This window comes from Nocardia sp. NPDC005745 (assembly GCF_040630775.1).
GTDB lineage: Bacteria > Actinomycetota > Actinomycetes > Mycobacteriales > Mycobacteriaceae > Nocardia.
This window is the reverse complement of record NZ_JBEXYF010000005.1, coordinates 1-115,343: the sequence shown is the minus strand read 5'-3', so window position 1 is coordinate 115,343 and position 115,343 is coordinate 1. Positions and strand designations below refer to the sequence as shown.

Genomic DNA, 115,343 nt, shown 5'->3' with positions numbered 1-115,343 from the left:
TTTCGCGGAGTTCTCACCCGACGACAGCCCCACGGTCGCGGGCTCTCCGATCCTGGACATCGCCGGGCGGATGATGGCGGGAATGCACGGCCGCCTGTGGGGATTCGGGCTGGCCCACCGGGCCGCCGCGGACGCCGTCGTGCACGGGATCGACAACCAGTCCGACACGACTACCAGCACACCGCCGCAGGAACCGTCCACCACCGAGGAAGTCTGGGCGGCAAGCATTTTCGACGCCCGCGGCAGGGAAACCACTCAGCTGCGCTACGTGCACATGCCCGACCTCGAACCGATCACCTTCGACGACGACACCCTCGACCGGCACAGCACCATCCACGACTGGATCGACCGTGTCCAGACCGGAGTCATCTCGGCGCACGTCTGGGCCGCAGCCCTGGCCCTGGACGCCCAGCGCAACCGAAGCGTCCTCGCCCAGCTCGAACAGCGGCTACTGAGCTGACCGAGCGCCGAACCAACGGCCCAGCGATTCCTCGAGGCCGTCCAGATCGCCGCCGTCGGCAGCCCAGGCAACGCAGCCGTCGGGACGGACCAGCAGAGCCGAGAGCTCGCGAGGCTGCGTGGGTTTCGCCGTGACGACGCGCACCCGCCCGGACCATCCCGCGGCGCGGGATCGCAGCTCAGCGGAATCGGTGAGGTCGAGCAGGACGGCCTCCGCGTCGGTGAAATGCGCACCGAGGCGGGTGCCGTCGGCCAATTCGATATCGGGCGTGGCCGCTCCGATCAGTGGATGTCCCCCGCCGAGGTCGTAGCGGTGCTGCACACCGGAGATCTTCTCGAACACGCCGGTCGCACCGTCGCGAGAGGCCAGCAGTTCCGCGATGACGGCGCGCAGGGCGCGGCTGCGGGCATCGGTGCGCATCAGCGCGACCTGCGCCCGGGTCCACTCCAGCACCCATGCGCCGATGGGATGGCGTTCGGCGGTGTAGGTGTCGAGCAACCCTTCGGGCGCCCAGCCGCGCACTACGCCGGACAGCTTCCAGCCGAGGTTGACCGCATCACCGACCCCGAGGTTCAGGCCCTGTCCGCCGAAAGGCGAGTGCACGTGCGCGGCGTCGCCTGCCACCAGCACCCGGCCCTTACGGTAGTCGGGAACCTGACGGGTGTTGTCGGTGAAGCGGGTGGCCGAATGCACGGCCGTGACCACCACCGGGACGCCGGACACGGTGCGGATGCTGTGTTGGAGTCCGGCCGCCGTCACGGGCGTTTCGCGGTCGGCGGGCGGCCCGTCCAGTTCGACCGTGATGACACGGCCGGGCATGGGTCCGTAGGTGTAGATGCCGGAAGGGGTCGTGTTCCAGCCCATTCGAAGTTCCTCGGCGCCGGTCATGTCCACGATCGCCTGATGGCCGGTGATCTCCGGACCGACGCCGGGGAACTCGAAGCCGGCGAGTTTGCGCACGATGCTGCGCCCGCGGTCTCCTGCTCGGCGCGCAGTTCCGGGAGCAGTCCGCGGCGGTACATGGCCTGGGCGGTCGGCACATTGATCGCCCCCGCCTTGACGGTGCGATCCGGCTCGGCGAGGCGCTCCACCACCAGCACGTCCACCCCGCCCAACCGCAGCTCGCAGGCCAGCATGAGCCCGACCGGCCCGGCGCCGACCACCACTACTTCACGTGTCTCGTTCATGAGAACCACTGTGCGGCGGCTTCATTGCGCCGCACTTGCACGCCACTTGCGTATCGCGGCAGCGTGCACCGCGGGGACGACCGAGTCTCCGTGCACCGGGCGACTCCGCGCCTGGCACGGCGGGGTGCGGATCAGCCGATCTCCGATCGCGCGGCGAGGTCGCGAGACGCCGCGTCGAGGACGCGGCCGAACGCATAGGTGAACAGCGGCCGCACGATCCGGCGGGTGAGAGCGGCGCCGATGAGCGGCAACCGGAGTCGCGCGGTGGTGGTCCACACCACGCGGGTTCCGCCCGCGGTCTCGGTGAAGTCGACCCGCCCGTTCTCGTGCTCGGACGGCGGGATGCTGCGGTAGACGTGATATTCGAACGAGTGCGGCGGGTCGTAGGCCGTGATGCGTTCCCAGAACCAGCCGACAGCCCAAATCAGGACGCGAACCGCACCGCGGCCATAGGGCGCTTCGGCGCCGGGAACCACAAGACGCTCGCGCAAGACCAAGCGAATGCGGGTGTAGTTGTGCGCGTTGCTGATCCAGTCGAACACCGCGTCGATAGGCGCCGCGATCGTGCGTTCGACGGTGATCGTCTCCATGGTGGTCCCTCCCGATTTCCCGGCTCCCCATCCAGATCTACTACAGGTCATAGTAGACATATTCGGCTCGTTTGTCAGCCCGAACGCGGGCGGACAGCCGACCAAGCGGGCAGGACCTTGCGGGACGCTCTCGGGCGCCCCCGAGCGGTCAGGCGGGATCCGTGCCGTAGATCGAGCGGTACTCCTTGGCGAAGGCACGCCGGCCGAGCAGCCACCACGCGAGCCTGGCCGGAAACGGCATGGCGGCGAGAAACTTTCGCCGCTCCACCGCGGGCACACCTTGCAGGATGAACCCGAGGAAGATCAACTGCCGGTCTTTCGGCACGGACGCGCGGCCGCGCTCACCCAGCGCCTCCCATTCGGGAACGGTCATGACCCGCTCGACGAGCGGCAGGATGTGCGCCTCCTCCTCGGCCATGTGTTCGTCGAGTGCGGCGGCCAGCGCCCGCAGCGTGGCGCCGAGCTGGGTACGCGTCTCCGGATGCGCCGACGCGGCGAACCGCGCGGCCTGCCCGTCGGCGCGCTCGATCAATTCGGCTATCCGCTCGTGCTGCTCCTCCATCCGCAGGATCAGCGCGCTGTCGGTCTCCGCCCGCTCGAGCAGCAACGGCCACATCAGCTCGTCCTCGGCGCTGTGATGGTGGTGCAGCCCGGTGTCGAGTTCGGCGAGGAAGCCGGCGATGCGGGCCGCACGGGCGATGTCACCGTCGGCGACGCCGCCGACGAGGCCGGGCAGGGCGTCGAAGTGGCGCCGGAAGGCGTTGTGGACGAGCACCATCTCGGTGGTATCGGGGCGTTCGGCGGTCTGGGTGGCGGTGTTCATGAACCCACTGTCCGTCGAGCCGCTTGTAGCGGGCTTGCAATACGCTTGGCACGTCATGGTACGAATCCAGGTGCTCGGCTCGCTGACCGCGGCGAACGAGCGCGGCCGCATCGAACTCGGCGGTCCACGGCAGCGGGGAGTGCTCGCCCTTCTGCTGGTGGCGCGCGGCGCGGTCGTACCGGTCGACCGCCTGATCGATGACCTCTGGCGCGGCGAGCCGCCGCCACGCGCGCTGGGCGCGTTGCAGGCCTACATATCGCATCTGCGCAAGCTGCTCGAGCCGGACCGTCCGCCGCGTTCGCCTGCCACGGTGCTGGTGAGCCAGGCCCCCGGCTACGCGTTGCGGCTCGACGCCGAAGCCGTGGACGCATGGCAGTTCGAGGCGGAAGTACGAACCGTGCCGCGCGATCTCGAAGAACGCAGGCATCGACTCGAACGCGCACTCCGCCGATGGCACGGTCCCGCGTTCGCGGAGTTCGGTGACGAGTCGTGGGCGCGGCCGGAGGCGAACCGGCTGGAAGAATTGCGCCTGGCCGCGCGCGAGCGCTTGGCCGCGACGCTGGTCGAACTCGGCGACCCGGCCGCCGCCGTTGCGGAAGCGGACGCGTTGACCAGCGCGCACCCCCTCCGTGAGGAGGCGTGGCGGATCTCGGCGCTTGCGCGGTTTCACGCGGGAAGGCAAGCGGACGCGCTGGCGGCGTTGCGAGCCGCACGCCAGGTCCTCGCGGACGAACTCGGGATCGACCCGGGTCCGGCCCTGGTGCAGCTCGAAGCGGATCTTTTGGCGCAGCGTATTCCCGTGGAGCTGCCCGCTGCGGCCGTGTTTCCCGCACCGAGGGCGATACTCTCACCACCGCATAGCGAATTCGTCGGGCGCACACGAGAACTCGATCAACTGCATAGTGCGGCACAGGTGGGTGCCGGGCCCCGCGTTGCGACCGTGATCGGGGAAGCCGGAAGTGGAAAATCAACTCTGCTGCGGCGGTTGGGAGCCCAGCTGCGAGCCGAGGGCTGGCGCGTGGTCACCGGCCGCTGTCCCGAGGAGGACGGTGCGCCACCCGCGTGGGCCTGGGTGGAAGCACTGCGCGAGCTGGTGTGCGAGGTCGATCCCGGCGAATTCGCGGGGCCGCTGGAGCCGTTGCTCGCCGACCGGCGCGACGAGACCGGCACGGATGTCTCCTTCGGACGCTTCCTGCTGCATCGCGCCGTCGGCGGGTACCTGGCCGAGGCAGCGCGGCGGCAGCCGCTCGCGTTGTTCTTCGACGACCTGCACCGCGGCGACTCCGAGACCGCCGCTCTGCTCGGCAGCGTGGCGAAATCCGCGGCAGTCCTTCTCGTGATCGCCTACCGCCCAGAAGAGATGGGGATCCACCTGGAGGACGCGCTCGCGTCGCTGGCGCCGACGACGGCGGTGCGCGTCCACCTGCGCGGCCTGGCATTCGACGACGCGGCAGCCCTCGTCCGTTCGGCGTCCGGACGCGACCCCGATCGAGCCACGCTCGAGGCATTGGCCGAGCGCACGGGCGGCAATCCGTTCTACCTCATCGAAAGCGCGCGACTACTCGGCAGCGAGGGTGCGCTCGTGGCGACCTCGGAAGTGCCGGAAGGTGTTCGCGATGTGCTGCGCCGTCGGTTCGCCCGGCTGCCGGAAATCACCGTGTCCCTCCTCCGTCTCGCGGCGGTGATCGGCCGCGAATTCGACATCGATGTGCTGATCGGCGCGGCCGAGGTGGATGAGGACACCGTGCTCGACGCGGTCGAAGCGGGAGTGCTCGCCGGACTGCTCGACGAACCCGGCCCGGGCACCGCACGCTTCACACACGCGCTCGTCCGCGCTGCCCTGCTCGGCGACTTGTCCCGCGTACGGCGCCACCGCTGGCATCTGCGCGTCGCCGAGTCGACCGAGCGAACGAGACCGGGCGACCTCTCGGCGCTGGCTCACCATTTCGGCGAGGCACTCACGCCGGCGACTGCGCGGCGGGCCGCCGACTACGCCCTCGCCGCTGCCGAACAGGCCGAACGCCGATTCGCGCACGAGGTCGCCGCCCAGTCCTACGGCCGCGCCATCGCCGCACTCGAACGGGTCCCCGGTGCGGACACGACCGGGGAGCGGGTAACCGCGCTCTCCCGCATGAGCAGAAGCCATCTCGCCGCAGGCGCGGGCATGCCGGCTCGCGACGCGCGCGACCGAGCGGTGTCGGCGGCCGACACACCGGAGCGGCTCGTCGAGGCGCTCACGGCCTGGGATACCGCGACTCCCTGGCTCAACCGCGCGTACGGCACGGTCGACCAGCGGGCGGTCGCGTCGATCGACCGAGCGCTACGGACGCCGGGACTCACCTCCGAGGCGCGGTGCCGATTGCTCGTCGCGCTCGTCCGCGAGATCGGCGGCGAGCTGAACGAGCGCGCACGCGAGGCGGCCGGGGAAGCCGAAGCGCTCGCCCGCGGCCTCGCGGATCCTGCGCTGCTCGGACTGGCGTTGGAGGCCAGGACGTCGGTCTACGACACCACTGTTCCGCTCGGCGATCGGCAACGCCTCGCCGCCGAATTGATCGGGGTCGGCGAGAACAACGATCTCCCTTCCTTCGCACTGCTCGGCAGGAATGCGGCACTGCAGGTAGCCGCGGCGAGTGGCGACATCGAGCGCGCTCGGGAAGAACTCGCCGCCGCGACGTCGCTGGCCGACCGTTACCTGTGGCGCCAGGCTCAGGCCGCGAACACCATGGGCCTCGGGATGCTCGCCCACTGCACCGGCGACCTCGAAGCGGCCGAACGGCATTATCACCGGGCCCACGAGTTGTTCACGCGGTACCACGTCCTCGACGCCGACGGCGTCGTGCTGATCGCCCTGTTCACCATCCGTCTGACGCAGAGCCGCGTCGGCGAACTCGCTTCGGTGTTCGCCGAACTCGCACGTTCGGATACCGAACTCGTCGTCGATCCGCTCGTGTTGGCACTGCTGGCGACGGGTGATCGGCAAGGAGCACGAGAAGCCGCGCGCGCTCGCCGCCCATTGCGCGCGGACTTCTTCCGTTCGCTGTTCCTCACCGTCCGCGGCATGGCTGTCGTCGGCCTCGGGCAACGCGCCGAAGCGTTGCCGGTGTACGAGCAACTGCGCACCTATTCCGGGCAGATCGCGGGCGCGGACACCGGCGCGTTCGCGGCGGGGCCGGTCGACACCGTGCTCGGCGATCTCGCGGCACTGCTCGGGGAGCCCGGCCGCGCGGCTGGGCACTACGCCGCGGCGGAACGACTCGCCCGCCGCTGCGGATGCCAGGAGTGGATCACCGCGGTGCGCGCCAGAAGCGATTCACAAGCAAATCACTAGCGGCGTTCGGGACGCTGGAGGCCTGTTTCACTCGCCCGCCAGAAGAAAGCGGAACCCATGCCAAGCAATGTCCAGCTCAAGATCTGCAACGCCGTCCACCGCTCCATCATCGAACTCAGCGGCGGGACCTTCGGCACAACCTTCAAAGGCATGCCGACGATCGCGCTCACCACCATCGGCCGCAAGTCCGGCCGTCGGCACACCGTCATCCTCACCGCACCGATCATCGAGGGGGACACGATCGTGGTCGTCGCTTCGCGCGGCGGCGACCCGAGGGACCCAGCGTGGCTGCACAATCTGCGCGCGAATCCCGCGGTCGAGGCGTCGGTCAGGCACGGTTCGCCGCGGCCGATGACCGCACGTGTCCTGCCGCCGTCGGAACGGAACGAGCTCTGGCCCGACGTCGTGGCAGCCCACGCCGGCTACGCCGACTACCAGGAGAAGACCACCCGAACGATCCCCCTTGTCGTCCTGACACCCGATTCTCGGTAATTCGGTATGCCGTGGGATCCGTGTGCGGTGCGGGCCGGGTGAGGTAGACCCCCGATGGGCGGGTTCACCGAACTGAACCAGCGGGGAAAACCTGCAGATCGGGCGGTTTACACTGCGGGAGTGGCAGCAGTGACATCGCAGGCCGGACAGGCGGCTTCGCGCGGGCGGATCGATAAGCGGCAGGCGATCCTGGACGCGGCGTTCGTCGTGTTCGCGCGCCGGGGCTACGCGCAGGCGTGCGTGCAGGAGATCGCCGAGGAGGCCGGCGTCGCCAAGCCGACGATCTACAACCACCTCAACGACAAGGAAACCCTGTTCCGGCACGCGCTGACGGCGGTCGGCGACGCGGTGCTGGCCGAGAACCTGTCCGTGATGGATCGGTTGCGCAACCCCGGCCCCGACTTGCGCGCCGCCCTGGAAGATCTGGCCTACCGGCTGATCCGGGTGCGCTGCGGCGAGCGCTCACGATCGCTGCGGTGGCTGACCTACGGCCAGGTCGCGCAGTTCCCCGATCTGATCGACGTCGTCGTGAGCCGCACGTCCGACCGGCCGGTCGAAGCACTGGCCGACCGGTTGGCGCGCCTGTCGCTGTCCGGGCGTTTGCGCACGTGCGACCCGGCGACCGCCGCGGAACAGTTCCTCGTGCTGATCACCGCCCCGATGGAGGACCGCTCGCGGCTGGGCACTCGCAAGGTCTCCACCGCCGAGATGCACGCGGTCGCCGCGGCGGCGGTCGATACCTTCCTGCGCGCCTACGAGGCACCGGAAACCCGGTAAGCCCGCAGCCGGCGAGCACGCCTGCTCGACCGCTCCAATCGTGCCGCCACCGCGACCATCGACGATCACCGCATCTCCATCGTGACGATGGCGCCACCCTGCCGCTCAGGATGCCGCCGAGGAAGATCGGGCGTGACCTCGATCGGCCGAGAAGACGAATTCGTCCATCGACTGTCGCCGTTCGCGACCGTCTCGAAGAACACCCAGCGCACCGCCGCCGCGCGAGCCCTTGCCGGTTTCGAGGAGCAGCGCGGATACGACTTCCATCACACATGCGCCGGAAGATCCTGCCCGAGTGTCACATCCACCGACACCTCCAAATTCCTTACCGCGCAGGTCACACAGTCCGGCAAATTAACCGCGCCGCAACGTGATCCACCCGGCCGGGTCGTCGCCCGGAGTTGGCCGGCACGGCGACGAGCCCACCGGCGAGGTAACTCTGGGTGAACGGCTCGTGCGGCCGGACCGTCCCCCGTATCCTGAATCCGTACGGAGAGCGGGGTGATGACCATACGAGGTGCGCCGCCCCCACCTACCCCAGACATCCCCCATCATCAGCGGCGAACGCGTATCGGCCGCGAAATAGTTTTCCCCGCAACGGTTTTCACGCCGACCCTGGCACCCCATCAGTTGGGCGCCACCGGTCGGGCCGAGTGACGGCGAATCGGCAGAGAAGCCCCGTGCGGGGATTTTGGCATCCCTGGAGCAATCCGAATGCCGATCTGCTAGGGGTTGTCAAATGCGTTGTATATCTTGCAGTTTCGCTATCAATTGCTACACTCAGATCGTGCACCGTTAGCCTAGCTAACCAGCGGCAATATACGTCCTGGCTCACCCAGACCGTGGGGTCGCCCGGAGTTCTCCGCCACTGAAGTGCGTGCACGTTCCGTTGTCGGCAGTTCCAGGGAGTTCGCTATGGACAATCCGCACGTTCTGGTCATCGGAGGCGGCCCGGCCGGGTCCACCACCGCGGCCTTGCTCGCCAAGTCGGGGGTACGGGTGACCCTCCTGGAACGAGATAAGTTCCCGCGCTATCACATCGGCGAGAGCCTGTTGGCGTCGGTGCTGTCGACCCTGCGTCTGTCCGGCGCCTACGACGCGGTGGCCGCGCACGGCTTCCAGGTCAAACGAGGAGGCCACTTCCAGTGGCAGAACGACAACTGGCTGCTGGACTGGTCCAAGCTCGTGGACGCGGAAGCCTGGTCGTGGCAGGTCGAGCGCGACGTCTTCGACGAACTGCTGCTGCGCAACGCCGCGGAGCAGGGCGCGGAGGTGATCGAGCGGGCGACGGTCACCAACGTCCTGTTCGAGGGCGAGCGGCCGACGGCCGTCGAGTGGACCGTCGACGGTGACGACCGGATCCACACCACCGGGATCGATTTCCTCGTCGACGCGTCCGGACGGGCCGGCGTGCTGGCCAAACACCAAGTCGTGGAGCGCCAGCAGCACCCGGCCTTCCGCAACGTGGCCGTTTGGTCGTATTGGGAAGGCGCGCACCTACATCCGGACAGCCCGGAGGGTGCGATCAATGTGGTGTCCACGCCCGAGGGCGGCTGGTTCTGGAACATTCCGCTCTCGGACGGCCGCCACAGCGTCGGCTACGTCGTTTCCGCGCGCACAGCCGCGCCGAAACTTCGGGAACAAGGCCGAGAGGCGTACTACCTGGAGACCATCGGCGACAGTGCGGCGATGGGCAAGCTGCTCGCGGGCGCGCGGCAGGTCGCGGGGGTCAAGGCGGAGCAGGACTACTCCTACACCTCCGACCGGTTCAGCGGCCCCGGTTGGGTCGTCGTGGGCGACGCGGCCTGCTTCCTCGATCCGCTGCTGTCCAGCGGCGTGCATCTGGCGACGTACTCGGGACTGGTCGCCGCCGCGGCGATCGCGACGGTCGCGCGCGGCGAGCTGGGCGAGTCCGAGGCTCTGGCCTTCTACGAGCACGCCTATCGCCGGGCCTACACGCGATTCCTGGTGCTGGTCTCGCGCATGTACGAGCAGTACGTCGGCTCGGAGGAATACTTCGCGCACGCTGGCACGCTCACCACCGGCCACAGCGGCGACACGAAGCAGGCCCAGTTCACCGAGATCATGGCGGGCCTGACCGACATGGACGAGTCCTCGGGAGCGCAACAGCGCACCGCGACCGAAACCATCATCTCCGCGGCCGAACATCTCCACGCGGAGTCGGCGAATCTCGAATACATGGGTCACCTCGACATGTCCGTGGTGTGGGATCACTGGCGCGACCCCTTGGCCGACACCACCACCGGCGAGCTGCGAATCACCACCGAACCGGTGCTCGGCCTGACGGATCGGCCCAGGACGGACGAGGAAATCGAAGCCGTGGCCCGGCCCGTGCTCCCACCGACCACGGCCGGTGCGCCCATTCTCTAGCGCCGGTCTCGTACGGATCTCTCGTGATAGTCAGTGCACGGAGCCGGTCGTGACGATCACGCACACCGGCCCCGAACCACCGGGTGATTGCCCGCCCGGTGGTTCGGGTTTCCGAAACCACAGCGAAATAAGGCGATTCGGCCACCCTCTCACCAGGATGCTGCTGGCGAGCGACGGATTCACCACGCCCGCCCTGTCGGCGATATTGGGCACCGACCTGCACGTGCGGGTGTTGCGCCAAGACGCTGTCGCGGCCGGGCTGCTGCCCGACGCAGTCACCGATGCCCTGCGCGTGTCCGGTACCGATCGCGTCCTCGTGCGCCACTCCTGCCTGGTCAACGCCGACTTGGTCACCGCGTCCGTCAACTACGTCGTCGCCGGGCGCTCGGGAGCGGCCGCTTCGGGGCTGGACGATGTCGGGACGCCGATCGGGTCCGGCCTTATCTCCCGCGGGGTATCCCAGCGGCGGCACCTCTTGCGCACCGGCGTGACGACATGGCCCGACGGTCGGGTGTGCGCGGCGCGCGCGTACGTCATGCTGCTCGGAGACCAGCCACTCTGTTATATCCGGGAATCGTTCAACCCCGACGTCATTCCCTCCGATTTCACCGCCACGACCGGCGACGATCAGCCTTGGGCCGACGAACCGGTGCTCGTGGGGGCGGCATCGCCCGCAATTCCGAGACAACTGTTCCCCATGCACGATCTCCGGGGCAGCGTGCGGCACGGCGAGATATCCGCAACCTCACCGAACGGCGCGCGACGTTCGCGGCAGATGCCCACACTGGTTCACCCGGACGAATGCGACTCGCTCACAACCAGTCTGGCGAAGGTAGCCCGCGGCGATGGTTTCGTGCTGCACCTCGGCGGGCGCGACGGTACATCGTCCGGGGGCGAAACCCGCGCCGTCGCCGGCCGCCGGGCGCTGACGCACGCCGCAGCGGCGGTCATGGCGCATGTGCTGGGAGAAACGGCCGTCACCATAGAACGAGCGCCCAGGCGGCCGCCCGGATACTTTCGCGCCGCCGAGGCGCTCGGCGAGTGGCCCGGTGACCGCCTGCCGCTCACGCTGTGCGTGAGCATGCTGCGCCAGGCGGCGGATCGGTGCCGCGAGCCGGTGCGACGCGATCTGCTCCGCACGGTCGGAGGACTGTTGCCTATCGCCGCGGTCGCCCCGCCGGGCGCTCACGAACTGCACAATTCGATTGCGCCGCTGCGTATCTCGCGCGAGCCGACGCTGCCGTACGCCGCCGCATCGACCCGCCAGGGACCGGACGGGCGGTGGTGGGATCGTTCGGCACACCTGGTGTGGATCGGCAATCCCGCGCGGGACCGGGTGCGGTTCGCCGCGAGTGTCGGCAACCCCGTCGCGGTAGCACTCGGTCCCACGACCACCCCGCACGACGTCGAGCGCCTGTGCCGGGCGCTGAATCCGCAGCGGCTGCCGGGCAGACTCACGCTCGTGCCCCGGCTCGGCGTCGCTCGCACCCTCGACACGCTTCCGGCGTTGTTCGCCGCGGCCGCCGCGTGCGAGACCCCGGTCTGCTGGGTGGGCGATCCGATGCCGGCCAGGCGGACGAGGCGCGGCCCCGCGACCCTTCGCATCGACAGTGCCATCGACGCGATCCACGCGTTCTTCCGAGCCTGCCGGGCGACCGGCACCGTTCCCGGCGGCCTGCATCTCGCGTGCGGGCCCGATGCCGTCATCGACGCGCGCAGTGACCGGGAAACAGGCAAGCTTCTCGCGGACCGCCGAAGTCGTCGCGCCCCGGGCTTGGATTCCGCGGAGATCCTGCACTGTCTCATCGCCGCCCTCGAGCTGCGGGCCACCTGATTCCCGTGACGCGGTAATAAGCACTCCATCGGGCGCGCCCGATGCCCGAGGATCCGCTGCCCGACCGACGGAAGGCCGAGTCCCTGGGAACTGATCGGAGGGCGGATCGTCACCAGTGGCGGGAACTCGAATTCTCTACCGACGCTATATCATCGCCCGGTCGGATCGGCGCGGGTATGTGTGTTTTTCGCGCCGAACTCGGCAGGCTCGCATGACCTGGCGGGTCGGCCGTCATGCGGGTATTCGCCGAGCCAGCTGACGGAATTACCACCAGAACCGGCGATAAGTTAATAATAGGAAATCGCTCTGAATCGAACTACTGCTGTCCTGCCAGACCGGCTTGCTGCGCCCACTGACTGGCGATTGCCGCTCACGGACGGTTCGAGTCGTCCTACAGCATGCACAGCGAAATTCAGGAATAATTGCCGTTCACTTGTCGAGTGTCACAAAACCATACGATTCGCGATCGAACCGCTACACTTTCGTTATTCTTCGGTCGGGTACAGGTGAGGTTCCGTCCGGGCCGGGCGGGGCCGTGTCAGAGGTAGGCATTTCAAGCCGTGAGCAAGTGGTCTGAGCTACGCGAATCCGCTGTGGCAGTGGTTCGGTCGAGCCAGCGTGATGTCCGTGGTCGAGTGGGTGTCCGGGTACGACTGCTGGCGATCGTCCTCATATCGAGCGTCACGCTTCTCACGATCGGGGTGGGTGCGGCGGGCTACCTGGTGAACTCCGCCCGGGCAGCGAAGGAATGGGCGGAGCTGGCCAGCAGTACGACGGCGCCGGCCATTCTCATGGTGCAATCGTTCCAGGAGGAGCGGCGCTTGTCGCTGTTGTATCTGGCCGGTGACACCGAAATCGTCGGCGGGCTCACCGCCGCGCGCCAACGCTCGGACGCGGCGCTGGCGGCGGTGATCGCCAAAGGCGATGCCGCCCGCAAACTGAATCCCGGCGGGTCCGCCTCCGACATCGAAGGCTACAACAAGCTGTTCGCGCTGGTTCCGACGCTGCGCGGCGGCGTCGACAGCAGGCAGGCTCCGCCGAAAGAGGTGTTCGAAGTCTTCAGCGGGGTCATCGGCACGATCATCGCCGCGTCGACGCTCGCCGCGCGGGTGGCACCGGAAGCCGACATCGCCATGGAGCTGAGCTACGGCGTCGAGCCCCTGCGCGCGGCCGAAGCGTTGTCCATGGCGGACACCCTGGGTGCGGTGGCGGTGACCGTCGGGGAACACACTCCGGAGCAGTTGACCGAATTCAGCCGACTGCTCGGGGAATTCCGTGGTCAGGTGGCATACGCCGGCCGCGTCCTGAAGGGCAAGCGCATGGCTCAACTCCAGGAGATCACCGGTGGACCGGCCTATCAGAAAGTGATCGCGATGCAGGACGCCGTGCTGCTGCGGGGGCCGGTGGAGGCGGGCACCGACTTCGACGAGTCCATTCACGACGGCACCGGCAGAACCCAGAGCGGCCGCTCGACCTCGCGAAGCGAGCCGTTGCCCATGACTGTCGCGGCGTGGCAGGAGGCTTCCGGCCAGGTCGGGACGAACCTGTTGAAGCTGTGGGACGACCAGAGCCGCGACGCGCACGCCATCGCACGCGAGCGCGGCGACCGGACCGCGCAGCAGTCGATGCTGGGCGGCGCGGCGGTGCTGCTGGTCGCGATGCTCGCCTTCCTCGCGGCGCTGGTGCTGGCCAACCGATTCATCGCACGAATGCGGCGACTGCGGCGCGACACCCTGGAACTGGCCGACCAGCAGTTGCCCGAAGTGATGCAACGACTCGGTCGCGGCGAGAGCCTCGACTCCGAGACCGAACTGGCGCGGCTCGATTTCGGTACCGACGAATTGGGCCAGGTGGCCGACGCCTTCAACCGCGCCCATGTCGCGGCCGTGTCGGCCGCGGTCGCGGAAGCGAAGACCAGGGCGGGCGTCAACGCGGTGTTCCTCAACATCGCCCATCGCAGCCAGGTCGTGGTGCATCGCCAGCTCGCCCTGCTCGATCAGGCCGAGCGCCAAGAGGAGAACGCCGACCAGCTCGAGCTGCTGTTCCAGCTCGATCACCTGGCGACGCGGGCGCGGCGCAACGCGGAGAACCTGATCATCCTCGGTGGCGAGAAACCGGGCAGGCGCTGGCGCAAGCCGGTCCCGCTGCTCGACCTGGTCCGCGCCGCCGTCGCGGAAAGCCTCGACTACGCCAGCATTCAGACCGGCAGGCTGCCGGAGTCCCAGGTGTCGAGCAACGCCGTAGCCGACCTGATCCACTTGATGGCCGAGCTGATGGACAACGCGACGGCCTTCTCACCGCCGCAGGCGCGGGTCGAGGTGTCCGGCGTCATCGTCGGGCGCGGTGTGGCGGTCGAGATCATCGACCAAGGCCTCGGCATGTCGGAGGCCGACTTCGCCGCCCGTAACGAGTTGCTGTCCAACCCGCCCGATTTCAGTGTGGTATCCCTGTCCAGCGACACCCGGCTGGGGTTGTTCGTGGTCGCGAAACTGGCCCACCGTCACGGTGTCTCGGTGCGTCTGGGTGAATCGGTCTACGGCGGCGTGCGGGCGGTGGTGCTGATTCCCAACGCGCTTCTGCAGTCGGGGACGCAGCCACCCGAACACAACGACGGTGACAGTGTCGAGCCCGTACAGACACCGGCGCCGGAGCACGCGCCCCCTGAGCCCGCACCGGTCCCGGGACGGTCCGCATGGTTCACCTCGTCCTCCGAGCAGTCCTGGGCGCAGGCCCCGCACACCGACAGCGGTCGCGGATTCGACTCGGGGGCCGCACCGCACACCGAGCCCGCTCCGGATGGCAGGCCACCGTTGCCGCGCCGCCGCCGCCAGTCTCCCGACGAGCAGTCGGCGCCGTCCGCACCGGCACCGGCACGGCAACGGACCGCCGATGAAGCACGCAATCTGATGAGTGCTATCGAGAGCGGGACCCGCCAGGGACGCCGGAAGCGTCCCGACCTCGACTAGTTCCCAATTCCATACACATTCAGAAGGCGACGATGACTACTTCCCAGGGAACCGGCCTCGGTTGGCTGCTCGACGAGCTGGTCGCCGGACTCGTCGGAGCCCAGTCCGCGGTCCTGCTGTCCTCGGACGGGCTGCTGATCGGCCATTCGGCTCAGCTGGACAAGGCCGACGCCGAGCGATTCTGCGCGATGGCATCGGCACTGCACAGCTTGTCCCGCAGCGTGGGCCACCATTTCGACGCCGGTGGCGTCTGCCAGACGGTGGTGGAACTCGATCGCGCGGTGCTGTTCGTCACCACGGCAGGGGCCAACGCGTGCCTGGCGCTGATGGCGTCCGAGACCGCCGATATGGGTATGGTGGCCTACGAGATGAACCAGACGGTGCAGCGAGTCGGAACCCACCTGTCGGTCGATACGCGCCCGCACCCGCCCGCTTCGACACGGCCATGAGTTATCAGCACGATCCCTGGTACGAGGAAGACGCCGGTCCGCTGGTCCGGCTCTTCGCCATCACCCGCGGCCGGGGTCGTGCCGTGCGCCCGGAACTGAACCTGGTCACCCTGGTGGTCGACGGCGCGCCCGGCGCCGCGCTACGGCGCACCGAACCGGAATACGCGGCGATCGTGGAGTTGTGCCGCACTCCGCAGTCGGTCGCCGAGGTATCCGCACGACTGCGCCTGCCGCTGACGATGACGAAGGTCCTCATCGGCGACCTGCTCGACGACGGCAGGCTGATCTGCCGGTCGGCCCCGCCCGCGACGGGACCGGAGTCGGATCTCGGCCTCCTGCGCGCGGTGCTCGACGGCATCCGCGCGCTCTGACCGACCGGTTACTCAGACCAGCTGCGCGGCAAGCCGTTTCGCGTTCATGTAGGCGATCGCCTCGATCGAGACCATGGGGTTGACGCCCGACGCCGTGGGGAAGCAGGACGCGTCGGCGACGACGATGTTCTCCGCCTCCCAGGTGGCGCCGTCCGGGTTGGTGGCCGAGGTTTCCGGTGAGCCACCCATCCGCGCCGAGCCCATGATGTGCAGCGCGCCCAGGGAACACTGTCCCGGACCGTACCCGGCGGCCCGGCACGCGGCCGCGAAATCGGCATGCGACCCGCGCCGGCCGGGCTCATAGGAGACGCCTGCTTGGTGCCCGGAGAAGATGCGCAGCGCGCCCGCTGCCTCCAGGATGCTCGCCGCCCCCTCGAACCCGGTGTGCAGATGGGCGGCATCGTAGTCCGACAACCGGTAGTTGACGATCGGCTCACCGCCGCGGTCGACGGTTACGGTGCCCGAGTCGCGGTCACGAGTGATGATGCCGATCGCGTTCGAACGCGCGAAATCGAGCATGGTGGCCCGATGGTTCGCGGCGCCGCGCCAGCTCATGAACCCGGTAGCGAGACCGGGATGAATCGGGCCGGTTTCGTAGATCACGCCGTAGCCGTCGCCGTCCAGGTCGCTGTGCCGACGGCAGATCCTGGTCTGCAAGCCGCCTTCCCACGGCCGGATCTCTTCCTCGAACACGCCGAACACCGCGGCCGCCGGATGCAGGCGCAAGTGACGGCCGATGTTGTCGTTGCGCAACCCGGAGCGCCGCAGCAACGCCGGAGTCTGGATCGCTCCGGCCGCCACGACCACCGCCCGAGCGCGCACCTCGATCGCCACACCGTCGGAGGTGACCGCGGAAACGCCCTGTGCCCGACCGCCTCGCACGGAAATCCGTCGCACATCGGCGTCCACGACGAGCCGCGCGCCCCGATCGGCCGCATCGGCGAGCCAGGTCTTGGTCACCGACTGCTTGGCGCCCAGCCGGCAGCCGTATCCGCAGCGACCGCACTCCACGCCTGCGTCGCAGGCGTCGGTGACATTGCGCGGCAGGGTATCCACTTCCCAGCCCAGCGCTTGGGCGCCGCGTTCGAGAACACCGTCGCGGGCCGACAACACCGACCGCTGCTCGGTGACGCCGATCCGGCGGCGCACCACCTCGAGCGCTTCGTCGAACTCGGCCTCGGCGAACTGGGCGGCGCCCAGCGCGGCCCACTCCGCCCGGACGTCCTGCGGCGTCGGCAAGGACGTGCTCCAGTTGACGACCGTTCCACCGCCCAGGCAGGTGCCCGCGACGAGGGTGATCTGACCTTCGGTGGAACCGGGCGGGCCCGGCGCGTACAGGTGCTTCAGCCCGCCGAGTTCGCCGAGGCCGAAATCGCGGTCGTCGTAATAATTTCCGCGTTCCAGCACGACGACGTCGAGACCCGCTTCGGCCAGCACCGCGGCCGCGACACCCCCTCCGGCGCCGGACCCGACGACCACGACATCACAGTGCAGTTCTGTGGTTTCGCCGAAGCGCAGCGGAGACAGCGCGGGCGCGGGCGCGGTCTGGAGCGGACCGGCCGGGGCCGGATAACCGATCTCCTTCCACAGCGGATTGACGCCCGCGGGGCCGGGGGTGATGTTGTAGGAGAGCAGCGACGCTTGTTTGAGCGCCTGGAAGAGCACCCGCACCGACTCGATGCGGGAATCGGCGAGCCGCAGCAACGCCTGTTCCCGTCGCTCCTGCGTCAGTGTGGAGAAACGCCGGGGACCACTGCCGGTGAGCAGGCCCGCCAGCCGCGAATCCCACAGGTTCAGCAGCGTCGCCAGTTGCTTCTTCTCGGCCTCACGGGGATTGCGGCCCAGCAACTCGAAGACGGTATCGACGGCACCGAGCGCGCTCGCCGACGGCAGCGTCAGCCCGTCGCCGGGGTTGAAGGTGTCGCAGATGGTGTTCATCGCCGCGCGTTGCTTGGCCGTTGGTTGCATGTCGAGCAGTCCCCTTCGTTTCGCCAGTGAGTTCTATCACACGATATGAACAACCACTAACTAAAGCCGCATTCACCCAGGTGACAGCTTCCCACCCGGAAGAATCTATGGACACATAGTGGTCCGGGCACTATGCGAACCATTCTCGCCGCACCTCGCGGGCCGAGGGCTACCCGGCCGTTCACGCCGGGATGACGACTGCCGCCGCGTGGCCGACCGCCAGAAACGCGTGGACGACCGAGATGAGCGCACCGCCGAGTTCCGCCGTCGGGTCCCCGCCGGTGCGCGAGCGTGCCAGCGACCACCGGGTGAACGTCCGTTCGGCGTGCACCGCGAGACGCAGCAGCTCGGCGCGATACGACCCGAGCAGCGGTTGCTCGCAGGCCCCCAGCGCCGCGGCGGTGAGCTGGGCGCAGCGACCTATCGTCACCACGACCTCGAGCACCTCGTCGGGCACCGCCGTGATGACATAGGCGTCCGCGAGGGCGGCCGCCGCGCGCGTGCGCTCGAGGACGCGGCCGAGGGCCTCGCCGAGTTCGGAGAATTGCGCGCTGTCGGCGGCCACCGGTCCGGACGCCAGGGCAGCGCTCAGGTTGGCCATGATCACGCCGAGTGCGTGCTCGACTCGGCGCAACCGATGGAGAATGCCGGACACGTCGACCGGGGAGCATCCGAAATCAGCCAGCACCGTCGCCGCCTCGACCAAGGTGGCGGCCGCCGCACGGAAGTAGATCTCGGTCGTCGCGCTCGCCGGTACCGTGCCCACACCCACTCCTCGGGTAGTAACCCTCGATCGGCCGCCTCCGCGTGTCGGCGTCGACCGGACAGCTTCGACCGGATAGCCTCGACAGCCCTGCGTCGCGCAGGCAGCAATCACACCAAGCTACCCAGTTCGCTAATAATATCCCATAACATATCGCTAGTCTGCGCTGGTAGATAGATGAAGCTCTACGGAACACAGGATTACTTAATGGCCAGGGAGCGCCGGAGGGATCTGCCCGCTACGACCAGGCATCGAACCACTCCGACACGACCTCGCAGAGGCGCTCGCGGCGCGCTCGTCGACCAGGCCCGCCGCGCCCGAGCCTTCGGCGATCTTCGAGAGACCGCGGGAGCCGACCACCCGCCGGTTCGAGCGCGATGATGGAGCGGACCCGATGATCATCGAGAGGATCCACGGATGGACCGTCTGAGGCGCTGCTTGGTCGCGGTGGTCGTCCTGCTGGGAGCCGCCGCCGGGTGCGCGGACACCGAGCGCGAATCACCGTCTGACCGCGGTGCGATCGTATCGACCACTCCCCTGCTGAGTCTGCCGCCCGAGCAGACCGCGGCGCTGTTGGCCGACGGCGATATCCGCACGCCCGTCCGCAACGGCGTCGACGCCTTTCGCCTCGAGTACCGGACGATCACCCCGCAGGGCGAGCCGACCACCGCCAGCGGGCTGGTGGTGTTGCCGCGCACCGATTCTCGGCGGCTGCGGGTGGTCAGCTACCAACACGGGACCATGACGCTGAAGAGCGACGCGCCATCGGTCGACACCCGCAACCTTTCCGAGCGGCTGCGCACCGTGGCGTTCGCCGCCGCCGGATACGCGGCGACGGCACCGGATTACTTGGGCCTCGGGATCGGCCCCGGAACGCATCCCTACACCCATGCGCCCTCCGAGACCAGCGCCTCGGCCGACCTGCTCCGCGCGGCCGAATCCCTCGCGGCACAACAGCACCGGGAGCTGGACCCGAATGTGCTGGTGACCGGTTTCTCCCAGGGCGGCCACGCCGCGATGGCGCTCGGCAAAGCGCTACACGCCGGAACGATCCCCGGTTTCGGGGTCGCCGCCCTGGCCCCGATCAGCGGCCCCTACGACCTACAGCACGTCCAAGCGCCCGCCGCGCTCGACGGGCGGGTCGTACCGGGTGCGGCGGTGCTGTTCCTCTCGTATTGGCTCACTTCGATGAACCGGATCCACCCGCTCTACGACGATCCGACCGAAGCTTTCCAGCAGCCCTATGCCGACAAAGTGGAAGAACTCTTCGACGGCTTCCACAGCGAGATCACCATCGTGACCTCGCTGGCCGCCACCCCCGCGCAAGTGCTGACCCCCCGGTTCCTCAAGTTGGCCACCGAGCCGACCGGCGCAGCCGCCGCGGCTATCGCCGAGAGCGACGGCACCTGCGACTGGCAACCACGGGTGCCGGTCCGCCTCTACGCTTCCCACGGCGACCGCGCCGTCCCTTTTCCCAACGCCGAGCACTGCCTGCGCGCTCTCGGCAGCGACAACGCGACGCTGCGCGACTTGGGCGAGGTGGACCACGCCGGATCGGCCCGGACTGCCCTCCCCGAGATCCTCGACTGGTTCCAGCAGAAGTTCCCGCCGAACTGACCGCGGCAGGCCGCTGACCGTCCGGCCGGCCGGATGGACGGTCAGCGGGATGAGGCCGACTGCGTTTGCGCCTCGAAGGACGAATCGATCCCCTCCGCCGCGAGTCGGATATCCAGGCTCGCGATCCGGCCGGAAGCGTCGAACTCCACTTCACCCGCCAGACCGTCGCCGCCGAATTCCAGCCACCGGTAGTCGTCGAGGAATTCGGTCGCCAGACCCCGCCGGTGCAGGTAGCTGTACACGGCGCGCCGGTGATCGGTCAGCGGCAGTGCGCCGAAACCATAGGCCAGGACGCGAGCGAGACCCGAGGGGGCGGGGGCGGGCAGTTCGAACGCCGGATGGTCGATGAGAAACGCGACGCAGGCGCCATCGATGACGCCGCAGTAGGAGTTCCAGCGCCCGCAGACGATCTTCGCGGCGTCCGCCATCAGCCCCGCCACCTGATAGGGCTCCGGGGCCGCGCCACCGAGCACCACCGGCAGTTCGGCCGAACACAATTCGGCGACACCGTATCGAAGGCCGAACTCGCGCACCGTCTCCGAGGCACGCAGCAGCGAACGCGGGTAACCCCAGGGGTTGACCCACCCCCACAACCACGTCTCGGCGTCGGCCGTACCGAGCAGATGGACGTCGGTGCATACGAACGATCCCTTGTCGCCCGCGAATTCGAGTCGGCGCTCTTCCAGGTCGACCTCCCACACGTGTGCGCCGAGCATGTCTTCGAGGTGGAGCCGATGCTCGAGTGACAGCAAGCCCGCGTCATCGAGAAGTCTCGTCAGTGGCACGGATCGGGGCACCGCAACAGCGTAGTCAACGCTGCCACGCCGCGCCTACGACGGTTTCCTGCCGGGCAACGGGTGCGGAAGGAAACCATCGGCGAACAGTTGCATGGAGCCGCACCGATCGCACCGGTAGGCATGCTGCTGGACGACCTGCTGGCCCAGCTCGCTGGGGTGGTCGGTCATGAAGCCGGTATGTCCGGTGATGAAACCGAGGATGCCGAGGTAGGCGCGCTGCCGCTCACACCATGGGCAGGTCAGGTCCACGGATTCCCGCCTGCGGCGTATCTCCGCTTCCTGCCGCTCGATCCGCCGTCGCGCCTGGTCGACGTAATGCCGGGCTTCCGACACCGTTATCCGGCGGGCTTCGCTCCACGGACCTTCGTAAACCCCGTCGACGGCGGTGCGAAGATGCGCGAACTCCGCCTCGGAACAGCGCACCAGCCGGGTACCGCGGAAACCGCCCTCGGCGCGGTAGGTGATCTCGGCCCGGGAAACGCCCTGTGGCAGACCTTTGTACAGTTTCACCCGCTTCGGATCATCCGCATCCGGCTTGAATTCGATCCCCCGCTCCGACACACCATCACGTTACCGCCGCGTCGGCGGCAATGGGCCCCACGCGGTCACGGCTACTCGGCCGTCGATCCCGAAGTCCGCCTTGGCGGCCAAGTAGGCAGAACCTCTGATGTCGGCATCGGTGATTGGCGCGGGCCGTACCTCGAGTCGCCGCCTGGCCATTACGCCGCCTGGAGAATGCTTGCCGACCTCAACCGCGGGGATATGTCTACTGCGAACTCCTGCCGCCACAACAGGTGCTGCGGAGGGTAGGTGAAGCATCCGGTAATCGGCAGTTGAGTGTGTTCGTCGACCGGCCCGCGGGCCTCGGGACCGCGCGGGTCGCGGCATGTGCGGACGGGCTGCTGTTACACATCGGCAGGTCATCGCTATTGTGAACCCACACGATCAGCATTGAGTCGGGACCGGACCGACGTGGCCGAGTCGACTCGTGGATCGGAAAGAGCGGCGTCGGATCATGGCAGAGGACCTAACCGTGACTGGGATGCTGGTGATACCCGCGTCCGAGCTACGCGAGCGGTTCTCGCGGTCGTCCGGGCCGGGAGGGCAGCACGTCAACACCACCGACAGCCGAGTAGAGCTGTCGTTCGACCTCGCCAACTCGCCCTCGGTGCCGGAGTGGCTGCGCACCAGGATGCTCCACCGCCTGGCCACCCGCCTGGTCGACGGGGTTCTCACGGTCGTCGCATCGGAGCGACGCGAACAGCTGCGAAACCGGGCGGCCGCCCGCGAACGCCTGACCTCGTTACTACGTGACGCCGCTTCCGCACCGTCACCTGTTCGCCGCGCCACCAAGCCCTCGCGCGGAGCAAAGGAACGTCGTATCTCCGCGAAGAAGCGGCGCGGCGTCACCAAACGCAACCGCCGCGCCTCCCCCGACGACTAGCTGTTTCGACCACGGACGTCGGTAACGCCACGACGATCCGATCTCCTGATCACCTACCGAAGGTCGCCGGACCCGGCACTAGCCGCCGTAGAGGCGAATGAAGTCCTGGGTCGGGTCGACGGCGGGCGTCGTGTAGCTCGATGAACTCCCGTCGACGTGGGTCTCTTCGACGTAGCGGGCGGGTTCGGCGGGCAGGCGGCGCCATCGGGCGCGTGGATCCTCGACCTGCTCTCGGTGACTGTTCGAAGACATGATGTCCCCCTTCAGCATCGTGTCACTACATGCTACCCCGCGCTACACGCCCAGTGCGGCATACGTTGTGGCCAAAGGCCAAGCCGGGCCGGAGGTTCCAGGATATTACTCGCGCGGAACCGGACACCATACCGGCGTTGTAACCAAGTGACCCACTGATCTCACTCACAGCGGCCTCAGACACAGCGCCGAGCACTCGCAACTCGGCAGAATGCGGATGTCTGCGATACTGGTGTCTCGGACGGAGTGAATGACTGCTCGAAGACCAGAGTCGGATTCGTGAAAGATCGACCGGTCCTCGTCGTGGCCCTGATCGGGGGCTTCATCGGCGCAGTGCTGTCGAGTCCGTTTGCCGTGTACTTCGGCTTCGGCACTCCTGTGCTCGCTACCGCCATTGTCGGCGTGGGAATCTTGCTGACTGGAGGCATGACGTTCGGCGGCCTCTGCGCTGCACTGGCATGGGCCGTCAGGGCTGATCGGCGTAACGGCGGTTACCGCTGTCGCGGTGAGAGCCGGGCATAACTTTTCGAAGCTACGGTCTGGCGGCGGTACGGCCAGCAGCCGTAGAGGACGCGGTAATCCGCAGAAGCGGATGTTCTGAACGACGACGGCTCCAGTCTGCCGACCACCGTGCCGCGGACCCCGCACTCAGCGCGATACGCGGCTACTTCATGCGGTGGTTGTGATGGCAGCGTGGATCGATCCGTTGGTCGGCGAGAGCCATCCTCGGGCACGAAGTGCCCCGGCTGCTCGCCAGGCGGAATGCCGAGATTCCGCCACAACGATCTAGAACTGTGACGTCGCGAGATCGAGGACGGACGTGCGCGATCAAGAGACCGCGTGCCACACCACAGCCCTGTCGCCCGCTCGTAGGGATCGGACGCGATGTCCCAATTCTTCGGCCGCCGCGGGCTTGCTCGGTGCGAGCCGAATGCAGGCGCCGAGGGAGTGCAGTTCGGTGATGTCGCGTAGCAAGGTCCATCCGGGCCAGTCGAGAAGGTCATAGCCGTAGGCCGCGGCGAAGGGTGCTCGCTCGTGCTGTGGTTGGTGGAAGTGGTCGGGCAATCCGTTCACCAAGTCGAGTTCGCGTGGCCCGATGCCGCATTGGTCCGAGTCGATCAGTACCCACTGCCCATGATCGCAGACGGCGTTCTCGCTGTGGACGTCGACATGCACCAGGCCCTCCCCGAGCGGGAATTCGGTGTGCGTGAACTGGCCGACCAGTGCTTCGGCGCGGGCGCGCAGCCACGCGTGGTCAGAGTCGGTGAGTGCGGGTGTCGTCCGCTCGTCTTCGAGGGCTAGGGGCTTCGAACAGCCGCCGCAGCGGCTGGTATCGCGGCAGGGGGAACGGTGGCTGCGCCACCGAGTGCAGCCGCCGTACGAGTGTGCCGAGGCCGGCCGGGCCGGGTCGATCTGGTGTGGGACGGTAGGGCCAGAACGTAGCGATCGCGCCGCTGGCGATAACTGGCTGAGTTCCGGAGGCTGGAGGAAGCGCGATGGGTCGGGCTTGGGCTGTCAGCCACTGTGTGACGGCGACGGCGGTGTGAGCGCGTTCGCGCCGGTAGGCGGTGTCGGGTGCCAGGCGCACGACGAGATCAGCGTGCGGCAGCAACCACACTGCGTTCGACCGATGATGCAGCAGTTGCGCGTCGCGGTCGTCGACGCCGAACTCCTGGCTGGCGGCGCGCACGGCTGCGCGACCGGGAAGCTGGCTCTCGGTGGTCATGAGGCCGCAGCGGCGAGGACTGTCCTCAGATCGCTGCGCAATTCAGCGACGATCGGGTCGCCATCGTGCTGGGTGGCGATGGTGTCCAGGTCGCGGAGGCGGACGTAGCAGCGGGGTGAAGACAGCGCGGTGATCGCCGTGATCGCCTCACGCCCGTACCGGTTGGCCGACTCGAAATCACCCGCCTGCAAGCATGCCCCGGCAAGGGTGGGCAAGGCCACGGCGCGACTGCGCGCATGTTCGCCGGCGTGGCCAGGGATCGCCGTGGACAGACGCTCGACCGCCGATAGCGCGAATTTGGGATCGGAGAGCGACAGCAAATACATCGCATGGCCGTGTTGAGCGGTGATTTCCGCGGGCGTGACGAACCATGCCCAGGAGGGAGTGGTGTCGGGTTCGGCTGCGGCGTAGCGGTCTTCGGACAGTCCCAGGGCGCGCTGGGTGGCTGCGGAGTCGTTCAGGGATGCCCAGCACCACCCCATTACCGTGGCGATGTGCCCGGCGGTGATGGTGCTGATCGGATGGCGCCTGTTGGCGGCGGTCGATGAGGCAAGTTGCGCGAATTTCAGTGCTTCATCAGGTCGTTTCAGGTGCAGGGACTGGTGGGCCATGTCGAGCAGAATGCTGACCGTCAGGTCGGTGCTGCGCGGATGGTCTTGGCCGCGGTGCGCGGTGTGCAGGGCGTATGTCCACAGTTTGCGGGCCGAGTCGTGTTCTTCGATGTCGTAGGCCAGCCAGCCGGCCATGCTTGCCAGGTCGGCGGTGGCTATCCACAGACGTGTTCGAATGTCCGTGGTGCATGCGGCGCCTTCCAGGGCGCGGACTTGGTGCAGTTGGGTGAGTGCCGCGGTCCGGCAGAGCCCGCCGCCATGTGCGAGGTCCCATCGCCGGAATCCTTCGGTGATGGCTTCGATCGCGTCGATGTCGGCGGATCCGATGTGTGGTCGGGTAACTGGTTCGAGCCGGTCGGGGAGGATGCTGCCCAGTCGGTCGAGTTGCGGGTGAAGATGGGAACCGAGTGCGGCTGCGGTTGCCAGAGTGATGAAGTCTCTGCGTTCCACCCACGTCACCTCCTCGCGGGCCAGATTACTCGCAGAGCCGGAGCCGAACCCGAGTAGCGAAGCGGGGATCGCGAAGGTATCGGCGATTCTTGCGACCAGCTTGGCGCTGGTAAGACGGCGTTCTCCGCATCCCGACGCCTTCCCGACGACGAAGGCCAAGACGCGCTGCTCGATCGTCCGCCGCCGCAGAATCGGACGCGCTGTTGATCCTCCCAGCCCGTAATCATCGCCTCGGACTCCCGGGCGTCCATGACGGGCTTCGTCCTTTCGACTATGCGGATCGTTACAGCGAGGCCATCGCTGAGATCTCCGATTGGCTGGCCGAGGGCAGGATCAAGAGCAGGGAGCATGTCGTGCACGTCAGTGTCGCCTGCTTCGATGAAACCTTGAACATACTGTTCACGGGTGCCAACATCGGCAGAATCGCGCTCGCTGTGAAGGGCCATACTGTCCAGGTGACCGATACCGAGAACCGCTCGCGCGCGGATCAGACCCGAGCGCGGCTGCACGACGCAGCGGTGGTCGCCTTAACTGAACGGGGCTTCCATGGCACGACGACCCGCGAAATCACATCGATCGCCGGAGTGAGCACGGGGGCCGTCGACGTGCACCACCGTTCCAAGGAAGAGCTGCTCTATCAGGTCTCGCGCGCCGGTCACATGGACACCTTGGAGCGGGTCCGCACCGCCATCGCTTCGGCGCAAGACCCCGCCGGGCAGCTGCTCGCCGTGATGAGAGAGTTCAGGATCCATCATGCCCGCGCCCGTATCGTCGCCCGGATCATCAACTATGAGCTCGCCGCTTTGAGCCCGGAACATCAACAGGAGATCAAGGAAGTACGGCTTGATCGAGCGAGGGGCGGCCGCCGGGTTGTTCGAGAACTCGAATACCCATATGGCCGCGACCGCCCTGCACTCGCTGGGAATAGATATCGTGCGCGGGTACCACGAGGGTGGTTCCTGGTCACCGGAGGAGATCGGCGACTAGTACGCGGTCCTCGCGCTGCGAATCGAAGGCGGTCGGAGGCCGAGTTTTCCGGAGACCGCTCGGTCGTGAAGATCTCAGGATGAGTCCATGCACAGTGACGCCACGGAACTGCTCGCGAGGATCGCGGGAGGACTGAGCCGACATGCGCTGGCCCTGTCCGAAGGTTTGACGGAGCAGATGCTCCAGATCGAGCCGGAGCTGCGCGGCGACAGCCGGGTGGAGTCACTGCTGCGGGCCAGCGTGACCGGCAACGTCGTGATCGCGTTGCACATCTACGAGCTGGGACTGGACATCGATGAGCTGGAGGCTCCGACGGAGGCGTTGGAGTACGCCCGCCGCATGGCCCAGCGCGGCACTTCGATCACCGCGCTGTTGCGGGCGTACCGCATCGGACAGCGACTGTTCAACGACCACATGCTCGGCGAGCTCACCGCGGCGACCGACGACGTCGCCCTGATCACCTCCGCGGTCGCCGAGATGACCGACCGTTCGTTCGCCTATATCGATCGGGTCTCCCAACAAGTCGTGACCGCCTACCAGGACGAGCGGGACCGGTGGCTACAGAACCAGATGGCCGTCCGTACCGCTCGGGTGCGCTCGATCCTGTCCGGACAGCGCGTCGACCCGGGTGACAGCGAGCGTGCGCTGGGATATCGGCTGGATCGCACCCACTTGGGCATGGTCGTCTGGTCCGACGCGGGCGCCGACCAGCTGCGCGCGGCCAAACAAGTGGCGATGACCATCGCCGATCAGTTGTCCTGCCAAGGACCACCCCTGCTCATCCCGGCCGACGAATCGACCTTGTGGGCGTGGCTCCCGCAACCGGAACTGGATATGGATCCTGCCGCGGTGCGCACGGCCGAGGCGACGTGGGTGGCGGTGGGCAGACCTGCCACTGGACTGGAAGGCTTCCGGCTGACGCATCGCCAGGCGACGCAGGCGCAGGTGGTCGCGATGTCCGCACCGGCACCGCAGCGCGCGTCGATATGTTGTTCGGCTCAGCTCGGGCCGATCGCGCTGATGTGCTCGGACCTGACCGCGACGCGCGCATGGATCAGCGAGATCCTCGGGGCGCTGGCGCGCGATGACGATCCCGCCGCGCAGCTCCGCGAAACCGCGCGTGTCTTCCTGGACACGAACGGCAGCTTCCAGACAACGGCCGAGCGGCTGGTGCTGCACCGCAACACCGTGCAATACCGGATTCGCAAGGCGGAGGCGGTACTGGGACATTCGCTTCGGGAGGGACGGCTGGAGGTCGAGGTCGCCCTGCTGGCCTGCCGATGGCTGGGGTCGGCAGTGCTGCAGCCCGTGCGGTGACCGCGACGTCCGTCGTGCGCGGCGCACGATCCCGGCGGCCATCTTCATGCGCTCACAATATGGTCCAGGTCACATCGTCTTCCTAACGTGACGTTCACGCAAGTGAGCTGCTGCGTTAGCGAGGAGATCGACATGCACTTCGCCGCCCTGCCGGATGTACGCGCCGGGATCTTTCCCACCGGCCCGTGTCTCGCCGACGACAACCTGGGGCATATCACCAACGCCGAGTTCCTCGACGCCGTGCGCAAGTACGCCGATCGGTTGTCGAAGGCGGGGATCGGTGTCGGCGATGTTGTCGCCGTGATGCTGCCCAACCGGCTCGAATTGATCGTGGCATTGTTCGCGACCTGGCGGCTGGGTGCCGCGGCGACACCGATCGACCCATCGTCTACCGCAGCCGAGGCCGATTACCAGCTGGCCGATTCCCGCGCTCAGGTACTGGTCTGCGCTGACGAATGCGAGTCCGGTGAGGTGGATGGACCGCAGCGGATCTCGGTACCGGAGCTGGATCGCCACGAAGGCCGCGTCGGCGTCGCGGAAGCGACCGAGTTCTCGGACGACGTGCTGGCGTTGATCATCTACACCAGCGGTACCACCGGACGCCCGAAGGGCGTGGAGTTGACGCACGCGAACATCATGGTGATGGCCGAGACGATGGTCGCAAGCATGCGGCTGACCGCTGAGGACCACAGCCTGCTGATCCTGCCGCTGTTCCACGTCAACGGAATCGTGGTCAGCGTGCTGTCGCCGCTGCTGGCCGGCGGCCGGGCCACCGTCGCCGGTCGGTTCTCGCCAAGGACCTTTTTCGACACGGTCGAGGCGGCGCGGCCGACCTACTTCTCCGCGGTGCCCGCCATTTACGCCATGCTGTCGGCGCTTCCGGCCGACATCCGGCCCGACACCTCCTCGATCCGGTTCGCGCTCTGCGGTGCGGCTCCGATGCCTGTCGAACTGCTCGCCCGGTTCGAGGAGCGCTACGGTGTCCCGATCTACGAAGGCTATGGCCTGTCCGAGGGGACGTGCGCGAGCACGGGCAATCCGCTCGACGGCGTCCGCAAACCCGGCACTGTCGGTCTCCCGCTGCCGGGGCAGGAGATCGCCGTCGTAGACAGCGAGGGCAACTTCCTCAGCGCCGGATCGGTGGGCGAGGTCGTGATCAAGGGTCCGACCGTGATGCGGGGATACCTGGGTCGGCCCGAGGAGACGGCGAAGGCGATCGTCGATGGCTGGCTGCACACCGGAGACATCGGTCGCATAGACGCCGACGGCTACCTGACCCTGGTCGACCGCATCAAGGACATGATCATCCGCGGCGGGGAGAACATCTATCCAAAGGAGATCGAGTCCACGATCTACACCCACCCCCAGGTGCTTGAGGCCGCCGTGATCGGGCGACCGCACCCGGTGTACGGCGAAGTGCCCATCGCCTACGTGTCCTATCGCGACGGCGCCACGGTCGAGCCGGAACAGATGCTCGAGTTGCTCCGGAAGTCCTTGGCCGCCTACAAGATTCCCGAACTGATCGTGACCGTAGACGAGATCCCGAAGAACGCTGTCGGGAAGATCGACAAGCGGATTCTGCGCGGCCGCGCGGTCGAAGCGCGCCGCTGACCCCCTCCACTCCATCTCGAAAGAACATCTGCCATGGGATTCACGAAACCGGATCTTCCGGACATCGACTATGCCGAATGGAAGACCCGCCCGCGCGGTGAACGGCTCCGCACCGTCGCCGAACACTGGGTCGAGCACGGCTTCGGCACGCCTTATGCCGTCTATCTGCTCTATATCGTCAAATGCGCCTTGTACGTCCTCGGCGCGGCCGCGGTGATCTCCCTGACCCCTGGGCTCGGAGCGCTCACCGATATCACCTCGTGGGGGACCGAGCCGATCGTCTACCAGAAACTCGTCGTCTGGACTCTGCTCTTCGAAATCCTCGGGTTCGGCTGCGGCTTCGGACCGCTCACGATGCGGTTCCTGCCGCCACTCGGCGGGCCGCTGTACTTCCTGCGTCCCGGCACGCTGCGGCTGCCGCCGTGGCCGGGCAAGGTGCCGTTCACCCGTGGGGAGGAGCGCGGGGTCATCGACGTAGCTTTGTACGCGGTCGTCCTCGGATCCGGAATCCAGGCGTTGCTCGCGCCCGGTCGTGGCGTTCCGCCAGTGGACGGCGGCCATGTAGGTCTGCTCGATCCCAAGGTCGTCGTCGCTCTGGTCGTCGCCCTGTGCGCACTCGGATTGCGGGACAAGACGGTATTTTTGGCCGCCCGCCCCGAGCACTACCTGCTGATGCTGCTGATGTTCTTCGTCCCCTTCGCCGACATGATGATCGGATTCAAGCTGGTCATGCTGGCACTGTGGTGGGGTGCGGCCACGTCCAAGCTCAACCACCACTTCGGGCACGTGGTCGCCGTCATGATGAGCAACAGCCCGGTCATGCGACTGCGATGGCTCGAGCGCAAGATGTACCGCAACCCGCCGCAGGACCTGCGCCCGTCACGCATTCCGACTCTGCTGGCTCACGGCGGCACCTTCGTGGAATACCTGGTCCCCGCTTATCTCGTCTTCCTCGGCCACGGCGGCCCGCTGACCTGGGCGGCGATCATCTTCATGGCCGTTTTCCACCTGCACATCATTTCCACCGTCCCGATGGGCGTGCCGTTGGAATGGAACATCTTCTTCATCTTCAGCCTGTTCTACCTGTTCGGACACTACGGTTACATCCACCCGCAGGATCTTCGATCACCGCTGGTGCTCGCGCTGATCCTCTGCTCCACACTGGTTGTAATCCTGGGACACCTTCGGCCGCAATGGGTTTCGTTCCTGACGTCGATGCGTTACTACGCAGGCAACTGGGCCACCAGCGCCTGGTGTTTCCGCGGAGACGCCGAGCTGAAACTCGCGCAGCATGTGACCATGAGCGCCGCGCTGCCGGTCAGTCAGTTGACCAAGCTGTACGGCCCCGAGATCGCCGACATCCTCATGCAGAGCGGGCTCGGCTGGCGATCGATGCATACCCACGGCCGGGCGCTCAACGGTCTGATTACCCGCGCGGTCGACAACGAGGACGACTACGCCATCCGCGACGGAGAGATTGTCGCAGGCCCGCTGCTGGGCTGGAACTTCGGTGAAGGGCACCTGCACAACGAACAGTTGCTGGCAGCGGTGCAGCGGCGCTGCCAGTTCGAGGAAGGCGAGCTGCGCGTCGTCGTGCTCGAGTCCCAGCCCATTCACCGGCAACACCAGGCTTACCGCATCATCGATGCCAGGACCGGCGTCATCGAGGAGGGTTACGTGCTAGTCGAGGACATGCTTGCCCGCCAGCCGTGGCCGGAGCCGGGCGATCGATTCCCGGTTCATCCTCTCCGCCCCGACGAAATCCAGGGTCTGCCAGCGGTGCGGGCGCGATGACCACGGCGATCGTGGTCGGCTCCGGGCCGAACGGACTGGCTGCCGCAGTCACGCTCGCCCGTCACGGGGTCGAGGTCACCGTGCTCGAGGGCGCCGCCACCATCGGCGGCGGCACCCGCTCCGGCGAGCTCACCCTCCCCGGCCTGCTGCACGACCACTGCGCCATGGCCCACCCCATGGCCGTCGGGTCACCGTTCTTGACCGGAATCGATATGACCCGATACGGATTGGCATGGGCATGGCCCGAAATCGACTGCGTTCACCCGCTCGACGACGGCACAGCAGCAGTGCTGTACCAGTCCCTCGATGACACCGCGGCGGGCCTCGGGCCCGACGGGTCGATCTGGCGACGCCTGTTCGCCGGCCCCTCCGCTGGATACGAGGCGCTGGCGACGGATTTCATGCAACCGCTCCTACGGATACCGTCACATCCGCTGCGCTTGGCCCGATTCGGCATTCCCACCCTGATCCCTGCCGCGGTGCTCGTACGACTGTTCCGGACCGAGCAGGGAAGGGCGCTGTTCGCCGGGAACATGGCACACGGCTGGCAACCACAGCACCGGATCCTCTCCGCGGCGATCGGTCTCGGCATCACCACCGCGGGCCATCGCTACGGATGGCCGGTCGCGGTGGGCGGCTCGCGCGCGATCACGGATGCCATGGCGGCCGTACTGGAAGAGCTGGGCGGAAAGATCGAGACCGGCCTCTGGGTCGAGTCCCTCGACCAGCTGCCGCCGACCGACCTCGTGATATTCGACCTCGCCCCGGCTGCGATCGCCGACATCGCCGGTGACAGGCTGCCGTCGCGGATCTCGCGAGCGTACCGGCGATTCCGGCACGGGCCCGCCGCTTACAAGGTCAGCCTGGCCGTCGAGGGCGGTATCCCGTGGACCAACCCCCACGCACGCAAGGCGGGAAGTCTGCACATTTGCGGCAGCGCGGCCGACGTGGTTCGCGCCGAACGCGCGGTCCATCAAGGGCGGCTTTCCGACCGACCTTTCATCGTCGTCGGACAACAATACCTCGCCGATCCAACACGCTCACAAGGGCACGTACACCCGATCGACCTGTACGCTCATGTGCCACAGGGGTATTCGGAGGACATCACCGAAGCACTGCTCGGCGCGGTAGAGCGGTTCGCGCCGGGGTTCCGAGACCGCGTCCTCGCCACCACCGTGGTGCGCCCCACCGACATGCAGGCCTACAACCCCAACTATGTCGCCGGAGACATCATCACCGGCGACAAGGACATCCGCCAGCTGGTCTTCGGCGGACCACGCATCACCAGGCACCCCTATCATGTAGCGGACCGGATGTTCATATGCTCGGCGGCCGTACCGCCCGGGCCGGGAGCGCACGGTATGAGCGGATACAACGCCGCGGTCGCGGCCCTGCGAGAATTCGCCGCCCCACCGAGGCACAGATATCCGTAGTACCGCATGGCGGGCGCCCCTGACGTTCTCGGGCACCACCACGCTGACTCCCGTAACAACGTCGCCGGTTCTTGTTGCCCTTCGCACGCGCCGGAGCCGCCGACGCCTCATCCCCTGGGCCGGCTGCCGATGAATCCGGCTCGACCTCGGCGGTCTGCGACCGGCTTCCTCCGGTTAGCCGCGCACGTGCAGTCCGAAACCCGTGCGGCCTGCGGGTTCCAGTCCTTCCTTCAGGTGCAGTGAGGGGATCTGGTAGTCACCGAAGTTCTGCTGCCGGAACGCGATCGGTTCGGTCGACTCCAGGGTGAGCAGGCGCTGTTCCCATGCCTTGGCGACGGCCGGGTAGTCCTTGTCGGTCATCCGGTCGGTGCCGTACAGCACGAACGGCGGCAGCACCTCGATGCCCGGGTAGTAGAGGATGCCGTGCTGGATCGGGAACAGCAGATCATCGATGGGGCCGTTGATCCCGCGGGCCTCGTAATGCGACTCCGGGCCGCCGGTGGTCACCGACAGCAACGCCTTCCTACCCGCGAGGGTGCCTTCGCCGAAGCGCTCACCATACCTGGTGTCGCTGTGCTCGCCGACACCGTAGGCGAAGTGGTAGGTGAACACGCGGTCCACCCAGCCTTTGAGGATCGCGGGCATCGTGTACCACCACAGTGGGAACTGGAAGATGATCGTGTCGGCCCACAGCAGCTTCGCCTGCTCGTTGCGGACGTCCGGGGTGAGCGTCCCGGCGTCGAAGGCCCGGCCCGAGTCCAGGGAGACCTTCAGCGGACTCGAAGCGTCGGGGCCGTAGTCCGCAGCGTCCACGACCGCCTTCCAGTTCATCGCGTACAGATCGCTCACCCGTACCTCATGCCCGGCGGCCTCCAGCGTGGACACCGCGAGCTCCTTCAGCGAGCTGTTCAGCGACTTCGGCTCCGGGTGGGCATAAACGATCAGCGTCTTCATGAGAACTCCTTCGAATCAGGTGCTTTCGATCCTGGGCGTCGCCGCACCCGGCGTTCAGGGACGTCTCTTCCATCGGACAGGACTTCCTGGTAACGGCAGGGCCACCTTCACGGGCACCACCGAGGCCATACTGAGGGCATGGACGACCTCGCGGGCTTCCTGCGGACCCGGCGTTCCCGGGTCGAGCCGGCGTCCGTCGGCATCCCCACCGACGGCCACCGCCGGGTCGAAGGGCTGCGCCGCGAAGAGATCGCGCACCTGTCCGGAGTCAGCGTCGACTACTACGTACGCCTGGAGCAGGGCCGCGCGACCCAGCCCTCCGAGCAGGTCCTCGACGCACTCGCGCGCGTCCTCGGCCTCGACGAGACCGAACGCGGGCACCTGCACCGGCTCGCCCGGCAGCGCCGTCGCCGCGCGAAGGCGCCGGGCGGGCGGGTCCGGCCGGAGCTGCTGCGCGTCCTCGATCTGGTCGTCGACGCACCCGCGCTGATCATGGACCACCGCCTGGATGTGCTCGCCGGCAACCGCCTCGCCGGGCTCCTCTACGGCCGCCCGGTGCCGGGTCTGAACACCGCCCGGCACCTCTTCCTCGAGGAGGCCGAGCGCGGCCTGTACGCGGACTGGGAGAAATGCACCCTCGACGTGGTCGGGCATCTTCGCCTGGCCGCCGGCAAATACCCCGAGGACCCCCGCCTGGCCGCGCTCATCGGCGAGTTGGCGATGGGCAGCGAGCGCTTCCGCCGCCTCTGGGCCCGCGCGGACGTGCGCGCCCGCACCCATGGCCGTAAGGCGTACCGGCACCCGCTGGTCGGACTACTGGAACTGCACCAGGAGAACTTCGCACTACCGGACGAAACAGGTATGGAACTGGTGGTGCTGTCCGCGGCCCCCGGCAGCCCCGCCGAGGACGGACTGCGCCTGCTGGCGCGCCTCGGCGCGAACAATGGTGACGCGCATCCCACAATGAACGCTCAGGTCCGCGAGTAACTCAACGGCGCCACCCACCGCCGGGAACGCCTCAACACTGACGGTTTCCCGACGCGCGGCGAAGGGCCGCAGGTATTCCGTAGGCCGATCCGTCGACGGAACACCACAGTCGCAGAACTCGGGCGCTGGTCACGATGTTCCGTACAGGTGTTCCGCGAACTGTTCCGGTGAGCCCCCTCGAATTGTTCAGTAACAGGTCTCACGGTATGGCTGGTTGACCACGAACGTGTTCCAGGTTTCGCGATCCATTCCTCCGCCTGCCAGTTGACAAGCGAGAGAAGTGGGATTGTCGAGCAGGTCGATAAGGCGGCTGAGATCCCACCGCTGGAGGGTGCTGTCTGCGCCGATGGTGAACAGGGCACGGCTGTCCGCGCTGAATGCGAGGCGTGTGATCTCACCGTTGTGAGCTTGAATCGAGCCGCCCAGCCGGAGCGGTCCGTTGTCACTGATGAACCACGCCGACAGTGTGCCGTCGAAGCCGGCAGTCATCGCGATCCGGCCATCGGGGTTGAAACTGATCGCTGACACAGGAGAGGTGTGCGCGGGCACTGGAAGGCTGCGCCTGTGCGTGTAGCGCCGGTATTCATTGTCGCGTAGCGGCTCCCACAGGGTCAGTGTTCCATCCATTCCGCCGACGGCCAGTGTTCGACCTGCCGGGTCGAACGCGACGACGGACCCTTCGGAGCCAGGACCGGATAATTCGTAGGCGCCGCTGCCTCCGATTGGGCCGACCTCGGCCACGGGCCACAACTCGATCTGGCCGCCGATGGGACTCTCGCCTACCAGGTCTGTCGCCCTGATTCGAGCCATCGCGCGTGCCGGCAGGCTGACAGCGATCGGCCGGTGATAGTACGGCCAGGGATTGCCCATCGTGTTGGTGAGACCCGGTGTTCTGATGTCCCATTGGACGACGTACTCGGGATCGGACACCAGCAGTCTGGAGCCGTCGGTCGTGAACGTCAGGCCGGTGATCGTTCGTAGGGTTCCGCCGCGTGGTGCCGCTTGGCGCGACGGATGCCGCGGGTCCGCGACATTCCAAACCTCGATCACCGCCCTGTCGGGTGGGCGCCCTCCGCCTATGGCCAGCAGTGTGCCGCCTTCGTCGGCCGCTAGCGCAGTAACTCCGTTCTCGGCGCTGGTGTTCAACGTTGCGAGCGGTTCTCCGGTTGTGGTCCGTAGAAGAACCTGGTTCCCAGGCCCGTTGGTTGCTACCCAGGCACCGGTCGAAGCCAATGCCTTGCCTGACACGCCCAGAGCTGATTCGGCCTGTCGCGCCACCGCCCATTGCAGTGGTCGCATCGTCCACAGCGTCGAGCGCTGCCACGTTTCTCGAACTATCAGCCACTGGCCGTCCGGCGCGAACAGCAGGTCCCCGACTTCGCTTCCGACGGGAGTGGTTCCTGTTCGCTTGGGTGCCGTTCCCGTTACCTCCCAGAGTTCAACGGCGCCATTGCCGTTGTGCACTGCCAAAATCGAACTGCCGGGGCTGAAGGTCGCGGCTGATGCCCCTGCGAGCGGGGCACCGAGCGGCGCTGGGCGCGCCGGATCGGATATGTCCCATAGTTGGCAGCCCCCCGTCGCACATATCGCCGCCAGCCGACCGTCGGCGCTGATGTCGATGCCGGTGACCTGGTTCGGATCAAGGATGTCGTTGTACGGGCGCTGTAGTGACACCGGGACAGTGGCCAGCATCCGTAGCGGCCCCGCCGTCGGGACCTGGAACACCCGTGGCGGATCATTACCTACCCCGACCAATAGCAGGCGGTCGTCGGAGCGCAGAGTTAGGTGCTGCACAGGCGCGTCGACCGGCACCGGCTCGCCGAGCCGCCGGGGACTGGCGGGGTCGCTGAGGTCCCAGTAGCTCAGCATCCCCTTCTCGGTCCCGGTCACCAGGCGCGAACCGTCCGAACTCAGCGCGACCGCCTCGGTCTGCTCCCCAGCGCCGAACTCTGGACCGATGGGGCGGCCGTGCCGGGGGTCGGTGAGATCCCATATCCGCACCTTGCCGTGCACATCCGCGGTAACGAGGACGCGGCCATTCGAACTGAGTGACATCTCGGTAAGTTGCTCGGTCCCGACAAGCTCCCATTCACCGTCCGCGTGCGCTGGTGCCGGACCGTCGATCGGCCAAGACATGACCCTGCTTCTGTCGTCACCGCTCGTGCCGCTCCAGACTGTGAGTACGCGGGTGCGGTCGCCGGAGAACCCGATCGGCTGCCCGAGCATGGCTCCCATGAGTGATGTGGTCATGATCGCGTCGGCCAGGCTCGCACGGGTTACCGCATCACTCTCGATGCGATAGGCGGCGATCTCGAGTTGAAGCGCCCGCCGTGGATCGGCGGCACGTACCGAATCGGCCTGTGAGACGAGCAACCGCGTTGCCGCGACTCGCAGCTGTTCCTGGAGCCCAGTGGCGTACGCCTGCGATTCCTGTGTCCGCTTGATCGCGATTCCCCCGGCACCTGCGGCGACCACCGAAACGATCACCAGGACCGCCGACGCTACCTTCAACCAGCGGTTCGACCGTCGCAATTTGCGGTTCTGCAGGCGTTCGCGCTCCTGTCGCTCGCGCTCCCGGCGCGCCTGATCATCCGCGTCGGCGGAGCTGGCATCGAGAAATCGGCGCTCCAGATCGGTCATTTCTCGGCCGCGTGTATCAGCGTCGCGCCACAACTGCGCCTCTGCCAGGGCTCGACCCCGGTACAGCGCGCCCGGATCGAAGTCCAGTAACTCCCAGCGCAGGCTCGCGTCGCGGATCTGCTGTCCGCGAATGAGATCCATCCGGTCGCTGTCTATCCATTCACCCAATTGGGGCCATGCCCGCAGCAACACCTCGTGTGCGAGCGTGGCGGTGTCGGCGTCCATGGTCACCAACCGCGCTCGGGCGAAGGCGTCCAGCACAGCACGCGCCGGACCGTCTGCCTCAAACCTCGTCAGCGGCACTTTGGCTCTGGTGTGGTCGGCGGAGGTACCGACATTGACCATGAGAGGAAGCACTCGCCTCGCGACCTCGCGCGCTTGCGGATCGAGCGCTTCGAAGATCTTTTCGGCTTGCCGGCTGATCGCCGTCCGGATGCCGCCCTCGGCATCGTATCCGGCCACGGTCAGCTTCTTCCCGCTGCGGCGGCCCCACGTCAGCATCAGCGCGTAAGACAGCAAGGGCAGAGCACCGGCGGGGTTCAGCTCGGTGTCGTTGGCGCGCAACTCACGCAACACGACGCCGACCAGCTCGGGCTGCACCGTCAATCCTTCGGCCTGGGCGGGCCTTTCGATGGCCTCGGTCAGCTCCGCGTCGGTCATCGGTACAACCAGGCTGGTGCTCGTACGGAGCGCGTTGACCAGTCCCGGATACCCGAGGCAGCGATCGTAGAAGTCGGCGCGCAACACGAGAATGACCAACGCGTTGTGGCCAGAGCCGTCTTTCGCAGCCGCCGAGCACAGCGCATCGATGAAGTCCCGTCGTTCGCCTTCGCTCCAGGTGGTGAAGATCTGCTCGAACTGATCGACGATCAACATGGTGCGATCGGCTTGGCCTCGGCTACTTCGTGCCGCGGCTACCAGATCGGCGATCTCAGGTGGGCCAGTGTTTCCGTCGAGCCCCAGTGTTGCGGCCAACTGTGCCAGTGGCGGGTTCTCATCGAGTGTGAACAGCCGCACCCGCCAGCCGCTCGATCCTGGCAGCACCCCCTTCCCGAGCCGCGGGACGACGCCGGCGCGCAGCAGAGACGACTTTCCGGACCCGGAAGGACCGAGCACCACCAGCGGGCCGCCCTCGTCGACTTTGCGGCCGATGGCCTCGACTACCTCGTCGATCGCGTCTGAACGTCCGAAGAAATAGCGCGCGTCGGCGGATTCGTACCGCTCCAGTCCACGGTAGGGACAGATCGTGCCGTCATCCGCCACCACAGGTGGCGGCTTGTCAGCGCCGGTGCCGGTAGAAAGACCGGCGTTCCGTGCGAGGATCAACTGAGCCGACGAGTCGCTGGCGAACTGTCGGGGGCGCGGATATCCGCGCTGCTGCAACCGCCGATCGAGGCATTCGTAGATGTCGGCCAGACTCAGCCATGGGCGACGCGTCGGATCTCCGACCTCGAGGAGCCGTAACAGTTCTCCGGTGAATGCCGTGTACGTGTCGCCGGGCCTCGCCAGGGCGGTCTCATTGCGCGCCGCCGCGGACATCACGTAGGCGCCGCGCACCGCGGTCGCTATGAATGGGTCGGCAGCGGTCGCAGTGGGGGCGCTGCTCGCTCGCTCAGCGAAGCAGCAATCAAGTATGACCACCGTTGTCAGAGCCTTCGACCGCCTGACCTGCTCGCGCACGGTCGCGTACGGCAGTGCGCGATAGCTGAGCTCGTCGACCGAGCTGATAGTGCTCGTTGTCGCCAGGTAAAGCTCACGATCCGGACCGATCAGACCGTGCCCGGTGAAGTAGATCAACAGCACACTGGTGGCTCGTCTCGCCGCCTCGGTGACAGCCGAACCGAACTCTGTCGGGTCGGCGGGGTCGTGCAGGACGCGTACCGCATCCGGATCCGCGCCGCACCGGTCGACAAGCGCAGCTGCCAACGCCTCTACCGACCTCGGTATCGCAGGAACCGAGGGCAACTCGGTTCCCACGTGGTGCCCGGTCCCTACCAGCAGGACACGGGCACCCTCCGCCGCGAGTCCGCGCAGGTCGCTCATCGGCTGGGGGCGCGACCGGATTCCAATCGCATCGCCAAGTCGCTGGAAAGCTGCATCACCTGTTCCGGCGAAAGGCCCCTTATATTCTGAGCCTCCACTTCCATAGTGGTGCCGTCCGAACCGAGCATCTTCACCACCACCGATGCGGGTCGCGTGCGTATCCAGGCCACGACCGCGGTGGCCAATGCGCCGGCGACAGCTGCCGCACCACCTTGTCCCAAGGCGACGATGAGCACCTCCTCCACCGCGCCGAGTTCACCTTCAGCGGGCGGAGCCGCCTGACGCCGAACCGCACCGCGCAGCTCGTCGACATCGACCAATTCCTCTTCTAGAAAACGCAGTTCATCGATATCGTCCGACGCCACCGCGATGATCAGTTCCATACCAGCCTCAACATTCCAGCAGCCGTCGACCCATTGAGATCATCATCCATCGAAGCCCGCCCCGGAGTAAACGCAGTGCGGTGATATCGCCGGCCGCGTATCCGCTGTTCGACGGACACGCGGCCGCGACTCACCGCACCATCGCCCAATCATTGCCTTGCGCTACAGAAGCTCGATCCGACCAGGCTCGGGCAGCGCGCGTGGGGGTTCGTCCGTATACCAGGCGTATCCGATCCCGCTGAGCCAGCCGTTCTCGGTCCATAGAATGACCTCGCCGATCGGTGATCCGGTGCGATCGGTGACCGCTCCGCTGGCGAAGATGCCGTCCAGCTGACCGGATGCTTGCACCGGACCGGGCTGCACCATCAGATCGACGCTGGGTGAACCGATACCCCAGGTTGCGAGGACCTGCGAATACGGCAACTGCGCCAGATATTCAGAGGCCCCGGGGACATTCGAAGACAACAGCTTCGTGACGACGCTGATTTCCAGGTCGGTCAGCGCGCGCGGCGGAATCGGTGTACTACTCATGCGTTCGGGAGTTCTGCCGATACGTCTAGGACGATCCAGCGCTACCCGAGTTGAGACGTTGTCCAGGGCGCGGCTTCTCGTAGTTGACGTAGTACCAGTCGCCGTGTGTGTTGTAGCACCGGGCGTTGTAGCCCATCGCGCGGTACTGGTCAGCGAGTATTTCGCAGTTTTTGCGCCCCCATACGCTCTCGGTATCCGCAGCGGACGCTACCCCCGTCGCGATGATCGCGGCCGTAGCGCCGGTCACCAGGAGCGCGGCGGTCGTGCGAACCGCACGTGTGTAACCCATAATTCTGGCTTCCCCTCATCAATCGTGAGAATGCACGCTATCAAGAGGGAAACTCGTTGAGCGGCAGCAATCTACCGATTAGGGGCTACAACAAACTCTCGGTTGATGTACGGCGTGCGGGCGGCGAGCCCAGATCTGCCGAGCATGATTCAGGTATGCATGGGCTGTGATCGCTTGCTGCACCGCGCGAGTGTGGTCGGCATCGACGGGACCAGCTTCGGCTACGGCACCACCGCGAGACCGCCGAGAATCTGCGCAAGGCGGTGAACGCTGGTGTCACGCCCACGCGAACTCGACGCGGCAGGTGCCGACGTCGCCACCTACCGTGGCGGCCGTCCGTCACTTCCCAGGCAGCTCGGTGCCTCCATGGCCGCGTGCTCGATCCGGGAGAGATTGCTGCCAGGGATTTGATGCCGCTCGGTGTGACCACACTCGTGATCGATGGAATACCAAGCCATTTCGTCTCCTTACCTTGCTATACAACGGTGTTGTACAATATGGTTGTATCACGTCACAGTAGGGTTGTACATGCGTGTCGTAGGCTCGGTCCGAACCGCCACGGAGGACGAGCATGGACGAGGGCACCGACACCGGGCTCGCAGCCGATAGGGCTGCCGAGGGCGCCGCGTTGCGTGCGCTCTCGCGGCGAGTCGAGGACGGAGACACTGCCCGCGCCGAACGCGCAGAGTTGATCCGTCGGCTCTACCGAACCGGCTGGACGCAAGAAGCGCTCGCCCGCGAGTGCGGCATCAAGCAACAAACGGTATCGAGGATCGTCTCCTCCGGTTCGCCTCCTCCCGTGTAACGGATGGTCGTTCGCGATCGCGATACGCAAGCCCTGCGGTGCGATCCGGAAAACGGGCCCACTCGGCTGCGTCCTTCACAGATACGTTGCCCGAACGTATCTGGGCACATCGTTGCTGGGCGCGTCCGATCAAGGTCTGTGCGCGGTGCTCGATGTTCTGCTTGTTCGTGGCAAGGTATGCCTCGACGGCCCGATGCCGTGGGGACCGATTCCGGTGACAGCAGCCAGCCGCCGCAGCGGCGGCAGTGCGCGACGAGTCGCAGCGTCGGCCGAGTGTCGGTGTGCCATGTCTTTCCCCTTCGGCCGCGAGTGGCAGGTACGGCCGCAGCCTGACACGAAGCACCGACACGTACTCGCCGAACTCCCTCACCGCGCAGCAGCAATGCGGCTCACTCCGATGAACCGCACCGCTCTGCGGTGCGCCAACAACGTCTGGATCAACGGCGGCGGATCCGTCCAGTTATAGGTGGCACATTCGCGGGCGGCCGGGCGCAGGCACGCGCTCGCCGTTCAGCGTCGGGATGAGCGTGCCGCTTGCTATAGCGGGCCGCGACGCCTCGCGGGCCTGCAACCGCACAACTCGACGGCGGCCGCACCCTCCCGGTCGCCGCGGTGGATCGCGCTACCGAACGGGCTTCTACGAAGAGGAGATCAACGACGCGCTGGCGGCGATTCGAAACCTCGCAGGATAAGACTTCTCTCTGGTCCGATCGCGCACACGGTTTCGTCCCTACGACCACCGACCAAGGATCTCGAGCGCCTGACGACCGAGTTCCAGCAGCAGCGGCCGCTGCCGACGCTGGGGACAGGGACGGTTGGACCGAGTCGCTACAACGACACCGTCGTGCTCACGCGAAACTTCAGCGCCATCCGGCTGCCGAATGCCCCGCCGGGACCAGCGGAAGTTCTGGTCCGGTGCGCAGCGGGCTAGGGCGACCATGGTGCGCCTTCTCGTCCCAGGCCGAACGCGCTGCGGTGCCGGTCGCGGCGATGACCGACAGTCATCCGGGTGGCAGCGGCAGTCACCGATTACGTCATCCGACGGACGCGGCGGGGTACGGGCGCTGCCTAGCGTCGATGGCGACCGGATGCGGTCAGGAGCCGAGCCTTCCGAGGGAGTTGCGATGACCATCAACAGACGACGATTGTTCGGCGGAGCGCTGGCCGTGGGCGCCGCAGGGGTGGCCGCGGGCTCACTCGCTGCCTGCTCTGCCGCGGAGTCGACGACCGCTACCGCACCGGCGGGCGCAGCCCTGCGCGCCGGAGCGGGCGCACACACGACCCTCGGCCCGGTCAAGCAGATCGAGGCGGGACTGCTGAACGTCGGTTACGTCGAGTACGGCTCCGCCACCGGCACACCGGTGTTGCTGCTGCACGGCTGGCCGTACGACCCCTTCAGCTACGCCGACGTCGGGCCGCTGCTCGCGACGGCCGGTTACCGAGTGATCGTGCCCTACCTGCGCGGTTACGGATCGACTACGTTCCGGTCGGAGCGGACCGTCCGCAACGGCCAGCAGTCGGCGATCGCCCGCGATGTGGTCGATCTCATGGACGCGCTGGGTATCGACGCGGCCATCCTCGGCGGATTCGACTGGGGATCGCGCACCGCCGACATCGTCGCCGCGTTATGGCCACAACGCTGCCGGGCCCTGGTCTCGGTGAGCGGATACCTGGTCACCTCGTTGACCGGCAATCAGCAGCCGCTGCCCCCGCAGGCCGAACTCGGCTGGTGGTATCAGTACTACTTCGCCACCGAGCGCGGCCGCCTCGGCTACGCCCGCAACCGGCACGACTTCAACAAACTGATCTGGCGCAACGCCTCGCCGCAGTGGAACTTCGACGACGCCACCTACGGCCGCAGCGCGGCGGCGTTCGACAACCCCGACCACGTCGACATCGTCGTCCACAACTACCGCTGGCGCCTAGGGCTGGCGCCGGGCGAACCGCAGTACGACGGCTACGAGCAGCAACTCGCGGCCGCTCCGCCCATCGCCGTGCCCACCATCACCCTGGCCAGCGACTTCGACGGCGCGGCCAAGGACGGCGCGGCCTATCGCGGCAGGTTCACCGGCCGATACCAGCACCGGGTGCTCGACGGCATCGGGCACAACGTGCCACAGGAGGCTCCGAAACCCTTCGCCCAAGCGATCATCGACGTCGACCACCTGTGAGGCCGGTGCGTCGAACACCCGTGGTACTGCTGCGCGGCGCGTGGTTGCACGCGTCGTCGTGGCAAGGGTGGACGCGGTGTCTCACGAGCCGGCGTACGCGGTGAGCGCTCCCCGATGGCCGGGTGAGCCGGACACCGTGGCCGCGACCCGCGCCGATCCTTCCGGGTGGCGCGGTCTCGGGCTGGCCGCACCGACCGCGCACTACGCGCGCGTCGCGCGCTCGTTCGACACTCCCCCGGTGCTCATTGTCGAGGTCGCGCGCGTGCGCCAGCAGCGGGTACAGGAACTGGCGCAGCCCCGCGTAAGGCAATTGGGATTCGGCTTCGACACCGGTCACGCGCAGGACCTCGTGCTCGGAGCGCTCCGCCATATCGGCGGCGTGCGCGAGCAGCGCGCTCTTGCCCACACCGGTTTCGCCGCGCAGGATCAGCGACCTGCGGCCCCGGGCTGTCACGACAAGAAAAGCTGCGCCTGCTCGTCGTCGCGGCCCACCATCGCCGCGGCACCTGACTCCATGTCGGTCGCTCCTCTCGCGCTGCGGCAAGACTAACCGGTCGGTTCCGGAGCGACGACGCTCCGTCGCGGCGGCGATACCGAGGTCATTCGACCGTTCGCGCGTCCGGCAAGAGCCGCCGAAGTGCCGCGGAAGATACGTCACCGCTACGTCATCCGACGGATTCGGCGCTGTGCCCTCGGCAGCGATGCTCGACAGGCAGCCGGAACCGTCACCGCGGGCCGGCGGCGCGGCCCGCCCGTCGGGCCGCCGGACACCGGCGTCCCGCCCGTCCGGACTTCGTACCGATGCCCAGGAGCAGCCTCATGACCACGGTCCGTTTCCATTTGCAGTCCACCCTCTCTCCGGCCGAGGTCGTGCGGGTGCTCACCGACTTCGGCCCCGGACGTGCCGAAGCGTGGCCGACCATCGACGCCGAGCACTTCGCCGTCCACGAACGCGGCGAGACCTGGGCCGAGGTCACCGAGGGCACCGCAGCCGCCTGGGAGCGGGCGCGCTACGAGTGGGAGCCGGGGGGCGACACCGTCCGGATCAGCACGCTGGACTCCAAGCTCTTCGGCCCGGGCGGCGGCTGGGTTTTCCGGGCGGTGCCGCAGAACGAAGGCTCCCGCGTCGAAATCGAATTGCTCCGCACCCCAAGCACTCTCAAGGGCCGGGCACTGGCGGTGCTGCTGGCCCTGATCGGTCCTTCCTCGCTGCGCAAATCCTTCGCCGGTCCACTGCGCGCCGCCTGACCTGCCCCCTGACTCATCCACCGAAGCGAGACCATCATGAAAGACACCCGACGCAGCGGCGTCCGTATCCCCCGGCTCGCTCGCGCGGCGACCGCGCTTGCGGCCGTCGTGGCAGGGGGCGCGCTGGCCGTGGCGTGCACCGCGAGCACCACCACCCACGCCGACCCAACGCCGGACGCGCCGCGACCGACCATCGTCCTCGAACACGGGGCCTTCGCCGACGGTTCGAGCTGGAACGAGGTCATCGAGCGCCTCACCCGCGACCGGTATCGCGTCGTCGCCGCGGCGAATCCGCTGCGCGGCCCCGCCTCCGACGCCGCAGCGCTGAAAGCCTTGCTCGGCACCATCGACGGACCCGTGGTCTTGGTCGGGCACTCCTACGGCGGCTCGGTGATCAGCGCGGCGGCAGCGGGCAATTCCCAGGTGGAAGCACTCGTCTACGTGGCGGCATTCCTGCCCGCTCCTGGGGAGACTGCGCTCGACCTCACCGGCCGCTACCCCGGCTCGACGCTGCCCGCCGCCCTGGGCCACATTCCGTCCACCAGCGCCGACGGCACGACGGGTGAGGACCTCTACATCCGGCCGGACGCGTTCCACGACCAGTTCGCCGCCGACATCTCCGTCGCTCGCGCGGCCCTCATGGCAGCCACCCAACGCCCCATCGCGCAGTCCGCCCTCACGGAGCCCGCCACGGCGGCGGCCTGGACCGACAAGCCCAGCTGGGACGTGATCACCACCGAGGACCGCAACATCCCCGTCGCGGCCCAGCGGTTCATGGCCGAACGCGCTCACGCCCACGTCACCGAAGTGGCCGCCTCGCATTCGGTGGCCGTCTCACATCCGGGCGTCGTCGCCGACGTCATCGAACAGGCCGCCTAGGGCGCGCACCGATAACCACAAGAACAGGACAACCCGATCGTGGACATGAAATCGGAAGTCGTCGTGCGGTCATGACAGACGAGAACTCTCGGACCTACGACGTCGTGGTCCTCGGGGCAGGCCCGGTCGGCGAGAATGTGGCCGACCGAACCAGCGCCGCCGGACTGCGCACCGTCATCGTGGAGGCCGAGCTGGTCGGCGGCGAATGCTCCTACTGGGCTTGCGAACCCAGCAAAGCGCTGCTGCGGCCCGCCCTGCTGCACGCCGAGGCCCGGCGGGTACCGGGCGTCGCCGCGGCGCTCACCCGGCCCCTGGACGCCGCGGCCGTCCTGGCACACCGCGATCGCATGTCCGCCCACTGGGACGACCGCGACCAGGTCGACTGGCTCGGCTCCGCGGGCATCACCCTCGAGCGCGGGCACGGGCGGATCACCGGCGAGCGACAGGTGACGGTCGAGACCCCGGACGGCGCGACGCTGAACCTCACCGCCCGGCACGCGGTGGCCGTGTGCACCGGCACCCGCGCGGCGCTGCCGCCGCTGCGGGGGCTCGAGACGGTGCGCGCGTGGACCAGCCGGGAGGCCGCCAGCGCACGCGCGGTGCCCGGCCGACTGGTCGTCCTGGGTGCGGGCGTGGTCGCCGCCGAGATGGCCACAGCCTGGCAGGCGCTCGGCGCGCAGGTCACGCTCGTCGCCCGCGAGTCCCGGCTGCTGCCCCGCGTCGAGCCCTTCGCCGCGGAACTGGTCGCCGACCGTCTGCGGGCGGCGGGCGCCGATCTCCGCTTCGCCACCACCATCGTCCAGGCCGAACGGGCGGGCGGACCGGACGACGGCGTGCACGTCACGCTCGTCGACGGCAGCCGGATCATCGCCGACGAACTGCTGCTGGCGACGGGCCGCGCACCCCGCACCGACGACATCGGACTCGAGACAATCGGACTGACCCCTGGGCAGTGGCTCGACACCGACGACACCTTCGCCGTGACCGCGGTCGGCGGGGACTGGCTGTACGCGGTCGGCGATGTCAATCACCGCGCGCTGCTGACCCACCAGGGCAAGTACCAAGCGCGGATCGCGGGCGCCGTCATCGCCGACCGGGCCCGCGGTCTCGCCCTCGACACCGGCGTGTGGGGGCGGCACGCCGGCACCGCCGACCGGGTAGCGGTGCCGCAGGTGGTGTTCACCGACCCGGAGATCACCGCCGTGGGTCTCACCACCGAAGACGCCGAGCGCTGCGGGCAGAAGGTCGACGTCGTCGACTACGACCTCGGCCGGATCGCCGGCGCGCTGCAACACACCCCCGACTACCGGGGCCACGCGCGGATCCTCGTGGACCCGGACCGGCACGTGGTTGTCGGCGCCACCTTTGCCGGCGCGGGCGTCGCCGAACTGCTGCATTCGGCCACCGTCGCGATCACCGGCGAGATCCCGATCGACCGCCTCTGGCACGCTGTCCCGCCCTTCCCCACCATCAGCGAGGTGTGGCTGCGCCTGCTGGAGACCTATCGCGACCAGCGACGCTGACCCTTCTCCGCCGGCACCGCGCCGCGGTACGTCCACGGCTGGTGCTCGCCCTCCGCCATTCGAACCCGTCGCCGGTGCCTGAATGCCACAGCCGCAGGCCAAGCGATCGGACGATCTGCTGTGAGTCGATACCACCGGCACAGGCGAGGCTGACTGCCCAAGAGCTGTCGGTGATGAGTCGCGCCCGGGAATGTGCCCTGTGTCACAGTTCGAATCGGCCCTGACGTATTGACCACCGCCGGTCCGTCCAGCATGGTGTCGAGAGGTTAACAAGCGCTCAGTAACTTGCCCGGAAGGTTCGCACTCGTGCCCGAAGCCGTCATCGTCTCTGCCGCCCGGTCGCCGATCAGTCGCGTCGGCAAGGCTTCGTCGCGGAATCTCCGGCCCGACGACTCGGGGGTGCGGATCGTGCGGGCCGCGCCGCCGAAGCAGTTCCACGACAAGCAGATCGGTTCGGAGACGATGTGCGTCGGCGGCGGTCGGGGCGAGGCGATGGCGCTCGAAGGCTTGTCGTAATCGCCGATCCGCAAAGGGACTCAATGATGAACAGATTCGAAGGCAAGACAGCGATCGTCACCGGTGCGAGCCGGGGCATCGGGCTCGGCATCGCGCAGCGCTTGGTGGACGAGGGCGCGAGCGTCGTGATCACCGCCCGTAAACAGGACGCCCTCGACGAAGCGGTGGAAGCACTGGGCGGCCCCGACCGCGCGCTGGCCGTCGCGGGCCGCGCCGATGACGTCGAGCACCAGGCGGAGACCGTCGCTCGCGCGATCGACACGTTCGGAAGCGCCGATCTCCTCGTCAACAACACCGGCATCAACCCGGCATTCGGGCCGATGGTCGATCTGCCGTTGGAGGTGGCACGCAAGATCGTGGAGGTCAACTGTCTGGCCGCGCTGTCGTGGGTGCAGCAGACGTACCGGGCCTGGATGAAGGACTTCGGGGGCGCGATCGTGAACGTGTCGTCGGTCGCCGGTGTCAAGCCCGCGCCCGGCATCGGCTTCTACGGTTCGAGCAAGGCGATGCTCACGCACATCACCCAGGAACTCGCGGTCGAACTCGGCCCGAAAATACGCGTCAACGCAGTCGCCCCGGCGGTGGTGAAAACGAAGTTCGCCACCGCTCTCTACGACGGCCGGGAGGACGAGGTCGCCGCGGCCTACCCGCTCGAGCGGCTCGGCGTTCCCGAGGATATCGGCAGTGTGGTGGCGTTTCTGCTGTCCGACGACGCGAGCTGGATGACGGGGCAGTTGCTGGTCGTGGACGGCGGCGTCACGCTGACGGGTGGGGTCTGAGATGGCGCGGATGAAGGCGTGGCGCGTCCACGAGCTGGGCGAACCGCGCGCGGTGCTGCGGCTCGATGACGTGGAAGTTCCGGAACCGGGGCCGAGCCAGGTTGTCGTGCGGGTCTCCGGCGCCGCGGCGAACTTTCCCGATGTGCTGATGTGCCGCGGCCGCTATCAGGTCCGGCCGCCGTTGCCGTTCACGCCCGGCGTCGAATTGTGTGGCGAAGTGGTGGCGCTCGGCGCCGACGTAGCCGGGATCACTGTGGGCGACCGGGTGCTCGGGGGCGCGGCGCTGCCCCACGGTGGTTTCGCGGAATTCGCCGTGCTGGAGGCCGCCCAGACGTTCCCCGCGCCGCCGTCGTTGGATGACGCGGAGGCGGCCGCACTGTTCATCGGCTACCAGACCGGCTGGTTCGGGCTGCATCGGCGCGCCGGATTGTCGGAGGGCGAGACCCTCCTGGTGCATGCCGCGGCGGGTGGCGTGGGCAGCGCCGCGATCCAGCTCGGCAAGGCCGCGGGCGCCCGGGTGATCGGAGTCGTCGGCGGTGCCGAAAAGGCGGCCTACGCCAGGGATTTGGGTGCCGACGTAGTCATCGATCGTCACCAGCGGGACTTCGTCGACGTCGTCAAGGACGTCACCGGCGGTCGCGGTGCCGACGTGATCTACGACCCGGTCGGCGGCGAGGTGTACCAACGGTCCACGAAATGCGTCGCCTTCGAGGGCCGCATCGTGATCGTCGGGTTCGCCGGCGGCGAGATACAAACCGCCGCGTTGAATCACGCACTGATCAAGAACTATTCGATTCTCGGTTTGCACTGGGGTTTGTACAACACCCAGGATCCGGCCGCCGTCGCCGAATGCCACCGCGCGCTGACCGCACTCGCCGCCGATGGCGCGATCCGCCCGCTGGTCAGTGCCCGGCTGAAACTGGATGACGTCGCCGACGCCGTGCAGCGACTCGCGGACGGCGAGACCGTCGGCCGCGTGGTCTACACGCCCTGAGCCCAAGAGTTTCCACCGCAATCACATCTTCGAGGAGTATTCATGACCCATCCGACACAGCGGATCGCGGTCGTCACCGGCGCGGCTCGCGGAATCGGCGCCGCTGTCGCCCGGCGGCTGGCCGCTGACGGTATGGCGGTAGCCGTGCTCGATCTGGACGAGGCCGCCTGCGAGACGGTCGTCGACGAGATCGAGTCGGCCGATGGCCGCGCGCTCGCGGTCGGTGTCGACGTTTCCGACGAGGCCGCGGTCACCCGGGCGGTCGATCGCGTGGCCGCCGAACTGGGCGCACCGGCGGTGCTGGTCAACAACGCCGGGATCCTGCGCGACAATCTGCTGTTCAAGATGAGTGTCGACGACTGGGATGCCGTCCTGAATGTGCACCTGCGCGGGTCGTTCCTGCTGGCCCGGGCGGTGCAGGCGCACATGATCGAGCAGAAGTGGGGTCGCATCGTGAACCTGTCGAGCACATCGGCACTCGGCAACCGTGGCCAGGCCAACTACGCGGCCGCCAAGGCCGGCTTGCAGGGATTCACCAAGACGCTCGCACTCGAACTCGGCAAGTTCGGCGTCACCGCGAACGCGGTCGCCCCTGGTTTCATCGAGACGGAGATGACCGCGGCCACCGCCGCCCGGATGAACATTCCCTTCGAGGAGTTCAAGACGGCGATGGCCGCCCAGATTCCGGTCGCCCGTACCGGCACTCCCGCCGACGTCGCGCACACCGTGTCGTTCCTGGTGAGCGAGGACGCCGGATTCGTGTCCGGACAGGTTATCTACGTGGCCGGCGGCCCGCGGAACTGAACGGAGGAAGACCTGTGCGGGTATTTCAGGGCTTGTCCGAGCTGGCGTCCGCAGTCGGCACCCACCTCGGCTACAGCGATTGGCACGCGGTGACCCAGGAACAAATCGATCGCTTCGCCGAAGCTACCGGGGATCATCAATGGATCCATGTGGATCCCGCGAAGGCCGCCGCCGGACCGTTCGGCACCACCGTCGCACACGGGTTTCTCACCCTGTCGATGGTGCCGATGCTGGCCGGACAGGTGTACACGGTGCGGGGCCTATCGATGGGCGTCAACTACGGCACCAACAAGGTGCGATTCCCGACTCCGGTCCCGGCCGGATCCCGGGTGCGAGCCGGTGTCGAGCTGGTCTCGCTCGTGCCGGGCACGATCGGATCGCAGGCGGTGATCCGAGTGACCGTGGAGCTCGAGGGCTCGGACAAGCCCGCGTGTGTAGCCGAGACGGTCGCGGTGCTGGTGCCGTGATGACCGATCAGGAGGAGGAGAACACGTGACGACAACCCAGCAGGTGCGGCTCGCGAAACGGCCGTCGGGGCTGCCCGACGCGGGCACTTGGAACCTGACGACCGAGGAACTGCCCGCGCTCGTCCCGGGCCAGATCCTGGTCGAGGTGAATTTCATCTCCCTCGATCCGGCCATGCGCGGCTGGCTCAACGACGTGCGGTCGTATGTGCCTCCGGTCGGGGTCGGGGAGGTCATGCGGTCGCTGGATATCGCGACCGTTGTGGAGTCGACGCATCCGGACTTCGCCGTCGGCGACGCCGTCAGCGGAACTTTCGGCGTGACCGAATACGCGATCCACGACTGCCGCGGGGTGCAGAAGGTCGATTTGACCGCGGCGGGCGGTCCGACCTGGTTGGGCACGCTGGGAATGCCGGGGATGACAGCCTATTTCGGCTTGCTCGAGGTCGGCGGCCTGCGAGCCGGAGACACGGTGGTGGTGTCCGCGGCCGCAGGTGCCGTCGGCAGCATCGCCGGTCAGATCGCGAAGATCAAAGGCGCGACGGTGATCGGGATCGCGGGCGGCGCCGAGAAGTGCCGGATGCTGACCGAGGAACTCGGCTTCGATGCGGCCATCGACTATCGGAGTGAGAACGTCCTGCTGCGGCTGCGGGAGGTCGCTCCGGAGGGGATCGACGTCTATTTCGACAATGTCGGCGGTGACATCCTCGATGCCGCGCTGGCCAATCTCCGGCGTGGCGCCCGCATCGTCATCTGTGGTGCGATCTCGGCGTACAACGCGGAGAAGCTCCCTCCTGGACCTTCGCGGTATATGTCACTGCTCGTCAACCGGGCGTCCATGACGGGCTTCGTCGTTTTCGACTACGCGGATCGTTACGGCGAGGCGGTCGCGGAGATCTCCGGGTGGCTGGCCGAGGGCAGGATCAAGAGCAGGGAGCACGTCGTGGACGGCGGGGTAGCTCGCTTCGGTGAAACCTTGAACATGCTGTTCACGGGTGCCAACACCGGCAAACTCGTGCTCGCCGTGTAGAGCCATACTGTCCAGGTGACCGATACAGAGGACCGCTCGCGCGCGGACCAGACCCGAGCGCGGCTGCTCGACGCGGCGGTGGTCGCCTTCGCCGAACGCGGCTTCCACGGCTCGACGACCCGCGACATCACATCGATCGCCGGAGTGAGCACGGGGGCGATCTACGTCTACCACCGTTCCAAGGAAGAGTTGCTCTACCAGATCTCGCGCGCCGGTCACCTGGACACCCTGGAGCGCGTCCGCACCGCCATCGCTTCGGCACAAGACCCCGCCGAGCAACTGATCGCCGTGATGAGGGAGTTCACGATCCATCACGCGCGCGCCCATACGGTCGCCCGCATCATCAACTACGAACTCGCCGCTCTCAGCCCAGAACATCAACAGGAGATCAAGGAGACCCGGCGTGCCATCGAAGGAGAGGTCCGGAGCCTGATCGAGCGAGGGGCGGCCGCCGGAGTGTTCGAGAACTCGAATATCCATATGGCCGCGACCGCTCTGCTCTCGCTCGGAATAGACATCGCGCGCTGGTATCACGAGGGTGGTTCCTGGTCGCCGGAGGACATCGGCGACTATTACGCGGACCTCGCGCTGCGAATCGTGGGCGGTCGGCGGCCGAGTCACCCCGATTCCGCTCGATCGTGAAGATCCGCTGTCTTCGGGGAACTACGCCGGTCGAATCGAGGTCACGAACTCGCTTGCCGGGCTTGCTCCACGAACCAGGCCGCGATCTGAGTGCGTGAGGTGAAGCCGAGTTTGGTCAGGATGTGTTCGACGTGGCCCTGGACGGTACGTTGCGAAACCACCAACTTGTTGGCGATCTGCTTGTTGCTGAGCCCTTGGGCGACGAGGTCGGCGACCTGCCGCTCCCGCTTGGTCAGCCGCGCGGCCGGGCCCGACGCGAGCGCCGCGTCGGTGGGCTGCTCCCCGAGCGCGTACGCGAGGGCAGCGTCCACTCCCATCGCCTGGCCCTGCCGAAAGGCGGCGTCGAATCTGCGAGCACCCAGCGCGCCTCGCGTCGTTCGCTCGCATTCCTCGTGAAAGCGCGACATGCTCAGCAAGACGGCGCGCACGCTGCCGCCGGTCAGCCAGTTTCCCTGGGCGGCTCCCAGCAGCACAGCGGCGCGTTCGACGTCGCCCCGGTCGGCGACCGTCCAGGCCAGCGCCTCGATGCCGAACGCGGTGAGCACCGGACTGCTGGACCGCCGATTGATTCGCAACGCCTCCTCGAGCAACCGTTGGGCACGGTCTCGGTCGCCCTGCTGGCGTGCGGCGACGCCCAAGCCGCGCAACGCGGTCGAACGGTAGAGCAGTTCACCTTGGGCTTCGGTGATGGAAAGCACTCGGCGGTAATGCTCGGATGCCCGGGTCATGTCGCCGCGCAATTCGTATGACCATGCGAGGATGGCCAGCGCACTGACGTAGAGTTCGCCCGTTCGGTCAGCGCTGAGCAGTTCCACCGCCCGTTCGAGGGAGGAGGACGCGTCGGCCGCTTCGCCCCTGGCGAGTGCGACGATGCCGGTGGCGTACGCGAGCTGTCCCTCGATGGCGGGGGTCGGGTCCTGGGCGGCGAGTGCTCGTCCCTCCGCCAGGAAAGCGGCGGTAGCCTGGAAATCCCCCTGTGGCGCGGCAACCTCGCAGGCCGCGCGGAGGGCACTGATGCGGTCGGGTATCGATTGCGCGCCGGGGTGGGCCAGGACACGGTCGATCCAGAATCGGCCTTCCCCGTACAGGCCGCGAAAGCTCCAGAACTCATGCAGCGCCGAGGCGATGCGCAAACCCGCTTCAGCCGCTGCCCGGCTGCTGTCGGTCAGGCAGGATTCGAGCGCTTCGCGCAGGTTGGGTTGTTCACGTTCGAGCCGGGCGATCCAATCGGGCTGCCGGGGACTGATCCATTCGGCTTCGGCGTTCAGCGCCATGCGTTGGTACCAGTCGCGGTGCCTACGGCGCAGCGCGGTGTCCTCGCCGGACTCCCGCAGTTTCTCCCGGCCGTAGTCTCGCAAAGTCTCGAGCATCCGGATGCGCACGACGGAATGCGATTGCTCCCGGATCAGGATCGATTTGTCCACCAGGGCCGACAGCACATCCAGCGGACTTTGCGCAGCGTCGTCGAGTGCCATCATGTCGGTACCGCAGATTTCTTCGGCGGCGTCGAGTTCGAAACTGCCGGCGAACACCGACAGCCGTGCCCACAGCTGCTGTTCGGCGCGGGTGCACAACTCGTAGCTCCAGGCGATACACCACCGCAGCGTTTGCTGCCGCGCGGGGGCGGTGCGGCTGCCGCGGGTGAGCAGCGCGTATCGGTCGGTGAGCCGGGCCAGGATCTGCTCCGGCGACATGGTGCGCATCCGGGCCGCGGCCAGCTCGATCGCCAGCGGCAACCCGTCCACCTTGGCGCAGATTCCGGCGACGGCGGCCTTGTTGTCCTCGTCGAGTTCGAAGTCCGGCACCGCGGCCGCGGCGCGGTCGGCGAACAACGTCACCGCGTCGAAGCGCGGCAACCCTGCCAGGGTGGGCTCCCGTCCCGGGTCCGGCACCAGCAACGGCGCCACCCGCAGCACCGTCTCTCCGGCGATATTCAGCGGTTCCCGGCTGGTGGCCAGGATCCGCAGATCCGGACAAGTCCGCAGCAACGTCTCCGTCAGCCCGGCTACGGCCTCCACCACATGCTCGCAGTTGTCCACCACGAGCAGCGTTTCGCGCGAGGCCAGGAAGTCGGTCAGAACCTCGAGCAGCGGCATAGCCGACTGGTTGCGTACGCCGATGGCGGCTGCGACTACGTCGACCAGCAGGGCCGGATCCGACACCTCGGCCAGCTCGACCAGCCACACACCGTCGGCGAAATCGCGGCGCACCTGCGTCGCCGCGCGCAGCGCCAGCCGTGTCTTGCCGACGCCTCCGATGCCGGTCAACGTCACCAGCCGCGAGGCCGACAACAATTTCTTCAGTTGCGACACTTCGGCGCGCCTGCCGACGAAACTGGTCAGCTCGAGCGGCAGCTCGCCGCTATGGTCCCGCGCCGCCGCCATCGGCGTACGCCACCCCGGCGACGGTGGCTTCTCGCCCCGACGCCCGAGCAGCCCGTCGGGATGCTCGGGATCCGATTCGCCCAGCAACGCCATCTCACCTACCGAGAACCCGCGGCCCTGCTGCACCTGCCGGATGGCCTCACCGAGCGCCGCGGCCGTGGGCCGCTCGTGGCGGTCTCGGCTCATCGCGGCTTCCACGAGCGCCGACACGTCCTCGGGGATACCTTTCTCCCGGAGGTCCGGCACCGGCTGGGTGGACATCCGGACGAACTGTGCCACCACGTTCTCGCCGCTGTGCCGCTCGAACGCGGCATGGCCGGTCAGCGCGCAGAACAGCGTGGCGCCGAGCCCGTAGACGTCCGCGGCCGGGGTCGGATCGACGCCTTCCAGCACTTCCGGTGCGGTGAACGCGGGCGACCCGGTCACAATGCCCGCAGCGGTCTGGAATCCGCCGTCGATATGCGCGATACCGAAATCGGTCAACGCGGGCTCCCCGTACTCGGTGAGCAGGATGTTTCCCGGCTTCACGTCCCGATGCACGATACCGAGGCGGTGCGCGCTGGCCAGTGCACCGGCGATCTTCACCCCGATCGACAACACCCTTTCCAGAGGAAGCGGACCATGCTGTCGTATCCACGCGTCCAGCGAATTCAGCGGGTGATACGGCATCACCAGAAAGGGTTGCCCGCTACCGATCGCACCGGTCTCCAGCACGGTGACGATGTTCGGATGCGCCGTCAACCTGCCCATCGCGCGCTGTTCCCGCGCGAACCGGGCCTGGTTGTCGGCGTCCAGTTCCGCGGACAGCACCTTCACCGCCACCGTCCGGTCCAGCGCGACCTGCCGGCAGCGATACACCACACCGAAACCCCCGCGACCGATCTCCACCGCATTCTCGAAACCAGCCGCGGCCAGCTCCGCCGTGAGAGGCGTTGTCACCTCACGGCGTGTCCGCAGCGGATCGTCATCGGTCATCGCTCGGGCGTGACCCCACCAGCATGTCTCCGACAGCAGGCAACATGCGCGCACCTTTCACCCTGCTCAGCGTATCGCCGAAACATCGACGACGGCCCACACCGTCCGAACGGTTACCTACCGTCCATCGCCGACACATCCCGCACGCCGCGCTCGAGGGCACGATCTCCTGCGCGCCGTCCCGCAACCGCCCGGAAATGGGGTCCGGTGCGCGAAGTGGTCAGGGTGACCACCATGGCGGTAGCGATGGCCGCGGCGGCGAATGTGGCGGTGGCGGGCCAGCCGAACCAGCCGACGGCGGCGACGCCGAACGCGGCGCCGCAGCTGCCGCCGATGAAGTAGACGATCATGTAGGCGCTGTTGAAGCGAGCCGGGGCGGCCGGGTCGATGGCGAGGACCGTGCTCTGGTTCGCTACCTGGGCCGCGAACAGTCCGGCGTCGAAGAGGCCGAGGCAGACGAGGGTTACGACCGTATTCGACAGGAAGGCGCCCAGGGCCGCCGAGGCGGCGATGGCGAGCGCGAGCCCGATCGCGATCACTCGCCGCGCGCCGATGCGGTCGGTCCACGCCCCGGAGATGCGAGTGGCGGCGACACCGAGGAGTCCGGCGAACGCGTACATGCCGATCCGTTCGGGCGAGTACGAGAACGGCGGCTGGGACAGCGCGACCGGGAGTCCGGCCCAGATCGTGCAGAAGGCGAAGAACCAAAGGGCGCCGCGACCGGCCGCCAGGCGCAGAGCCGGATATCGGCCGTGTAGTCCGGGAAGTCCGCGCACCGTTGCCAGATAACCGACCGTGGCGTTCCCCGCTACGGCGGGAAGCGCGATCCGGGCCGTGACGGCGATAGCCGCGCACGCCACCGCGAACGCGAGAAGCGTTCCGCGCCAACCGATCGCATCCGTCAGCCAACCTCCGACGATCCGCCCCGCGAGGATCCCCGCCGAAATGCCCGCCGTGACGACGCCCAGGACAGTGGCCCGCCGTCGCGGTTGCGCGAGACGTCCGGCCACCGAACTCAATTGCGCACCGACCGATGATCCCGCCCCGATCAGGCCGACAACCGAGCCGAGCAGCCAGGCCGAGCCGACCACCGCGCTCGCCGCCAGAGCGAGGGCCAGGGTAGCGAACTGGGCCGACAGCACCAACCGCGGCGAGAACCGGTCGACCAGCGGTACCAGGAGCGCCAGCCCCACTAGATAGCCGAGCGACCCGCACGCCAGAGCGGTGCCGACCGCCGCGAGCGAGGCGTGTAGTGAACCGGCGACTTCCGCGATGGCCGGTTGCAGCGGATAGATGGTCGCGGTGCCGAGCGCAGCCGCCAGCGACATGAACCAAACGACGGGTGTCCGCAGCGCGGTGCCCCGCGTGTCTGGAGTCGAATCCGTTTTCATCGCACCGACGCTAGGAGCGCCGAGACCAGGAATCCGGCGGGAAAAGGACGCGATAGTTGCGCTGCGCGGCCGCTTCGAACACAGGTCAGGCGAGTTCGGGGACTACCTGAGCGGGTGCGCCCGAGCAGGGCGGAGCGGCGCTCATCGGTTCGCCGCTGATTCCTACGCCGGGTGGCGCTGGTCGCGGCGGCGCACCGTGCGCAACCCGCAGGCTTGGCCTACGCTCGCGCCCTCGAGCAGGTATTGCAGCCCGATCACCACGAATCCGAACAACCATCGTGCGACCGTCTGCCATATACGCGGACGTCGGCCGTCCTTCCATCGCACTACCCGCATTCCGAACACCAGTTTCCCCAGACTGCCGCGCAACAGGAGTGTGCCGAGTACGTGATTGGCGAATGACACCGCGAGCACGCACGGAACGAACGCGCCGAGGAATTCCGCGACACCGTCGGAGGCGGGAAAGACACGTTGCGACAATGCCAACCCGACGATCAGCGCTATCAGGGCGTCGGTCATCGCGGCCAGGGCGAGGCGGTTCTCCCCCGCCTCGTCCGGAACAGCCGCCTGCGGCGCGGGCGCCTGGCCGCGTGGTCGGCTTCGGTTGGGACCGGGGCGTGTTGCGTTCACGCGACGTATTGTGGCCCAGCTCGACGACTGTCCCCAGCGGTGCGGTGCCCGCCTCCCGCGAGAGGGCGGAGCCGCGGGCTCCTGACCGAACGGCTCGCCGAAGTCGACATTCCCGTCTACCTCGGCGGCGAATGGTTCAATGTCCCGCTGCATCTGCCCGGCCTCTTCAACGCCTGGGAAGCACTCGCGCGCAACCCGAACGTGCGCATGGCCGTGCTCGGGGAACACAGCCTGCCCTGGCCGTGGGAGAGCATGCACATCGAAGCCCTCGCCTGGTTCGACCACTGGCTCAAAGGACGAGACACCGGCATCCTCGAAGGCCCCGCCATCCGCTACTGGCTACCCGGAGCCGAACAATGGCGCACCGCCGACTCCTGGCCCCCGCCCGCCACCCATACCGCCCTGGCCCTCAACGCCGACGGCTCCCTCACCGCCGACGAGCGATCGGGCGAGCGCAATTACGCCACCGACGGCGCCAACACCATGCCCGCACAGCTGAGTTGGACCAGCGACCCGCTTCCCGAAGACCTCGACATGGTCGGCCACCCCGAACTACGACTCACCGCCACCAGCACCACGACCGACACGGCATGGATCCTGCTCCTGCAAGACGTCGGACCGGACGGCACGTCCATCGACGTGACCCAGGGCTGGTTGCGCGCCGCCATGCGCCAAATCGACGAGGACGCGAGTGAGACGGGCCGGCCCGTCCTCCCGATGCGTGAGCGGGTTCCCGTCCCTCCGGGCGAACCGGTCGAGTACCGAATCCCGCTGGTGGCCAACGCCCGCCGATTCCGCCACGGGCACCGCATCCGGCTGATCCTGACCAGCGACGACACCCGTAAAGACTTCCGCCCCATGCTGCTGTTCAGTCACGCCCCGGTCGGCATGGCGGGCGTCAACACTGTGCACTCCGGCTCACGCCTGCTCCTTCCGATCCTGGACTGCGAATGAACGCCGGACGCCGATCCATCGAAAGCACGGAGCGGGATCCTTACGCCGCCTCGGAAGGCCCAGGGTGACATGCACATTTCGCAATGCCATATGACAGTCCAATTCCCGGGTTGGCCGCCGATGCACTACCGAGCCGACGCCGAAGCGGCACACACGTTCGCGAAAGCAGCATGCGAAAGGGGACTGGCAACAATTCGAATAGACCAGGATATGCGGGAAGCATTGCAGCCCATGCCTTGTCAGCGACTCTGGCGATGACCGTCCGTCTCCGAGATCCACACCACCCGCCGCACGGCAGGGCACACCACTGCTGACAACGGCCGATGTCCGCGAGCACGTTCGCGCCTGTCGCGGCGGACGGCGCCTGCCGGTGGTCTATCCCGGGATGACGTACTGCACCTGGACCGAATCGGGAGAGTGGAAGAATTCCTTGGTGGTGACGGACAATTCGATGTGTCCCGGACCTGACGGGATGGTGGCCGAGTTGTACCACGAGCCGACCAATTCGATGGTGGTGTTGCCTCGGGCGCCGGTATCGATGTTGTGCCAGGAGACGTAGGCGGTGGTCGCGCAAGTACCGATGCCTTCGAAGGCGCTGGTGAGATGGAGTCCCGAGGAGGAGTCCTGATCCACGTTCCCGCGGATCGTCCCGTAGCACAGGCCCGCTTCGGTCGCCGTGGTGTAGAGGACCGGGAGATCGACGGCCGCCGCCGAGGCGGTGCCCGCGAAGACGAATGCTGGGGCGCAGGCCACTACGGCGGCTGCGGCGGTTGTGACGAACCTGGTGACCGAGCGCATGAGTTCCCCTCTGCTGTTCAATGATCGGCATGCCCAGTGGTACTGCGGCTCACCCCTGCACCGGAACCTCCAGAACGCCAGCCCGGCTGCACGTCTTATCCGTCGCCGCACCGGAGCCGTTACGTCGCACAGCGATGTTCAGGACAAGCCCAGGTCCCGGGCCACGATCATCTTCATGACCTCGCTGGTGCCCGCGTAGATTCGCGCCACCCTCGCGTCGGTGTACAACCGGGCGATCGGATATTCCATCATGTACCCGTACCCGCCGAACAATTGTAGGCAGCGGTCCACGACGCGGGCCTGTACCTCCGTGCAGAAGAGCTTGACGCGGGCGGCGTCCGCTCCGGACAAGGCGCCCTCGACCAGGTCGAGCACCGCACGGTCGATCATCGTCTGCGCCGCTTCCACTTCCGCGGACATCGCGGCGAGTTCGAACTTCGTGTTCTGGAACGAGGCGACCGGGGTGCCGAAGGCCTTGCGCTGCTTGGTGTAGTCGACGGTCGCGGTGATCGCGGCACGCGCCTGCGCGACCGAGCCGACCGCGACGGTCAGCCGTTCCTGTGGCAGATTGTGCCCGAGATAGCCGAATGCCGCGCCCTCGGCGCCGAGCCGGTTGGCGACCGGTATCCGGACGTCGTGGAACGACAGCTCCATGGTGTCCTGCACCTTGCAGCCCATCTTCTCCAGCATGCGGCCGCGGGTGAACCCGGGCATTCCGTCCTCCACCACCAGCAGGGTGAGCCCGGCGCGGCGGTTGTCCGGGTCGGTGGACGTGCGGGCCACCACGATCACCAGGTCCGCGAGCAGACCGCCGGTGATGAAGGTCTTGGCGCCGTTGAGCACATAGTCGTCGCCGTCGCGCACCGCGCTGGTTCGCATCCCCGCCAGATCCGAGCCCGTGCCCGGCTCGGTCATGGCGATCGCGGTGAGCAGCCGCCCCGACGCCAACCCGGGAAACCATCGCCGCTGTTGCGCGGCGTCGGCGTACTCCAGGAAGTACGGCAGGATGACGTCGAGCTGGGTGCGCACGGTGCCGAGGGTGACCAGGCCCCGGGCCGCCTCTTCTTGCAGGATCACGTTGTAGCGGTAGTCGCGGATGCCCGCTCCCCCGTGTTCCTCGGGTACCGCGAAGCCGAGCAGCCCGAGTTCGCCCATCTCGGTGAAGATCTCGCGCGGCATCCTGCCGTCCTTCTCCCACGCGGAGTAGTCCGGCACGATCCGCTTCTCCACGAAATCCCGGACCAGCTGCCGGAACGCCTCGTGGTCGGCGGTGAACAGCTCTCGTCGCACGGCGGGCCTCCCGTTCAGGACATCAGTTCGACGACGGTGGCGTTGGCGGTGCCGCCGCCCTCGCACATGGTCTGCAACCCGTAGCGAATGCCGTTGTCGCGCATGTGGTGCAGCATCCGGGTCAGCAGGACGGCGCCGGATCCGCCGAGCGGGTGCCCGAGCGCGATCGCTCCGCCCAGTGGATTCACCAGCGATTCGTCGGCTCCGGTCTCGGTGAGCCAAGCGAGCGGGACGGGCGCGAACGCCTCGTTCACCTCGAAGACGCCGATATCGGCCAGCGCGAGACCCGCTTTGCGCAACACCTTCTCCGTGGCGGGGATCGGGCCGGTGAGCATCAGCACCGGATCGGAACCGGCCACGGCGCCCGCGCGGTAGCGGGCCAGTGGCGTCAGGCCCAGCTCGCGCGCCTTGCGCGGGGTGGTCACCAGCAGGGCGGCCGCACCATCGGAGATCTGCGAGGCGTTGCCCGCGTGGATCACGCCGTCGTCCTGGAACGCGGGTTTCAGCCCGGCGAGCTTCGCCGCGGTGGTGCCGCGCCGGATCCCCTCGTCGGCGTCCACCACGCCCGCTTCGGTGCTCACGGGCACGATCTGGTCGGTGAAGGCGCCCGCGTCCTGGGCAGCGGCGGCACGCTCGTGCGAACGCGCGGAGTACTCGTCGAGCCGGGTGCGGCCGAATCCCCACTTCTTCGCGATCAATTCGGCCGAGATGCCTTGATTGAACGCGAAGCCGTCGTAGCGCGCCAACGCTTTCGGCCCATAGGGAGCACCGGAAGCCTTCGCCGCGTTCAGCGGCACCCGGCTCATCACTTCGACTCCTCCGGCGACGACGATGTCCTGCTGTCCGGAGAGCACGGCTTGCGCCGCGAAATCGAGCGCTTGCTGGCTGGAACCGCAGGCCCGGCTCACCGTGGTGCCCGGAACGCTGTCCGGCCAGCCCGCCGCCAGCACGGCGTAGCGGCCGATGTTGCTGGACTGGTCGCCGACCTGGGAGACGCAGCCCCAGATGACGTCGTCGATCAGCGCCGGATCGAGGGCGCAGCGCTCGGCCAGCGCGGTGAGCACCAGCGCCGACAGGTCGGCCGGGTGCACCCCGGACAGTCCTCCGTTGCGTTTGCCGACGGCGGTGCGGACCGCCCCGGCGATGACTACCTCACGCATCTCATCTCCCGTTCTCGGAATTCCCGGCGGCGCTGATCGGCGGCCGCCGGACGGTCCAGTGGCCGGTGAACCGTGGTTCGCGCCGTTCGGCGAAGGCCGCGAACGCCTCAGGGGCGTCGGCGGTGGCGAAGTTCAGTCCCTGCGCCCTGGCCTCGGCCGCGAGCGCTTCCCGCAGTGTCGAGCCCGCGCCTTCGTGCAGCAGCGCCTTGGTCTGGGCCAGCGCCACCGGCGGTCCGGCCGCCAGGCGCGCGGCGAGCTCGGTGACGAACCCGTCGATCTCCTCCTGTGCCACCACCCAGGTGACCAGGCCCAGATCGCGAGCCTGTTCGGCGTCGATCGTCTCGGCCAGCAGCGCCAGCCGCTTGGCCTGTTGCAGGCCGATCAGCCGGGGCAGCAGCCAGGAGCCACCCAGATCCAGCGACAGTCCGCGGCGGGTGAAGATCTGCGCGAACGTCGATTGCGGGGTTGCCACCACGAGATCGCAGCCGAGGGCCAGATTCCAGCCCGCGCCGACCGCGACGCCGGTGACTTTCGCGACGGTGGGCAGGGGCAGTTCGTGCAGCAGGACCGCGACGTCGGTGAGGGCGCGCATCCGGTAGACCGGGTGCGCGTTGTCGGGCGTCGAGATGTCCGCGCCGGAGCAGAACGCGCCGCCCGCGCCGGTGAGCACCAGGGCCCGCACAGCACGGTCGGCCGCGGCGGCGCGCAGCGCCTCGGCCAGCGCCGCCCAGAGTTCGGCGTCGATCGCGTTCTTTCGGTGCGGCCGGTTCAGCGTCAGTGTGCGCACGCCGTCGCGATCCTCCGAGAGCAGCACGGACTCGCCGGTCATCGGCGTGATCCGATCACTCCGGCGTCCCGCAGCGCTTCGATATCCTTTGCGGTGCAACCCAGTTCGGTGAGCACGGTGTCGGTGTGCGCGCCGAGTCCGGGGACCGGGCCCATCGGCGGCTCGAACCCGGCGAGGATCGCGGGCGGCAGCAGCGACGGGATCGGACCCGCGGGGGTCTCGATGCTGCGCCAGCGGTCGCGCTCGGTGAGCTGCGGGTGGTCGAGCACTTCGGTGGGGCGTTGATAGCAGGAGTTGCCGATCCCGGCGTCGTCGGCGATCTTCTGGATCCGGGCCAGGTCGTGGCGCAGGCACCACGCGGCGATCGCGTCGTCGATCTCGCCGCGGTGGCGCACCCGCCCGGGGTTGGTGCGGAATCGTTCGTCCGCGGCGAGATCCGGCCGCTCCAGGATCTCGGTCGCCAGCCGCCGCCACTCCCGGTCGTTGGTGGTGCCCAGCACCACGGTTCGCCCGTCGGCGGTGGGATACGCGCCGTAGGGCGCCACGGCGGGCGAACTCATCCCGAGCGGCTGCTGATCGACACCGGTGTGCCGCGCGTAAGTCAGGTGATAGCCCATCATCTCGGCCATGGTGTCGAAGAGGCTCACCGAGATGGTGTTGCCGTGAGCCGCGCCCCGGCCCCGCCCGCACAAAGCGGCGAGGATCGACAGCGCCGCGTACAGGCCCGTGGTGACGTCGGCGACCGGCGGGCCGGGTTTGGCCGGGGCGTCCGCGGTGCCCGTTACCGCGCAGACGCCGGATTCGGCTTGGACGAGCAGGTCGTAGGCGCGTTTGTGGGACAGCGGCCCGCCCGCGCCGAACCCGTCGATCTCCACCGCGATCAGGTCCGGATGCCGCGCGGCCAGGTCGGCGGGCGCGAGGCCGAGGCGGGCGGCGGCGCCTGGCGCGAGGTTGGACACCAGCACGTCGGCGCGGCTCAGCAAGCGGTGCAGCAGGTCCACCCCTGCGGGCGATTTCAGGTCGAGGGTGACCGACTCCTTGCCGCGGTTGACCCAGACGAAGTGGGCGGCCTGCCCGAGCACCACGTCGTCGTAGTACCGGGCGAAGTCACCGCCGTCCGGGTGCTCCACCTTGATCACCCGGGCGCCGAAATCGGCCAGACTGCGGGTGCACATCGGCGCGGATACCGCCTGTTCCAAGGCGACCACCGTGACACCGGCGAGTGGTCCGCGCCCGGACCGCTCGTCGTCCGGCGCGAGACGCTGCGCGGGCTCGGTCATCAGATCACCGTGCCGCCGTCCACCGGCAGCACCTGACCGGTGATGAAGGAGGCGGCGTCGGAGGCGAGGAAGACGAACGCGCCCGCGACTTCCTCCGGTTCGGCCCAGCGGCGCAGCAGGATCCGGTTGAGCATCTGCTCGGAGAACCGATCGTCGGTACGGATGGTGTGCGTCATCGGCGTCGCCGCCAGCGGGGCGAGCGCGTTGACCAGGATGTTCTTGCGGGCCAGTTCCTTCGCCAGCGATTTGGTGACGCCGATGATCGCGGCCTTGGCGGCGGAGTAGTTCACCTGGCCGAGCGTGCCGACGATGCCCGCGGCGGAGGTGACGTTGATGATCCGCCCGGTGCCGTCGGTGGGCAGGAACGGCAACGCCGCCTGCGCGCAGTTGATCGTGCCCAGCGCGTGGATGTCGAACAGCCGCCGCACCGATTCCGCGGTGGTGTCGGCGAACATCGCCGGTGCGGTGACCCCGGCGTTGTTCACGACGATGTGCAGCACGCCGTCGGCGAGTCCGGCGGCCTGCTCGGCGGCCGCCGCGGCGGAGTTCCGGTCGGAGACGTCCAGCGCCCGCCCTGCCGCGGTGCCACCGTTCGCGACGATCTTCTCCGCGACGGCGCCGGCCGCCGCGCCGTCGACGTCGGTGACCAGCACGGCCGCGCCCGCGGTGGCCAGGGCCTGCGCCACCGCGGAGCCGATCCCGCCCGCGGCGCCCGTGACCAGCGCCGAACGCCCGGTGAGATCGAACAATGTCTGCTGCGCCATCAGTAGCTCCTCGGCAATCCCAGGGCGTGCGAACCCAGGTAGTTCAAGATCATTTCTTGGCTGACGGGGGCGATGCGCATCACGCGCGCCTCCCGGAAGTAGCGGGAAACGTGGTATTCCTCGGCGTATCCCATGCCGCCGTGTGTCTGCAGCGCTCGGTCGGCGGCGGTGAATCCGGCGTCGGCGCACAGGTACTTGGCCGTGTTCGCCTCGCGCCCACAAGATTTCCCGTTGTCGTAGCGCCAGGTGGCCTTCCGCAGCATCAGCTCGGCCGCGTCCAGCCGGGCCAGCGAATCGGCCAGGGGGAACTGGATGCCCTGGTTCATGCCGATCGGCCGGTCGAAGACCACGCGTTCCTTCGCGTACCGCACCGCCCGGTCCAACGCGACCCGGCCGAGGCCGAGCGCCTCGGCGGCGATCAGCATGCGTTCGGGATTCAATCCGTCGAGCAGATAGCGGAACCCGGCGCCCTCCTCGCCGACCCGATCCTGCACCGGCACGCGCAGGTCGTCGATGAACAGCTCATTGGAGGTGACGGCGTTGCGGCCCATCTTGGCGATCGGCCGGATGTCGACGTGCGCGCGGTCGAGGTCGGTGAGGAACAGCGTCATGCCGTCGGTCTTCTTGGCGACCTCGTCATAGGGGGTGGTGCGGGTCAGCAACAGGATCTTCTCCGATTCCTGCGCTTTCGAGATCCACACCTTGCGCCCGTTCACCACGTAGTGGTCGCCGTCGCGGCGGGCGAACGTCGTGATGCGCGGGGTGTCCAGGCCCGCACCGGGTTCGGTCACGCCGAAGCACACGTGCAGCTCGCCGGTCGCGATCCGCGGCAGGGTCCGTCGCTTCAACTCCTCGGAACCGTGCACTACTACGGGATGCATGCCGAAGATCGACATGTGGATCGAGCTGGCGGCGTTCATCCCGCCGCCGGAGCGCGACACCTCTTCGGCGAGCAGGGTGGCCTCGGTAATGCCGAGGCCGTGGCCGCCGTACTGCTCGGGGATGGTGATGCCCAGCCAGCCGCCGCCCGCGACGGCGTCATAGAACTCGGTGGGGAACTCGTGCGCTTGGTCCTTCGCCATCCAGTACTGGTCGTCGAACTTGCGGCACAACTCGGCCACCGATCTCCGGATCAGCTCCTGGTCCTCGGAGAGCTCGAAATTCATGCCCTCGGCGTTCGTGTCACCGGACACTTCCGCACCTCCACTTCCTCGTATCGCGTTCGCTCGCGGCACACGCCGGTGCGGAAGGTCGATCCAGCCCTCCCGCACCGGCGGCACCCGACGGCGACCGCTCGGTACCGCGCGTTCGGCCCTCCGTCTCCCCAGTCGAGGCGGACGACGCGCGAGCCGATCCCCGTCCCCCGGCGCGGCAGTGCACCGAGGCGATTCCCGTGCCCGGCGAGGTTTCGCCGGGCACGGCGTGCACCGCCTGTCCTCGGCCCCGGTTGGAGCAGGCGTGTCCGTGATGGCCTGCGGGAGTTCGTTCGATCCCGCGGCCGGTGGCTCAGCGCGGCGCCGAGGCCACCCCGTCGTAGCGGATCTCCGCGCCCAGCACCCGATTACCGAGTTCGTCGAGGTCGTAGGACTGGCGCGCCAGCCAGAAGCGCAGGAAATTGGTCAGCGAATAGCGCAGGAACAGCGCCGAACCCACCACGCTCGCCGCCACCCCGCCCAGGGCGAGGGTGATGGCGTCGCGCTGTGCCCGTGCGTCGGTCGTGCCGTGCGACATGAAGTACGCCAGCACCGCCACCGCCACACCGGCCACCATGAGCGTGACGCCGGTGCGCAGCCACAGCCCGGAGCGGCCTGCCGCCGGATCGGGGATCTTCAAGTCCTGCAGTTCGCGGACGAAACGCTCCGCGCGAGATTCGGTCATGTGGAACTTCCTAGGTAGAGGGCTGCCAATTCGTCGCGGATTCCGCTGTCGGGGTGTCCCTGCCGCACCACCCGGCCGCGCACCAGGACGGCCGCGTGATCGGCGATGTCCAGCACGGCGGCGGCGAACTGCTCGACCACCAGCACGGCGACACCTTGGCGGGCGATCTCGGCGACCTCGTCGTAGAGCCTGCCGACCACCAAAGGGGCCAGCCCCATGGACAACTCGTCGAGCAGCAGCACGGCGGGATCGGTCGCCAGCCCACGCGCCAGCGCCAGCATCTGCTGTTCGCCGCCGGACATGGTTCCCGCGATCTGGCCCGCGCGTTTGCCGAGGATCGGGAACCGGCTGAAGGCGATCTCCTCGATCTCCTCCCTCGACCGTCCGGTGAAGGTCATCATCAGCAGGTTGTCGCGCACAGTGAGATTCGGGAACACCCCGCGACCCTCGGGGATCAGGCAGACGCCCGCGCGGGCCAGGTCGCGCGGGTCCGCTCCGGTGACGTCGCGCCCGCCGAGCGTCAGCCGTCCGGAGGCGACCGGGTGGATGCCCGCGATCACCTTCAGCGCGGTGGTCTTGCCCGCGCCGTTGGGCCCGAGCAGTGCCACCACCTGCCCGGCCGCGACGTCCAGGTCCACGCCGTGCAGCACGGTGATGGCGTCGTAGGCGGCGCGCACCTCGCGCAGGCCGAGGAGTTCGGCGGGACCGGAAGACATGGTGGCCGTTGCTGGTTCGGTTGCACTCTGCACGCTCATACGTCTCCCAGATAAGCCGCGAGCACGGTTTGGTCGGCGCGGATCACCGCCGGTGGCCCGGAGGCGATCACCTTGCCGAGATCGAGCACGAACACCTCGTCGCAGACGTTCATCACCAGGCCCATGTCGTGTTCGACGAGCAGTACCGCGGTGCCGTCGTCGGCCAGCGACCGCAGCAGTTCGCCGAATCGCTCGGTCTCGGTGTGGTCCTGGCCCGCGGCAGGCTCGTCGAGCAGGATCAGGCTGGGCCGCGCCGCGATGGCCCGGCCCACTTCCACAAGGCGGCCGGTGCCGGTCGGCAGCTCGTCGGCGCAGGCGCCGGCGAGTTCGTGCAGGCCGAGCCGGTCGATGATCTCGGTGACGATCCGGGCGGCGTGCCTGCGCTGCGGGCCGAGTTCGGCCGCGACCAGCAGGTTGTCGCGCACGCTCAGCCTGCCGAACAACTCGAGCCGCTGGAAGGTGCGAGCCAGCCCGTGCCGGGCGCGGCGGGATGGGCCGAGCCGGGTGACGTCGGCGCCGTCGATCGCCACCCGTCCCCTGGTCGGTTTGCGCAGTCCGCAGATCACGTCGAACAACGTGCTCTTGCCCGCGCCGTTGGGGCCGATCAGTCCGGTCACCGCGCCGCGTTCGGCGCGCAATCCGGCGCCGTCGAGCGCGCGGTTGCCGCCGAAGACGACGGTGACATCGTCAACTTCCAGTAGCGACGGCACGATCGAGCACCTCCTCGTCGTCGGATGTCCACGGGCGCCGCACGCCCCACCACTCCACCGGGACCCGCGCCGGGTCCGGCGCGGGCCGCGCCCGCACTCCGTGCAAGACGCGCGCCGCCACGACAGCGGCCACCACACCGAAGGTGAATCCCCACCCGTCGACGACGTCGATCAGACGCAGCCCCCACAGTCCCAGGACCAGCAGCGCGAGCAGTGGGGCGAGGATCCGGTCGCGCAGCATCGGCAACCATTCGTCGCGCATCGAGGCGATCGCCCCGTCCTTCAGCACGCCGCCACCGAAGGCGATGCCGCCGAGCGCGGGCAGCACCTGCGCCAGATTCTGCAGCCCCGGCCACAGCACCGGGATCACGTTCAGCGGGCCGGCGAAGACCGCGCCGGTGAACAGGCCCGCACCGACCGCACCGAGACCGGCGATGGTGACGATGAGGAAGATCGGCAGTCCGGCCACCAGATTGAACTGTTCGGGCGCGACGGCCCGCACCTGCATGCCGTACAGCGCGCCGCCCAGTCCGGCGATGGCCGCCGCCAGCGCGAAGACCAGAACGCGCGCCGCCAGCAGGCTGCCACCGAGGGTCGCGTAGGCGGCCTCGCTGTCGCGCAAAGCGATCAGGCGACGCCCGAATCGGCTGCGCCGCAACAGTGCCACCGCCAGGCCGGCCACCGCCAGGCACACCGCGGCGAAGACGGTCACCTCGGCGGTGGTGTCCAGTTCCAGGCCGAACAGATCCGGCCCGACCAGCGACACCGAGCCCTGGTCGAACAGCGAGATCCGCACGCCGAGGATCTCGAAGGAGGGCAGCGTGAAGATCCAGCGATCCAGGATGACGGCGAATGCCGCCGTCGCCAGGGCCAGGTACACCCCGGACAGGCGCAGCGCGGGCACCGCGACCACGGCCCCTACCACGCCGGCGATACCCATCGCGGCGGGCAGCGCCCACCACTGGCCTTCCGGTCCCAGATGCGCGTAGGCCACCGCGCCCACACCGGCCAGGCTGAGCTGGCACAGCGAGATCTGGCCCGCGAAACCGAGCAGCGGCACGTACGACAACGCGATCACGCCCCAGGCGAACATCGCGCCGTAGGTGATCAGGTCGGATTCGGTGAGCATGGTCGCCAGCATCAATCCGGCCACGACCACCACCGCGGCGAACGCCAGCGAACCGTTGATCGATGGCGATGGCACCGGGCTGAGCTTGCGGTCGCGACCGCGCAACCTGCCGTGCGGGAACATCAGCAGCGCCACGAACAACAGCAGCGCGGGGGCCGCCAGCCGCAGGCCGGGCAGGTACTCGTTCTGCGGCAGGTACCCGGTGAGGTAGCTCTCCAGCAAGCCGACCACCACCGCGCCCGCGAACGTCATCGGCAGATTGCGCAGCCGCCCGAAGATGGCCGCGGTGTAGGCGCTGACGATCAGCAGCGACAGCTGCGCGGCATCCAGCGCCACGGTCGGCGCGATGAGGATGCCGCCGATCGCGGCCAGCTCGATGCCCAGCATCCAGGCGATCCGGTTGGCCCGCCGGGGATCGGCGCCGGTCAGGCCCACCAGCGCGCGATCGTCCACGGTGGCCCGCATCTCCGCGCCGATCCTGGTGCGGTACAGCAGGATGCGCAGCGCGGCGGCGACCGCGACGGCGACGGCCATGGTGAGCGCCTGATGCCAGGTGATGATGACCGGACCGAGGTCGATCGACGGCTTGTCGGCGAAGAACCTCGTCAGCGACCGCGACTCGTTGGGGTTCCAGATCCAGCGCGCCAGCACGATGAGCCCGCTGAGCAAGGCGATCGTCATCACGAGTTTCTCGGCGTCACCGAGCCCCTGCGTCGGCGCCAGCGCCTTGCCGAACAGCAAGCCGAACAGCGGAGCGAAGACCAGCAGCACCGCGACGATCGCTATCGGCGCGGGCCGGCCCCAGCCGACGGTGAGCTGCCAGTAGACGAACGCCGAGATCATCCCCGCGGCGCCGTGCGCGAAGTTGAACACGCCGGTCGTGGTGTAGGTGAGCACCAGACCGCTGCCGATCACGGCGTAGATCGCCGCGGTGCTGAGGCCGACGATCCCGAAGGCGATGAACTGCTCCATCAGCGCGAACGCTCCGTCACTTCAGGTCGCTTCGGCTCTTGCCGACATCGGCGAGGGTCAGCGGCTTGCCGAAATCCCGGGTGTACTTGTACGGGGTGAAGCCGCAGCGGAATACGCCGGTGTTCGGCTTGAAATCCGCGGTCTTCCAGCCGTCGGGCGTGGCCTGCTGGACGTTGAAGCACCGGGTCTGCTCGGCCAGCGGCCGGGACAGATCGACCGGCGCCTGCAAGCCGCCGCCGGTCCAGGCCGTCTCCTTGCTCGCGGTGTCGTACACGCACGCGCGGGTGAGGTTGTCGCCGCAGCTGGTCGCCGCTTTGGCGAACAGCAACCACGACTGGAAGGCCCGCAGCACCTGGAAGGTGATCGCGCTGCTCGGCGCGTACTGCTCGAACAGGTCTTTCAGCTGCTGCACCGCGGGCACCTGCGCGGCCGCGTCCAGCGGTGCGGTCCCGCTCAGATCGGCGTAGTTGTTCTGGGTGGCCAGGGAACTCTTGGTGACGTCGAGGAACGACTGGTTGTAGGAGTTGGCGTTGGCGTCGATCCAGTCCAGTTTGTAGTTCATGCTGGTGAGCACGTCCTGCAATTTGGCGAGGTAGCGGAACTCCCCGAAGAAGATCAGGCCCTTGACGTTGTCGGCCTTGATCGCCTGCGCGTACGGCGTCCAGTCCGACACGCCCGCGAGCGGGTAGAGGTCGTTGTAGACGATCTTCGCGCCGTTCGCGGTCAGTGATTCGGTGAGCTTCTCGCCCATGACCTTGGTGATCGGCGAGTCGCCGTTGATCATCCCGACCGCACCGGCCGAATTCGGGTAGGCCTCTTTGATCAGCCAGTCCTGGAAACCGGTGTACGGGTTGACCGCTTCGGAGGCCGAGGAGCCGCCGCCCAGTTGCAAGTCGGACCCGGTGTTCGCGGTCTGGGTCACCTGGGCGGGGAACTCCGGCAGCAGGCACGACAGCCGGTCCTTCACGCCCAGCCCGTCCAGCGCGGCGCTTCCGCCGACGAGGACGAAGTCCTCCCGGCAGGCCTCCAGCATGCGCTGGCGCACCTCCATGAGCTTGGTGTCGCGCAGGTTGGTCACCAGCTTGCGCCCGTTGATGCCACCGGCGGCGTTGCACCAGGAGGTGAACACCTTCGCCGCGTCGACCAGGTCGGGATTCTTCGTGAAACCTATGTCGGAGAAGACTCCGACCTCGATCTCGCCGGCCGTTACGCCCTGCGCCGACGCGCTTTTCGCGTTTCCCGGCCGACAGATGCTGGTCAGGTCGCCGAAGTTGCCGGAGGCGGCCTGGCCCGGACCCTCATCGGTTCCGCGTCCACCGCCCTCGCGGCCACAGCCGGCCACCAAGAGCGCGACCGCCATCGCGGCAACGACCATTCGCTGCGGTTTCACCGTAGTTCCTCCTCCGTGGGCTGCTCGGCATCCGATCGGTCCGGGCCGTCGCCGGCATCTCGCCCCTTGCTCGTCGATGAGCAGCACGTGCCCCGGGGGGCACACTCACTGTCAGGGAAACTATCTTCTCAGATTCGGATAATCAATATCTGCTGTTTGGAGAGCGATGTCGTCCACCGTAGCGATCGGGGCCCCAGGCGCTGGCAGCCCCCACCGTGGAAGGGCTGACTCGATCAGCGTTGACAGTGGCGCAGTCGCATGGAAATCTGATAGTTGATTTTGAGAATGCTATTCTCATTTCGGAGGAACGGAGGCGCATGCCATCCGGAATGGCTGACGAACAGCCGGTGGCGACCCGTCATGCGGGGCGCGCCCGGTGACAGCCGAGGAACCCCGTCGCCGCTCGGCCGGCACGGCCCACCGGACACGGCATTCGACACCTCCGGCGCATCGCCGGACCACGAAAGGTAATCCCTTGGCACACTTCACCAAACCCGCTGCCGGGAGCTGGACGCAGAACTATCCCGAGCTGGGTACCGAGCCGGTGGACTACACCGACTCCATCGACCCCGCCTTCTACGAGGACGAGCGTCAGGCGATCTTCCGCAAGAACTGGCTCAACGTGGGCCGGATCAACCGGCTGCCCCGGATCGGCAGCTACTTCACCAAGGAACTGGCCTGCGTCGGCACCTCACTGATCATCGTCAAGGACAACGACGGCGCGGTGCGGGCGTTCCACAACATCTGCCGGCATCGCGGGAACAAGCTCGTCTGGGACGACTACCCCGGCGAGGAAACCGCGGGCACTTGCCGCCAGTTCACCTGCAAGTACCACGCGTGGCGCTACAGCCTCAAAGGCGAGCTGACCTTCGTCCAGCAGGAGAAGGAGTTCTTCGACCTGGACAAGGACAAGTTCGGTCTGAAGCCGGTGCGCTGCGAGGTGTGGGAGGGCTTCATCTTCGTCAACCTCGACGACAACGCCAAGCCGCTCACCGAATACCTGGGTCCGCTGGCCAAGGGTCTCGAGGGGTACCCGTTCGACCGGATGACCGAGGTCTTCAGCTACCGGGCCGAGATCGGCAGCAACTGGAAGTTGTTCATCGACGCGTTCGCCGAGTTCTATCACGCACCCGTGCTGCACCAGAAGCAAGCGGTCAAGGACGAGGCCGACAAGCTCTACGGCGTCGGTTACGAGGCGCTGCACTACGAGATAGCGGCTCCGCACTCGATGATCTCGTCCTGGGGCGGGATGGCCCCGCCGAAGGACCCGACGATGGTCAAGCCGATCGAACGCGAATTGCGCAGCGGCCTGTTCGGCCCGTGGGACCGCCCCGACATCGAGGGTCTGGAGCCGCTGCCGCAGGGCATCAACCCGGCCAAGCATCGTGCCTGGGGCGTCGACGAATTCGAGTTCTTCCCGAATTTCTCCCTGCTGTTCTGGGCGCCGGGCTGGTACCTGACCTACCACTACTGGCCGACCGCGGTGGACCGGCACATCTTCGAGGCGAGCCTGTATTTCGTGCCCGCCACGAATGCCAGGGAGCGGCTGGCCCAGGAACTGGCCGCGGTGACCTTCAAGGAATACGCGCTGCAGGACGCGAACACCCTGGAGGCGACCCAGACCATGATCGCCACCCGTGAGGTCACCGAGTTCCCGCTCAACGACCAGGAGATCCTGCTCCGCCACCTGCACAAGACCGCTCAGAAGATCGTCGAGGAGTACCGCGATGGCCGTGCCCACTGACCAGCCCACCGACCGGGTGCACACCGCGCCGCTGCCCGCCGAGTTCGCCGACCTGGCACCGTTCTCGGACTGGATCCTGGCCACCGAGCCGGAACGCTACGCCAAACGGCTGGCGTCCTCCATGGACGAGATGCAGCGGTTGTACGACACCGTCTTCCCGCGCCTGCAGCCCGCCATGGATTACATCGATAAGTACGACTGGAACGACCTGCCCGACGAGGTTCGCAACCTGTTCCACCTGTTGCAGTCGCTGGTGATGGTGTCGTTCCCGATCGAAGTGTGGAAGCAGCCGCGAGTGCCGGATTCCGGTGCCGCGTACCTGGATATCGTCCGCGAGCCGGTGGTCTGACCCGTGGCGGCGCTGACCTTGAAGGCCGCCGGTCTGCTCGACCTCGACACCGGTGCGATCGTCCGGCCCGGCATCCTGCGGATCGAGGACGACCGGATCGCCGGTGTCGGCGGCGCCGTCACCGGCGAGGTCGTCGATCTCGGTGACCTCGTCCTGCTGCCGGGTCTGATGGACATGGAGGTCAACCTCCTCATGGGCGGCCGCGGGGAGACCGGTCTGGCCTCCAGTGTCAAGGACGATCCGGCACTGCGCGTGCTGCGCGCGGTGGGCAATGCCCGCCGGACGCTGCGCGCCGGCTTCACGACCGTCCGCAATCTCGGACTGTTCGTGAAGACCGGCGGCTACCTGCTGGACGTGGCGCTGGGCAAGGCGATCGACGCGGGCTGGATCGAAGGCCCGCGCATCGTGCCCGCCGGGCACGCGATCACGCCCACGGGGGGCCATCTCGACCCGACCATGTTCTCCGCCTTCGCGCCCGACGTACTGAAACTCACCCTCGAGGAGGGCATCGCCAATGGCGTGGACGAGGTGCGCAAGGCGGTGCGATACCAGATCAAGCACGGCGCGCAGCTGATCAAGATCTGTGTCTCCGGCGGGGTGATGTCGCTGACCGGAGCGCCGGGGGCGCAACATTATTCGGACGAGGAGCTGCGCGCGATCGTCGACGAGGCGCACCGGCGCGGTCTCAAGGTGGCCGCGCACACGCACGGCGCGGACGCGGTGAAGCACGCGGTGCACGCGGGCATCGACTGCATCGAGCACGGCTTCCTCATCGATGACGAGGCGATCGATCTGATGGTGGAGCACGGCACCTGGCTGGTGCCGACCACCCGGCTGGCCGACGCCATGGACGTCTCGAAAGCCGACCCCGCGCTTCAGGCGAAGGCGGCCGAGATGTTCCCCAAGGCCCGCACCTCCGTGCTGGCCGCTTACAAGGCCGGCGTGAAGATCGCGGTGGGCACCGACGCGCCCGCGATTCCGCACGGCCGCAATGCCGACGAGCTCGTGGCGCTGGTGGAGCGCGGACTGCCGCCGCTGGACGTGCTGCGTGCCGCCACGGTGGCCTCGGCCGAGCTGGTCGGCGTGCAGGACCGCGGCCGGCTGGCGGAGGGGTTGCTGGCCGACGTGATCGGCGTTCCCGGCGACCCGGTGCACGACATCACCGTCACCCGCGACGTGCGCTTCGTGATGAAAGGCGGAAGAATTCATGTCCAGAAGTGACGACCTGCTCGAGATCCAGCAGGTGCTGGCCCGGTACGCGGTGACCATCACCAAGGGGGACATCGAGGGCCTGCTCGCGGTGTTCACGCCGGACGGCAGCTACAGCGCCTTCGGCGACACCTACACCCTGGACCTGTTCCCGGAACTGGTCGCGGCCGCACCGAAAGGCCTGTTCCTCACCGGCATACCGGCTCTCTACATCGACGGCGACACCGCCACCGGCACCCAGCCGCTGTGCTTCGTCGAGCACAGCACGCACGACATGCGCATCGGGTACTACACCGACACCCTCGTGCGCACCACGGGCGGATGGCGGCTGCGGACGCGCGCGATGACGTTCATCCGCCGCAACGGCGAGCACGACTCGGGGATCCCGCACGCCTTCGACCGTTCCAAGGCATGAGCGCGCTGCGGCCCTTCCCCGGCAGCTCCCCCCATCGCACGGGGTCTCCCGCGCGGGCGAGAAAGGACATCGCATGACCGCGGGCGCCGACCCGAACAGGGATGTCGCCACTTTCCGGTCGAACCTGCGCGCTTGGCTGGACCTCGACGACCTCACCCCCGGCCCCGACCACTCGCTGGACGGACAGGTCGAGCAACTGCTGCGGGTCCGACGCGCCTTGTACGACGCGGGTTGGATGCGCTACGGCTGGCCCGCCGCCGTGCAGGGGCTCGGGGGGCCCGCCGCGCTGCGCGCGGTGCTCGGTGAGGAGGTCGCCTCGCGCGACCTGGCCGAGCCCGGCATCTATTCGATGATCGAAGTGCTCGCGCCGACGGTGATCTCCTACGCGCGAGCCGAATTGGCCGCCACGATGGTGCCGCTGCTGCTGTCCGGCCGCGAGCAGTGGTGCCAGGGATTCTCCGAGCCCGGATCGGGCAGCGACCTGGCCTCACTGGCCACCAAGGCGACACCGCGGGGTGCGGACTGGGTGGTCAGCGGCCAGAAGGTGTGGACCAGCCTGGCCCAGTACGCCGCTCGCTGCGTACTGCTCACCCGCACCGGACCCGGCCACGACGGCATCACCGCCTTCTTCGTGGACATGGACTCCCCCGGCATCACCGTCCGCCCGTTGCGCACCATGCACGGCGTGGACGAGTTCGCCGAGGTCTTCTTCGACGACGTGACGGTGCCGGGCGACCGGATGCTGGGCAAGCCCGGCGACGGCTGGCGAGTGGCGATGGATCTGCTGCCCTACGAACGCTCGACCTGTTTCTGGCACCGGATCGCCTATCTGTTCACGCGGCTGGACCGGGTGCTCGAACAGTCCACGATCGCCGACGACGCCGAACTCGGCGCCGCGTACCTGGCGCTGCACACGGTGCGATGCCGCTCGCACGCGACGCAGCGGCGCCTGGCGGGCGGCACCCGGCTGGGTGCGGAGACGTCGGTCGACAAGGTGCTGCTGGCCACCGCCGAGCAGCGGCTGTTCGACACCGCGCGCGATCTGCTGCCCGGTGCGGTGGAACTCACCGACTCGCCGTGGCGCACCGAGTTCCTCTACTCCCGTGCGGCGACGATCTACGGCGGCACCGCCGAGATCCAGCGCAACATCATCGCCCGCCGCCTGCTGGACCTGGGAAAGGAGTGACGGTGGCCGAATCCGGCTTCGACCGGGCCGAACTCGCCCTGCTCACCGAAACGCTGCGCAAGACCATGGCGGCCACCACCGGGCCGGAGCTCGACGCGGCGCTGGTCGCACTGGGCTGGCCCGACCTGCTCGCCGAGTGGCCCGAACTCGCAGTCCCCCTCGTCTTTCGGCTACTCGGCGAGACCGGCGCGCACGCCGCGGTCCTCGACGACGTCGTCCGGCACGCGGCCGGACACGCGGATCCCGGTCCGATTCCCCTGCCGTTCGCGGGCGGGGCCTGGGTGGCGTGGGACCGCGACGGCGAGCCCGGCGCAGCGGTCGACGAGGAGCTGCCACTGCGCACCGTGGCGACCGGAACCGAGCTACCCTCGCGGGCCATCGCGGCCGGGCGGCGCGCACTCGGGTGGTGGCTGCTCGGCACCGGCCGAGCGATGTTGACGCTGGCCCGCGGGCATGCGCTGGACCGCACCCAGTTCGGACGCCCGCTCGCCTCGTTCCAGGCGGTCCGGCATCGGCTCGCGGAAACCCTCGTCGCGCTCGAGGGCGCCGAGGCCGCGCTGGACACCGCCGACGGCGAACTCGGAGCGCTGCTGGGCAAGGCCGCAGCGGGCCAGGCCGCGCTCACCGCCGCCCGGCACTGTCAGCAGGTGCTCGGCGGCATCGGATTCACCGCCGAGCACGACTTGCACCGGCACGTCCGCCGCACCTTGGTCTTGGACGGACTGCTCGGCAGCACACGGGAACTCATCCGCGAGGCGGGCGAGCAGATTCGTACCGCGGGTCGTGCTCCTCGGATGGCGCAGTTGTAGCAGGCACCCCGCGAACGGCCCGGCACCGGAATCCACTCCGGTGCCGGGCCTTCGGTGCGCAGCGACGATCAGCAAGCCGGCGACGTACCGCCCTGGAGGGTCATCAACGCGCAGAACGTGGCGGTGGCGACCTTCCACTGGCCGCCGTCCTTGACCGCCTGCCCGGTCTGGTTCGGCAGCACCGGATTGCCGCCCATCAACAGCGTGTAGGTGACATCGGCGTTGTTCGCGTCCACGAGCTTCACCGCCGATACCGTCACCGACGTGCCCTGGGACTGCGGGTTGGCCGCCTGCGCCTGAAGGATCGGCAGGAAGACATCGCCCTTCTGTACCAGCGCGGCCTTCTGGTCCGGCGGGGTCGTAGGGCTGAAGAAGCCGGTGTACACGTCGGTGATCGCCTTGGTGGTCGCCGCGTCGGCCTGGGCGGGCGCCGCACTGGTCGCCGCGGCGGCCGACGTGCTGGACGCGGTGCCGGTCGATTCGTCGTCGTCGCCGCAGCCGGTCAACGCCGCGGCCGCGACGACGGCCAGGCCACAACATGCCACGGCCTTGCGAAGGATGGAAACGCGCATGGAAATCCTCGTTTTCGGAAAAGGGAACAGCGAGGGCGGGCGCGTAAGCGCCCGATCGCCGGTGGATCGCACGGACACGGTGTCCCTTTCGAGGCGGCAAGGGCCGTGCGAATACTGCCGGAACGCTCCGGCAGACGATGGAGCCGGAGAACCGGCTTACTGCATGTTGGCCTTCATGTCGTCCAGCCGGACCAGGATCGGGAATCCGTTGACGCTCAGCGCGTTGCCGTGACCGGTCTGGTGCACGTCGAACACGGATTGGATCGCGGCGTAGAAACCCTGCACATCCAGTGTCTGGTTGACCGCGCGCTTGGCCTGGCGCAGCCCGAACGGGGGCATCGTCGCGATCTGCGCGGCCAGTTCCCTTGTCTGCCGGTCGAGTTCGGCGCGCGGCACCACCTTGTTCACCATGCCGACCTGCCGCGCCTCCTCGGCGGTCACCGGCCGGCCGGTGAACAGGATCTCCTTCGCCTTACGCGCGCCGAGTTCCCAGGTGTGGCCGTGGTATTCGACGCCGCCGATACCCATGAGCACCACCGGGTCGGAGAACAGCGCGTCGTCGGCGGCCACGATGAGATCGCACGGCCAGCACAGCAGCAGGCCACCCGCGATGCACCGGCCCTGCACTGCCGCGATGGACGGTTTCGGTACGTTGCGCCAGCGCAGCGAGTACTCCAGGTAGCGGCGCGACTCCAGCCCGTAGATGCGGTCGAGGGTGATCTTGCTCGGGTCGGGCCACGATTTGTCCTTCAGATCGTGGCCCGCCGAGAAGTGCTTGCCCTCCCCGCGCAGCACGATGACCGCGACGTCGTCGTCCGCCGCGGCGCGCACCCAGGCGGCGTCGAGCTGGTCGAGCAGTTCGCCGTTCTGCGCGTTGGCCGCCTCGGGCCGGTCCAGGGTGATGGTGGCGATCCGGTCCGCGACCTCATAGCGAATGTACAAAACGAGCTCCTCGAGTCCGGGAAGGCCGGGCGCGTGCCCGGTCACGACGGCGCGCCGAAATGCGGCCGGGCCGGCCGGAGCGGTGTCCGACGATCATCACGGCCTGCCTCCTTCCCGCGCCGATGCCTGAATGGCTGCGAGAATAGCATTCTCTATATAGGGAAGGGTAGTCTCGTCAAGGGGACGGACACGGTGACCCAGGAACCCGATGACACACCGTTCTCCGGTACAGTGCATCCATGTTCTCTTCATATGACCGAGGACCGAGGCGCCCGTGACCAGCCCGAGCGAGAAACCGGCCTGGAAGCAGCGCGCCGTCGAGCGCTCCCTCCGCACCGCCAAGCTGCGCGCCGAGGAGCGCGTGCAGCGGTTCCTGGACGCCGCCCAGGCGATCATCACCGAGAAGGGCAGCACGGACTTCACGGTGCAGGAGGTCGTCGACCGCTCCCGGCAGTCCCTGCGCAGCTTCTACCTGCAGTTCGACGGCAAACACGAGTTGCTGCTCGCGCTGTTCGAGGACGCCCTGAGCCGCACGTCCGAGCAGTTGCGCGCCGCCGCGGACGGCCAGACCGACCCGTTGGACAAGCTCCAGGTGGCCGTCGAGCTGTTGTTCGAGCTGTGCAGGCCGGATCCCTCGGCACAGCGGCCGCTGTTCACGGATTTCGCACCGCAACTGCTGATTTCGCATCCCGACCACGTGAAGGTCGCGCACGCGCCGATGTTGGCCCTGTTCACCGAACTGATGGATCTGGCCAAGGGCGCCGGGCAGCTGCGGCCGGAGGTCGACTCCCGCCGGACCGCGGCCATGGTGATGCAGACCGTCATGTTCACCGCGCAGTCCGCGGGAGCCTCCGACGACGAGACACAGCATCCCATCACCGCGTCCGAAGTATGGAACTTCTGCGCGCACGGTTTCGCCCGGGGCTGAGAACACTATTCTCCTGAAAGAGAATTTGACTTACACTCGGGTTCATGCCCGATCTGTGGAGTGATCTCGTCTCCTGCCTCGACTTGTCCGCGACACCCTCCGGCGACGATGTGTTCGAGGGCCGCAATCTGCGGTTGCCCTACAGCCGGGTGTTCGGCGGCCAATTGCTCGGCCAGTTCGTCCGGGCGGCCACCGCGGGCATCCCGGACAAGTCGATCAAGTCTCTGCACACGGTGTTCGCGCGCGAGGGCCGCACCGACGAGCCGATCCGCTACCGGGTGCACCGCCACCACGCGGGCCGCTCCTTCGCCACGCTGTCGTTGGTCGCCGAGCAGTCCGCCGGCGTCGTGGCGACCGCCTCGGTGTCCCTGCACGCGGAGGAACAGGGCCCGCACCGGCAGTCCGTCGCGGCGCCGCCGGAGCTGCTGTCCGCCGAGCACAAGGTGGAGTGGGACCTGCTGCCCTGGGAGACTCGGGCGAGCGTGGACCTCGACGATCTCGGCGCCGCCCCACCGGAATTCGAGTTCTGGATGCGCACCCCGCCAGTCGATCCGGCGCTGGCGCCCGCGCTGACCGCCTACGCGACCGACCTCACGCTCATCGGCACCGCGCTGCTGCCGCTGGACGGATTCGCCCAGGGCGGCAACGGCACCGCGTTCGTCTCTGCCGTCACCTCGCACACCCTCTGGTTCCATCGGAACTTCCGCACCGACGAATGGCTGCTGCTGCGCCAGCACAGCCCGCTGCTCGCGCAGGCCCGCGCCTACGGCCGCGGCGACATCCTCACCGAGGACGGCACGCTGGTGGCCTCCTACGCCCAAGAAGCCATGGTGCGCATCCCCCAGACCTGACGACGGCGTCACCGCGGCGCGGGCAGCAACAGTTCGGCCGCGCGGTAGGCGTCGTATTCGCCCGCCGCGACGGCGGCGGCCAGCCGGTCCAGCTCGGCATGGGCGCGCAACCGCGTCTGCGCCAGTGAGAGGATCTGCGCGCGGGCCCGCGCCGTGCGCCGCGCCGGGCTGTCGGCGCGATGGTGCGCCTCGATCGCCTCGGCCAATTCGGCGACCCGCTCGCCGCGCGCGGCGACCAAGGTGAGGATCGGCACGTCGGATTCGGCCCGCAGATCACGCACGGTCTGTTCGGCGCCCTCCCGGTCCGCCTTGTTCACCACCAGCAGGTCGGCCACCTCCAGCAGGCCCGCCTTCGCGGCCTGGACAGCATCGCCCGCACCGGGATTCAGGATCACCAGCGTGGGATCCGCGACCGCCGCGATCTCGATCTCCGACTGCCCCACCCCCACCGTCTCCAGCAGCACGACGTCGTAATGCAGCGCGGCGAGCAGCCGGATGGCGGCCGGAACCGCGGCGGCCAGCCCGCCCAGGTGTCCGCGCGTGGCCAGCGACCGGATCAGCACACCGGGGTCGTCGATGTGCTGCGCCATGCGGATCCGGTCCCCCAGCAGCGCTCCGCCGCTGTACGGCGAGGACGGGTCGACCGCCAGGACCGCGACCCGCAGCCCGCGCGCGCGGTAGACGCCCACCAGCGCGGCGATCGTCGTCGACTTGCCCGCTCCGGGCGGGCCGGTCACGCCGATCACCCGGACCGCGCGCGGCTGGAGTGCGGCTTGCACCTCGTCGCGGCGGTCCCCTTCGACCAGGCTCAGCAACCGGCCCGTCGCCCGCGCCGACCCGGCGCGCGCCAAGGCCAACAACTCGGCGACGGTCGCCGACGCCGGGCTCACGCCCATCCCGCCGCGCCGCGGTGCGATGCGGTCACGGAGCGGGGACCTCGATGACCGTGGCCGCGCCCATGCCACCACCCGCGCACATCGCCGCGATTCCCAAACCGCCACCGCGACGGCGCAATTCGTGGACCAGCGTGACGATCATGCGCGCTCCCGATGCGGCCACCGGGTGCCCGAGCGAGCAGCCGCTCCCGCTGACGTTCACCTTGTCCGGATCGAGGTCGAGTGCGCGGATCGCCGCGATCGGGACCGAGGCGAAGGCCTCGTTGATCTCGATCAGCCCGACCGCCGACAGCGAGATCCCCGCCCGGTAGACCGCTTTGGTGATCGCCTCGATCGGAGCGAGACCGGTATCGGCGGGATCGACGCCCACCGACGACCATGCGCGGATGTAGCCCAGCGCGGGCAGGCCCAGCCGGTCGCTGGCGATGGCGAGCGCGGCGGCGCCGTCGTTGGCGCCGGACGCGTTGCCCGCGGTGATCGAGAAGCCCTCGATCTCCGGATGCAGCACTTTGAGCGAGGCCAGTTTATCCGGGCTGGTGTCGCGCCGGGGATGCTCGTCGGTGTCGAACAGGCCGTGCGGGGTCTCGATGGGGACGATCTCCTCTTTGAACCGGCCCTCGTCGATGGCGGCGATCGCGTTGCGGTGCGAGCGCAGGGCCCAGGCGTCCATCTCGGCGCGGGAGATGCCCGCCTTCACCGCGGCGTTCCAGCCCACGGTGATGGACATGTCCAGCGCCGGGGCGTCCGGGCGGTCCGGGTGGCTCGGCGACACCCACGGATCGATCCACTCGTCCGCGCCGACCCTGAACCGCGCTTTGGGAGCGGTGGACTCGGAATTCACCCCGCCCGCGATCACGAGCTCGTCCATGCCGGAGCGAATCCCGGCCGCCGCGGTCTGCACCGCGGACATTCCCGCCGCGCAATGCCGGTTCTGGGCCAGGCCCGGCACCCTGGTCAGCCCCGTGGTCACGGCCGCGTGCCGGGCCAGCACGCCGCCGCCGTAACGGCCCTCACCCAGGACGACGTCATCGATCCGGGCCGGGTCGAGCCCCTCGGCGATCGCGCCGACCACGTGGTGAGCCAGATCGAACGCGTTGGTGTCGCGCAGCGTTCCCTTCCGTGCGGTACCGATGGGCGTCCGCAGCGCGGACACGATGACGGCTTCGGGCATTGGGGGCCTCCATTCCGGGCGACGCGATCGCGGCGCGGCGACTTTTCGGTGCTCATGCCGACAGTCATGAGAATATTATTTTCTCAACACGAGAGTACGACTTGCAAGATAGGATTACGACATGCAGATCAGTGGAAGCTCCGCGCTCGTCGTCGGCGGGACCGGAGGACTGGGCGAGGCGACCGCGCGGCGCCTGCACGCCGCCGGGGCGAAGGTCGTGGTCGCCGATATCGCCGACGACAAGGGCGAACAGCTCGAGAACGAGCTCGGAATCCGCTATGTGCACACCGACGCCACCGACGAGGACTCCGTACTCGCCGCCATCGCGGAGGCGCAATCGCTCGGGCCGCTGCGCATCTCGGTGGACACCCACGGCGGTCCCGCGAAAGGCGGCCGCCTGATCGGCAAGGACGGCGCACCACTGCCCCTCGACGGTTTCCGCACCACCATCGAGTTCTATCTGACCGCCGTGTTCAACGTCCTGCGTCTCACCGCGGCCGCGATCGCGAAGAACGACCCGCAGGAGGAGGGCGGGCGCGGCGTCATCGTGAACACCGCCTCGATCGCCGCGTTCGAGGGGCAGGTCGGTCAGCTTCCCTACGCCGCGGCCAAGGGCGGCGTGGTCGGGATGACCCTGGTCGCCGCTCGCGACCTCTCACCGGTGGGCATCCGCGTGGTGACCATCGCCCCGGGCACCGTGAACACGCCCGCCTACGGCAAGGCCGCCGACCAATTGGAGGCGTACTGGGGGCCGCAGGTGCCGTTCCCCAAGCGTATGGGCCGTTCGGAGGAGTACGCCAAGCTGGCGACCGCCATCATCGAGAACGACTATCTCAACGGCGAAGTCATCCGGCTCGACGGCGCTCTGCGGTTCCCGCCGAAATAACCGCCGCCGCGCGGGGCAGGCCGCTGCGGTGTTCTTCGCGCGTTCCGGCGTCGGAAAATGAACCCGTTCAACGTACGAAGCGACCGGCGAATCCGCGCAACGGCAGGTCGGCGCTGGTGATGATGCCTGGGCGGGCGGCGACGACGGATACGATCGAGTTCAGGGCGGGCAGCCCGGTGACGGTCATGCCGATCGAGGCGAAGTTGTCCGGGTTGGACAGATCGGTGCCCTTGCGCGGAATGATCATGTGTTTGCTGTAGATGTTCGGGTCGCCGGTGATCTGGGCGATATAGCAGCCCTTGATGTTCCAAGCCGGGTCGGTGTGCGGGGTCATCTGCCATTCGAGATGGCTTTCCACGCGCGGCACGCCGTCGACGAGACCCTGGTACTTGATGTAGTTCGCGCCGAGCGACCCCTTCGGCAAGAAGTACCAACCCAGATCGATGTCCTCGGTGCAGGCGCCGAGTTCGTAGGTGAAGCTCACCTCGTCGAGCTCGAGGTCGAAGGCATCGGCCAGGAGATGGACCGAGTCGGCGAACACCGCGGTGTATTTGTAGAGCGAATCCGGGATGGTCGGGTCATCGATCGGGCGGCCGTAGCCGACGGCTTTCCAGGTGTCGACGGAATGGTGGCAGGAGACGTCGACCGATTCGGTGACGGTGATGTTCTCGATATCGGCGACATCGGCGCTGTGCACAATGCCGAGGATCTGGCAGAGGCCGGGATTCATGCCGGTGCCGTAGAAGGTCGCGTTGCCGCGTTCGCAGGCGGCCTGGATGACTTCGCTGACCTTTCGGCCGGACGGATGCGGATGGTTCTTGTCGCGGTGGTATCCGGTGATCCAATCCGCGGTGGTCACGACGTTGATACCCGCCTGGAGGACCCGCTCGTACAGGTCCTCGTCCGGGAACACCCCGTGGAATGTGAGCACGTCCGGCTTCGCCGCGATGATCTCCTCCACCGATCCGGTGGCGGTCACCCCGATCGCGCCGATGCCCGCGATCTCGCCCGCGTCTCGGCCGATCTTGTCCGGCGAATAGCAGTGCAGCCCGATCAGTTCGAGGTCGGGGTGGTTTCGGATACGGCCGATCATCTCGGTGCCGAGGTTGCCGGTCGCGACCTGAAATACCCGAACCTTGCTGGAACTCGTCACGTGTGGGCCTTTCACTAAGGGGTTCGACGTCGGTATCTACGCCGCGGCGGCGAACGAACTCATCAGGGAGCCCTGCCATCGGCGAGACGGGCGGGGTCGACTGCGCCGCTGTAGAGCCGGTGCGGGTCGGTGCGAGCCGGTCCGCCGCCGGGGTAGAACTGTCGTGCCCATTCCCGCAGCGCCGTGAACCCCTGGTACTCCTTCTGCGACAGGGCGGGCGGATCGGAATAGCGCTGGTGCGCCCAGATGTGGATATCGGCTTCGAACTGTTCGATGACGAAGGCGGCCATCGTTTTCCCGTATCGAGTGATCTCGGGGCCGTCATCCCCGGGTTTGCGTCCGATCCATACCGTGAAGCGGACATCGGAGGTGTGTTCGTCCACGGGTGTCACCGCGGGCATCGTGCGATTGTCGACCATGCCCCAGCTCTTGGTGAGAGAACACCCCAGACCCGCGTTGATCGATTCGACGCCGCTGTCGACCTGGTCCGCGGTCACGCCCTCGTCGAAGGCGATGGTGAAGTCGACGTAGGAGACGGGTCCGGAGAAGTCGTGGCGGGTGAATTCCGGGACGAACGGTGTCTTGTGCACGAACTCGAAATGCGCGAAATCGACACCGTTCTCCATGACGTACTGCGGATGCAGTTCCAGCCCCGGCCGGTACAACGTGGCGATGGGCACCGGAGGGTAGTAGTCGGCGGCGGTCTTGCCGTCACCGAACGCTACGAACAGGTCGGGAACCTCGAAATACGGAGCGCGACCCTCGATGTCATACCAGATCCACACCGCTTCGTTCCGTTCCACCACCGGGTAGCTGCGGATCCTGCGTCCCTTGTTCGGATGCCTCTCGTACGGAATGCAGACGTTGCGCCCCTCACCGTTCCATTCCCAGCCGTGGAACGGGCACACTAGATTCTCGCCCGCCACATGACCGCCGTAACCGAGGTGAGCGCCGAGGTGCTCGCAGTAGGCGTCGAACACCGCGACCCGGCCCGACGTCGACCGCCAAGCGACCATCTCGCGCCCGAAATACTTCATCTTGCGCACCGCGCCGACCGCGATCTCGCCGCACCAGGCCACTTGGAACCAGCCCGTCGGCTCCATCGACAGTGGTGGTTTCGCCATCTCGATCCTCCCCGCTCCAAGGGCAGCGCGGCTTTGAATCCCGGCCTCGCGACGATCTGATCGTAGAACCCTCTGCTAAAGTATTCAAGAGGGTTCTGCGAAACTTGGACCGACCGCGGCCGATAGACTCCGGCATTGTGGCGGAGGTGGCGGCAAGCGGACGACGTGCGAACCGGCGCGGGATTCAATCCAGGGAAAGCATGCTCGAGGCGGCGATCGCCTCGCTGGCCTCCGGCGACCCAGCGGCGGTATCCGGCAACCGGATCGCCCGTGACATCGGTGCGACCTGGAGCGTGGTGAAATACCAGTTCGGCGACATCGACGGCCTGTGGGCAGCGGTCTTGCGCTACACCGCCGACAAACGCGGCGACCTGCCCGCCGGAATCAAACCCGACGGCACGCTGCACGAACGAGTGACCGCGATGATCACGGCCATGGCCGTAGGATTGCGCAGGCCCGAATCGCTTGCCATCGAAACTCTCCGCGCCGCCCTTCCCCGCGACCACGCCGAACTCGAACACGACTATCCCCGCACCGCCGCTGAACTCGCCTCATGGAAACCACACTGGGACGAGGCTTGCCAGAAAGCATTCGTAGATCTGGAACTCGACCCGGTCAAAGTGCGGCAGGTAGCCGCGCTCCTCCCGGCAGCCATGCGCGGGATCACATCCGAACGCACTCTGGGCACCTATGGCAACCTCGACGACGCCATGCAGGCTCTGATCGGCGGCATAGTCGCCTACCTCGAGACCTGATCACAGCGGACGTTCGGGCGCATCGACAGACCGAGCGCCCAGAGACGATGGGGTCCATCGTCACCATGCAGGAATGGCGAGAGAGGCGCAGTCTGCGGCTGGACCGGCTCGGCGCCGGCCGGCGATGATCGCCCGCCGATCTATGGCCCGAAGGTGAGGCCGAAACGCGCACCCAGGCGAGCGAGCGCCTTCGGATCACCGAAGACGGCTTCCCCGCTGACATCTTCGTCCGGCGGGTCGACCGAACAGAATCGTTCCGCGACACCGGTGTGAATTCCGGTGAGATAGGTCGCGAAGACGAGCGAGGCTTCCACGTCCTCGTCGTCGCCGGGATAGACCGGCCACGATTCGGTGACGCCGTTGGAATCGAACAGGAGCTCCCAGTTCGACTCCCTCTCCACCAGCCGTACATCGGTGATGGTCACCACGCCGCGGCTGCAGGCGGCGATCGACTGCAAGGCCGACTCGTACCACTCCCGCCGCTCGTCGTCGGTGCAGTCATCGATCCCACGAAATGCCTTGTAGCTGAAGCTGCATCGGATGCCGACCTCGCTGAGCAGATTGAGTACGGCACTCTGCTCGGGGTGTCCGTAATAGGTCAGCGGCTCCTCGACCGATTCCGCCACGAAGGGCAGCCGCAACGGGCCGAGGGTATCCCGTTCCCGAACACTCCGTCCCACCCGTGGATCTTCCCACTCCCGGGAGGTACAGACCCCGCGAGCGCCCTCAGCGCCACTCGGCCGAGGCCGCGAACTCGCGAATGCCGAGGTGCTCGTCAACCGGCCATCGCAGCGCCGCCCCGCGGCGAAGCCGACCTGGGCGCCTTGGCCTCGGCCTACGGTCTCGACCTCGACGACGTTCAAAGCCACCGGTCAGAGATGGTCCTTGAAGAAGGGCACGAGGCGGTCCAACGCCTGCGACACCGCTTCGGGCTTGTCGTAGAGGTCGTAGTGCGTCATGCCCTCCAAGACGACGAGGCCCTTGTCGGTGGACGCGGCACGCTGGTAGAGCTCGAACCCGTCGCGGTAGGCGCCGAACGCACCCGGCTTGTCGCCGACGACGATGCACAACGGCTGGGTGAGCAGGATCTCGGCGCGGGTATAGGCGTCCCAGCCGACAAGGCGGGCCTGCCGGGAGAACAGAAAGCTGGTGGCGTCCCGAGCCGGCAGGACGACCGCCGCGACGAAGGCCTGCTGTGCCGCTTCCACGGTCGCGAGCTGCGACCTCTCCTTGGTGCGGAAGAGGGTCTGAATCCGGCTTTGTTGATGCCGAGGTCATTGGCCAGACGCCCGAAGCTGAGTCCGTCGAGTCCGTCCAAAGAGGCGATCTCGACCGCACGGCTGGTCACGGCACGCCGTGACCGCACGCCGCGCAATGTCCGCCGACCGATGCCTTCCTCGGCCACCTTCTGCTCGCCTGTGCCAATACGGTCGATCGTATGCCGTTAGTTCCGGCACATGGAAGAGACCTAGACATATACATACGGTCGACCGTATTCTTTGGACGGACCAGTATTGATCGACGCATGGCGCCGAGCGCGGTGCTGACGAGAAGGGATACCTGATGGACGGCGTAGCAGCCGAGCGGACCGTGACCACGGACGAGACGACCACCTCAAGCTCGGGCCGGGACCATTCGACGGCGATCGTGTGGGTGCTGTGCGCAGCGGCGTTCATTGCCATGCTCGATGTCTTCGTGGTGAACGTCGCGTTCACGAAGATCGGTGAGTCCTATCGAGGTTCCTCGCTGGCGGATGTGAGCTGGGTGCTCAATGGATATGCGATCGTTTATGCGGCACTGCTGATTCCGGCGGGGCGCTTCTCGGACCGGCTCGGGCGCAAGGCCGGATTCCTGGTCGGCCTCGGCCTTTTCACGGTGGCGAGCCTTGCCTGTGCGATGGCTCCGTCGCTGTGGACGCTGGTGGCGTTCCGGGTCCTGCAGGCGGTCGGCGCCGCCGCGCTGACCCCGGCCAGCCTGGGGTTGATTCTCACCGTGCTGCCACCGACGCGGGTGTCGGGGGCGGTGAAGATCTGGGCCACAACGAGTTCGGCCGCTGCGGCGTTCGGCCCGGTGGTGGGCGGGGCGTTGGCCGAGGCTTCGTGGCGCTGGGTGTTTCTGATCAATCTCCCGGTGGGAGTGGTCGCCGGGTTGGCGGCCATGCACCTGGTACCGAATCTGCATCAGCGGATCCCGGCGCGGGTGCCGGACCTGCTCGGGGTGGCGCTGCTGATCGTGGCGATCGGGGCGCTGTCGCTGTGCCTGGTGAAGAGCGGCGACTGGCCCTGGACTAGTGCCGCGATGGGCGGCGCACTGGCCGTCGCGGCGGTCGGCGTGGTCGCGTTCGTGGTGCGGATGATGCGGCATCCGAATCCGGTGGTGTCGCCGGCCTTGTTCCGGGTGCGCACGTTCGTGTGGGCCAATGTCACCGTGCTGGCGTTCTGCACTGCGTTCGGGGCGTGGTTCCTCAGCATCGCTCTGTGGCTGGAGACTAGGGCACATTTCAGCACCATCGAAACCGGACTCGCCATCGTCCCGGGCCCGCTCATGGTGCCGATCTTCGCCGCTGTCAGCCAGCGCTTGCTCCGGCGGATTCCGGTGGGTGTCGTTGTGGCCCTGGGGAACCTGCTGTTTGCCGGTGGTGTGGTGCTCGTGCTGGTCACTGCCACCACGCCCGTGGGGTACGCCACCGACGTGTTGCCGGGGTGGGTGATCTCCGGCATCGGCATCGGTCTCGCGCTGCCCAGCATGATCGCCACCGCTGCCGTCGATCTGCCGCCGGCGGAGTCCGCCACCGGCAGTGCTGTGGTGAACACCGCTCGCCAGCTCGGCTATGTGCTGGGTGTCGCCATGCTGGTCGCCGTCCTCGGATCGCTCGACGCCGACGACGAAGCGATGCTGACCGCGTTCCGGCACGGCTGGTTGTTCGTCGCCCTCGTCGCCGCCGCCGGTGCGGCAACAGCATTCGGCATCACGCCCCGCACACGTCAGTCGCAATCGGAACCGAAGTAGACGCCCCCCTCACGACACCACCGCTGGCGCTGCTCGGAACGAACTACCTTCGAACCCGGCGGGCCGGTTGATGCCGGTACTCGCGTGGGCAAGGCCGCCGATGATGCCGACGCACGTCCGATGACGACGGCAGATGGGGGTCTGTCAGGAACTTTGGGGGTGGAGGTGATTCCGAACAGGTGCCGAAGTAGCTTCCCGCTGCTTCGGCGAGGAAGGATCACCCTGAACGACAACGCAACTCGGACTGCTGGTGGCGGGCTGGATGTTCGGATCGCGCAGGAGTTGGTGGAGCAGGCCCGCAGCGAGGGGCTGTCGCTGACCGGGGCCGATGGTCTGTTGACTGCGGTGACCCGCCGCGTGATCGAGGCCGCTTCGGAAGCGGAGATGACCGAGCACCTCGGATACGCCAAGGGCGATCGTGCGGCAGCGGCCGAAACCGAGGGCGGCAATCATCGCAACGGCACCAGCCGCAAGAGGGTACATACCGATATAGGGCAGCCACCGTGGACGTGCCCCGGGACCGCGCCGGACAGTTCGAGCCACGGATCGTGCCCAAACACGCGCGCCGCGTCGCCGGGTTCGACGAAGCGGTGGTCAGCCTGCACGCCAAAAAGCTCACGACCGGGGAGATCCGTGCGCATCTGGCCGAGATCTACGGCGCTGGCATCTCGCGGGAGACGATCTCGAAGATCACCGACGCCGTGACCGGCGAGTTGGCCGAATGGCTAGCTGTTTGCTGATTGGACCCCAGTGCTGTTTACCAGCGTATTTGAGGCTGGCCCGCACGAGGTGGACTACACACTCGGGTAGCGGTCGCCCCATTCGGCGGCGAACTCGGCGAACCGCTGTTCGGCCGCGTCCGCCGATGATCGAATCGCTCAACGCTCGTTTCCGGCAAGCGGTGCGTCGCCGCGGGCACTTCCCGACCGACCAGGCCGCGTTGAAAGTGCTCTACCTGGTCATCCGCGACCGCCGCAAGAACCGGCCCGACGTCGTCGGCCACACCCCCGGCTGGAAACGAGCCCTGCAGCAGTTCGCCCTGATCTACGGCGACCGCATCACCGACCACACCGAAAGTAGAATCAGAACCGATCACTCTCACCCACAAAGGTTCTGACACTCCCCCGGAGATCGGATTATGTGGGAATCCAGCTGCCGTGGAAGCCGGTCGGGATGCGGACCGGGAGCTGGACTTCGGCGATGGGCGGGCTGTCGAGGTCGGCGGCGTCGAGGATCAAAAGGTAGCCGTTCCCACGAATGCGATTGTGGGCGAAGCTCATCAAGTATCCGCCGCCTTCGTCCGTTGCCTGGTGGCGCGGGACAAACACGACCTCGCCGCAGGTGTGTCCTTCGGGCAGTCGGTGGCTGCGCCGGGAGGCGCCGTCGGCGAAGTCGTAGCGGTAGACGCGGGAGTGGTGCGGTTCGGCGTCGAGCGAGAAGCTGGTCAGATACCCGAAGCGGTGACGGTTCCCCGCGATCTATCCCCACGAGGTCTTCGCCCGCTACCAGCAATTCCTCCAACACCGCCGAGCCCAACGCCCCACCTAGGGAATACCGCACACCCACCGCCGCCGAACTCGCCGAGTTCGCCGAGCACTTCGGGCGACGCCGCATCGAACTCGGCAACTGCGTGCGCCCCTACAACACACCCTGCGTCCACGAACACCGGGCCTGCGTTGCCCATTCCAACAAATCGACCCCGCCCAACTCCCCCGCCTGGACGAGATCAAAGCCGACATCATCCAACGCATCGAGACTGCCCCGAACCAGCATTGGCATCGTTTCGAGAAACGACGGCCACTTCAGATCGAGCAACCGCCTGCTTACAGTCGCCGATTTCTCAGTGCCGCGATGTCAGCGACCATGGACGTGCAACTGATTCGGCAGCTCGCCGAGAAGCTGATTCTTGATGTTGGCCCGCAGCCCAGACGGAGTGATCAAGAAGTCCGGGTTCGTCCAAGACTGCCGAACGCGAGGGTCATCGGGATCGCACAGTTCGACGCATCGACCGAACCTTCTCCCCTGTCTGCATTCTTTGCGGTGACAGGCGAGACGCCATCCACCCCTTGGCAGGAAGACCACCACTATCTGAGCCGTAATGGCCCATGTTGTCGGACCTACCTTGATCGATGGCCCCACAGAGAACGGCCATCCTTGAGTCCGATCGCCGCTCAGTGGCCGGTTCTCGGCAGAACAAGCCACAGCGACTTCGGAAGCAACTGAAGCAATTGCTTGTTTTGTAGCGGTCCAGTTGAATTCGGCCACATACGCCAGATCGGAAGCCGCTTGGCGCTCGGACGCCTCGCGGTGCAGTCTCTCGGCTCGTACATCGTCTGCGAACCCCACCGACTCAGACTAGCCCCTGCGCGAATCCTCAACAGGCATAACGAACCGAACGCTCCTTTGAACCCGAACTCGGCCAGCTCGATGCGATTCGAACCCAACGGCCGGATTCCGCGCTCCGACGCCAGCGTCTCGCTGCTGGCTGCCACCGCCTTCCCCTTAGTCAGGAGAAATCGTCATGCCCTCTGATGCGATCCTTACAGTCACGGGAAATCTCGTCACAACGCCAACGAGTGGAAAGACGCCGAGGCGTTGTTCATGCCGTGCAGCATCTGGCGTGAGGCCGCCGACAACGTCGCCGAATCACTCACTCGTGGTGCGCGAGTCATCGTCTCGGGCCGGTTGAAGCAGCGCAGCTGGCAGACCCCCGAGGGCGACAAGCGCAGCCGAGTCGAACTCGAGGTCGACGAGATCGGGCCATCGCTGCGGTTCGCCACCGCGCAAGTCAACCGCACCAGCCGCGGCGGCACCGGGGGCTTCGGCGAAAAGCGTGACCGCTCCCGCGACCTCGTCGGGGCAGCCACCGGCAGCCGCGGCGGTGACGACAACCCCTGGGCGACGACCTTTCCGGCGCGTTCCCTCCGCCGTATCGGACTCCCACCCCGGTCGATCGCACTCAGGCGGGTCAGACGACCAGCCGCCCAGCCCCGTGCCGGGCTTACCTACGCGTGTGCGTGCGTCCGGCACGGGGCCGAGCTGTTTCCACGACAGAACAGGACCCAGTGATGACCGCAACCTTGAACGCACCCGAGACCACCGACACTCACCGAAGTCGCTGAGACCGCTTCTCCGTTCACCGCCGTACTCGGCGAGATCGAATACCTCCTGGACGCCGACCCCGACGCCGCACGGGAACGCTTCACCGCCGTGCTGGCCCTCGCCTCCCCGGCCGAGCGTGAATTCCTCGACCGCGCCGCCGAGATGTTGACCCGCTCCCCGTGGAAGACCGCAGCCCGTCAGCTCGGGTGGATGGCCAAGTCCCGACCCGAACTGCGGACGCTGATCGTCGACCACACCGCCGAAGGCGACCCGGGTCTGTACCAGCCCGAACTCCCGCCGCAGTCGCAGACCTCGATCGAGGCGGCCGAATGGGTGCGTCGCTCCATCCGCGACCGCCGACACCGTGACCGCTACACCGCCACCCCCAGCCCGGCGACCGACGCCGCCCGGCTACCAGCACGAGAAGGTCGCCGCGCGCCGCGCCCGCGTTCCCGCCCCCGCCACCAGCGACGTGAGCTTGCGCCACCGCGGACGGGACCTGGCCGGTGGCCGAAGAAACCGGATTCGAGGTACGCAGACTGACGCTGGTACGCCGGCCATGAGGATGGACGCTCCATGGGACCGACCACGCTGACCTACACCAAGGCCGAGCTACTGGATGTGATCGAGGCATCCGAACTGCCTCGGCCGCCCACTTCGCGGCATCGCCGCCCGGAGTCGTCGATGCGACACGTGACGGCCCGCTGCGCCGGGGAACGATTTCGCTGGGCACATCGTGCCGCCGATCTTGCCCGGCGGAAGTCGGCCGCTTGCCGCAGCCGCCGCAATGACCAACCATCGCGTCTCGAAGGCAAGCGCGCTGGCTGAGCGGTGGTCGCCGGTCAGCGGCGGCCCGATCAATTGCCCGGCGTCGAGATCCCAGATCCGCACCCCCACAGACGCGGTCCTCATTCATCATTCGAGCAACGCCGTCTATGTGCTGCCACGCCATGAGGCAGTCGCACGGATCAGCCGGACAGAGGTGACTGCCGGGTGCGCCACGATCTGTGATGCCATGATCGGCCCATGGGTACCGAGGTTGTCGGAACGACACCGTGGAAACGCATCAGCGCCGCACTGGGCACCACCGGCCCCCGTGCCGCTGCCATCGCCTATCTCGGTATCGACGGCCCTCGGCTGCTGCGGGAGTTGCGACGCGGAGATCTTCTGGTGGTCAACGCAAGCAAGGAAGCAGTCGCCTCACATGCCACCTCCCCAGCCTCCATCGCCACGCTGATGGCTCCCGGTGTCACCGTGAAAACGTCGGCAAGGCTGCACGCCAAAGTCGCCGCTACCGCCGATCACGCGGTCATCGGATCAGCCAACACCTCAGCACATTCGCAGGCCAGCGACGAAGCAGTCGTGATCACCGACGTGAAATCCCTTGTGCGCGATACCCGCAATTACATCGACGCCATCGCCGTAGACGCGACAGTGATCACCAAGGAATACGTCCAGTATCTGCAGCAGGTGTGGGACCAGGCACCACGTGCCGCTCCGGTCCCCGGGGTCAACGCCGTCTCAGCCGAAACCGAGTTGCTTCCCCGTCGCATCGCCGCCGTCATCCTGGTCCCCACCGAATACGACGACCTCAACACCAGCGAACGAGCCGCGATCGCGGACCTACCGGCGGCTCGGCTTCGAAGTGGCTGCCGAGGTGGCCGCGACGCACGGGCACCTGACCTTGCACCGCGTGCGCGTCTGTGGTCATGACCTAACTTCGGGAGGTAGCCGGGTTCAGGAATGAGTCGGCGGAATATGGAAGCGCTCGTGATTGTGGAAGCGGCCGTGGTCATGAATGCAACTGGGGTCACTGACGCGCAACCCGTTGCGCACGCGCGTCTTCTCATCGATGCAAAAGCCGTCATCCCGAGTCGGCGGCGCCTCGGCAGTCGCCGTCACCGCGCTCGGCGCCCCGATCGCCGCGGCAATCAGCGCTACAACCAGGGTGCGGCGTGCCGGTGCGGCAGTCGCGGGAATTGTTCGCCCCATTGGGTTCCTTCCGTTGCGGGATCTCACACCGTTCTATCAGCGCACGCAGCATGGCAACACCCGCCGATTCCAGGGGCAACTCGACGATCATCGACCGCGGCCCCTTCCTCATCGACCGGTCAGATCCCGGTCCAGTACGGCGAGTTGGGCCCGCACCTGTGCGTACAGCGACAAATCGCTTTCCAGCGAAGTAAGAAGATAGGCCGCCCACGTCGCGGCCGTCTACGGAGGCTATCCACCAGCCGAGGATGGCCGGGTCGCGAGATTCGAGGACGGCGGCGCGCAAGCGAGCACGAAGGGATTCGCGGACTCAGACGACGTCGGGTGCGCGGGAGGTGGGCAGGAGTTGGTCTCGGTAGCGGCTGATGGCCGCGGCCTGGGACGCGACTTCGACGCTGTCACTGCGGGTTTGACGCTGACCTGGAGCAGCGGACCGGTCAAGGGGCACGTCAACGGATCAAGATGATCAAACGCCAGATGTTCGGCCGAGCAAAACCGGATCTACTCCAGAAGCGAATCCTGTGGAGCGACTGAGCAAACCCGACTGCCAGCATCACGAAAATTGTGCCTGATCCAGTATTCAGCCGGACGCGACGAACGCGACAGCCGTTTGTTGATCGGTGAACTCAAGGATGCCCAGGCGGGGCTCGAATGCGCACCGCGCTCGGTAGAGATGCCGGCACCGACCTCCCGGCCAAAGCGTGCACGTGAGCACCGCGCGGTCCAGGCGCCGACCGCAGCTCGCGGGTCACCGCCTGCGGCCGTTGCAGCCTCACCGCAGACGAACGTGGTCAGCGGTGAAGCGAGTTGTGATGTCCGCGGTGTTCTGGCAGGCGGTGATCGGGCTCGCCACTGCGGTTGCCGCGATCACGGCGGTGGTCATCTCATCGCGCAGCCGGGCCGCGAGCAACGAGCAGTTCGAGGCGCAGCAGCGTCGGCAGCAGCAGCAGCAGCAGCAGGCTAGCGAACGGTTCTCCAGAGCGGTCGACCAACTGAGCTCCGACAAACTCGAAAACCGCGTCGGCGCTATGTATTCCTCGAACAACTCCGCCTTGACTCCCCGACGCATCAACCCACGGTGCTCGAGGTGATCACGTCATACGTTCGCGTTCATGTACCGAACGGCGCGGGGGCGTGCTCCGTACGGCCAGTGGACCCCAGATCCGTATTCGATCCTCGCTTCCACAGCGACGAGCCGACTCCCATGCCTTCCAGCTTCAGCGCGGGCAGTTCGGTACCGAAAGACATCGACACCGCCATCGCCGTGTTGAGCGGACCACTCGCCGGTGACCTCGCCAGCAGAGTCGGAAAGCACCAGTTAATGGACCTTTCTGGTATCTGCCTTACGTCGTTGTACCGCCCTGGTGGTGATCTCACGGGCGCGTCGTTTCTCTTTGCCGACCTGACGGCGGCCATGTTCGCCGGAGTGGACCTGACCCGCGCAGGGTTTGACACGGTTGACTTGACGGACGCTGTCTTCCTTAGCTCGAATCTCGACAGAGCGACCCTTAAATATGTGGACGCTGATCACGCCGATTTCTCGTATGCTCGCCTCGCCGGCGCCAACCTGACCGGCGCAGACCTGACTCAGGCGAGGCTGACCGGCGCAGACCTGGCTAAGGCCAACCTGACCGGCGCAATCCTCACCGGCGCAGACTTGACCGGCGCCAACCTTGCCGACGTGATCTATGACGAGTCGACCATATGGCCGACGGGGTTTGAACCGCCCCGGCGATAGTTGTCGAAACGCCGACCGCACCAAGTGATCCAGCAGGCCGAAGGGCACGACCGCAGGCGGCCGCGGTAACGGGTAACCGCGTTGCACGCAGATTCGGCACCGGTCTGCGACCAAGGCATTAGGTCACACCGAGAGCTGGGTAATTGCGCCATTGCATGCTCATGTGGTGCCCCGTTTCCTTTGTGGCGTTCACGATTGACATTCTCACGCCGCGGGGCCTGCGCAGGGGCTGGATTGAGACAAGCACACCGGCGGTGACCTGCGCTTCTGACGCGCCCCGAACCGGCGGCGATAGTGTCGGCGCCGGTTCGCGGCGACTGTGTGCGTGGCGGCGAAGAAGGCGCGGGTGTGCGGCGGCGGTGGCCCGGTCTCGCACTTTTCTTGTGTGGTCAGTGCGCTGTGTGGGCGAGGCTGTGGCATGTCACAGAGTTCTACGGAACGACAGCCTCCACTGGTGCGGTGACGGCTAGTTTCGGGCGATGTCGAGAATGTGGCGGCCGCGCAGACGCGAGGTGCTGGCGTTGGGGGCCGCGGCCGCGGGCGGGCTGATGCTGGGAACTACCGCACACGCCCAGGACACCCTGCCGGCTCGTTATCGGGGGTATTCGCCGCAGGATTGGGCAAAACCCTACGCGCGGTTCATGGCGCCCCGGACTATCCCCGCACCCGCGCAGGTCGTCTCGGTATTCGATGGGCCCCCGACCCCGGCGAGCGTGATCCCGAAGTTCTCGGCGCTGACTTCTGATCTGGCGGTTTCGGGCTACTCGCCGGTCGAGACCGGGTACGGCCAGACCGAGGAGGGTCTGGCGTGGACGGCGGTGCGTACCGAGATGGCCGATGTCTCTGCGGAGATGTGGGATTGGTGGTTCGGCTGGCATTCGGTGGAATCGGCGCGCTACAAGCTCTGGCATCCCGACGCACACCTGTATTCCGGGGTCAGCAGCGACCGCAGCGCCGAGACGCTGTCCGATCGGGCGAAGTACATCGGCACCACCTCTTATGTCGATGAGTATGTCGGGGCCAAGCTCCAGCAGCTCGCGATCTCCTTCCTCGACCCGGTGGCGCACGGTTTCCAGGTGCCCGCCGGGCACACGGTGATCTTGGGGCGGGTCGGCAGCAGTATCGCGCCGGTGGATCTGGGATGGCTGGCACACCAGGTGCGCCCGATCCCGGGCGGCGCCGAGATGCGCAGCCGCTTCTACCTCAACCTCTACGGCCTACACGCCCCCGACCCGCACCAGGCCGTACAAGCGTTGGAGCGCGGGGCCGCCCTCGACCCCGCCGATCTGGTGCTGGGTCTGGGACTGGCGCGCGATCTGCTGTTGCACTGCGGCCAGGAAATGACGCACCTGGCTGGGTTCCTGCCGCAGCTGTATCGCGAGTTCGCGCTCGGGGACGACACCAGAACGGGCTGAGCTTCGCGCGCGGCGGCTGTGAACCCCGGCTGCGGCGCCGATGGATCGACCGGGCCGGCGCACCCATGCCGCTGTGAAAGTACTACGTGTACTCGCTTTTCGCCATCAATCGGAGTCCTGGTCGCGGCGATGGGTAGTCGTGTGTAGCTGTTGGTCATAATCGGTGGCCCTGTCCCCGTGAACATCCCACGCCTGCCCGCGGTACCACGAATCGAGACTCGCAATAATCAATTACGGTGCAGGTTTCGGCGGTGGTTCGAGCGAACCCCTTCCTCCCCAGAGGGCGCCGCGGCGTGGGACGCGGGACCCGGCGGTGAGCGGCCGCACGCAAGCGACTGACCCGCACTCTAGCGTTCGACCCTGACATGTCCGGCCGCACCCGGCCGGGTGGGCTACTTTGGCCCAGACGTACGTTTCGGGGCCGCCGGTGCCGAGAGGCACCCGGGCACCGATCCATGCGGCGGCGCGGGGATCGGTCGGCGGGAGCGCTCGGAGACGGAAGGTGATTCGATCGTCGGGATCGGCGCTGGTGAATTCGTGGTCGGGGTCGAGGATTTCGGCCGCCACCGCGGGGAAATCTCCGACTACTGCGACGAGCAGGCCTGTCGCTCCCCAGCTTGTGTCCGAACGTTCGGATAGATTCGCCATGGTCAACTCTGTCGGACTCCGCTGATAGGAATTCGGGCATGATCATGGGATGGGTCCAACTCGTCGTGGTCACCCTCGCCGCGCTGGCGCGCTGGACCTCGGCGGGCTGGTTTTTGCTGATCGGTGTCCTGGGCACGCTGGGGTTGGCTCCGCTGATCCTGTTCGGGCCGTTGATATTCGCAGGATTCTGCGCGCCGCACACCGAGTGGCCCCTGCTCGTACTCGCCGACGTGCTGCTGCTCACCACCGCGCTGACCCTGGCCGACGGCGGCGACAACGGCATGCTGATCCCGATTCTCGACGACCGAACAGCCAATTCGCCCACAGGCGCCCTCGTGCACCGTATCGGCACCCTCACCGGCGCGGCCTACCTTCTCACCCTTATAACACTGGTGACCTGGATGCTGGCAGCCTGAGCATTCGTCACCTCTGCCCTGGTGCTCGTTTTGCACGGCGAGTCTTTCTCGGCGGTGCTGGGAGATGTCGGGTCTGTTGTGGTGTCCCGGCGTTGTTGGCACCGGCAGCGCGGGCTTGCTTCGGCCACTACTGGGGTTGCTGTCGGGCTTCGAAGGTCGCGGTGGTGGCGGCGGCGGGGCTGCGGTTGCGATGCGGTGGGTTTCGCACGATGGTCATGGCGCGGCACGCGGTGGTGTCTTCTCGCGAGGGTGGAGGGCGAGTGATTGTGGCGCAATGGGCGCTCACATCGTTACGACCGAACGTAGGTCGGTGCCGGGCGGCTTCGTGTCCGAGCAGGAAGGGGAACGCGTCGCTGATCGCGCCTTGCCGGTGGGTGAGGTCGGTGTGGCACACGCCGCTGGCGGCGATGTCGACTGCCGCTTCCCCAGAGCCGGGATCGGGGATGACGATCTGGGCGATCTCCACCGGTGCCCCGGGTGAGCGGGCGATGACGCCACGGACATGTTCTGGCATGGTGTGGTTCCTTCGGTGAGTGTGGGCCTGGGAGGGGATGTCAGGGCGGCGGGGCCTGGGCCAGGGCACGCAGGCGGGGCAGGGGTGTGCGAACGCCGTAGGCGACGATGGTGGCGGTGCCGTCGCTGTGGCGCCAGGTGAGCAGCGCTGATCCCTCGGTGAGGTTGCCGTCGATGTGGCTGGGTGGGCCGTGCAGCGGCAGCGGTCCCACGATTTTGATGGCCACACCCAGGATCTGGGTCCAGAAGTAGTCGTCGATGGGCGCGCCCTGCGCTGGCAGCCCCAGTGCGGAGGCGGCGGCGATCTTGGCTTGTGCGACGGCGTTGGACCGGAACGGTGCCCGATGCCCGACGCTGCGCAGGTAGGTGACGTCCCCGGCGGCGTAGATCCCTGGTGTGGCGGTCGTGCACTTCTCGTCGATGCCGAGGTCGTGTTCATCGGCCAGCCCGGTGCCGTGGAGCCAGCCGGTGTGCGGTATTTCTCCCGCGCAGCTGACCACGACGTCGGCGGCCAGCACGGTCGCGTCGGGCAGGGCGACGGCGTGGATGGGGTTGCCGACCAGGCGTACCGGACTTGTTGAATCGGAGCCGCAGTTCGTGGTCTGCAGCCATGATCTTCGAGGCTGCAGTCGGGGTCGCTCGGAAACGCCTGCCACCCTCGGGGATTGACTTTGTAAGGGCATGCGTCCCGGCCGTGGCCGCCGACAGAGAGTGGCTCGAGAGAGGTCTGCACCGCCCGAAGTCGGCGTCGAGGTGGCGCCCGACCGGTGCAGTACCGATCCTGTTGGTCAGAAGAGCCTCAGGTTTCCGACGTAGACCTTGTCGCCGATCGCCACAGGGGTGTACTCGCTGGTGATCTCCCAGACTTCACCGTCGCGGTTCCACACTGCGAGTGAGTTGCCCGAACGGACCGTGTCGGTGCTGACGGCGATCCGGCTGCCGTCGGTGCCGAGCTGGGTGCCTTTCGGTACGAGGCCGGGGATCACGTACTCACCGGTATAGGCGTCTACCACACGGCCCGAATCGGAGGTGAGGATCAGGGTTCCGATGCCGCGCAACAGGAGTCGCTCGGGTCTGTTGTCGGCGCCGAATGACTGCTTCTGCCACAGGATGGTCCCGGTGCGTGGGCTGACCCCCGCGTAGGTCGTTTTATTACCCTGGGTCTGAATGGCGGTCGGCACCGAAGTCTCCACCGGCCCCGACCCGGCTGGCGTTGTCGGGCGCTCGCTGGGTCGCCAGCCCTTCGGTAGATCCGCTGTCTTGGTGCCGTTGCGGTCGTAGATCCCGGTCGGTGACCGGCCGTCGGCGACGACGAATCCGTCGATGAAGACGTTCCAGTCCTCGTCACCGATCTCTTCGACCGAGTCGCGGCGGAACACCTCTTGGCCGTCTTCGAGCCGGATCACGCGAAACTCCCACTTCGACAACGGTTCGGAGGGGTCGGGTGCGGACTTGACCACGGCCAGACGGACCGAGTCGAAGACTTCGATCGAATGGAGTGGTTGCGTCGACCGCGGACGCGGGTTGGCATCGGTCCAGCGGATCGCCGGGAGTTCCCGGCCGTCCTCACCGATCGATCGCAGTGCCGGCGGTTGAGACTGATCCGTCCTGTCCACGAAGACGAAACGCCCACCCGCGGCGGTCAAACTTTCGATTTGGCCCACAGCGGGAAAGATGTCGATGATCCGGCTCGCCTCGAGGTCGACGACCACCACAGCATCGGAGGGTGCCGACGAACTGTCGAGGTGACAGGCCGCTGCCGAATGACTTGCGCTGACGACACAGCGGTTGAGGCTGCGTTGGCTCGTGTCCACCACGATGGGCTCGGTGCCTGCCCGGAGCCGACCGGTGTTCGCGTCGACTATGTCGAGATACTTGATGCGGTTCGCGTCGGCCAGGCGGAGTCTGCGGCTGAAGATGACGACGTCGGAATCTCCGCCGAGCGCTGACGCGCCGTCCGACTGGGAACCGGGAGGGCCAGGAATATCCTGCAACGTCCAGATCGCGGTATCGGGCCGCTTGTCGAGCGACGGCAGAATCGGCGTCACCGGGTGACGAGGCAGCCGCGCGGCTTCCTCCGCACCCGCGTCGTGCATGAATGCCCGCACACCCAGCAAGCCGACGACAACCAGCGCCACCGTGACCACCATCGCTCCGATGAGGCGAGGCGTATTGCGGCGGCGAGCGTTTCGTGACGCGATCCCGCCGGGACCCGGCGGTATCGGCGGGGCCGGACGATGCGGTCCGGGACCGAGAGGGGCCTGGCGGACGACGGTGGCTGCGTAGCGGTCGGCCGCCACCGCGGTCGGTGCCGCCGTTGCGGCTGACGACTGTCGGTGCGTCGCGGGCGAGGCGAGGGCGTGACCGAGGGCGGTCGCGAAATCCTTACTGGTGGGAAAGCGATGCTCCGGACTCTTCGCCATCGCCCGTCCGATCACCGAATCGACGTGCGGCGCGAGATCGGGCCGATGCTCTCGCACACTCGGAACGGGCTGCTGGGCGTGAGCCATGATCACCGCGACGGGGTTGGTGCCGGTGAACGGCTGCGCGCCGGTGAGAAGATGAAAGGCGGTGGCGGCCAGTGAATACTGGTCCGATCGCGGCTCCACAGGCAGCCCCCGCATCTGCTCAGGGGAGGCGTACGCGATGGTGCCGAGGGTCAGGCCCGTTCCGGTGAGATCGGAGTTCTCCGGTCCCATTCGTGCGATCCCGAAATCGGTCAGCAGGTAGTGGCCGGTCCTGGCGAGCAGAATGTTGGCGGGTTTCACATCTCGATGGATCAGCCCCCGAGCGCCAGCGTAGTCGAGCGCATCGCCTATCTCCATGATCGCACGTGCCACATCGGTGCCGGGCAACCCGCCCGGCGAGGAGATGAGCGACGCCGACAAATCGATGCCGTCGATCAGCTCCAACGCGATCCACAACCGCCCGTCGGATTCCCCACGGTCGTGGACGCTGACAATGCCGGGATGCGACAGGGATGCGGCGAGGTCGGCCTCGCGTTCGAAGCGGCGACGGTAGGAGTCGTCGCGAGTCAACTGCGCGGCAAGCACCTTCACCGCGTCGGAGCGAGGCAGCCGTGGATGTCGGGCGACGTAAACCTCACCCATGCCGCCGACACCGAGAAGGCGTTCGATGGTGTATCCGGCGAACACCGACCCCAACTCCAATGCGGCCAACGTTCGATACCTCCGATACACGATGGTCAGTCGATCACACCGTATCCCGAGCTCGTCGGCAACTCTGCGGACCGGTCACGAGGGTCGAAGACTCGGGCCGGTCAAGACAGCCACCCCAATCGACGTGCTCTCCGACGACCTCGCCGACGACGAGTGCGGGCTGCTGATTGACACGATCTCCGTGCACGCCCGGCCGCCCCCGACCAGCCAGCACCCCTCCCGGGCGACAATCCCGCCGACCTTGTGTGCCCGGGAGTCGTCGATGACCCTCGGTTCGACAGGTCGAGGATCGTCGCACGCTTCGCCCCAGCCGTCCGAGTTCGATCCGCACCCGGTTGGCGTTGAAGACCAACGGATCGCCGGAGGGGTCGTCGGCCTCAGGCGGCGCGGGTTCCACGGCGTAGTCCTCCACGTCGAACGACACGCTGTCGAGCAGCGCCTCGAACGGTTCGTCGACTCGTTCACCGTTATCCGCGGCGAGTTTGCGAGAGGCCCGCCACTCGCGCACAAATTCCACGCGGGTCATCTCGCCATCGGCGTAGGTCTCCAGGAGAGTGAGCAGTTCCGCTGTCCCGGTGTCGTAGGGAACCTCGGAGGGTTCGTTCCACACTGTTGTTCGGAGACCTCTCGGTTGTACGTTCCACTTCGGGCCGGCCAGATCCTCCGGCAGTGGGGTCGCGCGGCGCCGTTCGAGGTCCACGTGTAGGTCCAGGAACTGGCGGTCGCCCTTCAGAAGGTAGCCGCCACCGTCGACCGTCCATGACCGCCCGCCGCCCCCGGTCGAGGTATCGCTGCGGCACCGCCAGCCTCATCGAACTCGTCGCCGCACGATGGACCCCGCCCCGGTCACTGCGGCGGTGATAGCAGCGGCAATCGGCGCCCGCTGACACAACCGCGTAGACGATAACCTGCCGTTCGCTGTCGTTGGCGATACTCTGTGCATTGTCGAAAGGGTGAGTGCATGGGGCCCGATATTCGTGCACATACCGACCGGATCGCGCGCCGCTGATGGTCGATGATGATCCGCTGCGGACCCACCGCGACGTGCGTCTGCCCGTCGCGGCGGAGCTGAACGCGGTCGGGTTCGAGGATGCCGAGGAAATCGGACGCGGTGGTTTCGGAGTGGTGTACCGCTGTACGGAGGCGGCGCTGGACCGCACGGTGGCGGTAAAAGTGCTGACTGCGGAGCTGGACGACGACAACCGTGCGCGGTTCCTTCGCGAGCAGCAGGCGATGGGTCGGCTGACCGGGCATCCGAACATTGTGACGGTGCTTCAGGTGGGCGTCACCGAAGGCGGGTGGCCGTATCTGGTGATGCCGTATTATCCGTTGGATTCTCTGGATGCGTGGATCCGGCGGCAAGGTTCGTTGCCGGTGGAGACGGTGTTGTGGGTCGGAGTGCGGATCGCTGGTGCCCTCGAGCGCGCGCACCTGCTCGGCATTGTGCACCGGGATGTGAAGCCGGGAAATATTCTGCTGACCGATTATGGTGAGCCGGCGTTGACCGATTTCGGGATTGCGCGCATTATCGGCGGGTTCCAGACGGCTGCCGGTATCGTGACCGGGTCTCCGGCGTTCATTGCACCGGAGGTGCTCGATGGCGAGGCGGCAACACCTGCTGCGGATGTCTACGGGCTCGGTGCGACCCTGTTCTGCGCGCTCACCGGGCATGCGGCGTTCGAGCGGCGTAGCGGTGAGCGAGTGGTGGCGCAGTTTGCTCGGATGACCAGCCAGCCGGTGCCGGACCTGCGCGAGGGCGGCATTCCCGATGACGTGGCAGCGGTGGTGGAATCGGCGATGAGCCGGGATCCGCGGCAGCGGCCCTCGGCAGCGGAGCTGGGCCAGGCCATCGAGCAGGTTCGGCGGCGCCACGGGTACCAGGCGGGCGCGAGTGCCCTGCACGGCGAGCCCGCCACCGGTTTGCCGCCGCGGGAGCACACCTCGCCGATGCAAGACCATGCGCCGCGGCGGAGGACAGGGGGTCGCGGCAGTGCTGGCGAGCTGTCGCTCGAGTTGACCAGTTTCGTCGATCGCCGCGCCGAGTTGTCCGAGATCAAGACTGTGCTGTCGGTGTCGCGGCTGGTGACGTTGGCGGGGATCGGTGGTGTCGGCAAGACCCGGCTGGCGTTGCGGGCGGCGTCGGCTGCTCGACGCGATGTCGCCGATGGGGTGTGGGTCATCGAGTTGGCCGATGTGCGGGACCGGTCGATGCTCGTCGACGTCGTCGCCGCCGGTCTGGGATTGCGCGACGATTCGGCTCTGCCGATGCAGCAATTGCTGGTCGAGTTCCTGCGTCACCGGGAAACATTGCTCGTTTTGGACAATGGTGAGCAGGTCGTGGAGGCGTTGGCAGAGTTGGTCGAGACACTGTTGCAAGCATGTGCGAGCCTGCGGATTCTCGTCACCAGCCGCGAGCCGTTGGACATCGCCGGGGAAGCGGTGCTGCGGGTGTTACCACTGACCGCTCCGCGCGTCGAGGGTGAGCCGACGCTGCAGGGCCTGCCCCGATACGACGCGGTGACGTTGTTCGCCGAACGTGCCGCAGCGGTCGTACCGGGCTTCGAGGTCACGGACGACAACAAGGCCGCGGTGGCGGGCATCTGCGCCCGGCTCGACGGGCTGCCGCTGGCGATCGAACTCGCAGCCGCTCGGATGCGCACCATGTCGCCCGAGCAGATCCTGCAGCGGTTGACCGACCGGTACGCCTTGCTCACGCGCAGCAGTCGCACCGCGCCGAAGCGCCAGCAGACGCTACGGTGGTGCATCGACTGGAGCTACCGGTTGTGTACGCCGGTCGAGCAGCGGCTATGGGCGCGATTGTCGGTTTTCGCCGGAGGTTTCGAACTCGATGCCGTCGAACATGTGTGCAGTGCCGAGTTGGCGCCTGAGAGTCTGTTGGACGCGCTGTCGTCTCTGGTGGACAAGTCGATCGTGTATCGGGAGACACTGGACGGCGTCGTGCGCTTTCGGATTCTCGAGACCGTGCGCGAATTCGGCCGGGAAAAGCTGCGCGAATGCGACGAATACAAGGACCTGCGGCGACGGCATCGCGACTGGTGTCAGCGGCTGGCGCTGGACGCCGAGGCCGGGTGGATCAGCGACCAGCAGCCCTACTGGCTGGCCCGCCTCGAGCGCGAGCAACCGAATCTGCGAGAGGCGCTCGAGCTCTGTGCGTCCGACGACAGCGCGGACTCGGCCGAGGCCGGGCTGCGCACCGCTGCGGCGTTGGTTGCGTTCTGGAACTTCCGGGGTCTGTACGGTGAGGGCAGACGCTGGCTCGGCCGCACCCTCGTCAACCCCGCCGCGCGGTCGGCACCCGATCGTGTCAAGGCAATCTGTGCCAGCAGTACCATCGCCTCGATGCAGCGTGACCTCGAGTCGGCAGCTGTCTTACTAGCGGAAGGGCAAGCACTCCTCGAACAGAGCCGCACTCCCGTCAATGAGGCACTGATCGCCTACGCCGAGGGCGCCTTGGCGCTATTTCGGGAGGAACTCGGGTTCGCGGTGTCCTGCTTCGAACGTGCCGTAGAGGTTTTGAGCGCGAACCGGCGCGAGCACCTGCACGTCGGGGCACTGGTGTTTCTCGGCTGGGCACATGCTTCGCAGGGCGACACCCGACGGGCGATCGAGTATTACGACAAAATTCTCGCCATCACCGAAGCGTGCGGCGAATCGCTGTTTCGCTCGACCGCCCTCGGTGTGAAGGGCGTTATCCTATGGCAGCAAGGCGAACGGTCACAGGCATACCAGTTGCTCCAGGAATCGCTGCGAGTCAACCGGTATACGCGCAGCCCTGTCGTCGCGTCCCTCGCGTTCGAGGGGCTGGCCTGGATCGCCGCCGAAGGCGATGGTGAGCGCGCGGCCATTCTGATGGGTGCCGTGGAAAGCTTGTTGCGCTCCGCCTCCGGCTTCTCGATCTTCTTCCCGAAGCTAGCCCTGATTCACGACGAACGCGAGCGTATGGTGCGAGGCGCGCTCGGTGACCGAGGATTCGACACGGCGTTCCGGCGCGGCCAGGCCATGGCGATGAACGCCGCAGTGGCCTACGCTCTGGGTGAGCGGCCAACCGCCGCGCCTGCCGCTTCGGGACTGCGATTGACCAAACGGGAACGTCAGGTCGCAGACCTCGTTGCTCGAGGACTCACCAATAAGCAGATCGCCGCGAAATTGGTCATCTCGCAACGCACCGCCCAAGGGCATGTCGAACACATCCTGACCAAACTCGGATTCACCTCCCGAGCCCAAATCGCGGCATGGATCGTGGACCAAGCCCAGCAAGAGAATGCTTGACCCGCACTCTCAAACCTGAGCCCGTCGCCAGGCAACCGACACCCGAAGGCCGCCTCACCACCGGGGCGTGCAGCGGCCGATTGAAAACCAGTTCCGAACTGCGTCGCTCGCAGCAAATTGGAACTACACACGCTGTGCCGGGTGCTTCAGCGGGCGACGATCGGCACGAGGTACTTTCGCGCGCCGATAGACGGTGACACGGGTCCATGCCGGCGACATCGAAACCGCCGCCGAACTCGTGGCTGCCATCCAAGGCGACGTCACCAGCCTCATGTCCACCGGCCACATCACCACCTCAAAGCCGGCCTCGACACAACCCTGACCCTGCTGCGAACCAGCACCAGCACACAGACGGCGGCGCCACTCAAATCGGCTTGATGAGACCGCGACGGGTGCGTGGCCGCGCGAATGGCCTTGCGTGCAGGCGCGGACATTCCTCGACCGGCCCAACCAGCCGTATCTACCGCCTTCGACCGGATACGGCCGGTCTCCGTATCGGACAGCCCGGATGCCGAATGCGTTCGGGAAGAACGCGATCAGACCGCGCACATCATCGCGCACTCACCGAAGCCGCTCCTCTGCCGTGGACCGGGGGTCGGAAGATCGAATCCCCACACCCCAAACGACAAAAGGCCAGGCCACGCCGACGTGTGGAGGAGTTCCCGGCCCCATGTCATGCCCAAGTGCCCCACGCCGCCGGCGGCCTCGAACCTGCGATATTCAGTGGAGGCGACTGCCTTGCCGCACAACGAGGTTGGCGGACCGATAGCTGCCTCCGGCATCGGGCGAGTCCGATGCCGGAGAGAGCGAAATGAAGATCAGGTGAGTCCGGCGACTTCTTGGGCGATGGCCGCGAGCCGGGTCTGGGCGGCGGACACGACGCCGTGGCGGTTCTTGTGGGCTTCCTCGTAGGCGACGATCGCGCGGATGTCGGCGGGGGCGGTGAGTTCTTTGACCTCGGCGACGGCTTGGGAGACGTTCAACTCGTCATAGTCGTCGATGGGCAGCTCGTCGGGTTCCAGCACGCCGGTGCTGCTGCGGATCGACCGCAGGGCGTCGGCGGCGGTGTCGGCGCCTTCGCGGCGGGTGACCTGCTCCGCGGTCTCCAGCGCGGCATCGCGGGAAGCCGACAGCGTCTTGACCGCGACATCCCCGGCGCGTGCTCCTTGGGCCAGCAGCTCACCGAGTGCGGGTGTGCTGGCACGCACGGTGTCCAGCGCCCGGTCCAGGCCGCGGGTCGACCAGGTGACCGGGAGGTTGAACAGCTTCACCGCGGTCCCGGTGGCGGCTTGCATGGGGGTGCGGCGCAGCGCGGCCGGCCCGCCGAGGGCGTCCTCGGCCAGGACGGTGGTCAGCCAGTCCACGGTGGCCGAATGCGCGGTGATCAGCCGCTGCGCCAACGCCACCACCTCAGGCAGCCCAGCGGCGGTGGCGAGGGCTTTGATGTAGCGGGCGCGGTCGAGCAGCTGGTGTTCGAGGGCGAGGTCTCCGAGCAGGGCCTCGTCGAAGGGCTGGGCCTGCTCGACCATCGCCTTGACCGCGGCGGCGGCTTGGCCGAGGAACGGTGCGACCAGCTCCGGGACGCCACCGAGGTCGCGGATGGTGGTCTCGATGGCTTCGGCGCGGGCGCGGGCGTTGTCGGCGTTCTCCGACAGCTCGCGGCGCACCGCTTCGGTGCGGGCTTGGGCGATGCGGGTCTCGGCGACCTGGATCTCGGTGTTGGTCAGCGACAGCACAGCGCGGAGCTGCGCGAGCAAGGTTGTGGTGTCGGGTGTGCTCATTGCGGATCTCGTCCCTCCGGTGTTCGACAGCATCGGGTCGGCGCAAGGGTGCACCACTGTCTGCCTTACCCAGCCCTACCGGCCAGTAACACTTCTTCGCTTGCTGCGGGTGCTCGACCGAAGGATCATCGGGGATGCTCGGGCCGGTACTGAGCTGGAACCACTGGCAGCGTGGAGCGCGGAGAAGCGGTGAAGGCCCGCCCCGGAAGGGTCCGCTGTGGGTCGGGCGGGCCTCCCATCACCGTGAACTGTGTGGATCACGGGGGTGCTGGGCGGTCACGCCCGGGCTTTGCTTGCCGCATCGCTGTTCGGGCAATTCCGTCCTCACGCGGCCGCGGGCGTGGAAGCAGCGCCCGCGACGGCGGCGATACTAGGTCGCCTTCCCTGTTGTGCATGGAACCTGGAGTCACGGGTGTCGTTCGTGCTGCCGACTTCAACCGCGCCGGGCGGGCGCGATGACACCGCCCAGGCACGCAGGCGGGATTGCGTCAAGTTGCCCATCCCGAGACCCGACGAGCGATGGTCGCTCGTCGCTGGCCGGGCCAGTTTTCGACCGGACACCGGAACCGGAGCCCGGCGCTGCTGGGTTCACATGGCTGGCGCTGCGAGCATGGGCACTTCTGTCCAGGCGGATGAAACAACTCGATCATCCGGCCGAAACCGTGATCGCCGGCCGCGTCGCGCCGCGACGTCACCGCGCGCCTCTTGTCCACATCTCGGGTGCCGCCCCGGCCGAGGCGAAGCGAACATCGACGAGGGTCTTTGCAGCGAGCAACGCGGACACCCGCTGCGCTGCGGCCTTGGATCCGAATACGAGCGCACCGTCGCCGGTCGCGAACCGCACCAGCGTGACCAGTTCGACAGGAGCGGCGTGGTCATCCCGTGGTGCGGTGCACAGCTCTTGGGCCGCCATGTCGGTCGCCGACTGGAAATCGCCATCCACACCCGTCACCGGGCCAGCCCACCCCGACCTGCTCCGTGACCGGACCCGGCGCGCCGGGCGAGCGGGTGTCGAGGCACCGCAACATCAGCCGACGAGTGATGGCCTGAACGGCTGCTACGCCCTTTTCGGCACCGACGCGGTGACCATCGAACCCACCACTGATGACCGCATCGCCACCGGCTTGCGGCAGATGATCGTCCGGACCGTCACGGCAGTGCGCGACGGCGTCTACCTTCTGTACTGATTACCGACACGGACCGGGAGATACCCAGGTATCCGGTCGATGCTGGGCCTGCACGCGCAGGGCGATCCCTCGGAGCACACGCACTCGACGGTAATGCGACTGGGCCGCCGGCAATAACTTGTCGGCGGCCCAGCGGCTTCAGGTGTCAGATGTAGGTGTAGCTGACGCCGTTACTGGTTCCTCCTGTGGTGGTGACGGTGACCTGCACGGTGCCCGTTCCGGCGGGGGTGACCGCCGTGATCTGCGTGTCGGAGTCGACGGTGAACGAGGCCGCCGGTGTCGCACCGAAACTGACCGCGGTGGCTGCCGTCAAGCCCGTCCCGGTGAGGATGACGGTGTCCCCGCCCGCGCTGGATCCCGAAGTCGGGTTGATCGCGGTCAGGGTGGGAACCTGGATGTAGGTAAAAGCGACGCCGTTGCTGGTTCCACCCGGGTCGGTGACGGTGACCTGCACGGTGCCCGTTCCGGCAGGGGTGACCGCCGTGATCTGGGTGTCGGAGTCGACGGTGAACGAGGCCGCCGGTGTCGCACCGAAACTGACCGCGGTGGCTGCCGTCAGGCCATTGCCGGTGAGGACGACCGTGGTTGCGCCTGCTTCGGTCCCTTGAGAGGGGACGACCGAAGTCAGGGCCGGCACGTAGGTGTAAGAGACACCGTTGCTGATTCCGCCCGTGGTGGTGGCGGTGAGTTGCACCGTTCCGGTTCCGGCGGGGGAAACAGCCGTGATCTGCGTGTCGGAGTCGACCGTGAACGAGGCCGCCGGTGTGGCACCGAAACTGACCGCGGACGCAGTGGACAGTGCCGTCCCGGTGAGAACGACGGTTGTCCCACCTGCGGCCGACCCTGAAGTCGGCACCACTGTGGTCAGAGTCGGAACCGGAATATAGGTGTAGGCGACTCCGTTGCTGGTGCCACCCGCGGTGACGGCGGTGACTTGCACCGTCCCGGTACCGGCGGGGGAAACAGCCGTGATCTGCGTGTCGGAGTCGACCGTGAACGAGGCCGCCGGTGTCACACCGAAACTGACCGCCGTTGCTCCGGTCAGCCCGGTTCCGGTGAGCACGACCGTTGTTCCGCCCGCCTCTGGCCCCGAACTCGGCACCACGGTGGCCACGGTGGGAACAACGACGTAGGTGTAGGCGACTCCGTTACTGGTCCCGCCCGCGGTGACGGCGGTGACTTGCACCGTCCCGGTACCGGCGGGGGAAACAGCGGTGATCTGCGTCGCGGAGTCGACCGTGAACGAGGCCGCCGGTGTCACACCGAAACTGACCGCGGTCGCTGCGGTAAGTCCCGTTCCGGTGAGCACGACCGTCGTTCCGCCGGTGACAGGTCCCGAACTCGGCACCACCGAGGTCAGGCTCGGCACCGGGACATAGGTATAGGCGACTCCGTTACTGGTGCCACCCACCGTCGTGACGGTGACCTGCACCGTGGCTGTTCCGGCCGGGGCGACCGCGGTGATCTGCGTCGCGGAATCGACCGTGAACGAGGCCGCCGGTGTCGCACCGAAACTGACCGCCGTTGCTCCGGTCAGCCCGGTTCCGGTGAGCACGACCGTTGTTCCGCCCGCCTCTGGCCCCGAACTCGGCACCACGGTGGCCAGGGTGGGAACAGCGACGTAGGTATAGGCAACTCCGTTACTGGCGCCACCCGCGGTGACGGCGGTGACTTGCACCGTCCCGGTACCCGCGGGGGAAACAGCGGTGATCTGCGTGTCGGAGTCGACCGTGAACGACGTTGCCGGTGTCGCACCGAAGTTGACCGCGGTCGCTGCGGTCAGATCCGTTCCGGTCAGGACAACCGTCGTTCCGCCGGTGACAGGTCCCGAACTCGGTACCACGGTGGTCAGGGCCGGTACGGGAACGTAGGTGTAGGACACACCGTTACTGGTGCCACCCACCGACGTGACGGTGACCTGCACCGTGCCCGTTCCGGCCGGCGCGACCGCCGTGATCTGCGTCGCGGAATCGACCGTGAACGACGTTGCCGGTGTCGCACCGAAACTCACCGCCGTCGCACCCGTCAGGTCCGTTCCGGTCAAGACAACTGCCGTTCCACCTGCTTCCGTCCCCGAATTCGGCACCACCGTGGTCAGGGCGGGAGCCGGGACGTAAGTGTAGGCCACGCCATTGCTCGTTCCACCCACAGTGGTGGCGGTGACCAGCACGGTCCCCGTTCCGGCGGGACTGACTGCCGTGATCTGGGTTGCGGAGTCGACCGTGAACGACGTCGCCGGTGTCGCACCGAAACTTACCGCCGTCGCTCCCGTCAGATCTGTTCCAGTGAGAACGACGGTTGTCCCCCCACCCTCTGGTCCCGAATTCGGCACCACCGTGGTCAGGGCGGGAGCCGGAACATAGGTGTAAGCGACGCCGTTGCTGGTGCCGCCCGCAGTGGTGGCAGTAACCAGCACAGTCCCCGTTCCGGCAGGGGTGACCGCGGTGATCTGAGTGGCGGAGTCGACCGTGAACGACGCCGCCGGTGTCGCACCGAAACTGACGGCTGTAGCACCGGTCAGGTTTGTTCCGGTCAGGACGACCGTCGTTCCACCCGTCACTGGCCCCGAGCTGGGGACCACGGTGGTCAAAGTCGGAACCGCGACGTAGGTGTAAGACATCCCGTTACTGGTCCCACCGACGGTGGTGACGGTGACTTGCACCGTTCCCGTTCCGGCCGGAGCGACGGCCGTGATCTGTGTGTTCGAGTTGACCGTGAACGAGGTCGCCGGCGTGGCACCGAAACTGACGGCTGTAGCACCGGTCAGATTCGTTCCAGTCAGGACGACCGTTGTTCCACCGGTGACCGGACCCGCGCTCGGCACCACCGAGGACAGGGTCGGAACCGCCACGTAGGTGTACGTGACCCCGTTGCTGGTGCCGCCTGGGGTGCTGACGGTGACTTGCACCGTTCCTGTTCCGGCGGGAGTGACTGCCGTGATCTGAGTGGCGGAGTCGACGGTGAACGAGGCCGCCGGTGTCGCACCGAAACTCACCGCCGTCGCTGCGGTCAGATCTGTTCCGGTGAGCACGACCGTTGTTCCGCCCGCCTCTGGCCCCGAACTCGGCACCACGGTGGTCAGGGTCGGTACGGGGACGTAGGTGTAGGACACCCCGTTGCTGGTGCCACCCACCGTCGTGACGGTGACCTGCACCGTGCCCGTTCCGGCCGGTGCGACGGCCGTGATCTGCGTCGCGGAATCGACCGTGAACGAAGCCGCCGGTGCCGCACCGAAACTCACCGCCGTCGCTGCGGTCAGCCCCGTTCCGGTGAGCACGACCGTTGTTCCACCGGCGATTGGGCCCGCGCTCGGCACCACCGTGCTCAGGGTGGGAACAGCGACGTAGGTGTACGTGACCCCGTTACTGGTCCCACCGACGGTGGTGACGGTGACCGCAACAGAACCTGTGCCCGCGGGGGTGACCGCGGTGATCTGGGTTGCGGAGTCGACCGTGAACGAAGCCGCCGGTGTCGCACCGAAACTCACCGCGGTGGCTCCGGTGAATCCTGTTCCGGTGAGAACGACCGTCGTTCCACCCGTCACTGGTCCCGAACTGGGCACCACCGTGTTCAGGGTGGGAACCGCCACGTAGGTGTACGTGACCCCGTTACTGGTCCCACCGACGGTGGTGACGGTGACCGCAACAGAACCTGTGCCGGCCGGCGCGACGGCCGTGATCTGAGTCGACGAGTTGACGGTGAACGACGTCGCTGGTGTCGCACCGAAGGTGACGGCTGTAGCACCGGTCAGATTCGTTCCGGTCAGAACGACCGTTGTTCCACCAGCGACTGGACCCGCGCTCGGCACCACCGTGCTCAGGGTGGGAACAGCGACGTAGGTGTACGTGACCCCGTTACTGGTCCCACCGACGGTGGTGACGGTGACCGCAACAGAACCTGTGCCCGCGGGAGTGACCGCGGTGATCTGGGTTGCGGAGTCAACCGTGAACGAAGCCGCCGGCGTGGCACCGAAACTCACCGCTATAGCGCCCGTCAGATTCGTTCCGGTCAGAACGACCGTTGTTCCACCAGCGACCGGACCCGCGCTCGGCACCACCGAGGACAGAGTCGGAACCGCCACGTAGGTGTACGTGACCCCGTTACTGGTCCCACCGACGGTGGTGACGGTGACCGCAACAGAACCTGTGCCCGCGGGAGTGACCGCGGTGATCTGGGTTGCGGAGTCAACCGTGAACGAAGCCGCTGGCGTGGCACCGAAGGTGACGGCTGTAGCACCGGTCAGATTCGTTCCGGTCAGAACGACCGTTGTTCCACCAGCGACCGGACCCGCGCTCGGCACCACCGAGGACAGAGTCGGAACCGCGACGTAGGTGTACGTGACCCCGTTACTGGTCCCACCGACGGTGGTGACGGTGACCGCAACAGAACCTGTGCCCGCGGGAGTGACCGCGGTGATCTGGGTTGCGGAGTCAACCGTGAACGAAGCCGCCGGCGTGGCACCGAAACTCACCGCTGTAGCACCGGTCAGATTCGTTCCGGTCAGAACGACCGTTGTTCCACCAGCGACCGGACCCGCGCTCGGCACCACCGAGGACAGAGTCGGAACCGCGACGTAGGTGTAGGACACCCCGTTACTGGTTCCACCTGCGGTGGTGACAGTGACTTGGACTGTCCCTGTTCCGGCCGGAGCGACGGCAGTGATCTGGGTCGAGGAGTTGACCGTGAACGACGTCGCTGGCGTGGCACCGAAGGTGACGGCTGTAGCACCGGTCAGATTTGTTCCGGTCAGGACGACTGTTGTTCCACCGGTGACCGGACCCGCGCTCGGCACCACCGAGGACAGAGTCGGAACCGCGACGTAGGTGTAGGACACCCCATTGCTGGTTCCACCTGCGGTGGTGACGGTGACTTGGACTGTTCCTGTTCCGGCCGGAGCGACGGCGGTGATCTGGGTCGAGGAGTTGACCGTGAACGACGTCGCTGGTGTCGCACCGAAACTCACCGCGGTGGCTCCGGTGAATCCTGTTCCGGTGAGAACGACCGTCGTTCCACCCGGCACTGGTCCCGCACTGGGCACCAGCGTGCTCAGGGTGGGAACAGGAACATAGGTGTAGGACACCCCGTTGCTGGTTCCACCTGGGGTGGTGACAGTGACTTGCACCGTTCCTGTTCCGGCCGGCGCGACGGCAGTGATCTGGGTCGACGAGTTGACCGTGAACGACGTCGCTGGCGTGGCACCGAAACTCACCGCGGTGGCTCCGGCCAGGTTTGTTCCGGTCAGGACGACCGTCGTTCCACCCGTGACCGGTCCCGCACCGGGTACGACTGTGCTCAGGGTGGGAACAGGAACATAGGTGTAGGACACCCCGTTGCTGGTACCGCCTGCGGTGGTGACGGTGACTTGCACCGTTCCCGTTCCGGCCGGAGCGACGGCCGTGATCTGAGTCGACGAGTTGACCGTGAACGAGGTCGCCGGTGTGGCACCGAAACTCACCGCGGTGGCTCCGGCCAGGTTTGTTCCGGTCAGAACGACCGTCGTCCCACCCGTGACCGGTCCCGCACCGGGCACCACCGTGCTCAGGGTGGGAACAGGAACATAGGTGTAGGACACCCCGTTGCTGGTTCCACCTGGGGTGGTGACAGTGACTTGCACCGTTCCCGTTCCGGCCGGAGCGACGGCAGTGATCTGGGTCGACGAGTTGACGGTGAACGACGTCGCTGGCGTGGCACCGAAGGTGACGGCTGTAGCACCGGT

Annotated in this window: 97 protein-coding genes and 5 pseudogenes (1 of these 102 running past the window's edge); 56 read left to right on the top strand and 46 right to left on the bottom strand. The window is 67.5% G+C overall.

The genetic code is table 11. From position 1 onward, the window contains the following. On the top strand, window positions 1–460 hold the 3' portion of the coding sequence (locus tag ABZ420_RS07565) for a hypothetical protein (RefSeq protein WP_357118359.1). Its footprint begins 101 nt before the window's first position; the window shows 460 of its 561 coding nt (coding positions 102–561); the start codon falls outside the window, past its left edge; it ends in the stop codon at window positions 458–460. Here the strand turns inward: ABZ420_RS07565 and ABZ420_RS07560 are convergent. From ABZ420_RS07560 to ABZ420_RS07545, 4 genes are all read right to left on the bottom strand, one after another. Continuing rightward, a complete protein-coding gene (locus ABZ420_RS07560; RefSeq protein WP_357118356.1) occupies window positions 449–1,420 on the bottom strand; it encodes an FAD-dependent monooxygenase in 972 nt (323 codons plus the stop codon). The two genes, ABZ420_RS07565 and ABZ420_RS07560, sit on opposite strands and share 12 nt — an antisense overlap. Further along, complete coding sequence (locus tag ABZ420_RS07555) at window positions 1,345–1,647, bottom strand: FAD-dependent monooxygenase (protein WP_357118353.1); 303 nt, start codon at window positions 1,645–1,647, stop codon at window positions 1,345–1,347. The genes ABZ420_RS07560 and ABZ420_RS07555 overlap by 76 nt, the downstream gene beginning before the upstream one ends. Before the next feature lie 131 nt (window positions 1,648–1,778). Further along, complete coding sequence (locus ABZ420_RS07550; RefSeq protein ID WP_357118350.1) at window positions 1,779–2,237, bottom strand: SRPBCC family protein; 459 nt, start codon at window positions 2,235–2,237, stop codon at window positions 1,779–1,781. A 148-nt stretch (window positions 2,238–2,385) separates the two neighbouring features. Continuing rightward, a complete protein-coding gene (locus ABZ420_RS07545) occupies window positions 2,386–3,060 on the bottom strand; it encodes a hemerythrin domain-containing protein (RefSeq protein ID WP_357118347.1) in 675 nt (224 codons plus the stop codon). A gap of 55 nt (window positions 3,061–3,115) precedes the next feature. Between ABZ420_RS07545 and ABZ420_RS07540 the strand changes: the two genes are divergently transcribed. The 8 genes from ABZ420_RS07540 (at window position 3,116) to ABZ420_RS07505 (ending at window position 15,668) form a co-directional block, all read left to right on the top strand. Then, window positions 3,116–6,388: a BTAD domain-containing putative transcriptional regulator gene (locus tag ABZ420_RS07540; protein ID WP_357118344.1), complete on the top strand. Its 3,273-nt coding sequence runs from the start codon at window positions 3,116–3,118 to the stop codon at window positions 6,386–6,388. Window positions 6,389–6,445: 57 nt separating this feature from the next. Beyond that, entirely contained in the window at window positions 6,446–6,880 is a 435-nt protein-coding gene (locus ABZ420_RS07535) for a nitroreductase family deazaflavin-dependent oxidoreductase (RefSeq protein ID WP_357118341.1), read from the top strand. A gap of 120 nt (window positions 6,881–7,000) precedes the next feature. Continuing rightward, on the top strand, window positions 7,001–7,657 hold the full coding sequence (locus ABZ420_RS07530) for a TetR/AcrR family transcriptional regulator (protein WP_357118338.1): 657 nt from the start codon (window positions 7,001–7,003) through the stop codon (window positions 7,655–7,657). 915 nt (window positions 7,658–8,572) lie between these two features. Continuing rightward, entirely contained in the window at window positions 8,573–10,048 is a 1,476-nt protein-coding gene (locus tag ABZ420_RS07525) for an NAD(P)/FAD-dependent oxidoreductase (RefSeq protein ID WP_062970138.1), read from the top strand. Between the two features lie 157 nt (window positions 10,049–10,205). Next, a complete protein-coding gene (locus ABZ420_RS07520) occupies window positions 10,206–11,882 on the top strand; it encodes a 3-deoxy-7-phosphoheptulonate synthase (RefSeq protein ID WP_357118335.1) in 1,677 nt (558 codons plus the stop codon). 635 nt (window positions 11,883–12,517) lie between these two features. After that, the gene (locus ABZ420_RS07515) at window positions 12,518–14,848 is read left to right on the top strand and encodes an ATP-binding protein (RefSeq protein ID WP_357118332.1); all 2,331 of its coding nucleotides are present in this window, start codon (window positions 12,518–12,520) and stop codon (window positions 14,846–14,848) included. 32 nt (window positions 14,849–14,880) lie between these two features. Continuing rightward, window positions 14,881–15,297 (top strand): roadblock/LC7 domain-containing protein, encoded by a 417-nt coding sequence (locus ABZ420_RS07510; RefSeq protein WP_040872147.1) that lies wholly within the window; start codon window positions 14,881–14,883, stop codon window positions 15,295–15,297. Continuing rightward, on the top strand, window positions 15,294–15,668 hold the full coding sequence (locus ABZ420_RS07505; RefSeq protein ID WP_357118329.1) for a DUF742 domain-containing protein: 375 nt from the start codon (window positions 15,294–15,296) through the stop codon (window positions 15,666–15,668). The genes ABZ420_RS07510 and ABZ420_RS07505 overlap by 4 nt, the downstream gene beginning before the upstream one ends. Window positions 15,669–15,680: 12 nt before the next feature. Here ABZ420_RS07505 and ABZ420_RS07500 read toward each other — a convergent pair whose 3' ends face one another. Beyond that, the gene (locus ABZ420_RS07500) at window positions 15,681–17,636 is read right to left on the bottom strand and encodes a GMC family oxidoreductase N-terminal domain-containing protein (protein WP_357118326.1); all 1,956 of its coding nucleotides are present in this window, start codon (window positions 17,634–17,636) and stop codon (window positions 15,681–15,683) included. A gap of 181 nt (window positions 17,637–17,817) precedes the next feature. Next, entirely contained in the window at window positions 17,818–18,402 is a 585-nt protein-coding gene (locus ABZ420_RS07495; RefSeq protein ID WP_357118323.1) for a hypothetical protein, read from the bottom strand. 414 nt (window positions 18,403–18,816) lie between these two features. On the opposite strand from ABZ420_RS07495, the gene ABZ420_RS07490 reads away from it, so the two are divergent. Further along, the gene (locus ABZ420_RS07490; RefSeq protein ID WP_357118320.1) at window positions 18,817–20,016 is read left to right on the top strand and encodes a hypothetical protein; all 1,200 of its coding nucleotides are present in this window, start codon (window positions 18,817–18,819) and stop codon (window positions 20,014–20,016) included. Window positions 20,017–20,057: 41 nt separating this feature from the next. Here ABZ420_RS07490 and ABZ420_RS07485 read toward each other — a convergent pair whose 3' ends face one another. Together ABZ420_RS07485 and ABZ420_RS07480 are read right to left on the bottom strand one after the other, a co-directional pair. After that, on the bottom strand, window positions 20,058–20,813 hold the full coding sequence (locus ABZ420_RS07485) for a DUF6882 domain-containing protein (RefSeq protein WP_357118317.1): 756 nt from the start codon (window positions 20,811–20,813) through the stop codon (window positions 20,058–20,060). Window positions 20,814–20,846: 33 nt separating this feature from the next. After that, complete coding sequence (locus ABZ420_RS07480) at window positions 20,847–21,374, bottom strand: hypothetical protein (RefSeq protein ID WP_357118315.1); 528 nt, start codon at window positions 21,372–21,374, stop codon at window positions 20,847–20,849. Window positions 21,375–21,828: 454 nt separating this feature from the next. Here ABZ420_RS07480 and arfB point away from each other — a divergent pair, with 454 nt between their 5' ends. Next, a complete protein-coding gene (arfB, locus tag ABZ420_RS07475) occupies window positions 21,829–22,257 on the top strand; it encodes an alternative ribosome rescue aminoacyl-tRNA hydrolase ArfB (protein ID WP_357118312.1) in 429 nt (142 codons plus the stop codon). Window positions 22,258–22,335: 78 nt separating this feature from the next. Here arfB and ABZ420_RS07470 read toward each other — a convergent pair whose 3' ends face one another. Then, window positions 22,336–22,509, bottom strand: coding sequence for a hypothetical protein (locus tag ABZ420_RS07470; protein WP_357118309.1), 174 nt, complete (start codon window positions 22,507–22,509; stop codon window positions 22,336–22,338). Between the two features lie 828 nt (window positions 22,510–23,337). Then, the gene (locus ABZ420_RS07465) at window positions 23,338–23,685 is read right to left on the bottom strand and encodes a hypothetical protein (protein ID WP_357118306.1); all 348 of its coding nucleotides are present in this window, start codon (window positions 23,683–23,685) and stop codon (window positions 23,338–23,340) included. Here ABZ420_RS07465 and ABZ420_RS07460 point away from each other — a divergent pair. After that, on the top strand, window positions 23,680–23,811 hold the full coding sequence (locus ABZ420_RS07460; RefSeq protein ID WP_357118303.1) for a hypothetical protein: 132 nt from the start codon (window positions 23,680–23,682) through the stop codon (window positions 23,809–23,811). The two genes, ABZ420_RS07465 and ABZ420_RS07460, sit on opposite strands and share 6 nt — an antisense overlap. A gap of 420 nt (window positions 23,812–24,231) precedes the next feature. Here ABZ420_RS07460 and ABZ420_RS07455 read toward each other — a convergent pair whose 3' ends face one another. Continuing rightward, the gene (locus tag ABZ420_RS07455; protein WP_357118300.1) at window positions 24,232–25,455 is read right to left on the bottom strand and encodes an XRE family transcriptional regulator; all 1,224 of its coding nucleotides are present in this window, start codon (window positions 25,453–25,455) and stop codon (window positions 24,232–24,234) included. 194 nt (window positions 25,456–25,649) lie between these two features. Between ABZ420_RS07455 and ABZ420_RS07450 the strand changes: the two are divergent. The 6 genes and pseudogenes from ABZ420_RS07450 to ABZ420_RS07425 all read left to right on the top strand — a co-directional run. Next, a pseudogene (locus ABZ420_RS07450) lies at window positions 25,650–25,871 on the top strand (hypothetical protein); the annotation flags it as partial. Window positions 25,872–26,190: 319 nt separating this feature from the next. Next, a complete protein-coding gene (locus ABZ420_RS07445) occupies window positions 26,191–26,283 on the top strand; it encodes a hypothetical protein (RefSeq protein WP_357118758.1) in 93 nt (30 codons plus the stop codon). A gap of 87 nt (window positions 26,284–26,370) precedes the next feature. Beyond that, window positions 26,371–27,600, top strand: coding sequence for a helix-turn-helix domain-containing protein (locus ABZ420_RS07440; protein WP_357118297.1), 1,230 nt, complete (start codon window positions 26,371–26,373; stop codon window positions 27,598–27,600). A gap of 132 nt (window positions 27,601–27,732) precedes the next feature. Beyond that, window positions 27,733–29,211, top strand: coding sequence for an AMP-binding protein (locus tag ABZ420_RS07435; RefSeq protein ID WP_357118294.1), 1,479 nt, complete (start codon window positions 27,733–27,735; stop codon window positions 29,209–29,211). A 33-nt stretch (window positions 29,212–29,244) separates the two neighbouring features. After that, window positions 29,245–31,005: a DUF3556 domain-containing protein gene (locus ABZ420_RS07430; RefSeq protein WP_357118291.1), complete on the top strand. Its 1,761-nt coding sequence runs from the start codon at window positions 29,245–29,247 to the stop codon at window positions 31,003–31,005. Next, complete coding sequence (locus tag ABZ420_RS07425) at window positions 31,002–32,438, top strand: NAD(P)/FAD-dependent oxidoreductase (RefSeq protein WP_357118289.1); 1,437 nt, start codon at window positions 31,002–31,004, stop codon at window positions 32,436–32,438. Before ABZ420_RS07430 ends, ABZ420_RS07425 begins: the two co-directional genes overlap by 4 nt. A gap of 174 nt (window positions 32,439–32,612) precedes the next feature. On the opposite strand, the gene ABZ420_RS07420 is transcribed toward ABZ420_RS07425, so the two are convergent. Continuing rightward, the gene (locus tag ABZ420_RS07420; protein ID WP_357118286.1) at window positions 32,613–33,392 is read right to left on the bottom strand and encodes an NAD(P)H-dependent oxidoreductase; all 780 of its coding nucleotides are present in this window, start codon (window positions 33,390–33,392) and stop codon (window positions 32,613–32,615) included. A gap of 138 nt (window positions 33,393–33,530) precedes the next feature. Between ABZ420_RS07420 and ABZ420_RS07415 the strand changes: the two genes are divergently transcribed. Then, window positions 33,531–34,379, top strand: coding sequence for a helix-turn-helix transcriptional regulator (locus ABZ420_RS07415; protein ID WP_357118283.1), 849 nt, complete (start codon window positions 33,531–33,533; stop codon window positions 34,377–34,379). A 186-nt stretch (window positions 34,380–34,565) separates the two neighbouring features. Here the strand turns inward: ABZ420_RS07415 and ABZ420_RS07410 are convergent, their stop codons facing one another. The 3 genes from ABZ420_RS07410 to ABZ420_RS07400 form a co-directional block, all read right to left on the bottom strand. Next, complete coding sequence (locus tag ABZ420_RS07410) at window positions 34,566–38,945, bottom strand: caspase family protein (protein ID WP_357118281.1); 4,380 nt, start codon at window positions 38,943–38,945, stop codon at window positions 34,566–34,568. A 113-nt stretch (window positions 38,946–39,058) separates the two neighbouring features. Next, window positions 39,059–39,445 carry a hypothetical protein gene (locus tag ABZ420_RS07405; protein ID WP_357118278.1) on the bottom strand — a complete coding sequence of 129 codons (387 nt, stop codon included), beginning with the start codon at window positions 39,443–39,445 and terminating at the stop codon, window positions 39,059–39,061. A gap of 162 nt (window positions 39,446–39,607) precedes the next feature. Further along, window positions 39,608–39,976, bottom strand: a complete 369-nt coding sequence (locus ABZ420_RS07400; protein WP_357118275.1) for a hypothetical protein — start codon at window positions 39,974–39,976, stop codon at window positions 39,608–39,610. An 860-nt stretch (window positions 39,977–40,836) separates the two neighbouring features. On the opposite strand from ABZ420_RS07400, the gene ABZ420_RS07395 reads away from it, so the two are divergent. From ABZ420_RS07395 to ABZ420_RS07335, 13 genes are all read left to right on the top strand, one after another. Next, window positions 40,837–41,070 (top strand): helix-turn-helix transcriptional regulator, encoded by a 234-nt coding sequence (locus ABZ420_RS07395; protein WP_357118272.1) that lies wholly within the window; start codon window positions 40,837–40,839, stop codon window positions 41,068–41,070. A gap of 1,124 nt (window positions 41,071–42,194) precedes the next feature. Further along, on the top strand, window positions 42,195–43,241 hold the full coding sequence (locus tag ABZ420_RS07390) for an alpha/beta hydrolase (protein WP_357118269.1): 1,047 nt from the start codon (window positions 42,195–42,197) through the stop codon (window positions 43,239–43,241). Window positions 43,242–43,317: 76 nt separating this feature from the next. Continuing rightward, complete coding sequence (locus ABZ420_RS07385) at window positions 43,318–43,791, top strand: hypothetical protein (RefSeq protein ID WP_357118267.1); 474 nt, start codon at window positions 43,318–43,320, stop codon at window positions 43,789–43,791. A gap of 269 nt (window positions 43,792–44,060) precedes the next feature. After that, window positions 44,061–44,489: a hypothetical protein gene (locus tag ABZ420_RS07380; protein ID WP_357118264.1), complete on the top strand. Its 429-nt coding sequence runs from the start codon at window positions 44,061–44,063 to the stop codon at window positions 44,487–44,489. 36 nt (window positions 44,490–44,525) lie between these two features. Continuing rightward, window positions 44,526–45,368, top strand: a complete 843-nt coding sequence (locus tag ABZ420_RS07375; protein WP_357118262.1) for an alpha/beta hydrolase — start codon at window positions 44,526–44,528, stop codon at window positions 45,366–45,368. 71 nt (window positions 45,369–45,439) lie between these two features. Continuing rightward, window positions 45,440–46,891: an NAD(P)/FAD-dependent oxidoreductase gene (locus tag ABZ420_RS07370; protein ID WP_357118259.1), complete on the top strand. Its 1,452-nt coding sequence runs from the start codon at window positions 45,440–45,442 to the stop codon at window positions 46,889–46,891. Window positions 46,892–47,197: 306 nt separating this feature from the next. Continuing rightward, a complete protein-coding gene (locus ABZ420_RS07365) occupies window positions 47,198–47,407 on the top strand; it encodes a hypothetical protein (protein WP_357118792.1) in 210 nt (69 codons plus the stop codon). Window positions 47,408–47,430: 23 nt separating this feature from the next. Beyond that, a complete protein-coding gene (locus ABZ420_RS07360) occupies window positions 47,431–48,186 on the top strand; it encodes an SDR family oxidoreductase (protein WP_357118256.1) in 756 nt (251 codons plus the stop codon). Window positions 48,187–48,196: 10 nt separating this feature from the next. Then, on the top strand, window positions 48,197–49,180 hold the full coding sequence (locus ABZ420_RS07355) for an NADPH:quinone oxidoreductase family protein (RefSeq protein WP_357118755.1): 984 nt from the start codon (window positions 48,197–48,199) through the stop codon (window positions 49,178–49,180). A gap of 42 nt (window positions 49,181–49,222) precedes the next feature. Then, on the top strand, window positions 49,223–49,984 hold the full coding sequence (gene fabG / locus ABZ420_RS07350) for a 3-oxoacyl-ACP reductase FabG (protein WP_357118253.1): 762 nt from the start codon (window positions 49,223–49,225) through the stop codon (window positions 49,982–49,984). A gap of 14 nt (window positions 49,985–49,998) precedes the next feature. Continuing rightward, on the top strand, window positions 49,999–50,451 hold the full coding sequence (locus tag ABZ420_RS07345) for a MaoC family dehydratase (RefSeq protein WP_357118250.1): 453 nt from the start codon (window positions 49,999–50,001) through the stop codon (window positions 50,449–50,451). Window positions 50,452–50,476: 25 nt separating this feature from the next. After that, window positions 50,477–51,478: an NADP-dependent oxidoreductase gene (locus tag ABZ420_RS07340; protein WP_357118247.1), complete on the top strand. Its 1,002-nt coding sequence runs from the start codon at window positions 50,477–50,479 to the stop codon at window positions 51,476–51,478. Between the two features lie 15 nt (window positions 51,479–51,493). Further along, window positions 51,494–52,120 carry a TetR/AcrR family transcriptional regulator gene (locus ABZ420_RS07335; protein ID WP_357118243.1) on the top strand — a complete coding sequence of 209 codons (627 nt, stop codon included), beginning with the start codon at window positions 51,494–51,496 and terminating at the stop codon, window positions 52,118–52,120. A gap of 41 nt (window positions 52,121–52,161) precedes the next feature. On the opposite strand, the gene ABZ420_RS07330 is transcribed toward ABZ420_RS07335, so the two are convergent. The 3 genes from ABZ420_RS07330 to ABZ420_RS07320 form a co-directional block, all read right to left on the bottom strand. Next, window positions 52,162–55,479, bottom strand: coding sequence for a protein kinase (locus ABZ420_RS07330; RefSeq protein WP_357118240.1), 3,318 nt, complete (start codon window positions 55,477–55,479; stop codon window positions 52,162–52,164). Between the two features lie 113 nt (window positions 55,480–55,592). Next, window positions 55,593–56,870, bottom strand: coding sequence for an MFS transporter (locus ABZ420_RS07325; RefSeq protein ID WP_357118237.1), 1,278 nt, complete (start codon window positions 56,868–56,870; stop codon window positions 55,593–55,595). Window positions 56,871–57,032: 162 nt separating this feature from the next. Next, a complete protein-coding gene (locus tag ABZ420_RS07320) occupies window positions 57,033–57,500 on the bottom strand; it encodes an RDD family protein (RefSeq protein ID WP_357118234.1) in 468 nt (155 codons plus the stop codon). A 39-nt stretch (window positions 57,501–57,539) separates the two neighbouring features. Between ABZ420_RS07320 and ABZ420_RS07315 the strand changes: the two genes are divergently transcribed. Next, window positions 57,540–58,454 (top strand): CocE/NonD family hydrolase C-terminal non-catalytic domain-containing protein, encoded by a 915-nt coding sequence (locus tag ABZ420_RS07315; protein WP_357118231.1) that lies wholly within the window; start codon window positions 57,540–57,542, stop codon window positions 58,452–58,454. Between the two features lie 375 nt (window positions 58,455–58,829). On the opposite strand, the gene ABZ420_RS07310 is transcribed toward ABZ420_RS07315, so the two are convergent. From ABZ420_RS07310 to ABZ420_RS07255, 12 genes are all read right to left on the bottom strand, one after another. Beyond that, a complete protein-coding gene (locus ABZ420_RS07310; RefSeq protein ID WP_357118228.1) occupies window positions 58,830–59,252 on the bottom strand; it encodes a hypothetical protein in 423 nt (140 codons plus the stop codon). A 138-nt stretch (window positions 59,253–59,390) separates the two neighbouring features. After that, on the bottom strand, window positions 59,391–60,542 hold the full coding sequence (locus ABZ420_RS07305) for an acyl-CoA dehydrogenase family protein (RefSeq protein ID WP_357118225.1): 1,152 nt from the start codon (window positions 60,540–60,542) through the stop codon (window positions 59,391–59,393). Between the two features lie 14 nt (window positions 60,543–60,556). After that, window positions 60,557–61,702 carry a thiolase family protein gene (locus ABZ420_RS07300; RefSeq protein WP_357118222.1) on the bottom strand — a complete coding sequence of 382 codons (1,146 nt, stop codon included), beginning with the start codon at window positions 61,700–61,702 and terminating at the stop codon, window positions 60,557–60,559. A gap of 1 nt (window position 61,703) precedes the next feature. Beyond that, a complete protein-coding gene (locus ABZ420_RS07295; protein ID WP_357118219.1) occupies window positions 61,704–62,531 on the bottom strand; it encodes an enoyl-CoA hydratase-related protein in 828 nt (275 codons plus the stop codon). Then, window positions 62,528–63,769, bottom strand: coding sequence for a CaiB/BaiF CoA-transferase family protein (locus tag ABZ420_RS07290; protein ID WP_357118217.1), 1,242 nt, complete (start codon window positions 63,767–63,769; stop codon window positions 62,528–62,530). The genes ABZ420_RS07295 and ABZ420_RS07290 overlap by 4 nt, the downstream gene beginning before the upstream one ends. After that, complete coding sequence (locus tag ABZ420_RS07285; RefSeq protein ID WP_357118215.1) at window positions 63,769–64,533, bottom strand: SDR family NAD(P)-dependent oxidoreductase; 765 nt, start codon at window positions 64,531–64,533, stop codon at window positions 63,769–63,771. Before ABZ420_RS07285 ends, ABZ420_RS07290 begins: the two co-directional genes overlap by 1 nt. Continuing rightward, window positions 64,533–65,699: an acyl-CoA dehydrogenase family protein gene (locus tag ABZ420_RS07280; RefSeq protein WP_357118752.1), complete on the bottom strand. Its 1,167-nt coding sequence runs from the start codon at window positions 65,697–65,699 to the stop codon at window positions 64,533–64,535. The genes ABZ420_RS07285 and ABZ420_RS07280 overlap by 1 nt, the downstream gene beginning before the upstream one ends. A gap of 340 nt (window positions 65,700–66,039) precedes the next feature. Next, complete coding sequence (locus tag ABZ420_RS07275) at window positions 66,040–66,411, bottom strand: hypothetical protein (RefSeq protein WP_357118212.1); 372 nt, start codon at window positions 66,409–66,411, stop codon at window positions 66,040–66,042. Beyond that, window positions 66,408–67,127, bottom strand: coding sequence for an ABC transporter ATP-binding protein (locus ABZ420_RS07270; RefSeq protein WP_357118749.1), 720 nt, complete (start codon window positions 67,125–67,127; stop codon window positions 66,408–66,410). The genes ABZ420_RS07275 and ABZ420_RS07270 overlap by 4 nt, the downstream gene beginning before the upstream one ends. A 35-nt stretch (window positions 67,128–67,162) precedes the next feature. Further along, window positions 67,163–67,876, bottom strand: a complete 714-nt coding sequence (locus ABZ420_RS07265) for an ABC transporter ATP-binding protein (protein ID WP_357118209.1) — start codon at window positions 67,874–67,876, stop codon at window positions 67,163–67,165. Continuing rightward, complete coding sequence (locus ABZ420_RS07260; protein ID WP_357118206.1) at window positions 67,854–69,977, bottom strand: ABC transporter permease; 2,124 nt, start codon at window positions 69,975–69,977, stop codon at window positions 67,854–67,856. Before ABZ420_RS07260 ends, ABZ420_RS07265 begins: the two co-directional genes overlap by 23 nt. Before the next feature lie 16 nt (window positions 69,978–69,993). Continuing rightward, the gene (locus ABZ420_RS07255) at window positions 69,994–71,352 is read right to left on the bottom strand and encodes an ABC transporter substrate-binding protein (RefSeq protein ID WP_357118746.1); all 1,359 of its coding nucleotides are present in this window, start codon (window positions 71,350–71,352) and stop codon (window positions 69,994–69,996) included. Between the two features lie 490 nt (window positions 71,353–71,842). Here ABZ420_RS07255 and ABZ420_RS07250 point away from each other — a divergent pair, with 490 nt between their 5' ends. From ABZ420_RS07250 to ABZ420_RS07225, 6 genes are all read left to right on the top strand, one after another. Next, complete coding sequence (locus ABZ420_RS07250) at window positions 71,843–73,111, top strand: aromatic ring-hydroxylating dioxygenase subunit alpha (RefSeq protein WP_062972012.1); 1,269 nt, start codon at window positions 71,843–71,845, stop codon at window positions 73,109–73,111. Then, window positions 73,095–73,460, top strand: coding sequence for a hypothetical protein (locus ABZ420_RS07245; protein ID WP_357118203.1), 366 nt, complete (start codon window positions 73,095–73,097; stop codon window positions 73,458–73,460). Before ABZ420_RS07250 ends, ABZ420_RS07245 begins: the two co-directional genes overlap by 17 nt. 3 nt (window positions 73,461–73,463) lie before the next feature. Further along, on the top strand, window positions 73,464–74,681 hold the full coding sequence (locus tag ABZ420_RS07240) for an amidohydrolase family protein (protein ID WP_357118200.1): 1,218 nt from the start codon (window positions 73,464–73,466) through the stop codon (window positions 74,679–74,681). Beyond that, a complete protein-coding gene (locus ABZ420_RS07235; RefSeq protein ID WP_357118197.1) occupies window positions 74,668–75,084 on the top strand; it encodes a nuclear transport factor 2 family protein in 417 nt (138 codons plus the stop codon). Before ABZ420_RS07240 ends, ABZ420_RS07235 begins: the two co-directional genes overlap by 14 nt. 73 nt (window positions 75,085–75,157) lie before the next feature. Further along, entirely contained in the window at window positions 75,158–76,270 is a 1,113-nt protein-coding gene (locus ABZ420_RS07230; RefSeq protein WP_357118194.1) for an acyl-CoA dehydrogenase family protein, read from the top strand. Window positions 76,271–76,335: 65 nt separating this feature from the next. Beyond that, window positions 76,336–77,079: an acyl-CoA dehydrogenase family protein gene (locus tag ABZ420_RS07225; RefSeq protein ID WP_357118744.1), complete on the top strand. Its 744-nt coding sequence runs from the start codon at window positions 76,336–76,338 to the stop codon at window positions 77,077–77,079. A 68-nt stretch (window positions 77,080–77,147) separates the two neighbouring features. Here the strand turns inward: ABZ420_RS07225 and ABZ420_RS07220 are convergent, their stop codons facing one another. Then, on the bottom strand, window positions 77,148–77,651 hold the full coding sequence (locus tag ABZ420_RS07220; protein ID WP_357118191.1) for a hypothetical protein: 504 nt from the start codon (window positions 77,649–77,651) through the stop codon (window positions 77,148–77,150). 156 nt (window positions 77,652–77,807) lie between these two features. After that, window positions 77,808–78,593, bottom strand: coding sequence for an enoyl-CoA hydratase (locus tag ABZ420_RS07215; RefSeq protein ID WP_357118188.1), 786 nt, complete (start codon window positions 78,591–78,593; stop codon window positions 77,808–77,810). Window positions 78,594–78,867: 274 nt separating this feature from the next. Between ABZ420_RS07215 and ABZ420_RS07210 the strand changes: the two genes are divergently transcribed. After that, a complete protein-coding gene (locus ABZ420_RS07210) occupies window positions 78,868–79,521 on the top strand; it encodes a TetR/AcrR family transcriptional regulator (RefSeq protein ID WP_357118186.1) in 654 nt (217 codons plus the stop codon). Window positions 79,522–79,565: 44 nt separating this feature from the next. Next, window positions 79,566–80,372, top strand: a complete 807-nt coding sequence (locus tag ABZ420_RS07205; protein ID WP_357118183.1) for an acyl-CoA thioesterase domain-containing protein — start codon at window positions 79,566–79,568, stop codon at window positions 80,370–80,372. An 8-nt stretch (window positions 80,373–80,380) separates the two neighbouring features. Here ABZ420_RS07205 and ABZ420_RS07200 read toward each other — a convergent pair whose 3' ends face one another. Both ABZ420_RS07200 and ABZ420_RS07195 read right to left on the bottom strand, forming a co-directional pair. Further along, window positions 80,381–81,262, bottom strand: a complete 882-nt coding sequence (locus ABZ420_RS07200) for a GTP-binding protein (RefSeq protein WP_357118180.1) — start codon at window positions 81,260–81,262, stop codon at window positions 80,381–80,383. 31 nt (window positions 81,263–81,293) lie between these two features. After that, the gene (locus ABZ420_RS07195) at window positions 81,294–82,439 is read right to left on the bottom strand and encodes a thiolase family protein (protein WP_357118177.1); all 1,146 of its coding nucleotides are present in this window, start codon (window positions 82,437–82,439) and stop codon (window positions 81,294–81,296) included. 121 nt (window positions 82,440–82,560) lie between these two features. Between ABZ420_RS07195 and ABZ420_RS07190 the strand changes: the two genes are divergently transcribed. Beyond that, complete coding sequence (locus ABZ420_RS07190; RefSeq protein ID WP_357118175.1) at window positions 82,561–83,325, top strand: SDR family NAD(P)-dependent oxidoreductase; 765 nt, start codon at window positions 82,561–82,563, stop codon at window positions 83,323–83,325. A gap of 67 nt (window positions 83,326–83,392) precedes the next feature. On the opposite strand, the gene ABZ420_RS07185 is transcribed toward ABZ420_RS07190, so the two are convergent. Together ABZ420_RS07185 and ABZ420_RS07180 are read right to left on the bottom strand one after the other, a co-directional pair. Next, on the bottom strand, window positions 83,393–84,478 hold the full coding sequence (locus ABZ420_RS07185) for a dihydrodipicolinate reductase (protein ID WP_357118173.1): 1,086 nt from the start codon (window positions 84,476–84,478) through the stop codon (window positions 83,393–83,395). Between the two features lie 62 nt (window positions 84,479–84,540). After that, window positions 84,541–85,602, bottom strand: a complete 1,062-nt coding sequence (locus ABZ420_RS07180) for a Rieske 2Fe-2S domain-containing protein (protein ID WP_357118170.1) — start codon at window positions 85,600–85,602, stop codon at window positions 84,541–84,543. Window positions 85,603–85,739: 137 nt separating this feature from the next. On the opposite strand from ABZ420_RS07180, the gene ABZ420_RS07175 reads away from it, so the two are divergent. Then, window positions 85,740–86,357 (top strand): TetR/AcrR family transcriptional regulator, encoded by a 618-nt coding sequence (locus tag ABZ420_RS07175; RefSeq protein ID WP_357118167.1) that lies wholly within the window; start codon window positions 85,740–85,742, stop codon window positions 86,355–86,357. Between the two features lie 140 nt (window positions 86,358–86,497). Here the strand turns inward: ABZ420_RS07175 and ABZ420_RS07170 are convergent, their stop codons facing one another. Continuing rightward, window positions 86,498–87,037 (bottom strand): hypothetical protein, encoded by a 540-nt coding sequence (locus ABZ420_RS07170; protein ID WP_357118164.1) that lies wholly within the window; start codon window positions 87,035–87,037, stop codon window positions 86,498–86,500. Window positions 87,038–87,229: 192 nt separating this feature from the next. Then, window positions 87,230–87,565: an alpha/beta hydrolase gene (locus ABZ420_RS07165; RefSeq protein WP_357118161.1), complete on the bottom strand. Its 336-nt coding sequence runs from the start codon at window positions 87,563–87,565 to the stop codon at window positions 87,230–87,232. Between the two features lie 355 nt (window positions 87,566–87,920). Between ABZ420_RS07165 and ABZ420_RS07160 the strand changes: the two genes are divergently transcribed. From ABZ420_RS07160 to ABZ420_RS07150, 3 genes and pseudogenes are all read left to right on the top strand, one after another. Continuing rightward, the gene (locus tag ABZ420_RS07160; RefSeq protein ID WP_357118158.1) at window positions 87,921–89,366 is read left to right on the top strand and encodes an MFS transporter; all 1,446 of its coding nucleotides are present in this window, start codon (window positions 87,921–87,923) and stop codon (window positions 89,364–89,366) included. Window positions 89,367–89,639: 273 nt separating this feature from the next. Beyond that, window positions 89,640–90,091 (top strand): annotated as a pseudogene (locus ABZ420_RS07155) (transposase); the annotation flags it as partial. A gap of 143 nt (window positions 90,092–90,234) precedes the next feature. Next, window positions 90,235–90,333: pseudogene (locus ABZ420_RS07150) on the top strand (transposase); the annotation flags it as partial. A 169-nt stretch (window positions 90,334–90,502) separates the two neighbouring features. On the opposite strand, the gene ABZ420_RS07145 reads toward ABZ420_RS07150, so the two are convergent. After that, window positions 90,503–90,844, bottom strand: a complete 342-nt coding sequence (locus ABZ420_RS07145) for a carotenoid oxygenase family protein (protein WP_357118741.1) — start codon at window positions 90,842–90,844, stop codon at window positions 90,503–90,505. Window positions 90,845–91,887: 1,043 nt separating this feature from the next. Here ABZ420_RS07145 and ssb point away from each other — a divergent pair. From ssb to ABZ420_RS07130, 3 genes and pseudogenes are all read left to right on the top strand, one after another. After that, window positions 91,888–92,186, top strand: a pseudogene (gene ssb, locus ABZ420_RS07140) (single-stranded DNA-binding protein); the annotation flags it as partial. A gap of 390 nt (window positions 92,187–92,576) precedes the next feature. Continuing rightward, a complete protein-coding gene (locus ABZ420_RS07135) occupies window positions 92,577–93,011 on the top strand; it encodes a hypothetical protein (RefSeq protein WP_357118155.1) in 435 nt (144 codons plus the stop codon). Between the two features lie 483 nt (window positions 93,012–93,494). Then, window positions 93,495–94,181 carry a hypothetical protein gene (locus tag ABZ420_RS07130; RefSeq protein WP_357118152.1) on the top strand — a complete coding sequence of 229 codons (687 nt, stop codon included), beginning with the start codon at window positions 93,495–93,497 and terminating at the stop codon, window positions 94,179–94,181. A 24-nt stretch (window positions 94,182–94,205) separates the two neighbouring features. Here the strand turns inward: ABZ420_RS07130 and ABZ420_RS07125 are convergent, their stop codons facing one another. After that, on the bottom strand, window positions 94,206–94,460 hold the full coding sequence (locus ABZ420_RS07125; RefSeq protein WP_357118149.1) for a hypothetical protein: 255 nt from the start codon (window positions 94,458–94,460) through the stop codon (window positions 94,206–94,208). A gap of 812 nt (window positions 94,461–95,272) precedes the next feature. Between ABZ420_RS07125 and ABZ420_RS07120 the strand changes: the two genes are divergently transcribed. The 4 genes from ABZ420_RS07120 to ABZ420_RS07105 all read left to right on the top strand — a co-directional run bounded on the left by ABZ420_RS07120 (window position 95,273) and on the right by ABZ420_RS07105 (window position 98,677). Next, entirely contained in the window at window positions 95,273–95,551 is a 279-nt protein-coding gene (locus tag ABZ420_RS07120; RefSeq protein ID WP_357118146.1) for a hypothetical protein, read from the top strand. A gap of 113 nt (window positions 95,552–95,664) precedes the next feature. After that, a complete protein-coding gene (locus ABZ420_RS07115) occupies window positions 95,665–96,198 on the top strand; it encodes a pentapeptide repeat-containing protein (RefSeq protein ID WP_357118143.1) in 534 nt (177 codons plus the stop codon). Between the two features lie 479 nt (window positions 96,199–96,677). Beyond that, complete coding sequence (locus tag ABZ420_RS07110; RefSeq protein ID WP_357118140.1) at window positions 96,678–97,613, top strand: hypothetical protein; 936 nt, start codon at window positions 96,678–96,680, stop codon at window positions 97,611–97,613. Window positions 97,614–98,299: 686 nt separating this feature from the next. Continuing rightward, entirely contained in the window at window positions 98,300–98,677 is a 378-nt protein-coding gene (locus tag ABZ420_RS07105; RefSeq protein ID WP_357118137.1) for a hypothetical protein, read from the top strand. Between the two features lie 316 nt (window positions 98,678–98,993). Here ABZ420_RS07105 and ABZ420_RS07100 read toward each other — a convergent pair. From ABZ420_RS07100 to ABZ420_RS07090, 3 genes and pseudogenes are all read right to left on the bottom strand, one after another. Further along, window positions 98,994–99,191 (bottom strand): annotated as a pseudogene (locus ABZ420_RS07100) (alcohol dehydrogenase catalytic domain-containing protein); the annotation flags it as partial. A 40-nt stretch (window positions 99,192–99,231) separates the two neighbouring features. Then, on the bottom strand, window positions 99,232–99,846 hold the full coding sequence (locus ABZ420_RS07095; protein ID WP_357118134.1) for an FAD-dependent oxidoreductase: 615 nt from the start codon (window positions 99,844–99,846) through the stop codon (window positions 99,232–99,234). Between the two features lie 132 nt (window positions 99,847–99,978). After that, the gene (locus tag ABZ420_RS07090) at window positions 99,979–102,369 is read right to left on the bottom strand and encodes a serine/threonine-protein kinase (protein WP_357118130.1); all 2,391 of its coding nucleotides are present in this window, start codon (window positions 102,367–102,369) and stop codon (window positions 99,979–99,981) included. A 124-nt stretch (window positions 102,370–102,493) separates the two neighbouring features. Between ABZ420_RS07090 and ABZ420_RS07085 the strand changes: the two genes are divergently transcribed. Both ABZ420_RS07085 and ABZ420_RS07080 read left to right on the top strand, forming a co-directional pair. Next, window positions 102,494–103,075, top strand: a complete 582-nt coding sequence (locus ABZ420_RS07085) for a hypothetical protein (protein ID WP_357118128.1) — start codon at window positions 102,494–102,496, stop codon at window positions 103,073–103,075. Between the two features lie 302 nt (window positions 103,076–103,377). Beyond that, window positions 103,378–106,659 (top strand): protein kinase, encoded by a 3,282-nt coding sequence (locus ABZ420_RS07080; protein WP_357118125.1) that lies wholly within the window; start codon window positions 103,378–103,380, stop codon window positions 106,657–106,659. A gap of 818 nt (window positions 106,660–107,477) precedes the next feature. Here ABZ420_RS07080 and ABZ420_RS07075 read toward each other — a convergent pair. Both ABZ420_RS07075 and ABZ420_RS07070 read right to left on the bottom strand, forming a co-directional pair. Then, window positions 107,478–108,440: a ferritin-like domain-containing protein gene (locus ABZ420_RS07075; protein WP_357118122.1), complete on the bottom strand. Its 963-nt coding sequence runs from the start codon at window positions 108,438–108,440 to the stop codon at window positions 107,478–107,480. Window positions 108,441–109,131: 691 nt separating this feature from the next. Then, window positions 109,132–109,353, bottom strand: a complete 222-nt coding sequence (locus ABZ420_RS07070) for a hypothetical protein (protein ID WP_357118119.1) — start codon at window positions 109,351–109,353, stop codon at window positions 109,132–109,134. Here ABZ420_RS07070 and ABZ420_RS07065 point away from each other — a divergent pair. Beyond that, the gene (locus tag ABZ420_RS07065; protein ID WP_357118116.1) at window positions 109,352–109,627 is read left to right on the top strand and encodes a hypothetical protein; all 276 of its coding nucleotides are present in this window, start codon (window positions 109,352–109,354) and stop codon (window positions 109,625–109,627) included. The two genes, ABZ420_RS07070 and ABZ420_RS07065, sit on opposite strands and share 2 nt — an antisense overlap. 145 nt (window positions 109,628–109,772) lie before the next feature. On the opposite strand, the gene ABZ420_RS07060 is transcribed toward ABZ420_RS07065, so the two are convergent. Beyond that, window positions 109,773–115,241 (bottom strand): IPT/TIG domain-containing protein, encoded by a 5,469-nt coding sequence (locus ABZ420_RS07060; RefSeq protein ID WP_357118113.1) that lies wholly within the window; start codon window positions 115,239–115,241, stop codon window positions 109,773–109,775. Between the last annotated feature and the right edge of the window lie 102 nt (window positions 115,242–115,343).

Coding starts and splice junctions, on each gene's coding strand:
- ABZ420_RS07555 (WP_357118353.1), bottom strand. CDS start 1,647: ATGAACGAGACACGTGAAGTAGTGGTGGTCGGCGCCGGGCCGGTCGGG.
- ABZ420_RS07550 (WP_357118350.1), bottom strand. CDS start 2,237: ATGGAGACGATCACCGTCGAACGCACGATCGCGGCGCCTATCGACGCG.
- ABZ420_RS07545 (WP_357118347.1), bottom strand. CDS start 3,060: ATGAACACCGCCACCCAGACCGCCGAACGCCCCGATACCACCGAGATG.
- ABZ420_RS07540 (WP_357118344.1), top strand. CDS start 3,116: ATGGTACGAATCCAGGTGCTCGGCTCGCTGACCGCGGCGAACGAGCGC.
- ABZ420_RS07535 (WP_357118341.1), top strand. CDS start 6,446: ATGCCAAGCAATGTCCAGCTCAAGATCTGCAACGCCGTCCACCGCTCC.
- ABZ420_RS07525 (WP_062970138.1), top strand. CDS start 8,573: ATGGACAATCCGCACGTTCTGGTCATCGGAGGCGGCCCGGCCGGGTCC.
- ABZ420_RS07520 (WP_357118335.1), top strand. CDS start 10,206: ATGCTGCTGGCGAGCGACGGATTCACCACGCCCGCCCTGTCGGCGATA.
- ABZ420_RS07510 (WP_040872147.1), top strand. CDS start 14,881: ATGACTACTTCCCAGGGAACCGGCCTCGGTTGGCTGCTCGACGAGCTG.
- ABZ420_RS07505 (WP_357118329.1), top strand. CDS start 15,294: ATGAGTTATCAGCACGATCCCTGGTACGAGGAAGACGCCGGTCCGCTG.
- ABZ420_RS07500 (WP_357118326.1), bottom strand. CDS start 17,636: ATGCAACCAACGGCCAAGCAACGCGCGGCGATGAACACCATCTGCGAC.
- ABZ420_RS07490 (WP_357118320.1), top strand. CDS start 18,817: ATGGACCGTCTGAGGCGCTGCTTGGTCGCGGTGGTCGTCCTGCTGGGA.
- arfB (WP_357118312.1), top strand. CDS start 21,829: ATGGCAGAGGACCTAACCGTGACTGGGATGCTGGTGATACCCGCGTCC.
- ABZ420_RS07470 (WP_357118309.1), bottom strand. CDS start 22,509: ATGTCTTCGAACAGTCACCGAGAGCAGGTCGAGGATCCACGCGCCCGA.
- ABZ420_RS07460 (WP_357118303.1), top strand. CDS start 23,680: ATGCACCAGGCCCTCCCCGAGCGGGAATTCGGTGTGCGTGAACTGGCC.
- ABZ420_RS07445 (WP_357118758.1), top strand. CDS start 26,191: ATGGCCGCGACCGCCCTGCACTCGCTGGGAATAGATATCGTGCGCGGG.
- ABZ420_RS07440 (WP_357118297.1), top strand. CDS start 26,371: ATGCACAGTGACGCCACGGAACTGCTCGCGAGGATCGCGGGAGGACTG.
- ABZ420_RS07435 (WP_357118294.1), top strand. CDS start 27,733: ATGCACTTCGCCGCCCTGCCGGATGTACGCGCCGGGATCTTTCCCACC.
- ABZ420_RS07430 (WP_357118291.1), top strand. CDS start 29,245: ATGGGATTCACGAAACCGGATCTTCCGGACATCGACTATGCCGAATGG.
- ABZ420_RS07425 (WP_357118289.1), top strand. CDS start 31,002: ATGACCACGGCGATCGTGGTCGGCTCCGGGCCGAACGGACTGGCTGCC.
- ABZ420_RS07420 (WP_357118286.1), bottom strand. CDS start 33,392: ATGAAGACGCTGATCGTTTATGCCCACCCGGAGCCGAAGTCGCTGAAC.
- ABZ420_RS07415 (WP_357118283.1), top strand. CDS start 33,531: ATGGACGACCTCGCGGGCTTCCTGCGGACCCGGCGTTCCCGGGTCGAG.
- ABZ420_RS07405 (WP_357118278.1), bottom strand. CDS start 39,445: ATGGAACTGATCATCGCGGTGGCGTCGGACGATATCGATGAACTGCGT.
- ABZ420_RS07400 (WP_357118275.1), bottom strand. CDS start 39,976: ATGAGTAGTACACCGATTCCGCCGCGCGCGCTGACCGACCTGGAAATC.
- ABZ420_RS07395 (WP_357118272.1), top strand. CDS start 40,837: ATGGACGAGGGCACCGACACCGGGCTCGCAGCCGATAGGGCTGCCGAG.
- ABZ420_RS07390 (WP_357118269.1), top strand. CDS start 42,195: ATGACCATCAACAGACGACGATTGTTCGGCGGAGCGCTGGCCGTGGGC.
- ABZ420_RS07380 (WP_357118264.1), top strand. CDS start 44,061: ATGACCACGGTCCGTTTCCATTTGCAGTCCACCCTCTCTCCGGCCGAG.
- ABZ420_RS07375 (WP_357118262.1), top strand. CDS start 44,526: ATGAAAGACACCCGACGCAGCGGCGTCCGTATCCCCCGGCTCGCTCGC.
- ABZ420_RS07370 (WP_357118259.1), top strand. CDS start 45,440: ATGACAGACGAGAACTCTCGGACCTACGACGTCGTGGTCCTCGGGGCA.
- ABZ420_RS07360 (WP_357118256.1), top strand. CDS start 47,431: ATGATGAACAGATTCGAAGGCAAGACAGCGATCGTCACCGGTGCGAGC.
- ABZ420_RS07355 (WP_357118755.1), top strand. CDS start 48,197: ATGAAGGCGTGGCGCGTCCACGAGCTGGGCGAACCGCGCGCGGTGCTG.
- fabG (WP_357118253.1), top strand. CDS start 49,223: ATGACCCATCCGACACAGCGGATCGCGGTCGTCACCGGCGCGGCTCGC.
- ABZ420_RS07330 (WP_357118240.1), bottom strand. CDS start 55,479: ATGACCGATGACGATCCGCTGCGGACACGCCGTGAGGTGACAACGCCT.
- ABZ420_RS07325 (WP_357118237.1), bottom strand. CDS start 56,870: ATGAAAACGGATTCGACTCCAGACACGCGGGGCACCGCGCTGCGGACA.
- ABZ420_RS07310 (WP_357118228.1), bottom strand. CDS start 59,252: ATGCGCTCGGTCACCAGGTTCGTCACAACCGCCGCAGCCGCCGTAGTG.
- ABZ420_RS07300 (WP_357118222.1), bottom strand. CDS start 61,702: ATGCGTGAGGTAGTCATCGCCGGGGCGGTCCGCACCGCCGTCGGCAAA.
- ABZ420_RS07295 (WP_357118219.1), bottom strand. CDS start 62,531: ATGACCGGCGAGTCCGTGCTGCTCTCGGAGGATCGCGACGGCGTGCGC.
- ABZ420_RS07290 (WP_357118217.1), bottom strand. CDS start 63,769: ATGACCGAGCCCGCGCAGCGTCTCGCGCCGGACGACGAGCGGTCCGGG.
- ABZ420_RS07285 (WP_357118215.1), bottom strand. CDS start 64,533: ATGGCGCAGCAGACATTGTTCGATCTCACCGGGCGTTCGGCGCTGGTC.
- ABZ420_RS07280 (WP_357118752.1), bottom strand. CDS start 65,699: ATGAATTTCGAGCTCTCCGAGGACCAGGAGCTGATCCGGAGATCGGTG.
- ABZ420_RS07275 (WP_357118212.1), bottom strand. CDS start 66,411: ATGACCGAATCTCGCGCGGAGCGTTTCGTCCGCGAACTGCAGGACTTG.
- ABZ420_RS07270 (WP_357118749.1), bottom strand. CDS start 67,127: ATGTCTTCCGGTCCCGCCGAACTCCTCGGCCTGCGCGAGGTGCGCGCC.
- ABZ420_RS07260 (WP_357118206.1), bottom strand. CDS start 69,977: ATGGAGCAGTTCATCGCCTTCGGGATCGTCGGCCTCAGCACCGCGGCG.
- ABZ420_RS07255 (WP_357118746.1), bottom strand. CDS start 71,352: ATGGTCGTTGCCGCGATGGCGGTCGCGCTCTTGGTGGCCGGCTGTGGC.
- ABZ420_RS07245 (WP_357118203.1), top strand. CDS start 73,095: ATGGCCGTGCCCACTGACCAGCCCACCGACCGGGTGCACACCGCGCCG.
- ABZ420_RS07235 (WP_357118197.1), top strand. CDS start 74,668: ATGTCCAGAAGTGACGACCTGCTCGAGATCCAGCAGGTGCTGGCCCGG.
- ABZ420_RS07230 (WP_357118194.1), top strand. CDS start 75,158: ATGACCGCGGGCGCCGACCCGAACAGGGATGTCGCCACTTTCCGGTCG.
- ABZ420_RS07225 (WP_357118744.1), top strand. CDS start 76,336: ATGGCGGCCACCACCGGGCCGGAGCTCGACGCGGCGCTGGTCGCACTG.
- ABZ420_RS07220 (WP_357118191.1), bottom strand. CDS start 77,651: ATGCGCGTTTCCATCCTTCGCAAGGCCGTGGCATGTTGTGGCCTGGCC.
- ABZ420_RS07205 (WP_357118183.1), top strand. CDS start 79,566: ATGCCCGATCTGTGGAGTGATCTCGTCTCCTGCCTCGACTTGTCCGCG.
- ABZ420_RS07195 (WP_357118177.1), bottom strand. CDS start 82,439: ATGCCCGAAGCCGTCATCGTGTCCGCGCTGCGGACGCCCATCGGTACC.
- ABZ420_RS07190 (WP_357118175.1), top strand. CDS start 82,561: ATGCAGATCAGTGGAAGCTCCGCGCTCGTCGTCGGCGGGACCGGAGGA.
- ABZ420_RS07180 (WP_357118170.1), bottom strand. CDS start 85,602: ATGGCGAAACCACCACTGTCGATGGAGCCGACGGGCTGGTTCCAAGTG.
- ABZ420_RS07160 (WP_357118158.1), top strand. CDS start 87,921: ATGGACGGCGTAGCAGCCGAGCGGACCGTGACCACGGACGAGACGACC.
- ABZ420_RS07130 (WP_357118152.1), top strand. CDS start 93,495: ATGGGTACCGAGGTTGTCGGAACGACACCGTGGAAACGCATCAGCGCC.
- ABZ420_RS07125 (WP_357118149.1), bottom strand. CDS start 94,460: ATGGGGCGAACAATTCCCGCGACTGCCGCACCGGCACGCCGCACCCTG.
- ABZ420_RS07120 (WP_357118146.1), top strand. CDS start 95,273: ATGTCCGCGGTGTTCTGGCAGGCGGTGATCGGGCTCGCCACTGCGGTT.
- ABZ420_RS07115 (WP_357118143.1), top strand. CDS start 95,665: ATGCCTTCCAGCTTCAGCGCGGGCAGTTCGGTACCGAAAGACATCGAC.
- ABZ420_RS07110 (WP_357118140.1), top strand. CDS start 96,678: ATGTCGAGAATGTGGCGGCCGCGCAGACGCGAGGTGCTGGCGTTGGGG.
- ABZ420_RS07105 (WP_357118137.1), top strand. CDS start 98,300: ATGATCATGGGATGGGTCCAACTCGTCGTGGTCACCCTCGCCGCGCTG.
- ABZ420_RS07080 (WP_357118125.1), top strand. CDS start 103,378: ATGGTCGATGATGATCCGCTGCGGACCCACCGCGACGTGCGTCTGCCC.
- ABZ420_RS07075 (WP_357118122.1), bottom strand. CDS start 108,440: ATGAGCACACCCGACACCACAACCTTGCTCGCGCAGCTCCGCGCTGTG.
- ABZ420_RS07065 (WP_357118116.1), top strand. CDS start 109,352: ATGTCGGTCGCCGACTGGAAATCGCCATCCACACCCGTCACCGGGCCA.
- ABZ420_RS07070 (WP_357118119.1), bottom strand. CDS start 109,353: ATGGCGGCCCAAGAGCTGTGCACCGCACCACGGGATGACCACGCCGCT.